Below are 115,343 nucleotides of genomic sequence, written 5' to 3' on the forward strand. Positions count from 1 at the left end.
GGTGTTCCCGGCCGCGGCTACCGGCTCTGGGCCGGCGAGCTGCTCGGCGGCGCGGGGGGTGTAACGACGCCGGCCCGGCGGGTGTTCCCGGCGGCCGGGGCTGCGACCCGGGGGTCGCGACGGCGTGCCAGGTATAACGACCCCGCCCGGCCCGCGATTCCGCCCGCTCGGTGTCACCGACCACAGCATGCCGACGGCCCAAACCCGGACAGACATCGCATCCGAGACATCGCATCCGTGACGCCGTGCACGGGCCCCACCGGCGTGATCGTCACCAGAGCGCCGATCTGGGGGCGTCCGCGCAGAGGGACGCCCCCACATCACCGGCCGGAGTGGATCACCCGGGCGATCCGGTGTCTCCGGGGAGATGTGGGGGCGTGATCGAGTCGACGTCGGCGATGTCGGGGTGTCCGGGCGTGCGGGATACCCCGATATCGCTGACCTGGAGTCGATCAAAGGGGCGGGCACGATCGTCCGCGCGTGTCCAAGCGCGTTGGACTACCGAAACCGGACAAAATCACAATCCGACGCTCGGTGATCTGCGCAGTATCGGGGATGTTGCTGCCTCAGAACCCGCTGAGGCAGCAACATCCCCGAAAGTGCTCTCTCACCGACCAGGGCGCACCAACCCGAGTGAAGTCTGAGACGGCGCACACGGCGCAAGATCGTGCTCGAACCAGGAAAGAGGGCCCTCGTCGCGCGGCCGAGGCCACTACAACCAGGATCGAGCACGATCATGCCCGCACGGACCTGCCTCGGTTGCCCGGAGGTTGGACCGGCGGGTGGTTAGGCGGAGTCCGCTGCGTCGTTGGCCTGGGCGTGACGTTCCCGCAGTCGCTCCCGGATCTCCTCCGGGGTGTACGCGCGTCGGCGCCGCTCGGCCCGGGCAATGACCACACCGGACGCTGCCACCCCGGCGAGGCCGGCCAGGCCGAGGACCTTCCACCACCGCACTCGTTGCCGCATCGGCCTAGGCTAGTCCCTCATGAGCATCAGCCTGGATGAGGCCGTCGAGTTGACCCGCACCGGTGACGTGTGGGTGTTCCGGGGCCGCAGCGTGCCGGACCGGGCGATCCAGTTCACCACGAACAGTCCGGTCAACCACGTCGGAATGGCTGTCGTGCTGGACGACATGCCGCCGCTGATGTGGCACGCGGAGTTGGGCAAGTCCCTGCCGGACCTGTGGTCGGGCACGCACCAGCGCGGTGTTCAGTTGCACGACCTGCGGGACGCGGTCTGCGTGTGGGCCAACCGGTACGGTCAGCGGGCTTGGCTGCGGCAGCTCGACCCGCCGGCGGAGGGCGAAATGGAACGCGCGGTGCTGCGGACCGTCGCGCGCCTGGACGGCACGCCGTTCCCGTCGACCGCCCAGTTGGCGTGGCGGTGGGTGCGCGGCCGGGTGCCGTCGTTGCCGGGTCCTGGCCGGGCGGCACTCCGAGCCGTATCGCGGGCCGCCCAAGCGGCCTGGATCGATCCCGCTGCTTCGGCCACCCCGACCGCTTCGACCAACGGGGCCACCCCGACCGCTTCGACCGACGGGGTCACCCCGGTCGCTGCGGGCAGTGCGGCCAACCGGGGGACAACTGCCGCTCCGACCAGCGCGGCTGCCCGGGACCGGGCGTTGGAGACGGCGTACTGCGCCGAGGTGGTGGCCGTGACCTACGAGGCGATGGGCCTGCTGCCCGCCGGCAAGCGTCCGAACTGGTACGACCCGGGCCGGTTCTGGAGTGGTGACGACCTGGGATTGGCCGGGGGCGCCCGACTGGGTACGGAGATCGAGGTGCGGGTCCCGCCCCGCTGAGGCTCGGCCCGAGGTTTGGCCCACCCGGCGCGGGGCAATTGCTGTCCCCGTGAACGCCTCCACGGATCTCGACACGCTGACCGGGTTCTTCGACCGGTACGGCGCCGCGTTGACCTCGGGCGACCTGCCGTCCCTCGGTGGGTGTTACGCCCTACCCGGGCTGGTGGTGGCGGACACGTACAGCTTCTCGTTCACCTCGCTGGCGGCGGTCGCGCTGTCCTTCGTGGGCGCCGCACCCGACTACCAGGACCGGGAGCTGATCGCCGCGCACGCCCGGATCGAGGACGTGCAGGCGGTGTCGGCGCTGCTGACCCTGGTGTCGGTCGAGTGGGAGTTCCTGGACAGCCAGGGGCGTGCGGTGCCGGGGGAGCGGTACCGCTACCTGCTGCGAACCTCGGGCGAGGGGCCGCTGATCTGCACGGTCGTCCGGACGGGCTGACCGCCAGCGGAGCGTCGACGCGCCCGAGCCGTTTTCCGGACGGAGGGGGCCGGTCGGTCTGATCCGTACCCGCCAGGTTTCCGGTCCGCCCGGCGCTGGCTACGCTGTCGCGTCGGTGGGACGAGGGGAGACCTGATGGCGGTGGGGCCGGACGGCGCGGGAGGTCCGCGGACGGCGCGAGTGGTGCTGTCGCTGCCGTGGATCGTGGTGCTGGTGGGCGTCTGCGCGCTGGCGGTGCTGTTGGTGGTCGCGCTGTTGTCGTTCCGTACCCGGGAGCGGGAAAGCGCGCCGCAGGCCGCGCCGCCGGTGTTCCTGCCGACGACGCCGGCTGCCTCGTCGTCGGCCCCGACACCGGGTGGGTTGGAGCGGCGGTCGGCGTCGCCGCGCGCGTCGCGCAGCAGCCGGACGCCGTCGCCGCGCGTCACCACGAAGTCGCCGTCGCCGGGCGCGACGAGCGCCGCGGCCCTGGCGACAAAGGACCCGGCGGTGTCGGCGCAGTACAAGGTCGGCACGGATGGCTGGAACGCGACCGATGCCACGCTGTCGGTGACCAACGGGTCGGACCGGTCGGTGGACTGGCGGGTGGAGTTGGCCTTCGCGGACGACACGCGGGGTCTGCGCGTCAGCGGCGCGGCGGGGATCTCGGTGGCGGCGCAGGGTGACGGCGCGTTCGTGCTCAGTGGCGGAGAGTCGTTGGGTGCGGGTGACACGCAGACCCTGCGGCTGCGGGTCAGTTGGGATGGATCGGCGCAGCGTCCGGTGCGGTGCGTGATCAACGGGGTGGAGTGCCGGCTCAGCTGACCGGGCGTCGGGCGGCGCGGCGCGCGACGCCGACGCTTTCCGGGGCGGGCCGTCGATCGCTAGGCTGCCCGGACGGCCCGCTGAGGGAGGTACATGTCCGGCATGCGTCGTGCCCCGCGACCGTCGCACGGTCCGGCGGCCATCGCGTCGTCGCCGTGGATCGTGGTGGGCGCCGGCGTCGTCGTGATGGTGGTCCTGCTCTTCGTGGCGCTGGGCGCGTACCGGGGGCGTAGTCCGGCGCGGGACGGCGGGCCGCCACCGGCGGGTCTGCCGTTGCCGCAGGCGCCGGTGTCGCCGTCCGGGCTGTCGCCGACGCCGCTGCCGCAGAACTCGGCGCTGCTGCCTGGGTTGTCGCCGCGGGCCAGCGGGCTGCCGCCGAGCGCGCCGGTCACGCCGGTCACGTCGCGGCCGTCGACGGTCGGTCCGACGGTGGCGTCGACGTCGGCGCGACCGCCGATCCGGCCGTCGCAGCAGCCGTCGGCGGTGAGCGGACGCTACCGGGTGGTGCAGAGCTTCGACGGTGGTTTCATCGGCGAGGTGCTGATCGTCAACGGGTCCGGTGTGGACCGGGGTTGGACGGTGCGGTTCGAGTTCGCCGGTGGTCGACTGGTGACCACCTGGGTGGAGGGCGTGCCCCAGGGGACGCTGCGGCAGTTCGACGGCGGCTTCACGTACGTCAGCGGGGTGGACGTGCCGGCCGGTGGGTCGGTGGCGCTGCGGTTCCACCTGGAGCGGGCGTCCTCGACGCCGCGCGGGTGCACTGTCGACGGGGCGCGTTGTAGCGGGTTCTGAGCGAGCCTTCCGCAAGTTTGCTGCTCTGTTACGACTTTGTTTGCAAGGTATTGCAGTTCGTTGCGGCAAGGGTTAGCGTGCGGCCAATCACGACCAGAGGAAGGCCGTCGATGAAACCCCCGCCGATACGCCGTACCGCCCTGCTCGCGCTCGTCAGCCTGCTCACCGTCACTCTCGTCGGCGCGCCGGCCACCGCCGGTCCACTCGGCGCCAACGCCGACCCCCGGCCGTCCAGCGCCGAATCCCGGACCGCGGCCGGCGCGGTCCAATGGCGCGACGAGCCCAGCGCCGACGCGTTGCTGGCCGCGGGCGCCGACACCGCGCGTGCCGAGCAGTTCTACTTCGTCCTGCCGGACCGGTTCGCCAACGGCGACCGCCGCAACGACTCCGGCGGGCTCACCGGCGACCGGCTGCGCACCGGTCTCGACCCGGCCGACAAGGGCTTCTACCACGGCGGTGACCTCAAGGGCGTGATCGACAAGCTGGCCTACATCCAGGGCCTGGGCACCACCGCCATCTGGCTCGCCCCGATCTTCAAGAACCGCCCGGTGCAGGGCGAGGGGAACGACATCTCCGCCGGCTACCACGGTTACTGGATCACCGACTTCACCCAGGTCGACCCGCACTTCGGCACGAACGCCCAGCTCAAGGAGCTGGTCTCGCTGGCGCACCGGCGAGGCATCAAGGTCTATCTCGACGTGGTGGTCAACCACACCGCCGACGTCATCAGGTACGCCGAGGACCGCTACGCCTACGTGGACAAGGCGACCTCGCCGTACACGGACGCGCGGGGGCGGGCCTTCGAGGACCGCAACTACGCCGACGGCAGCCGGGACTTCCCGACCGTCGACGCGAACGCCGGCCCGTACACGCCGGTCCTTCCCGAGCCGGGTGACGCGACGGTGAAGGTGCCGGCCTGGCTCAACGACGCCAGCATGTACCACAACCGGGGCGACTCCACGTTCGCCGGCGAGAACAGCGAGTACGGCGACTTCTTCGGTCTCGACGACCTGTGGACCGAACGGCCCGAGGTGGTCCAGGGGATGACCAAGGCGTACGGGGACTGGATCGGCGCGACCGGCGTCGACGGGTTCCGGCTGGACACCGTCAAGCACGTCAACATGGACTTCTGGCCGCAGTTCACCCGGGGCGTCGAGCGGGCCGCCGAGACGGCCGGCAGACGCGACTTCTTCGTCTTCGGCGAGGTGTACAGCGCCGATCCGGAGGTCACCTCGACGTACGTGCGCCGCGGCGGCCTGCCGGCCACCCTCGACTTCGCGTTCCAGGAGGCCGCGCGGGGCTACACGGCGGGTGCCGGCTCGGCGAAGGCCCTCGCCGACGTGTACGCCCGGGACGACCTCTACGCCGCTCGGGACACCGACGCCGGCCGGCTGACGACCTTCCTCGGCAACCACGACATGGGCCGGATCGGGTCGTTCATCGCCGGCGGCGGCACCGACCCGGCCAGTCACCTGCGCCGGGACCAGCTCGCCCACCAGCTCATGTTCCTCACCCGCGGCCAGCCGGTGATCTACTCCGGTGACGAGCAGGGCTTCACCGGCCCCGGTGGGGACAAGGACGCCCGGCAGGACATGTTCGCCTCGAAGGTGCCCGACTACCTCGACGACGACCTGCTCGGCACCGACCGCACCCACGCCAGCGACCAGTTCGACACCGCCCACCCGCTGTACCGGACGATCGCCGAGCTGGGCCGGCTGCGCCAGGCGCACCCCGCGCTGCGCGACGGCATCCAGGTCACCCGGTACGCCGCCGACGGTCCCGGCGTGTTCGCCGCCTCCCGCGTCGCGCCCGCTGACCGGACCGAGTACCTCGTCGCGGTGAACAACGCCGCGACCGCGCAGACTGTCAGCGTGGACACCTGGTCGGCCGGCGCCACCTTCACCGGCATCTACGGCGCTTCCGCCAGCGCGAAGGCGGGCGGCGACGGGAAGGTCACGCTGACCGTGCCGCCGCTGTCGGCGGCCGTGTACCGCGCGGGCAGCCCCATCGCCCGGCCGAGCGGCACGCCGACCATCACCATCACCACCCCCGCGCCGGACGCGTCGGTGGCGACCCGGGCGGCGGTCACCGCACAGGTGACCGGCGACCCGCTGTCGACCGTCACGGTGGCGGCCCGGGTCGGCGGCGGCCGGTGGACGTTGCTGGGCAGCGCGGACCACGCGCCGTACACCGTGCACCACGACCTGGACGGGCTGGCCGGCGGCACCCGCGTCGAGTACCGCGCGGTCGTCCGGGACGGCCGGGGCCGCACCGCCACCGCCCGGTCCGTCGCGGTCGTCGGCACGCCCGAGCTGGGTGGATCCCGGGAGTGGGCGGTGGTGCACTACCAGCGCCCGGCCGGGGGGTACGACGACTGGGGGCTGTACGCCTGGGGCGACATCGACCCGGCGTACGTCACCGAGTGGCCCACCGGGCAACCGTTCGCCGGGGAGGACTCCTACGGCCGGTTCGCCTGGGTGAAGCTCAAGCCGGGCGCGAAGTCGGTGGGCTTCGTGGTGGTCGACAAGAACGGCACCAAGGACGTCGCCCAGGACCGCAGTATCGACGTGAGCGCCACCGGTGAGATCTGGCTCAAGCAGGGTGACCCGGCGATCTACCCGAGCAGGCAGGCGGCCACCGGCCAGTCGGACCCGCCCGTCGAGGAGGGCACCGCGGTGATCCACTACCGGCGGGCCGACGGCACCTACGACGGCTGGGGTCTGCACCTGTGGGACGGCGCGGCCAACCCGACCGACTGGGCCACCCCGCTCGCGCCCACGTCGACCGACGCGTTCGGCGCGGTGTTCCGGGTGCCGCTGGCGGCCGGGGCCACCGGGCTGAACTACATCCTGCACAAGGGCGACACCAAGGACCTGCCCGACGACCAGCGGCTCGACTTCGCCAGCGCCGGACGGGAGGTGTGGCTGCTCGCCGCCACCCCGGGGCGGCTGCTGCCGTCGACCGCGACCAGCGCCGGCGGGGACACGGACATCGGCAAGCAGAAGGCGCACTGGATCGACAGGTCCACGGTGGCCTGGCAGACCCCACCTACCGACGGTCGGGTGTACGCCCTGGTGGCCGCCCCGGCCGGCGGGGTGAGCGTCGTCGATGGGGAGCTGTCCGGGGCGTACACCAGTCTGCCGTTGCGCGCGCAGCGCAACGGGCTCACCGAGGCCCAGCGCGCGGCGTTCCCGCACCTGTGGTCCCACCGGGCCTTCACCCTCGACCGGGGTGACCTGGCGAAGGTGCCGGCGGCGCTGCGCGGACAGCTCCTGGTCACCGAGCGCGACGCCCAGGGGAAGCTGCTCGCCGCGACCGGCGTGCAGATCCCCGGCGTGCTCGACGACGTGTACTCCCGGGCCACCAAGGTCACGCTCGGTCCGACCTTCGCCGGCCGGACGCCGAGCCTCGCGCTCTGGGCGCCGACCGCCCGGACGGTGGAGCTGGAACTGTTCGACTCGCCCACGGCCGCGCCGAAGACGGTGGCGATGCGCCGCGACGACCGCACCGGCGTCTGGTCGGTACGCGGTAGCCACGCCTGGACGGGGAAGTACTACCGCTACCGGGTGCAGGCGTGGCAGCCGGCCGCGCAGCGGATGGTCACCGCGTCGGTCACCGACCCGTACTCGGTGTCCCTCGCGGCGGACTCGACGCACAGCCAGCTCGTTGATCTCGACGACGCGGCGCTGGCCCCGCCGGGCTGGCGGACGCTGCGCAAGCCGGCCGCGGTGCCCGCCTCGAAGGCGCAGATCTCCGAGCTGTCGGTGCGTGACTTCTCCATCGCCGACGACACCGTGCCGGTGCAGCGGCGGGGCACGTTCCTGGCGTTCACCGACCCGGGGACCGCCGGCATGAAACACCTGCGGGCGCTCGGCGACGCCGGCGTCACCCACCTGCACCTGCTGCCGGCGTTCGACTTCGCCACCATCCCCGAGAAGCGGGCCGACCAGCGCCAGCCGGCCTGTGACCTGGCGGCGCTGCCGCCGGACTCGGACCAGCAGCAGACGTGCGTCGCGGCCGTCGCCGACACCGACGGCTACAACTGGGGGTACGACCCGCTGCACTACACCGTTCCGGAGGGCGGCTACGCCCTCGACCCGAGCGGGGCGGCGCGGACCACCGAGTTCCGTCGCATGGTGGCCGGAGTGAACGACGCCGGCCTGCGGGTGGTCATGGACGTGGTCTACAACCACACGGCGGCGGCCGGCGTCGACCCCAGGTCGGTGCTCGACCAGGTGGTGCCCGGCTACTACCACCGGCTGCTCGACGACGGCACCGTGGCCAACTCCACCTGCTGCGCGAACACCGCGCCCGAGCACGCGATGATGGGCAAGCTGGTGGTCGACTCGCTGGTCACCTGGGCCAGGCAGTACAAGGTGGACGGTTTCCGGTTCGACCTGATGGGCCACCACCCCAAGGCGAACATCCTGGCCGTCCGGGCGGCCCTGGATCGGCTCACCGTCGCCCGTGACGGCGTGGACGGCAAGGCGATCATGCTGTACGGCGAGGGCTGGAACTTCGGCGAGGTCGCCAACGACGCCCGGTTCGAGCAGGCCACCCAGGCCAACATGGCCGGCACGGGCATCGGCACGTTCAACGACCGGCTGCGTGACGCTGTGCGCGGTGGCGGCCCGTTCGACGCCAACCCGCGCGTGCAGGGCTTCGCCTCCGGGCTCTACACCGACCCCAACGGCGATGAGGTGAACGGGTCGGCGGCCGAGCAGAAGGCCCGCCTGCTGCACGCCCACGACCTGATCAAGGTGGGCCTCACCGGCAACCTGCGGGACTACCGGTTCACCGACACCTCCGGGCGCACGGTCACCGGGGCCCAGGTGGACTACAACGGCTCGCCGGCCGGTTACACCGCCGCGCCGGGGGAGGCCGTCACCTACGTCGACGCGCACGACAACGAGATCCTGTACGACGCGTTGGCGTACAAGCTGCCGCAGGGCACCAGCGCGGCGGACCGGTCCCGGATGCAGGTGCTGGCGCTGAGCACGGTGGTGCTGGGGCAGGGCGTCGGGTTCGTCACCGCCGGCACGGAACGGCTGCGGTCGAAGTCGCTGGACCGCAACTCGTTCAACTCCGGTGACTGGTTCAACCAGATCCGCTGGGACTGCGCCAACGGCAACGGGTTCGGCGTCGGCCTGCCACCGGCGCAGGACAACCAGGACAAGTGGCCGTACGCGAAGCCGCTGCTGGCCGACCCGGCCTTGGTGCCCGACTGTGCGGCGATCGGCACCACCGACGCCCGGTACGCCGAGCTGCTGCGCGTCCGGGCGTCGTCGCCGGTGTTCGGGCTGGGCAGCGCCGAGCAGGTGCAGCGACGGGTGGCCTTCCCCCTGTCCGGCGAGTCGGAGACCCCGGGCGTGCTGACCATGACGCTGGACGCGCGTGGTCTCGGCGGGGCGTGGACCGCGCTGACCGTCGTCTTCAACAGCACTCCGGAGACGGCGACGCAGACGGTGACCGGTCTGCGGGGCGCGGACGTGTCGCTGCACCCGGTGCTGGTCAACTCGGCCGACCCGGCGCTGCGGACGTCGTCGTTCGACCGGGCGTCCGGCACCTTCACGGTGCCGGCGCGCAGCGTGGCGGTGTTCGTCCAGAAGTGAGCGGGGACCGGCCCCCTCCCGCGTCGCGGAAGGGGGCCGGTCCGTGTGGTGCGTCGTGCTCCGTGCTCTTGATCAGGCGAAGCAGTTCTCGATGGCGCCGCCCGGGATGGCCAGGCAGTTCGTCGGGCGGTTCGCGGTGATGGCGGACTTGTCGTCCACGTTCACCGGCCCGAAGAAGGTGAACACACCGCCCGGCGCGAAGGTCGAGAAGTTGTTGGCGACCTTCGTCTTCGACAGGTTGACCTCGCCGAAGATGTTGAAGATGCCGCCGCCGACCCCGATCGGGCCGATGGCCCGGTTGCCGACGACCTCGCTGTTGCGCAGCGTGAGGATGCTGCCGGCGTTGAAGACCCCGCCGCCGAAGAAGCCGGCGGTGTTCTCCTTGATCCAGCTGTCCTCGACGGTCACCGCGCTGTCGAAGGCGATGGCGAGACCGCCACCGACCCCGGCGGTGCTGTTCTTCGCGACCGTCACCTTGTGCAGGTTCAGCTGGCTGTCCGCCGCCGCCAGACCACCACCGGCGAGGACCGCCGTGTTCGAGGTGATCTCGGTGTCGTACGCGGTGGTGTTGCCCTCGATGTCGAGGTAGCCGCCGCCGAAGCCCAGCGTCTCGTTGTCGCTGATCACGGTCTTCTTGAGCTCGACCGTGCCGCCGTCGACGTCCTCGGTGAAGATCTCCGCGGCGCCGTTGGAGATGCCGCCACCGCCGATGATCGCGGTGTTGTCCTTGATCTTCGACTCCTCGACCTTGAGCAGGCCGGCGTTGAAGACACCGCCACCGAAGAAGAAGGCGGTGTTGCCCGCGACGGTGCTGTGCCAGATCTTCGTGGTGCCGAAGTTGGCCACACCGCCGCCGTTGCCGCCGGACTGGTTGAGGACGACCTCGGACTCGATGATCTCGGCGGAGCCGCCCGGCTGCACCAGGATGCCCGCGCCGTCGGTGTCACCCGGCTCCTCGACGAGCGGCGTGACGGCGCCCGGCGCCGCCTTCGTGGCGGCCTTCGCGGTCGCCTTCGGCGCGGCCTTCAGGCCGGCCTTCGGGTTGGCCTGCCGCGCGGTGAGGGCCTGGTCCAGCGGAACGCCGGCCTTCACCTGCGCCGCGATCGCCTCGGAGTCCGAGTAGGACGCCCAGACGGCCGCCGGCTCGACGGCGCTCAACAGTTCGAGGGTCTGACCACCCTTGACGGTCAGGCCCTTGATGGTGAGGTGTCCGCCAGGACCGACGTTGAGGATCCGGAAGTAGTCGGCCGTGGCCTCACGGGCGATGGTGGTGTGCTCGCCCTTGAGGGTGATGTTCTCGGTGATGACCGGCAGACCGTTGCCCTGGTAGTCGTTGCGGCTCAGGTTGTAGGTGCAGCCCTTGGCCAGCTCCAGCACACCGCCGTGCTTGTTGTTGGCGAACACGATCGCCTGGATCAGCTTGTCGGTGTCGCAGGGCACCTCCTTCCCACGCTCGTGGTCCTTGTCCCGGTCCTTGTCCTTGTCCTTGTTCTGGTCCTTGTCCCAGTCACGACCCTCGTCACCGTGCTGGTCGCCGTCCTTGCTCACCTGCGCGGTGTTCCAGTTCAGGCCGACCGCCCCGGCGCTGCCCGCGACGCCCACCGCCGCGAGACTGATCACGCCCGTCAGACCGGCCACGCCGCTGGCGAGCCAGAGCTTGCGGCGGCTCTTGGCCGTCGCCCGCCCGGAGGCTTCGTTGTTCGTTAGGTAGTTGGACATCGGAGCTCTCTGCCCTCTCCTCGTACCAGACAGGGTCGCCGCCCTCAGACGGTCGTCCCCTGCTACAAATCGGTTGTAGCTCCCAAAAACACCGTATGAGAATGTTCCTCGCCTCGGGGGTGTATCCGAAACAACCCCACATTAGGTTCATGTTGCCCCCAGCGAGGACCGGACGGACACACCCCTGCCCAAGTCGGCCTGTGGGCCCGTGACCTGCCCAAATGGGTACGCCCCTCCGAGCCGGTGACGGCTCGGAGGGGCGTTCTATGTGGTTCAGCCCCACCCGGTCAGGCGAAGCAGTCCAGAACGTTGAAGCAGTTGGTCGGACGGTTGGCGGTGACTGCGGACTCGTCGTCCAGCGTCACGGTGCCGCCGAGGCTGTTGAAGATGCCTCCCGGCTCGAGGGTGGAGAAGTTGTACGCCACCTTCGTCCGGTGGAGCGTGACCTCGCTGCCCTCGGTGTTGAGGATGCCGCCGCCCCGGGCGAACGGGCCGATGGCCCGGTTGCCGACGACCTCGCTGTCGCGCAGCGTCGTGCGGCTCTCGTCGTTGAAGAGGCCAGCGCCGGCGGACCCCGCGGTGTTGTCCTTGATGGCGGTGTCCTCGATCGTCGCGGTGCTGTCGGAGACGACCGCCACACCGCCACCGTCGCGGCCAGCGCTGTTCCTGGCCACCGTGGCGTGCTTGAGGGTGAGCTGACTGTCGGCCACGGCAACGCCGCCCCCGTCGAGCACCGCCGTGTTGTCGGTGACCTTCGTGTCGTGCAGGGTCGTGGTGCCCTCGACGTCCAGGACGCCGCCGCCGAAGCCGAGCGTCTCGTTGTCGGTGATCTCGCTCTTGTAGACCCAGACCGCACCGCCGTCGACGGACTCGGTGAAGATCTCGGCCGCGCCGTTGGCGATGCCGCCACCACCGATGATCCCGGTGTTGTCCTTGATCTTCGACTCGTCGACCTGGAGCACGCCGGCGTTGAAGATGCCACCGCCGAAGAAGAAGGCGGTGTTGTGTGCGACCGTGGTCTTGCTGAGCCTGGTGCTGCCGAAGTTGGCCAGCCCGCCGCCGTTGCTGCCGGACTGGTTGTAGAGCAGCTCACTGTCCAGGATCTCGGCCCGACCCCCAGGCTGTACGAGCACCCCGGCGCCGTCGTTGAACCCGGGCTCCTCCACCAGCGGCGCAACCTGAGCTCCGGTCGCCGCCGTCGTCGGGGCGGTTGCCGCTGCCGGCTTGGCTGCGGTTCCGGTTGCCGGCTTGGTGGCCGCTGCCTTGATCGCCTTGGCCGTTGGCGCTGCCGGCTTCGCTGCGGCTGCCGCCTTGGTCGCTGCTGTGGGCTCCGCCGCCTTGCTCGCTCCCGGCTTGGCGGCAGCGCCCTTGACCGCCGCGCCCTTGACCGCCGCCTGCTTGGTCGTTGCCTGCTTGGCCGCCGTCTGCTTGGCCGCCGTCGGCTTGGCCGTCGTTGTAGTCGGCTTGGCTGCCGCTGCGGTGGACGTCGCCGACTTCGCCGCCGCCGTCGTGGCCGGCTGGGCTGCGGCGCCCGCTGCGGTGGTGGCCGCCGGCTTACCCGTGGCCGGCGTGGTCCGGACCGAGGTCGCGTACGGCCCCCAGACCGTCGCCGGCTCCACGGTCATCGCCCGCTGGATGGTCTGCCCACCCTTGATGCTCAGGCCCTTGAGGGTGAGCTGCCCACCCGGTCCGACGTTCAGGATGCGGAAGTAGTCGGCGGTGGCCGCACGACCGATGGTCGTGTGCTCGCCCTTGAGCGTGATGGGTTCGGTGATCACCGGGAGGCCGTTGCCGTCCTGGTTGCGGGTCAGGGTGTACGTGCAGCCCTTGGCCAGCTCCAGCACACCGCCGTCGCCGTCGTTGGCGAAGGTGATCGCCTGGATCAGCTTGTCCGAGTCGCAGGGCACCTGCTTGGTGCGATCCTTCTCGTCCCGCTTGTCGTCCTTGCCGGCGTGGTCGTCGCTGCCGCTCCAGTCGTCGCCGCTCCACTCGTCGTTGCCACCGTTCTCCTCGCCGCCGTTCTCCTTGCCGCCGTCGGCGTTCGCGTCGGCGTCGCTGACGTTCTGCCGGTTGGTCGACGGCTGGGCGTCGGACACCCGGGCGGAGGTGGGTTTGTCGTCCCGTGCGGCTACGCCACCGAGGGCGGCCAGGCCGACCACCCCGGTCAGGCCCGCGACGCCGGCAACCCACAGGGCCCGTCGTCGTCGTGTTGGCGGAGCCGTCGAGGCCCCGCCGTCGGTACTCGTTACGTCGTTGGACATCAGAGCCTTCCGCCTCTCCTGCTACCAGACGGGGTCGCACCGCCCGCAGCGCCACGACCAGCTACAAATCGGTTGCAGCCTCTGATGTCCACCGTATGAGAACTATCTTCGCGAGGCGGACGTATCCGAGAAAACCCCGCATACGCCTCAAGTTAGGGCACGAGCCCGTAACGGTCCGGCGCGACAGGAAGGGGTGTGAGCAGCCCAAACGCCACGAGGCGCCCCTTGCCGTCCGGCGTGGGGCGCTTGGCGGTGCCGCTGGTGGTGATCGGCTCGGGTTCCTGGAAAACGCGCTCTCCGAGCGGGTCGGAAACCCCGACATCAAGGAGGTCGAGTGGATCTAGCCCGGTAGCAGGCATGATCCACTCCAGTGCGCCGATGGCGCGGTATCCCGGCGTCTGGATACCCCAAGCTCGGTGATCTGGAGTGGATCAACGCGCCGGCCACGGCCGGTGGCCCGGCACCCGCCGGCCACGAGTCCAGATCGAGGCCCGAGGCCCGAGGCCCAGGCCAGGCCCAGGCCCGGACATCGGCCAGGCCCAGGCCCAGGCCCGGACATCGGCCAGGCCCAGGGATCGGCCAGGCCCAGGCCAAGCCCGGACATCGGCCAAGCCCGGACATCGGCCAGGCCCAGGCCCAGGCCAAGCCCGGACATCGGCCAAGCCCGGACATCGGCCAGGCCCAGGCCCAGGCCAGGCCCGGACTAGGTCCAGGCACTGGCCCAGGTCTATGCCGAGGCGGCGACCCCAGGGGCTCGGGGTCGAGGTCGAGGGGTGGGGCTTGGGTCAGCCGGGCAGGCGGGGCCCGGCTTCGCGCTGCTCGGCCAGCCAGGTCTCCACCTCGTCGGAGGTGCGCGGCAGGCCAGCCGACAGGTTGACCGCGCCGGTCGCGGTGACCAGGACGTCGTCCTCGATGCGGATGCCGATGCCGCGCAGTTCGGCGGGGACCAGCTCGTCCTCGGGCTGGAAGTAGAGACCCGGCTCCACGGTGAGCACGTAGCCCTCGCCCAGGGCGCCGTCGCGGTACGTCTCCTTGCGGGCGTTCGAGCAGTCGTGGACGTCGATGCCGAGCATGTGGCCGAAGCCGTGCAGCGTCCAGCGCCGGTAGACCGACGACTTCTCGTCCATGGCCTCGTCCACGCTCACCGGCAGCAGGCCCAGGTCGGACAGGCCCTCGGCGAGCACCCGCATACAGGTCAGGTGGACGTCCTTGAACTTCACGCCGGGGCGGATGGCGTCCATGCCGGCCTGCTGTGAGGCGTACACGATGTCGTAGACCTGGCGTTGCAGGGCGGTGAACCGGCCGTCGACCGGCAGCACCCGGGTCACGTCGGCGGTGTAGAGGTTGCGCCCCTCGACCCCCATGTCCATGAGCAGCAGATCACCCGGGCGGGTGGCGCCGTGGTTGTGCACCCAGTGCAGGATCGTGGCGTGCTCGCCCGCGCCGACGATCGAGCCGTACCCGACGTCGTTGCCGTCGTGCCGCGCGCGCAGCGCGAAGATGCCCTCCAGCAGCCGCTCCGAGACGGCCCGGTCGGCCGGCAGGACGCGGGCCACGTCCTCGAAGCCCCGGACGGTGGCGTCGATCGCGTCCTGGAGCTGGCCGATCTCCCACTCGTCCTTGACCAGCTTCAGCTCCGAGATGGCGATGGCCAGCTCCCGGTCGCGGGCCGGCTGACCCTCGGCGCGCGGCCCGTCGTAGGGGCGCACGGCCGCGTCCACCTGGGCGTCGAAACCGCGCAACACCCGGGTACGCCCCGGAGCGAGGTCGGCCAGCGCCGCTTCCAGCCCGGTCAGGTCGGCGGTGGGCAGGTCCAGTTCGGTGGACTTCTCGCCGAGGGTGTGCCGCCGGCCCACCCACAGCTCGCCGTGCCGGCTGCGGAAGAACTCGTCGGTCTCCCGGGACGAGCGGGGCCGCATGTACAGCGTCGCGTCGTGGCCCGAGCCGTTCGGGCGCAGCACCAGCACGCTGTCCGGGTCGTGGTCACCGGTCAGGTAGGCGAAGTCGCTGCCCGGCCGGAACGGGTACGCGGTGTCGTTGGCGCGGACCTTCTCGCCGCCGGTCGGGATGACCAGCGTCTCGCCCGGGAAGGCCGCGGAGAGCGCAGCCCGCCGCTTGGCGTAGTTGGGGATCTCTGGACGCGGCGTGACCGGGAGTTCGGTGTCGCGCCAGCCCTGCCGCATGAACGACAGGAACGCCTCCGGGAAGTCCGGATCGTGCGATTCCGTGCCGTCTGTCGGCGTACCCTCGGTGCTTTTGCGTTCCTCGGTCATTGCGCCGCTCCCCTCCGCTCGTGGCTGGTCCCGACGGTACCGCGCGCCCGGTTCGCGGTGGTGGCGGCCGGGAGCGCCCCGAACGACGGACGGCTGCGACGGGCCGACGGAGCGCGTGGAAAGATGACGACCATGTGCGGACTCCTGGCCTTCTTCAGCGCGAACGGCAACGCCGCCGCGCACCGCGACCACATCGCCGGAGCATTGGAATGCCTGCACCACCGCGGCCCGGACGAGACAGGGGTCGAGGTGGTCGGCGACGCGTCCGGCCGGTACGCGGACGGAGTGTTCGCCCACAAGCGGCTCGCCATCATCGACGTCGCGTCGAGTCACGAGCCGCTGCCCTACGCGAACGGCCGTTACCTGCTGACCTTCAACGGTGAGATCTACAACTACATCGAGCTGCGCGACGAGCTGATCCGGGACTTCGGCGCGCAGTTCGCCACCGCCGGTGACGGCGAGGTGATCGTCGCCGGCTACCACTACTGGGGCGAGCAGGTGCTCACCCGGCTGCGCGGCATGTTCGCCTTCGTCATCTGGGACCGGCAGGAGCGGCGCGCGTTCGGCGCCCGCGACTACTTCGGCATCAAGCCGCTGCACTACCTGGAGACCGCCGACGGCCTCTACCTGGCGTCGGAGAAGAAGGCGCTGCTGCCGTTCGCGCACAGCAACTACCAGGGCGACGCGGGCGTGGACGCGGCGAACCTGAGTCACTACCTGACCCTGCAGTACGTGCCGGAGCCCGGCACGCTGCACAAGGGCATCAGCCGGATCGGCTCGGGCGAGTACCTGACCTGGACCCCGGGCGGGCGGATCGACGTACGGCGGTGGTACCGGCCGGTGTTCCGGCCCGCGCCGGTCGACGATGAGCAGAAGCTGTACCACGAGATCCGCGAGACGCTGCGCGAGAGCGTGCGCATGCACATGCGCTCGGACGTGCCGGTCGGCTCGTTCCTGTCCAGCGGCATCGACTCGACCGCCGTGGTCGCGCTGGCCCGCGAGTTCAACCCGAACATCCTGACCTTCACCGTCGGCTACGACGTCCCGGGTTACTCCGAGATCGACGTCGCCCAGGACTCGGCGCGGCACCTGGACGTCACCACCATCCCCACCAAGATCGGTCCGCAGGACATGATCGACGCGCTGCCGAAGATCGTCTGGCACCTGGACGACCCGGTGGCCGACCCGGCGCTGGTGCCGCTCTACTTCGTGGCGAAGAAGGCCGCCGAGCACGTCACGGTGGTGCTCTCCGGTGAGGGGGCCGACGAGTTCTTCGGCGGTTACACGATCTACCGGGAGCCGCTGTCGCTGGGCACCGTCAACGGCCTGCCCGGTGGCGTGCAGAAGGGGCTGCGCGCGGTCTCCAAGGCCATCCCGCAGGGGGTCAAGGGCAAGAGCTTCCTCGAGCGGGGCACCACGCCGATCGAGGAGCGCTACTACGGCAACGCGCGGATGTTCACCGAGGAGGAGAAGCAGCACCTGATGCGTCGCTACGACCCCTCGGTGCGCTACACCGACGTGACCGCCCCGATCTACGCCGAGTGCACCGAGCTGGACGACGTCACCAAGATGCAGTACGTCGACCTCTACACCTGGCTGCGCGGCGACATCCTGGTCAAGGCCGACCGGATCTCGATGTCGCACTCGCTGGAGGTGCGGGTGCCGTTCCTCGACCGCGAGGTGTTCGACGTCGCGGCGAAGATCCCGGTGGACCTGAAGCTGCCGCCGCGCTCCGACGCCACCAAGTACGCGATGCGTCAGGCGTTGCAGGGCGTTGTCCCGCCGGCGATCGTCAACCGCAAGAAGCTGGGCTTCCCGACCCCGACCCGGGTGTGGCTGCGCGGCGAGATGTACGAGTGGGCCCGCCACGTGCTGAGCACCTCCGGCGCGGGTGACCTGCTCGACCTGTCGTACGCGCTGCGGCTGCTCGACGAGCACAAGCGCGAGGAGTTCGACCACTCCCGCAAGGTGTGGACGGTGCTGATCTTCTGCATCTGGCACGCCATCTTCGTGGCCAAGACGCTCGACCCGGGCATCCAGCGCAACCAGTCGGCCCTGCTGACAAAGCCGGTAGTCGGTTCCATGGTCCGCTAACCGCGCACCCCGCACCCACCCTGTCGATCAAGAGGTTTGCGTCACCGGAAGCGCTCCGGATGACGCAAACCTCTTGATCATTTCAGGGGGACCTCAGCGACGGGCGCAGGTGACTGTCGGGAGGGTGTTGGTTCCTGTGCTGCTGGCCAGGAAGCCGAACGATGTCGTGCCCTCGGGCGCGACCGTGCCGTTGTACTGGACGTTCGTCGCGGTCACCGAGGCGCCGGACGTCGTCTGGGTGGCATTCCAGACCTGGTTGATCACTTGTCCGCTGGGCCAGGTCCAGCTCGCGGTCCAGCCGGAGAACGGCGTACTGCCGTGGTTCATGATCGTGACTTGTCCCTGGAATCCGCCCTGCCAGGTGCTGGTCACCGAGTAGACGGCCATGCAGTCACCGCTGGACGGCGGCGGCGTGGTCGGCGGCGGGGTGGTCGGCGGAGGCGTGGTGGGCGGGGGCGTGGTGGGCGGCGGGGTGGTCGGCGGAGGCGTGGTCGGCGGGGGCGTGGTGGGCGGCGGGGTGGTCGGGTTGTTCCCGCCCGGACCCACACCGGTCACCTGACCGCTACCACCGTCGAACGTCACGTCGGAGCAGCCGAAGAAGTTCTCCTGCGAGTCCGAACGCACCCAGCGGGAGTAGATAATGTGCCGACCGCTCTTGCCCGACGGCAGGTTGCCGCTGAAGTAGTAGTGACCGTCGTTGGTGCCGACCGCGCCGCGCTGCGGCGGGTTGGTCACCGTCAGGAACGGCTCCTCCAGGTCACTCCAGGCCAGCGCGCGGGTCGGGCTCCAGCTGTCCTTCGTCACGTAGAAGTAGAAGGTGCCCGGGTGGTGCGCCCAGTTGCTGTACCGGAAGTCCAACCGCGCGCCGGACGTCAGGTGGGTCAGCGGCCAGTCGGTGCGGGGCAGGTCGTAGCCCCGGTAGCCGGTGTTGCCACCGCTGCACAGCTGCCCGTCCGGGATGAAGCCGGTGGTACGGCCACCGGCGTCGGAGCGCAGCACGCTGAACCAGTTGTAGAGCGAGTTCGTGCCGCTCTGCGCCACGGCGGCGGCACACGCCGGGTTGTTCGGCCTGATCTCGCCGGTCTGGCTCATGCCGTCCTGCCAGCAGAGGTAGGTGCGGGCGCCCGGCGTCATCGCCGCGCCGTGCGCGGCCGCCGGTTGTGGACTGGACGCCAGGGCGACGGCGCCCAGCGCAAGGGTCAGGGCCGCGGTGAGCACTGCGGCCGTACGGGAACGGTTCACGGGTTCTCCTGACTCGCGAGGCGTGCCGCCCGAGGCCGCCCCGCCGCAAGCGGATACGACGATCACCCTGGCGCGCCCCGGCAGAAGATCGGCCGGCGGACACGCGCCATCGACGGTCCTGTCCTGGACCGGTGCCCTCGCGTCCAACAACCCGGCAACCGGCGGCGCGACAGCCCTCGCACCACCCGGTACGGGCCATCCCACCACGTCGCCCGCCACCGACGCAATAGTCGGTCCTCGATATGTCAAACACGGCGGGCCCGTGCCGGCTCGGCGGACTCCTATCCGGTCCGGCGGGTTGCTTCCTATAGTGATGGTCTGCGCCCCGACGGTCTTCCCGCGCAGATCGCCCGCCTCGGGTCGCCTCACGCCGCCCGTAGCGTCGCGCAGACGAAGGAGGCGGCAGCGCGTGCCCGACGTGTTCGACGAACTGCACCGCCGCTGCCGGGCCGGCGAGCCGGTCGCCCTGGCCACCGTGGTCGCCACCTGGCGGTCCGCGCCGCAGCCGCCCGGCGCCGCCATGCTCGTCGCCGCGGACGGCACGGTCACCGGCAGCGTCTCCGGCGGCTGCGTCGAGGCGGACCTCTACGAGCGGGCCCGCCACGTGCTCGACACCGGCGTACCGGAGTTGGTCCACTACGGCGTCAGCGACGACGAGGCGTACGCCGTCGGGCTCACCTGCGGCGGCCAGCTGGACGTGTTCGTCGAGCGGTTCGACGGCGATGCCCTGGCGCAACTCGACGTGGTCGCCGCCGCGCGGCAGGCCGGCGAACCGGCCGCGGTCGTCACGTGCGTGGCCGCCGATGCCGGTGACACGTCCGACCCGGCGGGGCGGCTGGGTCGCCGGCTGGTGCTGACCGGGCGGCGGGTGACGGGCTCGCTCGGCGACGACCGGCTGGACGACGCCGCGGCCGACGACGCGCTCGGGCTGCTCGCGGCCGGGCACAGCGGCGTCCTGGGGTACGGCTACCAGGGGCAGCGTCGGGGCGGCGGCCTCAGTCTCTTCGTGGCCGCGTACGCCACCGCGCCCCGGATGATCGTCTTCGGGGCGATCGACTTCGCGGCGGCGGTGGCGCACATCGGCGTGTTCCTCGGCTACCGGGTGACCGTCTGCGACGCTCGGCCCGTCTTCGCCACCGGCCGGCGCTTCCCCGACGCGCACGAGGTGGTGGTGCGGTGGCCGCACCGCTACCTGCGGGACGAGATCGACGCCGGCCGGGTCGACGGGCGCACGGTCGTCTGCGTGCTCACCCACGATCCGAAGTTCGACGTGCCGCTGCTGGCGCTGGCCCTGCGCGAACCCCTGGCGTACGTCGGCGCGATGGGGTCGCGACGTACCCACGACGAACGGCACAAACTACTCCGCGAGGCGGGGCTCGGCACCGCGCAACTCGACCGGCTGGCCTCACCGATCGGGCTGGACCTCGGTGGTCGTACCCCCGAGGAGACCGCGGTCAGCGTGGCCGCGCAGATCGTCGCGGCCCGCTGGGGCGGCAGTGGCCGCCCCCTGGCCGCGACCGACGGGCCGATCCACCACGCGGACTGATCCCGCTGTGCCAGCCTGGGGCGAGACGGCCGTCGCGGCCGCCGAGGGCGAGGGGGCTCTGATGGGGTACGCGGTGGTGCTCGGCGAGGCGCTCGTCGACCTGCTCGACAGCGACGTCGACGGGGAGCGGGTCTACCGGCAGGCCATCGGTGGCGGCCCGCTCAACGTCGCCGTCGGGGTGACCAGGCTCGGCGGGGCGGCCCAGTTCGTCGGCTCGCTCGGTGACGACGTGCTGGGCCAGCGGATCCGCGACTTCCTGAGCGGCGTCGGCGTCGGCCTGGCCGGTGCGGTCACGGTGTCCGCGCCGACCGCGCTGGCGGTGGTGACGTACGCCGGCCCGGAGCCGGACTTCCACTTCTACGGCGAGCCGCGCTCCTACGGCCTGCTCGGCCCGGACGACGTGGACCTGGCGCTGACGGAGGGCGCTGACGTGCTCTACTGCGGCTCGATCGTGCTGCTTGAGCCGGGCACGCTGGCCGCCGCCCGCCGGGCTTGGTCGCTCGCCACCGGCCTGCGGGTCCTCGATCCGAACGTTCGCCCGCGACTGCTCGACGGGCCGGTCGCGCTGGACGGGTTGCGGCAGGTGGTGGCGGAGTTCGCCGCGGGCGCGCACCTGGTCAAGTTGAGCAGCGCCGACGCCGGGCTGCTGTATCCGGGTGAGCCGGTCGAGGGGGTCGCCGCGTACCTGCGGGAGTTGGGCGCGTCCACCGTGGTGGTGACGCTCGGCGCGGCCGGCGCGGTGCTGGCCGCCGCCGGGGCCGACCCGGTGCGGGTGCCGGCGCCGAAGGTGGACGCCGTCGACGCCACCGGCGCCGGTGACTCGGTCATGGCCGCGCTCATCGCCGACCTGCTCCGCGACGGCGAGCCGGCGGATCCGACGGGCTGGGTCGATTCGGTGGCGTTCGCGCTGCGGGTCGCCGGTCTGGTCTGTGAGTCGCCGGGCGGGGCCACCGCCATGCCCACCCGCGCCGAGGTCGAACGCCGCTTCGGCCGTTGAGGGCGGGTGACGGCTGGTTGACGTCCCTGTTATGTGAACGTTAACATCGGCGTCTGCCTATTTCCTGCGTGTTATCCGGGAGACTCCGATGAGACTCGTCCTGGTACCACCGTCATTCCGCCGCCTCGCCGCCGTGCTGGTCGTCGCCCTGGTTGCCGTCGGCGGCGTCGCCGTCAGCGCTCCGGAGCCGGCGCGCGCCTGGGACAACGCGGTGGCCAGCACCCCGCCGATGGGCTGGAACAGCTACGACTCGTTCAACTGGAGCGTCACCGAGGCCGACGTACGGGCGAACGCCGACTACATGGCCACCAACCTGCGGCAGTCCGGCTGGCAGTACATCGTCATCGACTGGGGGTGGTACTACCCCGGACGGCACAACAACAGCCCCAACCAGGACTCCAACCTGCAACCCCGGCTCCGGATGGATGCCAACGGGCGGCTGCTGCCCGACACCACCCGGTTCCCCTCCGCCGCCGGTGACAACGGGTTCAAACCCCTGGCCGACTACATCCACGCCCAGGGCCTGAAGGTCGGGGTCCACCTGATGCGGGGCATCCCCCGCCAGGCGGTGGCCGACAACGTCCCGATCTCGGGCACCAGCTGCCGCGCCAACCAGATCAACAACAGCAGCACCGCGGCCTGGCTCAACCTCATGTGGGGCCTGAACATGTCCAACCCCTGCGCGCAGAGCTACCTGGACTCGGTGTTCCAACTGCTCGCGTCCTGGGGGATCGACTTCGTGAAGGTGGACGACATCGCCGCGCCCACCTACCGGCAGGCGGAGATCGAGGGCTACAAGCTGGCGATCCAGCGCAGTGGCCGTCCGATGGTGCTGAGCCTGTCGCCCGGTGCGACCCCGCTGGCCAGCGGAAGCCACGTCCAGGCCAACGCGCACATGTGGCGGATCGTCAACGACCTCTGGGACAACTGGTCGTCCGTCGACGCCCTCTTCGACCAACTCCGCAACTGGACCCCGTACCGCGCCACCGGCGCCTGGCCCGACCCGGACATGATCCCCATCGGCCGGCTCTCCAAGTACGGGCCCGTCGGCTCACCGCGCTACTCCAACCTCACCTCGGACGAGCAGCGCACCCTGATGACCCTCTGGGCGATCAACCGCGCGCCGCTGATGTGGGGCGGCAACCTGGTTGAGAACCGCGCCTCGGAGCTGGCGTTGATGACCAACGCCGCCGTGCTGGCCGTCGACCAGAACAGCGCGAACAACCGTCAGCTCACCGGTGGCACCCGGCAGGCGTGGACCGCCGACGTGCCGGGCAGCACCGACCGCTACCTTGCCCTGTTCAACCGCGAGAGCGGCGCGGCGAACGTCTCGGTCAACCTGGCCGACCTCGGAATCGGCTCGGCCACCGTGACCGACCTGTGGTCCGGCGCTGCCCTCGGCACGGTGACCGGGACCCTCACCCGTTCGCTCCCGGCCCACGGCGCCGGGCTGTACCGGCTGACCCCGGGAAGCACCGTGCCCGTCCCGACCGCCTACACCCTCGCCGCCCAGCACAGCGGGAAGCTGCTGGACGTTTCCAACAACGCCACGACCGACGGCGCCGACATCGTGCAGTGGAGCGCGAACGGGCAGGCCAACCAGCGGTGGCGGTTCCAGGACGCCGGTGGCGGCTACCAGACGGTGGTCAGCGTGCACAGCGGCAAGTGCCTGGACGTGTACGGCGGCGCGTCCGCGACCGCCGACGGCGTCCGGGTCACGCAGTGGACCTGCAACGGCGGCACCAACCAGCAGTGGCGCGTCCAGGACTCCGGGACCACCGGCGCAGTACAGCTGATAGCGAGACACAGCAACAAGTGCCTGACCATCCTCAACGCCGCCACCACCGATGGCGCCCGCGCGGTCCAGTCCACCTGCACCACCGCCACCAACCAACAGTGGCGCCGCACAGCGGTCTAGCTCCCCCTCGTCCGATTGTCGTTCGGTGATCAAGAGGTTTGCGTCAGGATCCGGCGTGAATGTGACGCAAACCTCTTGATCGACGGGGTGGGCCGGGCGCGGGCCGGGGCCGGGGCCGGGGGTGGGCCGGGTCAGGCTTCGCCGTTCAGCTCGCGGTAGCCGCGGCGGGCGGCGATCAGGGCCGCGCGTGCCCCGAAGGGCGCCTCGGCGGCCACCCGCTCCGGCGGCGCGCCGCCGGTGTGCGCGGCCCGGATCAGCCAGGCCAGCCGCACCAGCTCGGCGTGCTGGGCCCGGACGAAGTCGACGTCCACCACGTCGCCGTGGCCCGGGACCACCACCGTGCCCGGGGTCGTCAGCCGCAGCAGGTCCGCGACCGCGTCCGGCCACTGCAGGGGGTACGAGTCCTCGAAGGCGGGCGGACCACTCTGCTCCACCAGATCGCCGGCGACGAGCACGTCCGCGTCGGGCACGTGCGCCACGAGATCCGCGTCGGTGTGCCCGCGCCCCGGGTGCCGCAGCACCACCCGCCGGCCGCCCAGGTCGAGCGTCGTCTCCGTGTGCACCGCGTGCGTCGGGGCCAGCAGCGGGGTGTCCGCCAGGTCGGCGGCCAGCTCAGGGTGCTCCGCGCGCACCTCCTCGTACGCCTCCCGGCGCAGCCCCTCCGGGTCGTCGCGCAGAGCGGCGGCGGCCCGCTCGTGCGCGTACACCGGTCGGGGTGGGTCGCCGGCCAGGACGGCGTTGCCGAAGCAGTGGTCGTAGTGGTGGTGCGTGTTGACCAGGGTCAGCGGACGGTCGGTGACCGCGCGGACGGCGGCGGCCAGCTCGGTCGCCTGCCCCGCCGCGGAGAGCGTGTCCACCAGCAGCGCCCCGTCGTCGCCGACGACGAGCGTGACGTTGACCCGCAGCAGGGGCTCGACAATCACGTACACCCGGTCGGCGACCTCGACGAACCCGCCGCTCACGACGCCCGCCCGGCCCGGTCGACGAAGCGTTGCCGGTCCACCAGGAGCCGGTCCACCCGGCCCCGGGCCACCGTCTGGTCGCCGTCGGAGACGCTGACCTCGAACGACAACCGTCGACCGTCGACCGTCGTCAGCAGCGCCTGCGCCCGTACCGTGCGGCCCACCACCGTCGGCGCGAGGTGCTCCAGCTCGACCCGGGTGCCCACCGTCGTGGAGCCGGGCGGCATCGCCGTCGCCGTGGCCGCGACGGTGGCCGCCTCCGCGAGCGCGAGCGCCCGGGGCGTGCCCAGCACCGGTACGTCCCCCGAACCGACCGCCTGGGCGGTGTCCGCGTCGGTGACGGTCAGCTCGACCTGGGCGGTCAGACCCGGCGCGAGGGCCGGCTCGGGCTGCTCCTGCATGGTCGTCAGCCTAGGTGTTCCCCGCGCCCGCCGAGCACGCGCCCGGCGATCCCGGCGCCGCCGCGCAGGGTGGTACCCGTCGGTCGATGCCGTAGCCGTCGTTAACCTTGACCGCGATGGCCGTCGTGACTGACCCCCAGCCCCCCGCCCGGACCGACCCACCCGCGTCCCCGGACGCGGGTCGTCGGCGCATAGTCGCCATGACGATCTGGGCGGTCGCCTTCGTCGGCGCGTGGCTCGGCATCGGGCTGCCCACCGACCCGGCGTACGCCTTCGTGTGGATCTGGCTCGGGACCATCGCCTGGAACAGCGACCGCCCGTGGCGCAGCCACCTGCGCTTCGCCCGGGACTGGGTACCGGTGGTGCTGCTACTGGCCGCGTACAACCTCTCGCGCGGGTTCGCCGACAACGGCGCCACCCCGCACGCCATGGAGCTGATCGTCGCCGACCGGTTCATGTTCGGCTGGGCCACCGGCGGGGAGGTGCCCACCGTCTGGCTGCAGGAGCACCTCTACCGCCCACAGGTGCACTGGTGGGACATCGCGGCGAGCTGGGTGTACTTCTCGCACTTCGTGGTGGCGCTGGCCGCCGCCGCCGTGCTCTGGATGCGCGACCGGCACCGCTGGGCCGCCTACATGCGGCGGTGGGGATTCCTGTGCGCCGCCGGCCTGGTCACGTACTTCATCTACCCGGCCGCGCCGCCCTGGTGGGCCGCGCAGAACGGCCTGCTCACCGAGGTGGCGCGGATCTCCACCCGGGGCTGGAAGGCGTTCGGCATGCACGGCGCCGGCAACGTGCTCAACGCCGGCCAGATCGCCTCGAACCCGGTCGCCGCCATGCCGTCGCTGCACACCGCGTGGGCGCTGTTCGTGGTGCTGTTCTTCCTGCACACCACCCGCCGCCGGTGGTGGCCGCTGCTGCTCGCGTACCCCCTGGCGATGACCTTCACCCTGGTCTACTCCGGCGAGCACTACGTGATCGACGTGCTGGTGGGCTGGACGTACGTCGGGCTGACCTACCTGGTCGTCGGCCTGGCCGAGCGGGCGTGGAGGTCCTACCGCGCCCGCCACCCGAAGGCCGGAACGCAACCGCCCCCCAACCAGCCCGACCCCCCGACCAGCCAGCCCGAACCCCCGACCCCCGGCGAACCAGACAGCACCACCACCCACCGCTCGGTCCCCGCCGACCACTGACCGCCCTGTCCTTGTTGATCAAGAGGTTCGCGTCACCGAATGCCCGATTCTTGACGCCAACCTCTTGATCAACAGGAGTCAGGGGGTGGGAGTGAGGGTTAGGGGGTTGGGGGGTGGGTTTGGTGGTGGGCTCTGCGGGTTAGTTCGGCTGCCAGGGACCAGGCTTCGGCGAGGTCGCGGTCCTGGGCCGCCGCGCCCGAGCCGCCGGCCGTGTCCGCGTACACGGTCGCGAGCCGCAGCCGGCGCTGCACCGGTCCCTGCACGACGCGCACACTCTGGATCCGGGCGTACGGCACGATCGCCAACTGCCGGGTGAGCAGCCCGGACCGGGTGGCGAAGACCCGATCGAACAGGCCCGCGCCGAGCGCGCCACGTCCGAGCGGGTGCAGCCAGCGCGTCCGGGGCGGTGGCGGGCTCAGCGTCAGCGTGTCCAGGCGTACGCCGGGCAGCACCTCGCCAACGATCATCGTGGCGGTCGGCAGGTCACCCACCGGCAGCAGCCGGTCCGGTCGGTTGCGGTCGTCGGCCTCCGCGATCGAGTAGCCGGCCACCTCCAACCGCAGTCGCAGCCAGTCGTTGACCCGCCACAGCAGCGGCCAGGTGGCCCGTACGGTCTGGACCCGGTCCAGCGGCACGGTCTGCGCCCGGGTCTCCAGTAGGCCGTTGTGCACCCGCAGGGTGCCACCGTCGCGGGCCAGCCGGAAGTTCCAGTCGTCGAGGACCCGACGGATCGGTTGCAGGAGCACACCGGCCATCGCGGTCAACGTGCTCGCCACCGCGATGAACGACCACGACCCGGCGGTGACGAACTGCACCACGACGAAGGCAACGCCGAACGGGAGCAGGAACGCCTGCGGGGTGAGCAACTGGCTGACCAGGAGGTCCCGGTTGCGTACCGCGTGCAGTGGCCGAGCCCGCACGGCCGTCGGCGTCTCGACCCGCGTGGCGGGCGCGGTGTCGCCGGGCGGCGCCACGCGCCCGGCGAGCGCCAGCAGCCGCTCCCGCAGGCGGGTCGCGTCGGCCACCCCGAGGTACGCCAGCGGCGCTTCGGTCTTGCCTCCTCCGACGACCTCCAGGCGCAGCTCGGCCAGGCCGGTGAGCTGGGCGAGCAGGGGCCGCACCACCTCCACGGCCTGCAACCGCTCCAACGGGATGGCCCGGGTACGCCTCCAGAGCAGCCCCTCGTGCACCCGCAACTCGCGGCCCACCACGTGGTAGCCGGTGTTGTACCAACTGATCACCGACAGCACGGTCGCGCCGAGCGCCAGCACCACGACCATGGCGGCGAACCAACCGAAGCCGACCCGCGACAGTGTCGACCAGGACAGGCCGGCGATGACCACGACCAGTGACTTGGCACCGTGCAGCAGCGGGCTGAGCGGGTGCAGCCGCTGTCGAGGCTCCCCGCCACCACCGCTTGCCGGGGCGGGCCAGGGCTGGACCGCCCCGGGCGGCCCGGCCGAGTACGGCGGCGTAGCGGGATACGGCGTCCCGCCGCCATCCGGGGACCCCGCAGGGTGCGGCGGCACACCGGCGTGCGGCGGCACACCAACGTGCGGCGGCATGCCAACGTGCGGCGGGCCGGCAGGGGGCGCGTCGCGGTCGGGCGGTGGCGGCACGGTGCCGGGCTCGACGGGGCTCTCGCTCATCGGGCCAGCGCCCGGTGGCGTCGGCGGTCGGCGTGGCTGGTCACAGCCCCTCCGCCCGGTCCTCACCGAGCGCGGTGAGCCGGTCGCGCAGTCGGGATGCCTCCGCCGGACGCAGGCCGGGCACCCGCGCGTCACTGGCGGCCGCCGCCGTGTGCAACTGCACGGTGGCCAGGTCGAAGGCGCGTTCCAGCGGGCCGGCGCTCACGTCGACGAACTGCATGCGGGAGTACGGGACGATGGACAACCGGCGGACCAGCAGTCCGTGCCGCACGAGCAGGTCCTCGTCGCGCTCGGCGTAGCCCCAGGCGCGTACTGCCCGGACGATGGCCGTGGCCCGCCACCCGCCGAGCACCAGCACGATGGCGAGGGCGAGTCCGAACAGCCAGTGACCGCTCAGTGCCCAGCCGACCGCCGTCACGGCCAGGCCGATGGCCACCACGATCGCGAGTCGGATCAACTCCACCCAGATCAGGTCGGTCGAGATCCGCTGCCACCGTACGGTGTCGGGCCACGGCTCCAACGGTCCACGGTCCGACGTCGCGGAGGCGTGCCCCACCGCCGAAAGGCCGGGAGCCGGCACGGAGCCGGGAGCCGCCGGAAGGCCGGGAGCCGGCAGGGAGCCGGGAGCCGGCGCGGGGCCGGGAGCCGCCGGAAGGCCGGGAGCCGGCGCGGGGCCGGGAGGTGGCAGGGGGCCAGGGGCCGGCAGGTCGGGCGGGGGTGAGAGGGCGGCGTGACCGGCCGACGGCGGTACGGCGTTCGGCGGCAGCGGGGCCGGCGACGAGGCGTCCGGCGGGGACGGGTCCGGGCCGAGCGTGCCGGGCGCCGGGAACGCGCCGGGCGGCGGCGCGATGTCGGGCGGTGCCGCCGCCGGGGAGGTCGGTGGGGACGGAACGGTGGGGCCAGGGGAGGCCGGTGGGTCGGCGCGGTCCTCCGGGCTCATCGACCAGATCCGTTCCACGCGCCCCGCGCCGCCGCGCTGCTGTGCCTCATCGCTCGCTCACACGTCGAGGGTAGGCGATCCGGACACCGGAGTGACGGTACGGAGAAAGCCACGGGCGTCCAGGAACGCTCCGAGAGTGTCCCGGTGCTCGGCGCAGGCCAGCCAGGTCTTGCGCCGGTCGGCGGTGTGCAGGCGGGGATTGTTCCACTCCAGCGCCCAGACGGCGGGGGCGCGGCAGCCTCGTGCCGAACAGACCAGGGCCTCGTCGGCGGGGGTGGGGACGTTCATCCGGGCCAGTCTAGGGCGGCCGGGGGCGAAAGTTTGAGCGCCGGGCGGCCACGGGGGGAGCCGCCCGGCGACGGGATGAATCGTACACGCGGCGGCCCGGTACCTGTCCACCCGTGACGCGCGATTCGATGCTCGGGACCGGGTGGCGAAAATCGGCTTCTCCCCGCCTCGACACTCAGGAAGGCATGCGAGTCTTGATACCGCACCAGCCGCGACGACCGACCAACGCTGTGGAGGACCGGTGGCCCAGCCGACCACGCCCGACGCCCCGACGCCCAACGGGGCGGCACCCCAGGCGCCCGCCCCGGTGACCACGCCCGCACAGGACGCCACCCTGTTGGAGAAGGCGTTGTTCGAGATCAAACGGGTGATCGTCGGCCAGGACCGGATGGTCGAGCGGATGTTCGTCGCGCTGCTGGCGCGCGGCCACTGCCTACTCGAGGGTGTGCCCGGCGTGGCCAAGACCCTTGCCGTGGAGACCCTCGCGAAGGTCGTCGGCGGGTCCTTCGCCCGGGTGCAGTTCACCCCCGACCTGGTGCCGGCCGACATCATGGGCACCCGGATCTACCGGCAGTCGAGCGAGAAGTTCGACGTGGAGTTGGGCCCGGTCTTCGTCAACTTCCTGCTCGCCGATGAGATCAACCGTGCTCCGGCCAAGGTGCAGTCGGCGCTGCTGGAGGTGATGAGCGAGCGGCAGGTGTCCATCGGCGGGGAGAGCCACCGGGTGCCCGATCCGTTCCTGGTGATGGCCACCCAGAACCCGATCGAGCAGGAGGGCGTCTACCCGCTGCCGGAGGCCCAGCGGGACCGCTTCCTCATGAAGATCGTCGTGGGTTATCCGACCGACGCCGAGGAGCGGGAGATCGTCTACCGGATGGGCGTGGCCGCGCCGGAACCGACGGCGGTCTTCGACACCCCCGAGTTGATCGCTCTGCAACGCAAGGCCGACCAGGTCTTCGTGCACAACGCGCTCGTCGACTACGCGGTTCGTCTGGTGCTGGCCACCCGTACGCCCGCCGAGCACGGCATGCCGGACGTCGCTCAACTGATCCAGTACGGGGCCAGCCCGCGCGCCTCGCTCGGTCTGGTCCGGGCCACCCGCGCGCTGGCGCTGCTGCGGGGACGCGACTACGCCCTGCCGCAGGACGTGCAGGACATCGCCCCGGACATCCTGCGTCACCGGCTGGTGCTCAGCTACGACGCGCTCGCCGACGACGTGCCGGCCGACCACATCGTGCAGCGGGTGATGTCGACGATTCCGCTTCCGTCGGTCGCGCCCCGGCAGCAGGCCACCCCGCCGTCGAGCGCCCCACCACCCGGCGCGGGCTGGCCCGGGCAGCGGCCGTGACCTCACCCACCCCTCGTCCCGCCCCTCTGGGTGACCGCAGCGAGGCCGTGCTCTCCCGACTCCAGTTGCTGGTCACCCGCAAGCTCGACGGTCTGCTCCAGGGCGACTACGCCGGTCTGCTCCCCGGGCCGGGCAGTGAGGCGGGGGAGTCGCGGGAGTACCGCCCCGGTGACGACGTACGCCGGATGGACTGGCCGGTGACCGCGCGGACCACGACCGCGCACGTGCGGCGCACGGTCGCGGACCGGGAGTTGGAGACCTGGTTGGCGCTGGACCTGTCGGCGAGCCTGGACTTCGGCACCGGGCAGTGGCTCAAGCGGGAGGTGGTGGTGGCCGCTGCCGCCGCCATCACCCACCTGACCGTGCGCGGCGGCAACCGGATCGGCGCGGTGATCGGCACCGGCGGTGGCGCGTCCACGCCCGCGCGGCGCTGGCGGGCTGGCCCGCCTCCGGCCGGTCCGGGCGTGCTGACCCGGCTGCCGGCCCGCTCCGGCCGCAAGGAGGCGCAGGGTCTGCTGCGCGCCGTCGCCGGCACGGCGATCCAGCCCGGCCGGGGTGACCTGGGTGCGCTTGTCGACATGCTCAACCGCCCGCCCCGGCGGCGCGGGGTGGCCGTGGTGGTCTCGGACTTCCTGGCGCCGGTCGAGCAGTGGGCCCGGCCCATGCGCAAGCTCCGCGTCCGGCACGACGTGCTGGCGATCGAGGTGGTCGACCCACGTGAGCTGGAGCTGCCCGATGTGGGCGTGTTGCCGGTGGTCGACCCGGAGAGCGGTGAGTTGCACGAGGTGCAGACCGCCGACCCCCGGCTGCGGCAGCGCTATGCGGCCGCCGCCGCCGCCCAACGGGCCACGATCGCCGCCGCGCTGCGCGGCGCCGGCGCGGCCCACCTGCGTCTGCGTACGGACCGAGACTGGCTGCTGGACATGGTGCGTTTCGTGGCCGCGCAGCGGCACGCGCGTACCCGGGGGACGACACGATGATCCGTTTTCTGCAACCGTGGTGGTTGCTGGCCGTGCTGCCGGTGCTCGCGCTCGCCGCGTTCTACGTCTGGCGGCAACTGCACCGCCGGGCGTACGCGATGCGGTTCACCAACGTGGACCTGCTGCGTACCGTCGCGCCCAAGGGCCTGGGTTGGCGGCGGCACGTGCCGGCGACCGCGTTCCTGCTGTGTCTGCTGGTGCTCGCCACGGCCCTGGCCCGCCCCGCGATCGACACGAAGGAGCCGTTGGAGCGGGCGACCGTGATGCTCGCCATCGACGTGTCGCTGTCGATGCAGGCCGACGACGTGGCGCCGAACCGGTTGGAGGCCGCGCAGGAGGCGGCCAAGCAGTTCGTGGGCGAGTTGCCGGCGAGCTACAACCTGGGCCTCGTCTCGTTCGCCAAGGCGGCGAACGTGCTGGTGCCGCCGGGCAAGGACCGGGACGCGGTGACCGCCGCGATCGACGGGCTGGTGCTGGCCGAGGCGACCGCGACGGGTGAGGCGGTGTTCACCTGCCTGGAGGCGATCCGGTCGGTGCCGGCCGACGGCGCGGCGGGTATCCCGCCGGCGCGCATCGTGCTGTTGTCGGACGGGTTCCGCACCTCGGGTCGGTCGGTGGAGGAGGCGGCGGCCGCCGCGCAGGCGGCCAACGTGCCGGTCTCCACCATCGCGTTCGGCACCGACACGGGTCAGGTCGACATCGGCGGGCAGCTCCAACGGGTGCCGGTGGACCGGCTGGCCCTCGCCGAGCTGGCCGAGACGACCGAGGGTTACTTCTACGAGGCGGCCTCGGTGAGCGAGCTGAAGCAGGTCTACCAGGACATGGGCAGTTCGATTGGTTTCCGGACCGAGCCGCGTGAGGTGACCCAGTGGTACGCCGGGTTGGCGCTGCTGCTGGCGCTCTGCGCCGGCGCGCTCAGCCTGCTCTGGTCGTCACGGATGATCTGACCGCCAGCCGGGACGCCCGACGGCCCGTGCGAGGCCGGGGCGGCCGACGGTCGGGACAGCGAGGCGAGCGGCCGACGAACGGCCGGTGGTGGTCAGTGACCGCCGCCGGCCAGGACGAAGACGACGGCCACCCAGACGGCGGCGAGGGTGAAGCCCAGCGGGGCGACGTAGCGGCTCATGGACGGCTCCGAGTGGCGGCTGGACGGTCCGCGAGCGGGGGCGGACCGCAGGGGGTGGGGACGCGCACACGAAGTCGTGACCGGGCGGCTCCCGGCGACCGTCCGGTGACCGGACGGGGCGGCACGCACCGCGGCGGTGGCTGCGGTGGTGCGGGAGCGGAGCGGGGTCAGCTCGCCAGACTGAGTCGTGGCTCAGCGGGGCTGACCATCGGCCCGGCCACGACTAGGAGGATCGCTATCTCGCACAGCGATCACCTCCTGCAGGTCGGCCCGGTCCGAACGTCGATGATCGTACACCTGAGCCGCTCTCGGCACGCACTCGGCCGACCGGTCCGCGAGCGCTCCACCGCGCGGCCGGCCCGGCCCGGCCGGACGCGGCGTCGAGCCGCTCCCGCGCCCGCCGCGTACCACCGTGACCAGCACCGTGGCGAGCAGCGGCAACCAGCAGAACCGGGCCAGCACCCACCCCGGGCCGTCCGGCGTCGTGTGCAGTCCGGGCAGGGCCAGGCCACCCCGGGCGGTGAGCGCGGTCACCGCGACCAGCACCGGCTGGTGCCACAGGTAGATCCGCACGGCGTCGCTGTTCACCGCGGTCACCACCCGGCCCGCGAGCGGCCGGTCCAGCAGCCGTTCCCACCCGGTCCGGGCCAGCAGACCCAGCCCGACCTGGGTGACCGCCAGCGCCACGGCCAGCAGCGACGGCGGGTTCAGGTTGGACACGCCGGCCCCGGGCACGCCGACCGCGCTGATCGGGTAGCCCACCGCCACCAGCACGGCCAGCGCCACGGCCCCGCCACCGGCGAGCAGTCCCGCCGCCCGCCGGCCGGCCAGCCGTCCGTCGGCGTACGCGACGCCGAGCAGGTACGGCACCGACCAGGCCGCCAGCACGCCGACCGGTGGCACGGCAACGCCGTCGGCCAGCAGGCGGACCGCGAGGTCGCTCGCCGCCACCACGGCCACCGCCGGCAGCGCGCAGCGCGTCACACCCCATCGGCGTACGGCGGCGCGCAGCGGGCCAATCAAGGCGACCAGGAGCAGCAGCGGCGCCAGGAACCAGAGCGGACTGGCCGCGAGATGGAGCCCGACGGCGAGCGTGTCGTCCGACGCGCCCGCCACGGTGGCGGCCAGCAGCACGGCGGCCCCGGTGCCCAGCAGCGCCACCGTGGGCAGCAGCAACCGACGTGAACGGCGGGCCAGCCAGCCGGCCGAGGTGCCCCGGTGACGGGCCAACGACCGGGCCGAACCGAAGCCGGCGGCGAAGAAGAACAGGCCGAGCGTCTGCAACACCCAGGTGACCGGTGCCAGGGCGGGCAGCGCGGTCAGCGGACTGGCCTGACGCAGCCCGCCGTCACCGGTCAGCACCAGCCCGGTGACCAGCCAGTGCCCGAGCACCACCCCACCGATCGCGTACGCCCGCAACGCGTCGACGGTGCGGTCGCGGCTCATCGGGCGTCCTCGACCGGACCGGCGCCCCGCACGACCGCCGCGACCGCGATCAGGCTGGCGGTGCCCGTGTCCAGGTAGTCGTCGTGCCCGGACACCCCGTCCACCGGCAGCGGACGGGCCCCGAACGCCGGATCGCCGGGGCGACGCCCGTACCCGAGGCCGGCGAGCCGCACGGGCGGCACCCGGCGAATCCAGTCGGACGGCGCCTCGGCCGCCCAGAACCGCAGTCCGGCGCGCAGATCGCCGGCGCGCGGCACACCTGCGCCGACGCCACCGAGGCTGACCACGTCGGTGACCTGCGCCGGGGCGTGCGCCGCCGCCAGCGCCGCCACCAGGGCCCCGTAGCTGTGCCCGATCAGCGTGATCGTCGCGGCCGGACGGCGCGCGACCAGCTCCCGCAGCAGCCGGGCCAGTCCGGTCGCCCCACGCCGCGCGTCGGCGTCGCTGGCGGCGCCCACCAACCCGTCCGGCGGGTCGTAGCCGAGCCAGGCCAGCACGGCCACCCGCGCCGTGGGGTCGCTCGACCGGATCTGCCGGTAGAGCTGCGCCGCCTGCACCGACGGCGCCCGCCGCGGCACCCCGCCCAGTCCACGGTCGAAGTCGGCGAGCGTGCTGCCCACCCCCGGCACGAGCACCGCGATCCGGTCCGCGCCCGCCAGGTCGCCGAGGACCTCCACCGCCCGCCCGTCGCCGCGCGGGTCGAAGACCAGGAAACGGCGTCCGTCCGCCGCCCAGTCCGCATACGGGGGGCCGGCCGCGCGCATCGCCGCCGCCGTGCCGGGGTACGCCTCGACGAACCCCACCTCCATGACCGGCTCCGGTGGGCCGGGCAGGACCAGGCTCCCCCCGAGCAACGCGCTCAGAGCGACACGTGTGACACCTCGTCGTCGCATCACGTTCTCCCTCCCGAATGACGTCCGGAAGGGGAGAGTGCGGGGGCGAACGGGTCGCGGTCGTCGTACCGGGGAGCTGTCTCCCGGGTGGCCCCGAGGCGCTACTCGCCGGCGGCGACCAGACCCGTCTCGTACGCCAGCACCACGGCCTGGGCGCGGTCGCGCAGGCCGAGTTTGGCCAGGATGCGCCCGACGTGCGTCTTGACGGTCTGCTCCGCCACCACCAGGTCAGCGGCGATCTCCGCGTTGTTGCGGCCCCGGGCGATCAACCGCAGCACCTCGGTCTCGCGCGGGGTCAGCCCGGCCAGGTCGGTGGGGCGGGGCCGGCGACGGTCCGGGCGGGCCGCGAACTCGGCGATCAGTCGACGGGTCACCGCCGGGGCGAGCAGCGCGTCCCCGGCGGCCACCACCCGCACCGCCTGCACCAGGTCGGCCGCGGGCGCGTCCTTGAGCAGGAAGCCGCTCGCGCCGGCCCGCAGCGCTTCGTACACGTAGTCGTCCAGGTCGAACGTCGTGAGGATGAGCACCCGGGGGCGCTGCGCCGAGCGGTCGCCCAACAGTTGACGGGTGGCGGCCAGCCCGTCCAGGACCGGCATCCGCACGTCCATCAGCACCACGTCCGGGTCGAGCCGACGCGCGGCGGCCACCCCCTGCGCGCCGTCGGCGGCGTCGCCCACCACCAGCAGGTCGGGCTGGGCGGCGAGCAGCGCGCCGAAGCCCTGCCGGACCATCGCCTGGTCGTCGACGATCAGCACCTTGATCATGTGTCCAGGCTCCCCACCTCGTACGGCAGTTCGGCCGCCACCGCGTACCCGCCGTCGGGTAGCGGCCCGGCGGTGAACGTACCGCCGAGCGAGGTGGCGCGCTCCCGCATGCCGGTCAACCCGTGCCCCGCCCCGCCGTCGGCGGTCGGTGGGGCGCCGCGCGGAAAGGCGGTCGGCGGGGCGTCGGGCGGGGAGTTGTCGACGCGTACTCCCAGAGCGGACGGACCGGAGCGGACGGTGACGCGCACCGCGGCGCCGGGCGCGTGCCGGGCCGCGTTCGCCAGGCCCTCCTGGACGATGCGGTACGCGGCCAGCCCGACCGGCGCGGGCACCGGACCCGGCGGCTCGGCGTCCAGGGTCACGGCCAGCCCGGCGCGACGGGCCGCGTCCACCATCGCGCCCAGGTCGGCCAGGTCGGGCTGCGGAGTGGTCTGCGGCCCGCTGGCCTCGCTGCGCAGCACCCCCAACAGCCGCCGCATGTCGGTCAGCGCGTCGCGGGCCGAGCCGGCGATGGCGACGAACTCGGCGGCGGCCGGGGCGGGCACGTCGTCGAGGCGGTACGGCGCGGTCTCGGCCTGCACGGCGATCAGCGACATGTGGTGCGCGACCACGTCGTGCAGCTCACGGGCGATCCGGGTGCGCTCCTCCAGCACCGCGCGGCGCTCCTGCTCGCGCTCGCTCAGTTCGGTCTGCGCGGCCAGGGCGCGCCGCGACAGCCGGTTGTGACGGAACAGGTCGCCGACGATCGCCAGCGCACCGAGCAGCAGCAGGACAGGCACCCGGTTGTCGGGGTGGACCAGAGTGAACACCGGCACCGTGCTGATCGTCACCACCCAGGCCAGCACCGGCCGGTCGACCCGCGCGACGACCACCGCCAGCACCGCGACCGACCCGAGCGCCAGCGGCGGGGTCCACGGCCAGGACCGGTCGGCCGGCGCGTTGAACGTGCAGATCAGCAGGGCCAACACCGTCAGCCGCCACGCCAGCAGCGGACGCCGGGGCAGCGCCAGCAGCGGCGCCACGGTCATCGCCGCGAACAGCAGCGCGACCGGCAGCGGCAGGCCCCACTCGCTCTCCACGGTCAGCGTGATCAGGAAGAGGCCGAGCGCGGCGAGCAGCCCCACCGGAGTGGCGTAGCGGGCGAGCCGGGGCCAACGGGCCAGCAACGACCGTTCGGGCGGGGCGTCCGGGCCCCACAGGGTCTGCCCCAGCGCTCCCAGAGCCACGACGACAGGTTGCCGGTTCACCACCCGGAGGCTACGGGCCGAGGGTGCCACCGGGCGTGCCCCCGCAGGTTGATCCCCAGGTCGTACCTGGGTGGGACACCACACCCGTTAGCGCTTACTTGCGGGTAACGCCTAGGCTCCGACGCGTCCATGCTGAGCAGTCGCAAGGAGGAACCGTGGCCCGTACCGTGCTGGTGACCGGCGGCAACCGGGGAATCGGCCTGGCCATCGCGCAGGCCTTCGCCAAGCAGGGCGACCGGGTGGCGGTCACCCACCGCAGTGGCGAGGCCCCCGAGGGGCTGTTCGGCGTACGCGCCGACGTCACCGACGCGGCCTCGATCGATGCCGCGTTCACCGCTGTCGAGGCCGAGCTGGGCCCGGTCGAGGTGGTGGTCGCCAACGCCGGCATGACCGACGACACGCTGCTGCTGCGGATGTCCGAGGAGCAGTTCACCAACGTGGTGGACACCAACCTCACCGGCGCGTTCCGGGTCGCCAAGCGCGCCTCGGGCAAGATGCTGCGGGCCAAGTGGGGCCGCATGATCTTCATCTCCTCGGTGGTGGGCCTCTCCGGCGGCGCCGGGCAGGTCAACTACGCCGCCAGCAAGGCCGGCCTGGTCGGCGTCGCCCGCTCGGTCACCCGCGAGCTGGGTAGCCGCAACATCACCGCGAACGTGGTGGCGCCCGGCTTCATCGACACCGACATGACCGCCGGCCTGTCCGACGACCGCAAGGCGGAGATCCGCAAGTCCATCCCGGCCGGCCGGATGGCCAGCCCGGACGAGGTGGCCGCCGTGGTCACCTGGCTGGCATCGGACGGCGCCGGGTACGTCTCCGGGGCCGTGATCCCGGTCGACGGCGGCCTCGGCATGGGCCACTGACCTTCTCTGACTACGGAGGAAACCCTGCATGTCCGGACTGCTCGCCGGTAAGCGGCTGCTCGTCACCGGTGTCATCACCGACGCCTCGATCGCCTTCTCGGTGGCGAAACTCGCCCAGGAGAACGGCGCTCAGGTCGTGCTCACCGGCTTCGGCCGGCTCTCCCTGGTCGAGCGGATCGCCAAGCGGCTGCCCGAGCCCGCGCCGGTGATCGAGGTCGACGTGACCAACGCCGAGCACCTGGCCAGCCTCGCCGACCGGGTCCGCGAGCACGTCGACGGGCTCGACGGTGTGGTGCACTCGATCGGCTTCGCCCCGCAGAGCTGCCTCGGCGGTGGCTTCCTCGACGCGCCGTGGGAGGACGTGGCGACCGCCCTGCACGTGTCGACCTACTCGTACAAGTCCCTCGCGATGGCGGCGCTGCCGCTGATGTCGGCCGGCGGCGCGGTGGTCGGTCTGACCTTCGACGCCACCAAGGCGTGGCCGGTCTACGACTGGATGGGCGTCGCCAAGGCCGGCCTGGAGTCCGCCTCCCGCTACCTGGCCCTGCACCTGGGCAAGCAGGGCATCCGCAGCAACCTGGTCGCCGCCGGGCCGCTGCGTACCATCGCCGCCAAGTCGATCCCCGGCTTCGACCAGTTCGAGGACGCCTGGGTCGAGCGTGCCCCGCTCGGCTGGGACCTCAACGACCAGGAGCCCGCCGCGCGGGCCTGCCTGGCGCTGCTCTCCGACTGGTTCCCGGCCACCACGGGCGAGATCGTGCACGTCGACGGCGGCTACCACGCCATGGGTTCCTGACGTTGTAAGGAAGGGCACCCTGTTAACGCTTGCCGTAGAGCAGGGGGCCCTTCCTAACACGGCGCCCGCACCCGCCGGCAGGGGGCGTCGCCGGGCCGTCCTGGGCGAGGGACAAGAATGACCCCCATGGCGTACGACGCGGTGGTGCTGGTGTCCTTCGGCGGGCCCGAACGGCCCGAGGACGTGATGCCGTTCCTACAGAACGTGACCCGAGGCCGGGGGGTGCCACCCGAGCGGCTGGCCGAGGTCGCCGAGCACTACCAGCACTTTGGCGGGGTGTCCCCGATCAACCAGCAGTGCCGTGACCTGCTCGCCGCCGTCCGCGCCGACTTCGCCGCGCACGGTGTCGACCTGCCCGTCTACTGGGGCAACCGCAACTGGGACCCGATGCTCGCCGACACCGTCAGCCAGATGCGCGACGACGGCGTGACCCGCGCGCTGGCCTTCGTCACCAGCGCGTACGGCGGCTACTCGTCCTGCCGGCAGTACCAGGAGGACATCGCCGCCGCCCGCGCCGCCGTCGGGCCCGACGCGCCGGTGATCGAGAAGCTGCGGCAGTTCTGGGACCACCCCGGGTTCGTCGAGCCCCACGTCGACGCGGTCCGGGCCGCCCTCGCCCAGCTCGACCCCGCGAAGCGGGTCACCACCCGACTGGTGTTCACCGCCCACTCCATCCCCACCTCGATGGCGGCCAACGCCGGCCCGCACGGCGGCCGCTACGAGGCGCAGCTACGCGAGACCGCCCGCCTGGTGGCCGCGGCCGCCGCCCCCGACCTGGCGTACGACCTGGTGTGGCAGAGCCGGTCCGGCCCACCGCACGTGCCGTGGCTGGAACCCGACATCAACGACCACCTCAACGCGCTCGCCGAGGGCGGTGTCACCGGCGTGGTGGTCAGCCCGATCGGGTTCGTCTCGGACCATCTGGAAGTCGTGTGGGACCTGGACACCGAGGCCCTGGAGACCGCCAAGCAGCTCGGCCTCGACTTCGTCCGGGCCGGCACCCCGGGCACCGACCCGCGCTTCGTGACCATGGTCCGGGAGTTGGTCACCGAGCGCACCGATCCGGACGGCGCGCAGCTGCGCCGGCGCCTCGGGGACCTGCCCAGGTGGGACACCTGTCCCACCGTCTGCTGTGTACCGACCCGCCGACCGACGCCTGCTGGGGGCCCCGATGCATGACCGCAAGCCCGTGCAGAGCTGGCTCACCGACATGGACGGCGTGCTGGTGCACGAGGGCCAGCCGGTGCCCGGAGCGCCGGAGTTCGTCAACCGGCTGCGCGCCTCCGGCAAGCCGTTCCTGGTGCTGACCAACAACTCGATCTACACGCCGCGGGACCTGACGGCCCGGTTGAGCCGGATGGGGCTGGACGTGCCGGAGGAGTCGATCTGGTCCTCAGCGCTGGCCACCGGCCAGTTCCTCGCCGACCAGCGGCCGGGCGGCACCGCGTACGTCATCGGCGAGGCCGGGTTGACCACCGCGCTGCACGCCGTCGGGTACGTGCTCACCGACTTCGCCCCGGACTACGTGGTGCTCGGTGAGACCCGCACCTACAGCTTCGAGGCGATCACCAAGGCGATCCGGCTGATCAACGACGGGGCCCGGTTCATCTGCACCAACCCGGACGTGACCGGCCCGTCCGTCGAGGGGGCCTTGCCGGCCGCCGGCTCGGTCGCCGCCATGATCTCCAAGGCGACGGGGGTGGAGCCGTACTTCGTCGGCAAGCCCAACCCGATGATGATGCGATCGGCGCTGAACACGATCAACGCGCACTCGGAGACCACCGCGATGATCGGCGACCGGATGGACACCGACGTCCTCTGCGGCCTGGAGGCCGGGCTGGAGACCATCCTGGTGCTCACCGGCATCAGCAGCCGTACCGAGGCCGAGCGCTACCCGTACCGCCCGTCCCGCATCGTCAACTCGGTCGCGGACCTGATCGACGAGGTGTGACCCCGCCCGCGCGCCCCGCTCTCGTCGATCTTGCACTTACCGTCGCCGATATGGGGCGTGACGCCCTTTAGGTCGCAGCAGAAAGTGCAAGATCGACGTAGTGAGTCGGCGCGGCGCGGCGCTGGGGCGTGGCGCGCGGGGGCGTTACGGGCGTAGGGGGGCGTTGCAGGCGGCCACCAGGGCTTGGCGGCAGGCTGCGGTGAGCGGGCGGAGCGCGGCGTCGCGCTGCTGGGCCTCGTAGTTGTTGATCGCGCCGCCCGGGGCGGCGTGCCCGGCCAACGCCAGCACCCGGTCGAGCACCGCAGCCCGGGCGAACAGCCGACGGGCCCGCGGGTCGAATCCCGGTGGCAGGTCGGTGGTGCCGTCCGGGCGGCGCAGCGCGGCCAGCGCGCCGGCCAGCTCGGGCCGCCACTGGGCCACGTCGAGCCGGGTCAGCACGGCGGTCGTCTCGGCCAGCGCGGCGGCCAACTCGGCCTCGGCCTCGGCGGCCCCGGGCAGCGACAGCGAGGCGGCCGGCGCGTCGGCCGGCAGCGGGTAGACCCGCCACAACACCGTCTCGAAACAGTCCCCGGAGCCGGAGGTGTGGCTGCGCACCTGCGGGATCAGGCCCAGCCCACCGGCCACCACCGCCTCGCCCGCCACCAGCGCCGCTCCGGCGAAGTCGCCGGGGCCGGGCAGACCCCTCGGGTCGCCCGGCGCGGGCAGCACCAGCCGGATCTCGTCGGGCGACAGCTTGGCCAGGGTGGGCAGCGCGGCACCCAGCGGCACGTCGGTCCAGGTGCCCGGGGCGTCCGCGACGAGATGCTCCTCGTCACCGGCGATCGCGTCGGCGACCTCGTCGTACGGCACCAACCCGGCGCGCCACGCGCGCACCCAGGCAACGAACCGGCTCGACCGGCGCGGCGCAAGCGTGGCCGCGCCCGTTGCGGGGGTGGACATGCCGAAAGGGTACGTGGTGATCGGTGGCCCTGTCTCGGCTGCCGCTCCGGCCGCCCTGCCTGCCCCGAACTGCCCCCTTCGCCCCGTCCACTACCGCCCTGCCCCAACCCACCCCCACCCCGCCCCCCAACCCACCCCCGATCCCGTCGATCATGGAGTTGCGGTGCCTGATTGCTGACGGTTGATAGGGCTTCGTGCGCCACCACAACTCCATGATCGGCGGGGCGGGGCGGGGCGGGGCGGGGCGGGGCGGGGCGCGGCGCGGCGGGGGCGCGGCGGGTGGGGCGGGGCGGGTTGGGGCGGGGCGGGGTGGGAACGGGGCTTGGCGGTGTGTCGGGGGGAGGGGGTGGGGGGAGGGCGGGTTAGCGTGATCTCCATGGCGGGGCGATACGGCGAGGACGTGCTGGCGGGGGACTGGCGGCGACGGAAGGTCACCCCCGAGGTGGACGCCGAAGCGGATCTCGTGGTGGAGGACGCCGACTCCGGCTTCTGCGGCGCGGTGGTGGGTTTCGAGGCCGGCGCGGTGGTGTTGGAGGACCGGCACGGTAAACGGCGTAACTTCCCGCTGCTGCCGGCGGCGTTCCTGCTCGACGGCCGCCCGGTGACGCTGCGCCGCCCGACCCGCGCTGTGGTGCCGGCGGCCCGCCGGCGGACCGCGTCCGGTTCGGTGGCGGTGGACAACGTCCGCGCCCAGGTCGCCAAGGCCAGCCGGATCTGGGTCGAGGGCATCCACGACGCCGCGCTGGTCGAGCGCATCTGGGGCGACGACCTGCGCGTCGAGGGTGTGGTCGTGGAGCCGCTGGACGGTATCGACGACCTGGACGCGGCGGTGCGGGACTTCGCCCCCGGTCCGACCCGACGACTGGGCGTGCTCGTCGACCACCTGGTGCCGGGCAGCAAGGAGAGCCGCATCGTGGCCCGGGTGACCTCGCCGTACGTGCTGGTGACCGGGCATCCGTACGTTGACGTGTGGCAGGCGGTGAAGCCGGCGGCGCTGGGCATCGCGGCCTGGCCGGTGGTGCCCCCGGGGCGGCCGTGGAAGGAGGGCGTTTGCGCGGCTCTCGGGGTGGCAGAGCCGGCCGACATGTGGCGGCACATCCTGTCCCGGGTGAACAGCTTCGCCGACGTCGAGACTCCGTTGATCAACGCCATGGAGCGCCTGATCGACTTCGTCACCGAGCCGGCCTGACCGCCTGCTCCGCCGTGACCGCCGACCGGGCGCTCGAGGCCGGGCGCTCGAGGCCGGGCGCTCGAGGCCGGGCGCCCAAGGTCGGACGGCGGGTCAGGGGGCCTCGTCCGGGCTGCGCGTGAAGACGAATGTGGCGATGTCGATCGCCGTCGCCCGTCCGTCGTCGTCGCGCAGCACCGACAGGATCTCGCCGTTCTCCGGACCGGACCGTCCCCGCCAGCGGTCCGTCCCCTCGGCGGTGAACCGGCTCACCCGCTCGCCGCGTACGTGAGCCACCAGCTCACCCGCATCCCAGCTCAGGTCCAGCGAGGTGCCCATCCACCACCAGCGACCGGTCAGCTCGGCCACGTCGGCAGCGGGCGCGGTGGTGGCGGGCCGCCATGGCTGGCTGAGCGCCGGTTCGGCATCCAGCACGGTGGTCAACAGCCGACGGCCGAGTGTGGTGATCGGGAAGCCGTACGAGTTGGCGAAGCCGATCACGGCGGTACGACTGGGCCGGTGCACCACGAGGGCGGCCACGTACCCGGGCATCGAGCCGCCGTGCCCGACGTACACGCGCTCGCCGTCGCGGTAGAGCTCCAGCCCCAGGCCGTGCCCGCCGGTCCAGGAGTCGAGGTCGCTGATCACCACGGGGGCGCACATCTCGGTCAGCGTCTCGGCGGCCAGCACCGACGGGTCGGGGTCGGCCAGGAACGCGGCCCAGCGGCCCAGGTCCTCGATCGTCGACCAGAGCTGCCCGGCCGGGGCCATCGCGCCGGTGTCGGTGCGCGGCTCCTCGCGCAACGTGTGGTGCCAGGGGTGGACGACGTAACCGCGGGCGTACGGCTCGGTGGCCGCGTAGGTGGTGCGGCGCAGGCCCAGCGGGGTGAGGATCCGCTGGTCGAGCAGGTCTGCCCAGGGCGTCCCGGTGAGTCGTTCGAGCACCCCGCCGAGCAGCCCGTACGCCAGGTTGGAGTAGTGGTACGTGCTGTGCGGGGAGTAAGCGATCTTGTCGGCGGTGACCCCGGCGAGCAGGGTCGGTAGGTCGACGCCTTCGTTGCGCTCCCACCAGTCGCCCTCGGGTTCGCGCTGGATCCCGCTGGCGTGCCCGAGGAGTTGGCGCAGGGTGAGCGCGCCGAGGCCGGTGCCCGGCAGGTGCTGCTCCAGCCGGTCGTCGAGAGCCAGTCGGCCGGCGTCGCGCAACTGCATGATCAGGGTGGCGGTCATCGTCTTGCTGATCGAGCCCACCCGGTACTGCAGGTCGACGTCCGGGCGGGGGTGCTCGCCGGCGACGGCCAGGTGCGCCAGCGCGCCGTCGCGGACCACGCCCAGCACCAGGGACGGGACGTGGCCGTCGGCCTGCGCCTGGGCGACCCGCGCGTCGATCTGTCGGGCGGTCTCGGGTAGCAGGGTCAACGCATCTCCTCGGGTCGGGCCGCCGCTGGATGGGCCTCGCCGAGCCTACTGATCTTCGCGGGGGAGCCGCGCGAGCATTTGCGTGTCACGATCGTGGTGTGGACGCGGTGGTGTGGATCGTTCTGGGTGTGGTGCTGGCGGTCGCCGAGATCTTCACGACGACCCTGTTTCTGATCATGTTCGGGGCCGGGGCGTTCGCCGCCGCGGGCGCTGCGGCCCTGGGCGCGCCGGTCGCCGTGCAGGCGCTGGTCTTCGCGGTGGTGTCCGCGCTGAGCCTGGTCGTGGTCCGACCGGTGATCAAGCGGCACGGCCGGTCGGCGCTGGAGAGCGGCGAACAGCCGTTCGGCGTGGAGGCCATCGAGGGCTCCACGGCGCTGGTGCTGGAGCGGGTGGACGCCGACCACGGGCTCGTCAAGATCGACGGTGAGTTGTGGACGGCCCGGGCGTACGACACGACGCAGACTTTCGAGCCCGGTCAACGGGTTCGGGTGATAAAGGTCCGGGGCGCGACCGCCCTGGTGTGGCAGGACGACGTTTCTTCCGCCGGCGAGCTGCCGGAAGCGAGAGGGTGAACGGGATGACGATATTCGGGGTGCTGGTGATCGCGGTGGCGCTGATCGCCGTGATAACGCTGGCCAAGGCGGTGCGGATCGTGCCGCAGCAGCGCCATGACGTGGTGGAACGGCTCGGCAAGTACAAGCGCACCCTCAGCCCCGGTCTCAACCTGCTGGTGCCGTTCATCGACGCGGTCCGTACCAAGGTCGACATGCGCGAGCAGGTGGTCAGCTTCCCGCCGCAGCCGGTGATCACCTCGGACAACCTGGTGGTCTCGATCGACACGGTCCTCTACTTCAAGGTGGTCGACCCGGTCCGGGCGACGTACGAGATCTCCAGCTTCCTCCAGGCGATCGAGCAGTTGACGGTGACCACGCTGCGCAACGTGATCGGCTCGCTCGATCTGGAGCGGGCGCTGACCAGCCGCGACGAGATCAACCGGCACCTCTCCGGGGTGCTGGACGAGACGACCGGCCGCTGGGGCATCAAGGTGACCCGGGTCGAGATCAAGGCGATCGAGCCGCCGGCCAGCATCCGCGACTCGATGGAGAAGCAGATGCGCGCCGAGCGGGACCGCCGCGCCGCGATCCTCACCGCCGAGGGGCACAAGCAGTCGCAGATCCTCACCGCCGAGGGCGAGAAGCAGTCCGCGGTGCTGCGGGCCGACGGTGACCGGCAGGCCCGGATCCTGCAGGCCGAGGGCCAGGCGAAGGCGATCCGGACGGTGTTCGACGCGATCCACCAGGCGAACCCGAGCCAGAAGGTCCTCGCCTACCAGTACCTGCAGGCGCTGCCGCAGATCGCACAGGGCAGCGCCAACAAGGTCTGGATCGTGCCGGCCGAGCTGACCAAGGCGCTGGAGGGCATGGGTGGCGCGCTCGGTGGGCTGAGCCAGATGGTGGGTGACGTGCCCGCGCCGGAGGCCGCCGACCACGCGAGCCAGGTCGAGCGCGAGGCCGCGGCGGCGGCGCAGGCTGCTGCCGCCGCCGCCCAGCAGATCCACGACGAGGTACGCGTCGCCGAGGCGCAGGCCACCGGCGGCAACAAGCCGCAGGGCCTGCCCGCGCCGGAGCCGGTCACCCCGGACAGTCTGGTCAACGACCCGACGGACCAGCGCGAGCGCGGCTGACCCGGCACCCGGGCCGCGCGGTGCGGGCCGCCGCGCGGCACCGAGCGCCGGGTAAAGCGCGTCCGGCGGCGTCGAGTGGGTGCGGCTGGCCGGGCGGTGCCGGGCCGGGGTCCGGACGCCGGAGGTAAATGCGAGAAAGGCTCATGGGGCGCTCCGACGCCTGCCACGATCGGTCCTAGGACGGGTGGTGACCAGGCAATCGGGGCGCCCCGGCGCGTCCCGCACCGCTCGTGGACGAGCGAGGTGACGCATGAAGGATCCGGCGAATCGGATGTGGTCCTCGGCCCCCGTACCCGGCGCGCACGATCCGGTCGCGCCACTGGGCTCCCGGCGCAGCGGCGGCGGCTTCGGCGTACTGCCATTCGTCGGCGAGCCCAGCCCGCTCGCGCCCGCCACGAACGCCAGTTGGGCCTGGTCGGTACGCCGGTTCGCGCGGGCCGCGGTGTGGCTGCTGCCCGCGTACGCCATCCTCTACGGCGCGGTGGCGATGGCCAGCGACGGCGGGGTGGGCAACGACCCGTATCCGGCGGACGGCCAGGCGGTGTACCTGATCGGCTGGGTGGCGGCGGTCTGGCTCGGCCTGCTCGCGCTGCTGGCCCTCACCGGCCTGCTGGCCGCGACCCGCAGCCGGCGGGTGGCCGCCGCCGGGCTGCTGGTCAGCATCGCCGGCACGGTGCTGATGCTGCCGTTCGCCGGGTTCGAGGAGCAGACGCCGGTCTTCGGCACCACCGCGCGGTCGCTGGTGCTGCTCGGCGCGACCTTCTACAGCGCGGGGTGGTTCCTCACCGGGTGGGCGGTGGCCCGCTCGGGCACCTTCAGCCTCGGCGACGGGGTCATGCTGATCATCGCCGCGCCGCTGCTCGGCCTCGGCGGCGCCCTGATCGGGTCGCTCCAGACGTTCGGCGCGATCTTCGTGCTGATCGCCGGCATCGGCATCGGCTACCGCAGCGGCCGCCTGATGCCCCGCCAAACCGCCGACGACGCCGCCAACGCCAGCCTCTCCACCCCCCCAACCCCCTAACCCCCCCAACCCCCAACCCCCCGAACCCGCGCCGGCCCCGCCTCACCCCACCCCACCCCACCTCGCCTCGCCTCGGTGATCAAGAGGTTCGCGTCAAGAATCGGCCCTTACCTGACGCAAACCTCTTGATCACCGGGTGGCAGTGGGGGTGGGCGGGGGTGGGGTGGGGTGGGGTGGGGGAGTTGGGGTGAGGTTGGCCACAGGGGGTGGTCGGTTGGCGTTATTTGTGGCAATCCTGGGTTGCATGGCCGCCCCCCGCTCGCCGCTGTCGCGGCTGTTCACCGTGCTGCTCACCGGCCTGCTGGCCGGGTTGGTCCTGGCCGCCGCGGCGCTGCCGGGCAACTTGCTGGTCGGGTTCACCGCGCGCGCCGCGCTCAGTTCGTACGCCGCGCTGCCCGACGCGCTGCGCACCCCGGCGACGCCGCAGCGCTCCTACCTCTACGCCAACGACGGCAAGACGCTGCTCACCACGTTCTACGACGTGAACCGGACGGACGTCGCGTTGGCGGACGTCGCCCCGGTGATGCGGCAGGCGATCGTGGCGGCCGAGGACCGGCGGTTCTACGACCACGGTGGCGCGGACCTGCGCGGCCTGGCCCGGGCGCTGGTCGCAAACGTCAAGGGCGGTGGCACCGAGCAGGGCGGCTCGACGCTGACCATGCAGTACGTCCGTAACGTCCTCAAGACCGACCCCACCCGCACCGCCGAGGAGCGGGCCGCCGCGACCGACCCCACCGTCGGTCGGAAGATCCAGGAGATTCGGTACGCGGGCGCGCTGGACAAGAGCCTCGGCAAGGACGAGATCCTCGGCCGGTACCTGAACATCGCCTACTTCGGCTCCGGCGCGTACGGGATCGCGGCGGCCAGCCAGCGCTACTTCGGCAAGCCCCCGGCGCAGTTGACCCTCGCCGAGTCGGCCCTGCTCGCCGGTCTGGTGCAGTCCCCGGACGCGTACAGCCCGATCAGCGGCGACAAGGACCAGGCCCTCGCCCGCCGGTCGTACGTGCTGGACTCGATGGTCGCCACCGGGGCGATCACCGCCGCGCAGGCCGCCCAGGCCAAGGTCGAGCCGCTGGCTCTGCACCCCACCGCCCAGCCCAACGGCTGCACCGCCGTCGCCCAGGGCCACGACGACTGGGGCTACTTCTGCGACTACCTGCGCCAGTGGTGGCTGACCCAGCCGGCGTTCGGCGCCACCCCCGCCGAGCGCGAGCAGGCCCTGCGCGCGGGCGGCTACACCGTCGTCACGTCGCTCGACCCGAAGATCCAGGCCACCGCGCAGCAGCAGGCCACCAAGGTCTACGGGTACGACAACAAGCGCGCCCTGCCGATCGCGGCCGTCCAGCCGGGCACGGGGCGGGTGCTCGCCATGGCGGTCAACCGGCACTACAGCCTCGCCGACAACCCGGCCGGGCAGGGCAACTACCCCAACACCGTCAACCCGCTGATCTCCGGTGGGGCCAGCGTGGACGGGTACCAGGCGGGCTCGACGTTCAAGCTGTTCACCATGCTCGCGGCGCTGGAGTCGGGCCGTACCCTCTCCACCGGGTTCGACGCCCCCGCCAAGCTGCCCACCCGGTACCCGGCCGAGGGGCCGGGCAGTTGTGACGGCAAGTGGTGCCCGGCGAACGCCAACCCGGCGTGGATGGACGGGTACCGGATGATGTGGGACGGCTTCGGCCGTTCGGTGAACACGTACTTCGTGTGGCTGGCCGAGCAGGTGGGCCAGGACAAGGTGGTCGAGATGGCGCAGCGGCTCGGCATCACGTTCCGCGCCGACACCGACGCCGCCTTCGCCAAGAACAACGCGGCGAACTGGGGATCGTTCACCCTCGGCGTGGCTGCCACCACCCCCCTCGACCTGGCCAACGCGTACGCCACGGTGGCCGCCGAGGGCACCTACTGCACGCCGGTGCCGGTGGTCTCGGTGACCGACGCGAAGGGCACGAAGGTGCCGGTCGGTGAGCCGTCCTGCAAAAAGGTCCTCGACGCCGACGTGGCGCGCGCCGCGACCGACGCGGCCCGCTGCCCCGTGGGCCAGCAGTCGCCGTACGGGCAGTGCAACGGCGGCACCGCCACCGGTGTGAACGACATTCTCGACGGCCGTCCGGTGGCCGGTAAGACGGGCAGCTCGGAGGAGAACGCCACTGAGACGTTCGTCGGCTTCACCCCGCAGGTGGCCGTCGCGGGCATCGCGGCCAACCCTGACGACCCGGCCGACTCGGTGGGTTCGGCGGTGCAGAGCAAGGTGATCGACGCGGTCGCGCGGGTCATCGCCACCGCCGTGAAGGGCCAGCCGGAGAAGGCGTTCACCGCCCCCAGCAAGGAGTTGGCCGGCGAGCCCCGCCGCCCGGTGGAGCGCCCGGCCGTCCCCGAACGCCAGCAGCCCACCCCGGACCAGGACCCGCTCTCGGCCCTGCAACGCTGGCTCGACCGTCGGGGCTGACCCCGGATCCAGCGGCGGCCTGGCTCACCTCGGGCCGGGCCGCCGTGCTCTTTCCACACGCCCGCTGGCTGGCCTCGGTCACGCCCGAGGTCACCGCCGAGCTTGGCGGTGACCTCGGGAGGCGACGTGACCGGGCGCGGCCTCAGCGGTTGGTAGCGGCTGCCGAGATCGCTGCGCGCACCTGCTGGGCGAAACCGGCGACGGTGAAGTCCGAGGCCAGGCTGTCGACCAGGATGATGTCCGAGATCGCGTTGTTCATCCGAAGCGGCAGGATCGCCTGGTACTCGGGCGAGTTGTACCACTTCTCGGCGTCGGCGCGGCTGGGGAACTCCATCAGGACGACGGAGCCGGGCCAGGCTCCCTCGACCACGTCCACGTCGCCCTGGGCGAGCCACTTGCCGCCGTACGGGTGCACGGTGGCCTCGACCTGCTCCAGGTACGACAGCCCCGCCTCGTTCGGGATGCCGCCAGGGATGCGCAGGTGGTTGATCAGGTAGGTGCTCATGGGGACCTCCAGTCCTCGAATTTTGGATGACGCCCATAATCTAACCGAGGCGCGCAGCTGCGGCAAGTTTTGGATTAGGGTCGTCCTCTATAGTTGGGGGGTCGACTGGTGAGAGGGGGGGCGCGATGGGCAGGACGTCCCGTGCGGAAGCGGCGAGGCACCGCGAGGAAGTGGTGGCCGCCACGTCGAGGCTGCTCCGTGAACGCGGCGCGGCGGGCATGAGCGTGCAGGACCTCATGGGTGCCGCCGGGCTGACCCACGGCGGGTTCTACAAGCACTTCAGCTCGAAGGACGAGTTGTTGGGCATCGCCGCCGCGACGGCCTTCGGCGAACTCCTGGCCCTGCTGGACCAACTCTCCGACGATTTCCCCGACCGCTCGGAAGCGCGGAACGCGCTGCTGCGGCACTACCTGTCACCCGAGCATCGCGACACACCCGGCACGGGATGTGCCAATACCGCGCTGGCCGCCGACGCCGCCCGGTCGCCCGCCGACAGCCCGCTCCGCATGTCGTACGCGGAGGGTGTCCAGGAGACCATCAGGCGATTGACTGACATCGAGGATGCGCCCGGCCGAGACGGGCCCGACGCCCGTCGGGTGGCGCTTGTCGATCTCGCGACGATGGTCGGTGCGCTCACGCTGGCCCGTGCGACGGGCCAGACGCCCCTGTCGGCGGAGATCCTCCAAGCCGCGCGGGAAGCCCTGTCCGGCCCGGTCAGCGCTAGCCGCGACGGGGACGGCGACTAGCGACGCCTCGCCCGCACCCCGTCCCACCCACCATCCCCGGCGATCCTGCACTTTCGGTTGCCGATTCGCCGCCCCTATGGCGCTTTGTCCCCACCGAAAGTGCAAGATCGCGGGGGGAGGGCTAGGGGAGGGGGAGGGGGAGGGGGTGGGTCAGCGTTCGCGGCGGCGGGGGCGGTAGCTGGCGATCGTCGCGGGTAGGCCGCGGCGGATGATGCCGGCCCAGTCGGTGTCGCCGCGCAGGACCGCGGCCGCGGTCTTGCGGGCCTGCTCGGCGGTGAAGTGTGGCGGCAGCATCAGCTCGGCCGGGTCGACCAGCGCGTTGATGACCACCGGACGGTCGGCGGCGAGCGCCCGATCCCAGACGCCCGGGATCTGATCGGGCGAGTCGACCAGCTCACCGCGCAACCCGAGCACCTCGGCCCACTGGTGGTAGCCGATGTCCGGGAGCTGTTGGCTGTCCGGGAACATCGGCGTCCCCTCCGAGGAGCGCTGCTCCCAGCTGACGAACGCCAGGTCCCGGTTGTTGAGCACCAGCACCACGAACCGTGGGTCGGCCCAGCCGCGCCAGTACTTCGCCACCGTGATCAGCTCGTTGACGCCGTTCATCTGCATGGCCCCGTCGCCGATCATCGCGATCAGCGGCCGGTCCGGGTGGGCGAACTTCGCGCTCAGCGCGTACGGCATCGCGCCGCCCATGGACAGCAGCGTGCCGGAGAGACTGGCCAGCATCCCGGGCCGGACCTGCACGTGCCGGGCGTACCAGGCGGTCGCCGTGCCGCAGTCCACGGCGAGCATCGCGTCGTCGGGGAGCCGGTCGCTGAGGGTGCTGAACAGCAGTTGCGGGTTGACCGGGTCGGCGCGCTGCCCGGCCAGGTCGCGCTGGGCGCGTCGCCACGCCGAGGTGGCCTCGGCGATCTCCGCCCGCCAGGCGGTCGGCCCGGGGCCGGGGCCCAGCTCGTCCAGCAGCGCCCGCAGGGTGGGGCGGGCGTCGCCGGTCAGGTTCACCTCGGTCGGGTACCGCAGGCCGAGCTGCGTGCCGTCCAGGTCGATCTGCACCGCGCGGGCCTGGCCGGGCGGCGGGTAGAACTCCGAGTACGGCATGTTGCTGCCCACGATCAGCAGCCGGTCGCAGCCGGTCATGAGCTGCCAACTCGGCCGGGTCCCGAGCAGCCCGATCGCGCCGGTCACCCACGGCTCGCGATGGTCGACGACGGTGAAGCCGAGCAGCGCGGTGGCGACCCCGGCGCCGAGCCGGTGGGCGATCTCGCGTACCTCGGCCTCGGCCCCGAGCGCGCCCTGACCGACCAGCATGGCCACCCGTTCGCCGCCGCGCAGCACCTCGGCGGCGCGGCGCAGGTCGGCCGTCGGCGGGACGGTCGGCGTACTGCTCGGCACGTTGCTGGTGTGGTAGTAACCGTGCGCGTGCGGGGGATCCACGACGGCCGGCTCGTCCTGGATGTCGGAGGGGAGCACCAGCGCGGTCACCGTCCGACGGGACAGCGCCGTGCGGCACGCCCGGTCGACGAGGTGGCGGACCTGCGCGGGGTGGTCGAGCTGGGCCAGGAAGGCCGCCGCCACGTCCTTGTAGAGGGCCAGCAGGTCGACCTCCTGGTAGTAGCCGCCGCCCTCGGCGGTGACCGCCGTGTGCCCGAGCAGGGCGACCACGGGTTGGTGGTCGAGCTTGGCGTCGTACAGGCCGTTGAGCAGGTGGATGGCGCCGGGGCCGCTGGTCACCAGCGCGCAGCCGAGTGGGCCGCCGCCGTATTTGACGTGCGCGGACGCGGCGAACCCGGCGGTCTCCTCGTGCCGCACCTGGACGAACTGGGCGCGTTCGTTGGTGCGTTGCAGGGCGGAGGTGATGCCGTTGATGCCGTCTCCCGGATAGCCGAAGTACCGGCGTACGCCCCAGCTGAACAGGCGGGAGACGATGTGGTCCGCGACGGTCGGACGGCGGGGCAGGGTGCCCCCTTCGGCCGCTGCCGTGTGCTCTGCGCTCACCTGGCTGGTCCTTCCCGTGGCGTCCGGTACCCCACCGGTCGTTCCCCTTCTCGACCGGACAAAACACCCCCGCCGGGCGGACGTCGGGACGGCCGCCGGCCGTCCGGCAGAATCGTCGGGTGCCCGTCCACCAGATCACCGACCCTGACGACGACCGGATCGCCGACTACCGCGCGCTCACCGACGTCGAGCTGCGCACCCGCTGGGAGCCTCCGCACGGCCTGTTCATCGCCGAAGGCGAGCTGGTGCTGCGCCGGGCGCTGCGGGCCGGCTATCCGGCCCGGTCGTACCTGGTCGACGCCAAGCGCGTCGACCAGCTCGCCGACCTGGACACCGGCGACGCGCCCGTCTACGCCGCCACCCAGGACGTGCTGCAACGGGCCACCGGCTTCCACGTACACCGGGGGGTGCTGGCGTCGTTCCACCGCCGCTCGCTGCCGACGGCGGCCGAGGTGCTCGCCGGCGCGCGCCGGGTGGTGATCCTCGAGGACGTCAACAACCACACGAACCTGGGCGCGATCTTCCGGGGGGCCGCCGCGTTGGGTATCGACGCGGTGCTGCTGTCGCCGTCCTGCGCCGACCCGCTCTACCGGCGCAGCGTGCGGGTGAGCATGGGGGAGGTCTTCGCGCTGCCGTACGCCAAGCTCGACCGCTGGCCGGCCGGTCTCGACGAGGTACGGGAGGCGGGGTTCACCGTTCTCGCCATGACGCCCGCGCCGGACGCCGTACCCATGCAGCGGTTGACCCCGGCGCAGCGCGAGCGGGCGGCGCTGCTGCTGGGCGCCGAGGGGCCCGGCCTGACGGCGGCGGCGCAGGCGGCCAGCGACGTGCGGGTGGTCCTGCCGATGCGGCGTGGAGTGGACTCGTTGAACGTCGCCGCGGCGGCGGCCGTGGCGTTCTGGGAACTGGGACGCGACGATCCGCTTGCATGATCATGCGTCTTGTTGAATAATCTTCCCCGTGTCTAAGGTTCTCACCTCCCTGCCCATCGGCGAACGTGTCGGCATCGCCTTCTCTGGCGGCCTCGACACCTCGGTCGCGGTCGCGTGGATGCGCGACAAGGGCGCCGTCCCCTGCGCGTACACCGCCGACATCGGCCAGTACGACGAGCCCGACATCGGCTCGGTCCCCGGCCGTGCGCTCAGCTACGGCGCCGAGGTCGCCCGACTCGTCGACTGCCGCGCCGCCCTGGTCGAGGAGGGCCTCGCCGCGCTGACCTGCGGCGCCTTCCACATCCGCTCGGGCGGACGCTCCTACTTCAACACCACCCCGCTGGGTCGGGCGGTGACCGGCACCCTGCTGGTCCGCGCGATGATCGCCGACGACGTCCAGATCTGGGGCGACGGCTCGACCTTCAAGGGCAACGACATCGAGCGGTTCTACCGCTACGGCCTGCTGGCCAACCCGATGCTGCGCATCTACAAGCCGTGGCTCGACACCGACTTCGTCACCGAGCTGGGTGGGCGCAAGGAGATGTCCGAGTGGCTGATCGAGCGCGGCCTGCCGTACCGGGACAGCACCGAGAAGGCGTACTCCACCGACGCCAACATCTGGGGCGCCACGCACGAGGCGAAGACCCTGGAGCACCTCGACACCGGCATCGAGACGGTCAGCCCGATCATGGGCGTCCGGTTCTGGGACCCGTCGGTGGAGATCCCCACCGAGGACGTCACGATCGGCTTCGACCAGGGCCGCCCGGTGACGATCAACGGCAAGGAGTTCGGCAGCGCCGTCGACCTGGTGCTGGAGGCCAACGCCATCGGCGGCCGGCACGGCCTGGGCATGTCCGACCAGATCGAGAACCGGATCATCGAGGCCAAGAGCCGGGGCATCTACGAGGCGCCCGGGATGGCGCTGCTGCACACCGCGTACGAGCGGCTGGTCAACGCCATCCACAACGAGGACACCCTGGCCAACTACCACAGCGAGGGTCGCCGCCTCGGCCGCCTCATGTACGAGGGTCGCTGGCTGGACCCGCAGGCGCTGATGCTGCGCGAGTCGTTGCAGCGCTGGGTCGGCACGGCCGTCACCGGTGAGGTGACCCTGCGGCTGCGCCGGGGCGAGGACTACTCGATCCTCGACACCACCGGCCCCGCGTTCAGCTACCACCCGGACAAGCTGTCGATGGAGCGCACCGAGGACTCGGCGTTCGGCCCGTCGGACCGGATCGGCCAGCTCACCATGCGCAACCTCGACATCGCCGACTCGCGGGCGAAGCTGGAGCAGTACGCCTCCCTCGGCATGGTCGGTGGCGCGGGAAGCGAGCGGATGATCGGGGCCGCACAGGCAGCCTCCACCGGACTGATCGGCGCGATGCCGGAGGGCGGCGCGGAAGCCATCGCCTCCCGAGGCGTCGCCACCGCCGCGGACGAGGCGCTCGACCGCGCCGCCATGGAGTTCGGCGTCGACTGACCGGTACCGGCAGGCCGAGGTCCGGGGTCACGCACGGTAGCGTGTCGGCCGTGTTCCCTACCGTGCGTGAGGTCCTGGCCCTGGACCCGGTCCGCCACGGCGCCCCGCGGGTGGTCGCCGGGGACGCCGGGCTGGACCGGCCAGTCCGCTGGGTGCACGTCGCCGAGGTCCCCGACATCGCCACCCTCCTCGGCGGCGGCGAACTGGTGCTCACCACCGGCATCGGCCTGCCGGCCGACGACGCGGGACTGCGCGCGTTCATCGGCGACCTCGCCGACGTGGGCGTCTCCGGACTCGTCGTCGAACTGGGCCGCCGCTACGTCAGCGGCGTACCCCGGGTGATGACCGCCGCCGCCGAACGGCGCGGCCTACCCCTGGTCGAGCTACGCCGGGCCACCCCGTTCGTGCGGATCACCGAGGCCGTGCACGCGCTGATCGTCGACGCGCAGCTCACCGAGCTGCGGGCCGCCGAGGAGATCCACCAGCGGTTCACCGACCTCTCCGTCGAGGGCGCCGACGCCGCCGAGGTGATCCGGCAGGCCGCCGAGTTGTCCGGCTGCCCGGTCGTGCTGGAGAACCTGTCCCGGCAGGTCCTCGGATACGACCCGGCGGGGGAGAGCGCGGAGCTGCTGCTGGACGGCTGGGAGCAGCACTCCCGGCGCATCCGGCCCGCCGGCCGGACCGCGTACGACCCGGACAGTGGCTGGCTGGTGACCGTCGTCGGCGCGCGGGGCCAGGATTGGGGACGGCTGCTGCTGCGCTGGCCGGCGAGCGGCGACGCGCCCACCGACGCTCCCCCCAATCGGCTGAGCATCCTCGTCGAGCGGGCCGCGTCCACCCTCGCGCTGGGCCGGTTGATCCGCCGCGACGCCGAAGGGCTGGAACGACAGCTGCACCGCACCCTGCTCACCGCCCTGCTCGACCACTCCCGGCCGGTCGACGAGGTGGCGCTGCGCGCCAAGGCGCTCGGTGTGACGCTGGACCGTCGGCACCTCGTCGGCGTGCTGGTCCGCCACCGAACCGACGATTCTGCCGCGGACGGCGGCCCCGAAGCCGGCCAGGCCCGGCTACGCGACCTCTCCGAGGCCGTCGGCCAGGCGCTGCGGGAGGCCAAATTGACGGCACTGACCAGCGCCGTCGACGACAACTCGGTGGGCGCGCTGCTGGCCCTGACCGACCCGGCCGCCGAGGACCGCGCGCTGTCCGCGTTCGCCGAGGCCCTTCGTCGGGTACGCCTCGACGGCGCCACAGGCCGGGCCGTGTCCAACGCCCCCGTCGGGGTCTTCGTGGCCGCCGGGTCCGGGGTGAGCAGCCTGCGCGAGGCCCGGCGGTCGCTGGTGGAGGCGCGGCAGATCGCCGAGGCCGCCCGCCGGGACCGGCGTGACCTGCCCGTCTTCCGGCTGCCGCACGTGGGTCTGGCCGGCCTGCTGCACCTGCTGCGTGACGAGCCCCGACTCCAGACCTTCGTCGAGCGGGAACTCGGCCCGCTCCTGGAGTACGACGCCCAGCACCCCCGGGAGCGGCTCCTCGACACCCTGCGCGCGTACCTGGAGCAGGGGCGCAACAAATCCGCCGGCGCGGCGGCCGCGCACCTGTCCCGACCGGCCTTCTACGAACGCCTCGCCCGGATAGCCCGCATCCTCGACGTGGACCTCGACTCGGTAGAGGCCAGCCTCTCCCTCCACGTGGCCCTCCTAGCCCTAGAAGCAGTCCGCGCCCCCTAACCCAGACCCCCCACCCCACCCCCCCACCCCACCCCACCCCCTCTCAGCCCTGTTGATCAAGAGGTTCGCGTCAGGAAAGCCGTCTTTCCTGACGCAAACCTCTTGATCAACGGGAGTAGGCGGAGTGGGGCGGAGCGCCCGCGCGGAGGCCGGGTGGGGGAGGGTGGGGGTGGGGGTGGGGTGGGGGTGGGTGGGTTAGGAGAGGGCGGTTAGGGCTTTTGCGTAGGTTGGGGGGATGTGGTTGGGGCCGCCGGGGGTGAAGACGTCCGTGTGCGCCACTGCGGACCAGGCTGTGGCGGGGACCGCCTCCACCAGGGCCTTGATCACCGGGGCGTCGCGCCACTGGTCCTGCTCGGCGAGCAGGCCGAGGGCCACCACCGACTCCTCGACCTCGCCCACGCACTCGAACGGCTTGTGCCCGTCCACGCCCAGCAGCTCCCGGTAGCCGGGAATCTGGTCCGGGTCGGCGAGCAGGTCCCCGCCGAAGATGTGGGTGACCCGCTCCCGGGGCATGAACGGCGCCATGGCCAGGAAGACGAACCGGCACTTCGGGCAGTTGCGGCACCAGCGCTCGGACGCGTCACGCAGCTTGAAGGCGGCGTTGCAGCTGGTCACCACGTCGTCGTACCGGGTGAACTCGGCGAACAGCCGGGCGATGTGCAGCTCCGACAGCGACCGCAGTAGGGAGAAGTACGGCTCGGTGAGCCCGGCGTGCTCCGCCAGCGCCCCCCGCAGCAACCCCTCGGCCTCCACGCCCTTGGACCACTGGTGGTTGATCTCGTGACCGTTCCAGATCAGGTTCGGGTCGGACGCCGAGCGCTCGTTGGACATCACCACCGGGCCCAGCCCGTGCAGCACAGCGGTCGCCACCGCGATCAGGGAGTTGATGGCGGTGACCGGGATGTGGCCGTTCAACGCCCCGCTGGCATTGAGGTCGAACAGCACCGGGTCGATCCGTCGACGGGCGGCGAGCGCGGTCAGCCCGGACGCCTCGTTCACCGCGACGATCACGTGGTTCGGGTTCACCGAGAACGGCACCGGGTCCAGTTCGGCGCGGCGCAGCGCCTCCAAGCTCACAATCGAGTCCTTGCCGCCGCCGACGGCCGAGAGCGGGCGACGGTCGGAGTTGTCGTAGACGCGCGGCGACTCCGGTGAGCCGGCCGGCACCTCCGGACGCAGTTCCAGCACGTACGGCAGCTCGTTGCGGTACGCGTACTCGGCGAGGCCCTTGGTGTAGACGGCCGTGACGTAGTCGACGGTGGCCGCGCCCAGCGGCGCCGGCAGCACCAGCCGGGGAGGCGCGGCGGCCTTGTAGTAGCTGACCCCGGCGACGAGGTGCAGCACCTCCAGCACCCGGTCGAGGGTCGCCACCGTCTCGTCCGACGGCGGCTCCGCCGGCAGCGGAAGTGTGATCACCTCAGTGAACCGCTGCTCACCGGCCGGGCCGGTCAGCGCGTAGTCGAACAACACCTCGCCGGTGGCGAAGTCGATCGAGTAGGACGGGAAGGTGAAGGCGTCCATCCGCCGGAGCTGCTCGTTGGGCACACGCCATACTAGGCCCTGGTTCGTCCGGCCGTGTCCGGACCGGGCCCCGCCAGCCGCCGCCGTGACCCCCGAGGAGAGCCCCGTGCGCCTGTCTGACCTGCGCGGACGTACCGTCGCCGTCTGGGGCGCCGGTCGGGAGGGCCGGGCTGCTGTGACCGCCATCGCGGCGCACGGCCCCGCCGATCTGGTCGCCGTCGACGACAGCGCCAACTTCCTGTCGCTGCCGTGGGAAGGTCCGCTGGCCGAGGCGGCCCCCCTGGTGACCGGCGAGGCGGGGTTCGCCCGGCTGACCGCAGCCGACGTGGTGGTCCGCTCGCCGGGGGTGCCGCAGACCCACCCGTGGCTGGTCGAGCTGCGGCGACGTGGCGTCCCGGTGACCCAGGGCACCGCCCTGTGGATGGCCGACCACGCCGCCCGCACCGTCGGGGTCACCGGCAGCAAGGGCAAGAGCACCACCTCCAGCCTGATCAGCCATCTGCTCACCGCGATGGGCCGACCCAACGTCTTCGGCGGCAACATCGGGGTGCCCACGCTCGACCTGCCCGACGCCGAGCTGTACGTGTTGGAACTGTCCAGCTACCAGTGCAGCGACCTCACCGACTCGCCCCGGGTCGCCGTGGTCACCGCGCTCTTCCCCGAGCACCTGGACGCGCACGGCGGCGAGCGGGAGTACTACCGCGACAAGCTCAACCTGCTCGCCCACGACCCGCAGACGATCGTGGTCAACGGCGGCGACCCGCGGCTCGCCGCCGAGCTGGGTGACCTGCCCGCGACCCGGGCCGGCCGGCCCGACACCACCCACGTCGCCACCGGCGCGGACGGCACGCCCTGGTTCCACCTCGGTGACCACCCACTCTTCCCGCGTGCCGTGCTGCCCCTGGTGGGCCGGCACAACGAGGGCAACCTCTGCGTCGCGCTCGCCGTGCTCGACGCGCTCGGTGTCGACGTGGTGGCCGCCAAGGACCACCTCGCCGTCGCCGTCGCCGAGTTCCAGGGGCTGGCCCACCGGCTCACCGAGATCACCGACCCGTCCGGGTTGACCTTCGTCGACGACACGCTGGCCACCAGCCCGTACGCGGCCATGCACGCCATCGACGCGTACGACGGGCGGCCCTTGACGGTGATCGTCGGCGGCAACGACCGAGGGCTGGACTACACCCCGTTGGCCGAGCACCTGGCCGAGCGCGAGCTGACCGTCATCGGCATCCCGGACAGCGGCGCGCGGATCGTCGAGGCGCTGGCCAACCTGCCGAAGGTGCGCACGGAACTGGTCGACGACCTGGTGGAAGCGGTGCGACTGTCCCGGGAGGTCACCCCGACCGGCGGGGTGGTGCTGCTGTCGCCGGCCGCCCCGAGCTACGGCCGGTTCCGCAACTTCGAGCACCGCTCCGAGGTCTTCGCCCAGGCCGTCGCCGACACCGCCGGGGCGTAGGGTCCGGCGGCTTCTCCTCCCACGGATGCTCGGCCCGGCGGGACTACCGTCCTGCGACGGGTCGGCCGGTCTCGTCGACACACGGCGGGAGACCGCAGGGTGCGAAGAGGCTCGGGTCGTGGAAGGAGACGATCCGGGAGACGCCTGTTCGGGTGGGGGTGAGCACCTGGAGGCTGTGCGGGTGGTAGAGCCCTGCGGTGCTCCGGGTGTACGTGGCGAGCGCCGGCTGACCGTTGGCCCTCGCCGGAATTGTGCGGACCGTGCCGGCGCGGCCGAACACGGTCGTGGCGAGGAAGCGAGTGACAGCGTCGCGTCCGGCGAACCAGGTGAGGTGTGGCGGCATCTCCATCGTGACGTCCTCGCGTAACACCTGTAGCAGTGCCGCCGTGTCCGCGTTCTGGAAGGCCCGTGCGTACCGGTCGAGCAGCAGCCGGTCGGCCGGATCGACCGGTTCGGTGAACATGTCCTCGGTAAGGCCGGTGCGAGCCAGGTGCGCGCGGGCCCGCGCGAGCGCGCTGTTGACCGCGTCGGTAGTGGTGTCGAGCAGGTCGGCGACCTCGGAGGCGTGCCAGGCGAGCACGTCGCGCAGGATCAGTACGGCCCGCTGTCGGGCCGGAAGATATTGCAGAGCCGCCACCAGGGCGAGCCGGACGCTGCTGCGGGTGGTGACGATCGTGGCGGGATCCGCGCCGGGCAGTTCCGCCTCCGGCAGCGGATGGACCCAGGCGACGTCGGGGCCGGCCACCGTCAACGGCTGGTCCGGGTCGCCCGACGGGCCCAGCCCGGAGGGCAGGACCCGTCGACTGCGGTGCTTCAGTGTGGTGAGGCAGGCGCTGGTGGCGATGCGGTACAGCCAGACCCGCAGCGACGATCGACCCTCGAAACCGGCGAAGCCGCGCCAGGCCCGCAGGTAGGTCTCCTGGACGACGTCCTGGGCGTCGTGCGTCGAGCCCAGCATGCGGTAGCAGTGCGCCAGAAGTTCGCGGCGGAACGGCTCGGTGAGTCGGGAGAACTCCTCGTCGCCCGTCCCCTGCGCCGGAGCCTGCGCTGCCTGGGTCATGTGTCACTCCACCCGTCTGCGGTCTGACCTGTCTTGGTAAGGACCCGCGATCCGTCGGGAACTGATCGGCTGCGGCTGCGGTGTGGCCAAGCCCACGTCGCCGTCGGCGGCCGACCAGTCCGATCCCTCCACCGAGTCTCCATTCCTGACCGGTGAGCTGCCGAATCCGCCTGGTCCCCAGGTCACCCGAGGCACCTCCCACACCGAGGAGAGGACGACCGATGACTTCCACGACGAGCCCGGACACCGCGGAGCAACCGGTGCGAGCGGTGATCGACGCCGTCTCGGCCGCGTGGGTCGACAACGACGTGGCCGCTTTCGTCGCCCACTATGCCGACGACGCGACCGCGGTACTGCCCGGGGTGGCCCTGCTGAGCAAGGCGGTGCTCCGAACCGCGATGGCGGCGGCGTTCGCCGACCAGCTCAAGGGCACCCGGCGCGTCCATCGTGTGCGGGGCGTGCGGTTCCTCGACGACGTCACCGCGATCGTGGTCAGCCGCAGCGTGACCATCGCCGTCGGCGAGAACGAGCCAGGCGACGAGCGCTGGTCGATCGCCACGTGGGTCCTGTCCGGTCGTTCCGGGCGATGGCTCGTCGAGGCGTACCACGACTGCCCCGCGGCCTGACCGCTGCGCCTCGTCCGCCCCTGACAGCGAGGCGGAACACCCCGAACAACTCTGGAGAAGAACGTGGACAAGGCAGGAACAAGAACGCGCTCCACGCCGGCACAGCGGTGGGCTCTGGCCCTCAGCTCACTGGCATCGTTCGTCGTGGTGCTGGACATGCTGGTGGTGGCGACCGCGCTGCCCGCCGTTCAGCGAGACCTCGGCGCTTCGCTCGAAGAGCTCGAGTGGACCGTCAACGCCTACACGCTCAGCTTCGCGGTCCTGCTGATGACCGGCTCGGCGCTGGGCGACCGCTACGGGCGGCGTCGAATGTTCGCGATCGGGCTGGGCCTGTTCGCCGTGGCCTCGGCCGCGTGCGCGCTGTCCACCCAGGCGGGCCCGCTGATCACGGCGCGGGTGGTGCAGGGGGCCGGAGCGGCGATGATCATGCCGGTCGCGCTGGGCGTGCTCAACGGCGCCTTCCCGCCCGAGCGGCGTGGCTGGGCGACGGGCGTCTACGGCAGCGTCACCGGGCTCGCCGCGATCGCCGGACCGGTTCTGGGCGGCGTCATCTCCCAGAACCTCGCCTGGCAGTGGATCTTCTGGCTGAACGTTCCGCTCACACTCATCGCGATACCGCTGGTGCTCGGCCGGATCGTCGAGGCCCGCGGGCCCGGCGGCACACTCGATCTCCCGGGTCTGGCCCTGGCCGCCGCGTCGGCGCTGGGCGTCACCTGGGCGCTGGTACGCGGCAACGCGGCCGGATGGAGCAGCGCCGAGACCCGGTCGACGCTGGTCGGCGGGATCGTGCTCGGTGGCCTGTTCGTCGTCAGGGAGTTGAAGACCCCCGCCCCGATGCTGCCGATGGGGTTGTTCCGCTCACCGGCCTTCTCCGCCGGCAACGCCGCAGTGTTCTTCATCAACGCGTCGCTGACCAGCGCGATCTTCTTCACCGCTCAGTTCCAGCAGGTCGCCCTCGGCCACGGTGCGGTACAGGCCGGCTTGCGGCTGTTGCCGTGGGGCATCGCACCGTTCCTGATCGCGCCACGGGCGGGCGCGCTCACCGATCGAATCGGCGAACGGGCGCTGGTCATCGCCGGCACTCTCCTGCTCGGCGTCGGCATGGGTTGGATCGCGCTGATCTCCGAGCCCGGCATCGGCTACGCCACGACCGCCGTGGCGATGACCGTCGGTGGCCTCGGGTTCTCGCTGGCCCTTCCCGCCGTCACCAAATCGGTCGTCAGCCGTGTCGCGCCGCAGGACATCGGCCGGGCATCGGGCACCTTCAGCACCCTCCGGCAGTTCGGCGGCGCGTTCGGGGTCGCCCTCACCGGTGCCGTCTTCGCCACGGCCGGCGGCTACGCCACCGCTGGCGTGTTCAGCGACGGCTACGTCCCGGCGATGGGCGTCTCCGCCGCGCTCGCCTTCGCGGCCACCGCCGCCGGCGTCGTGCTACCGCGGCACCGCCGCCTCGCGCCGGCCACGACCACCGGGCGTGCCGCACCCGCCGAATCCGCGACGGGATGACCCGGCGGGCAACAGGATGATGAGGCAGGTCGGTCGGGTCACCGCTGGGCGACCAGGCTCTCGTGCAGGGCGCGCATCGAGCGGATCGCCGAGCGGATCTCCTGGAGGTAGCGGCCCGGTGTGAGGGTCTGCTCGGGTAGCACCGCCACGTCGGCCACCGCCGGATCCACCCCGACCGTGTCGATGTCGCAGCCGTAGGGCAGGGCCAGGGTGCGCAGCGCGTCGCAGTGCTGGAACGGCACGTAGATGGGCGCGGTGACCGTCAGCACCTCGTCGCCCGGCGCGAGCCGGACGTGCCCGGCCCAGAACCGCTGGGTGTCGGCGGTGTGCGCCCGCCGCCGGTCCGGTTCGCTGGACGGCGCGGCCAGCACCCGTACCGGTGGCAGGCCTGCCAGCCGGTAGGTCCGCGACGACCAGGAGTGGTGGGGGTGGCCGGCGTCGACACCGGCCTGCTCCGCCGGTGCGGCCACCCCGAACACCCGCCGGACGGCGGTGTCCAGCACGTCGACCTCGGTCTCGTCGGCCGGCAGACCCGCGTCGGCGAGGGTGGCCCGTTCCCACTCGGACAGTGGGCGGAAGCTGCCCAGCACGGCGACCTCGCCCCGTACCGTCAGGCCGGCGCGCAGCAGGTGCGCCGCGTACCCGACGCGCCGCACGCAGGCGTGCGCCAGGCCGCCGAGCACGACCAGATGGGCGTACGCCGACCGGGCCGGCGGTACCGGGTGGACGAGCCCGAGCGCGGCGGCCGCGTCGAGGACCAGCGTCGCGGTGGCCGGATCGAGGTCCGGCTCGCGCGCGTCGGGTCGTTCCCGCCCGCCCCGGAAGTCCCAGTGGCGGGCGGAGAAGTCGTCCAGGAACCGCAGTACCTCGGCGAGGTCGCCGGTGGGCCAGTCGCCGCCGAAGTTCCGTACCAGGCCGCGCAGCGCGGTGGAGCAGACCCAGGCCTCGACGTCGGGCATGATCCGCTCGGCGGCCGAACCTGCCGAGGGGACCGTCTCCGCTTCCTGCACCTGCCGGATGCTACCGGCCGCCGCGGCGGCGTCCGCGGTTGTAGCCGCTGTTTACGCTGGCGGCAGCGGCTGAGGGGGGACTCCGATGACCCGTGACGGTGCGCGTCGGCGGGGATGGGGCGGCACCTCCGCGGGCGGTTTCCTCCGGCTGGTGGCGCACACCGACCCGGTGGCGTTGGTCGGCATCACACTGTCGATCAGCCTCAGCGTCCTGCTCGACCTCACCAACGCGGCCTCCGGGGTGGAGTCGCTGCTGGCCGGCCTGATGGGCATCACCATCTCGCTGCTGGTGGACTCGCTGGCCCGCGCGGAGCGCCGGTTTCACCTACGGACGTTGCTGGACGGCCCGCCGTGGCTCGTCCATACCACCACGGAGGTGGCCGCCGCGATGCGCGCGGCGGCCGAACAGCACGCGGGCACCCGGGTGGCGGTGGAGGCGCAGCGACGCTACGAGCAGTTCCGGCTGGAGGCCGAGCATCTCGCGCAGGGGCGGATCATCCGGCGTGGCGACGAGGACGAGGATCTGGTCGGCGCTACCCGCACCTGCGCGCACCGGCTGGACGCGTTGACGAACGTGATGCCCCGGGCGAGCGGGGAGCTGAGCTGGTGGCGTGGCGAGATCGGCCGCCGCTACTGGGAGGCGAACGTCGATGCCCTGCGACGCGGCGTCCGGATCACCCGGGTCTTCGTGTACGCCACGTTGACCGACGAGCTGTCCGACCTGGTCGGCCGGCAACGCGCGGCCGGGGCCCGGGTGGGCCTGCTGCCCTTCGGCGCGGTGGGTCCGCACCTCCTTGTCAACCTGACGCTCTGGGACTCCGTGAGCTGCTGGGAGGCCCGGATGACCGCCCACGGTGAGATCGGTGAGAACCAGTTCTCGGTCAACCGCACGGACGTCGAGCGTCTCACCCGCGTGTTCGACGCCTGCGTGGGCGCGGCGACCTTCGAGGACACGACGGCGACCCCATGACGTGGAGCGCGGTCCTGCTGGTGACGGCCGTCGTCTGGGCGGTCAGCGTGATCCGCTCGGTGCGGCTCCGCGCGTTGGTCTACAGCCTCCCGTTGCCGATGACGCTCGCCCTGGTCAGCACCCCCTACGGCGTGGACGGCGCGCAGGTGCTCGGTGTGCTGGGGCTGAACCTCTTCTTCGGCATCGTGGCGGTCACCTACCAGCGGCTGCGCTGGCCCATCCTGCTCGCCGACGGCGCGGGGATCGCCGCGTACGTGGCGTTGAGCGCCGGCCTGGTGGCCGTCCACATCCCGTTCGAGGCGGCCCTCGCCGGCACGGTCGCGCTCTGGCTGGCGGCCATGCTGCTGCGTCGCCGTCGCGCCCGCCCGCCCACCGTCGCCGCCGCCGACGAGGCAGCCGCAGGAGGGCGTGCCGCCGGACTGCCGGCGCTGCTCAAGCTGGTGGTCATCCTCGTCGGGGCGATCCTCACCGCGTTGCTCGGCGCGGTGCTGCGGGGCATGGTGGTGACGTTCCCGTACTCGGGGGTGTTGGTCGCCGTCGAGGCCCGACACCAGTTGTCCGAGTTCAGCGGGCACTTCGCCCGCAACAGCCTCGCGCTCGTCGGCTTCCTCACCGCTTACCACTACGTCCAGGACGTCTCGTCGGCCGGCGCGCTGGGGGCGGGCTGGTTGGCCTTCGCGGTGGTCGCCACCGCCCTGCACCTGCCGCCGCGTCCGCGCGGGTCCTGAGCCGGGCACGGGCCAGCCCGGACAGTCGGCCGCGCGACGGCGGACGTACCTGTCAGGTCGTACCCGCTCTGCGCTACACCCTGCCAGTTGTCCGCGCTCGCCGCCGGTGGGAGCGTGCGGTATCCACGAACGCCGCTGAAGGGTGCCACGATGACCGACGACCTGCTGGCCCGGCACCGGGCCGTTCTCCCACCCTGGATGCCGCTGTACTACGCCGAGCCGATCGAGCTGGTCTCCGGCTCCGGCCGCCGGGTCACCGACGCGCAGGGCCGCAGCTACCTGGACTTCTTCGGCGGCGTGCTGACCAACATGCTCGGGTACGACATCCCGGAGATCCGGGAGGCCGTCGAGCGGCAGCTCGCCACCGGCATCGTGCACACCTCGACGCTCTACCTGATCCGTCAGCAGGTCGAGCTGGCCGAGAAGATCGCCCAGCGCTCCGGTATCCCGGACGCCCGGGTGTTCTTCACCAACTCGGGCACCGAGGCGAACGAGGCGGCGTTGCTGGTCGCCACCAATTACCGCCGCTCGCACCAGGTCCTGGCGGTGCGCAACAGCTACCACGGCCGGTCGTACGCGGCGATGGGCGTCACCGGCAACCGCACCTGGTCGGCCAGCGCGCTCAACCCGTTGCAGGTGGCCTGGCTGCACTCCGGTGACCGGGTACGCGGCCTGCTGGCCCGGTTGAGCGCCGACGAGCGCCTCGACGCGGCCGTGGAGGATCTGCGCGAGGTGCTGGCCACCCAGACGTCCGGCGACGTGGCCGCGTTGATCGCCGAGCCGATCCAGGGCGTGGGCGGGTTCGTGCACCCACCGGACGGGCTCTTCGCCGCCTGGAAGAAGGTCCTCGACGAGCACGGCATCCTGTTCATCGCCGACGAGGTGCAGACCGGCTGGGGGCGTACCGGGGAGCACTTCTGGGGCTACCAGGCCCACGGTGTGACCCCGGACCTGCTCACCTTCGCCAAGGGCATCGGCAACGGTTTCGCCCTGGCCGGGGTGGTCGGCCGGGCCGAGGTGCTCGAGGCGGTGCCGGGGATCAGCTTCTCCACCTTCGGCGGCAACCCGATCTCGACGGCGGCCGGCAACGCGGTGCTCGACTACCTGGTGGCGCACGACCTCCAGGCGAACGCGGCCCGCGTCGGCGCGATCCTCGCCGACGGCCTGCGGTCCGCCGTGGGCGGCCTCGACTGCGTCGCCGAGGTACGCGGAAAGGGGCTCATGCTGGGCGTCGAGTTCGTCCGGCCGGGCAGCGGCGAGCCGGATCCGGCGTTGACCAACCGGGTCTTCGAGGCGTGCCGCGACCGTGGTCTGCTCACCGGAAAGGGCGGGCTCTACGGCAACGTACTGCGGATGGGTCCACCGTTGACGCTCACCGAGGACGAGGCCCGCGAGGGCCTGGCGATCCTGGTCGACGCGATCCGCTCGTCGGCGGAGGTGACGGCATGAGCACCGGCGGTCTGGGCGGCGTGAGCACCGGCGGTCTGGGTGGCGTGAGCACCGGCGGTCTGGGTGGCGTGAGCACGGGCGGTCTGGGCGGGGTGAGCACGGGCGGTCTGGGCGGCGTGAGCATCGGCCACTTCGTCGACGGCAAGCGGGTCGGCGGCACGTCCGAGCGACGGGGTGACGTCTTCGATCCGGCCACGGGTCGTCGTACCGCCGAGGTCGAGCTGGCCTCGACCGCGGACGTGGACGTCGCGGTGCGGGCCGCCGCCCAGGCGGCCCGCACCTGGCGCGACGCGTCGCTGGCCCGGCGGTCCGCCGTGCTGTTCGCCTTCCGGGAGTTGGTGCACGCCCGCCGGGACCGGCTCGCCGAGGTGATCACCGCCGAGCACGGCAAGGTGCTCGCCGACGCCGCCGGCGAGGTGCAGCGCGGCCTGGAGGTCATCGAGTACGCGTGCGGAATGCCCGCGGCGCTGCGCGGTGCGTTCAGCGAGAACGTGTCCACCGAGGTCGACTCGTACACGATCCGGCAGTCGGTCGGCGTGGTGGCGGTGATCTCGCCGTTCAACTTCCCGGTGATGGTGCCGCTGTGGTTCGTGCCGGTGGCGGTGGCCTGCGGGAACGCGGTGGTGCTCAAGCCGAGCGAGAAGGACCCGAGCGCGGCGCTGCTGCTGGCCGAGTGGTTCGCCGAGGCCGGCCTGCCGGACGGGGTGTTCAACGTGGTCAACGGTGACGCCGAGGCGGTCGACGCGCTGCTGGACCATCCCGAGGTGCGCGCGGTGTCGTTCGTCGGCTCCACCCCGATCGCCCGGCACGTCTACCAACGCGGCACCGCCGCCGGTAAGCGGGTGCAGGCGCTCGGTGGGGCCAAGAACCACCTGGTGGTGCTCCCCGACGCCGACCTGGACCTGGCGGCCGACGCGGCGGTCAACGCCGGGTTCGGCTCGGCGGGGGAGCGGTGCATGGCCATCTCCGTGCTGGTGGCGGTGGAGCCGGTCGCGGACGCCCTCGTGGAGCGGATCGCCGCCCGGATGGCCGGGCTGCGCACCGGTGACGGCCGGCGGGGCTGCGACATGGGGCCGCTGGTCAGCGCCGCGCACGCCGAGCGGGTGCGGTCCTATGTGGACGCGGGTGTGACCGCCGGGGCGGTACCGGTCGTCGACGGGCGGGAGGTGACGCCCGACGGCGACCCGGACGGCTTCTGGCTCGGCCCGACCCTTTTTGATCGGGTGACCCCGGACATGTCGATCTACACCGACGAGATCTTCGGGCCGGTGCTCAGCGTCGTACGGGTGGGCTCGTACGACGAGGCCGTGGCACTGGTCAACGCCAGCCCGTACGGCAACGGCACGGCGATCTTCACCAACGACGGCGGGGCGGCCCGCCGCTACCAGCACGAGGTGGAGGTCGGCATGGTCGGCATCAACGTGCCCATCCCGGTGCCCATGGCGTACCACTCGTTCGGCGGCTGGAAGTCGTCCCTCTTCGGCGACCTGCACGCCCACGGCGAGGACGGGGTGCGCTTCTTCACCCGGAGCAAGGTGGTCACCAGCCGGTGGCTGGACCCGCGCCACGGTGGCGTGAACCTCGGCTTCCCCACCCAAACCTGACCGATCCCGATCACCCACCCCCCACCCCTTCCCCCCCACCCCCACCCCCACCCCCACCCACCGCCCGATCTCGGTGATCAAGAGGTTTGCGTCATGGAACGCGCTCCTGCTGACGCAAATCTCTTGATCACCAGGTTGGAGGCCAGGGGCCGGCCAGCCTCTGTCAAGATCCGCGCAACTACGGGGAAACTGCTGCCTCAGCGCGTCTTGAGGCAGCAGTTTCCCAGAAAGTGCGCGGATCTTGTGCGGCGCGGGCGGAGGGGGCGGGCGGAGGGGGCGGGCGTAGGGGTGAGCGCGTCGAGGCGCATCTGGAGGGTCGGGCGTCGCCTTGATCGTGCTCGATCCTGGATGTAGTCCCCTCCTCGCGGTGTGAGGCCACTACATCCTGGTTCGAGCGCGATCAAGGGGGTGGGGCCGCGCGTGCGGGCACGGTCGCACAGCGGTGTGGCGGCGTGGCGGCGGGACGGCGTGTGCGGGCACGGTCGCGTAGCGGCGGGACGGTGTGGCGGCGGGGCCGCGCGTGCGGGCACGGCGGCGTGGCGGCGCGGGTGGTCAGGGGGTGGGGAAGAGGAGGGTGTGTAGGGCTGCCGGGTCGGTGACCTCGGGTAGGTCGCGGGCGGCGAGCCAGGCGGCTGCGGCCGCGCCGTCGCCGGCGGTACGCAGGGGCGCCGTCGGCCAGCGTCGACCGATCTCGGCGCGGACGGCGCTGGCGAGCGGGGTGTCCGCGATGAGCAGTCCACCGCCGAGCACGACCGGCGTCGTCGACTCCGCCGAGCGGATGCGGGTGACGCTCTCGGCCAGGTGGGCGGCGGCCTCGGCGATCAGGGCGGTGGCGACCGGCTCGCCGTCGGTCGCCGCGGTGACGACGAGCGGCGCCAGCCGGGCGAGGTCGATCGGCGGTCGTTGGGTGACCGCCTGGATCGTGGCGTCCACCGTGTCGCGGGGGCGGGGGGCCACGTCGGCGCTGCCCAGCAGTTCGGTGAGCACGGCCGCGCCCAGCCTGCCCGGGGTGTGACCGGCGTCCAGGTCGGCGAGGAGTCGGCGGACCGCTTCGCGGCCGAGCCAGAAGCCCGATCCGGCGTCGCCGAGCAGCCAGCCGTGCCCGTCGGCGACCCGGTCGAGCCGCAGGTCAACGACCTGCGCGGTGATCGCGCCGGTGCCGGCGATGAGGATCGTCCCGTTGGGCTCGGCGGTGCCGGAGGCGTAGGCGACGAGGGCGTCGCCGTGCACGGCGTACGGGCAGCGCAGGCCGGCGTCGTGCCAGGCGGAGTCGAAGGCGGCGCGTCCGGCGGGGTCGGCGAGCAGACGGGGTGCGCCGGCCAGCCCGATGGTGCCGGCGGCCACCCGGGTCGGGTCGACGTCGGCGAGCGCGGCGCGCAGCGCGGTCAGCACCTCGGCGGCGGCCCGTTCGGCGCCGTGGCTGGTGGGGTTGCCACCCCCGGCCTTGCCGGTGCCGAGGCGTTCGCCGGCGAGGGTCAGGGCGGTCGCCCGGGTGGACGTACCCCCGACGTCGAGACCGACCACGACGGTGTCGGACATCGGCACGGGCCTCCTTGCGCTGCGCGGTCACGGGCCTGTTCATGCTGGTCGGCACGGCCGTGGAGGGCAACTCCGGGAGGGCCCGGACGGCTGTGCGCCAGGTAACAGTTTGAAAACTTCGCCCACAGTCTTGACACGGAGGGCCGTTCAGTAAGAACTTTTACCACTAACAGTTAACAGTCTTTTCGGAAAGGTGAGGCGTCCCATGGTTGATCACGAGGTGGACACCGCCGCGGGGACCGCGGTGGTCGACGCCCACGCGATCGACCGAAGGAGCGCGGCCTCCGACGGGGTGCTGGCCCGGGTGCGCAACGGGCTCGGCGAGCTGACCGGCGCGCTACGCCGGGTCGCCGAGCACGTGCTCAGCGACCCCGAGGCCGCGGCGCGCTCGACCATCGTGGAGCTGGCCGAGCGCAGCGGCACCTCACCGGCCACCATCACCCGTTTCTGCCGGGCCATGGGCTTCGAGGGGTACGCCGACCTGCGCCTCGGGATCGCCGCCGAGACCGGGCGGGCCCGCTCGGCCGGCTGGACCGTCGACATCGGCCGCGAGATCCAGCCGAACGACCCCCTCGGTCGGGTCCTCGACCAGATCATGGCCGCCGACACCCGGGCCATGCACGACACCGCCGCGCTGCTCGACCTCGGCGAGGTGGAACGCGCCGCCGTGGCGATCGCCGGCGCCACCCGGGTGAACATCTTCGGGGCCAGCGGCAGCGCCCTGGTGGGCGAGGAGATGCAGTTCAGCCTGCACCGCATCGGGGTGGCCGCCTGGGCGTGGAGCGACGTGCACGAGGGGCTGGCCAGCGCCGCGCTGCTCGGCGTCGGCGACGTCGCGCTCGGCATCTCGCACACCGGCCAGACCCGGGAGACCATCGAGATGCTCGCCGAGGCGGGCAGCCGGGGCGCCACGACCCTCGCCCTGACCGGCTTCCCCCGCTCGCCGTTGGCCGAGCTAGCCGACATCGTGCTGCTCACGGCCAGCCAGGCGACCACCTTCCGGCCGGACGCGCTCTCCGCCCGCCACCCGCAACTGGTGGTGCTCGACCTGCTCTACATCGCCGTCGCACAGCGCACCCACGACCGCGCCCACGCGGCCTTCCGGCGTACCGCGCAGGCCGTCGACGGACACAAGGCCGCCAAGGGGGTCCTCTCATGATCAGTGCACAGGGGTACGCGGACGCGGTCCGGCCGGTGCTCGACCGCCTGCTCGACTCGGAGGCCGACGGGATCACCCGGGCCGCCGACCTGATCACCGACAGCCTGCGTGCCGGCGGCGTGCTCCAGGCGTTCGGGGCCGGGCACTCCGAGGCGTTCGCCGCCGAGCTGGTCGCGCGTGCCGGCGGGCTGGTCCCCACGAACCGGCTCTCGGTACGGGACCTGGTGGTGCACGGCGACGCCCCACGCGACGTGCTCGCCGACCCGAAGCTGGAACGTGATCCCTCCATCGCCCGCCAGATCTACGCGCTCGCGGCGCCCCAGCCGCGCGACGTGTTCGTGGTGGCGTCCCAGTCCGGCATCAACGGCTCGGTGGTCGAGCTGGCGGCGCTGGTCACCGAGCGCGGTCACCCGTTGATCGCGGTCACCTCGGTCGAGCACACCGCGCGGGTGGCGCCACGGCACCCGTCCGGTCAACGGCTCGCCGACCTCGCCGACGTCGTGCTGGACAACGGCGCGCCGTACGGTGACGCACTGCTGCCGCTCGAGGGCGGCGGCGCGGTCTGTGCGGTCTCCTCGGTCACCACCGCGCTGCTGGCGCAGTTGCTGACCGCTGAGGTCGTACGACGGTTCCACCAGGCCGGAGAGGTGCCCCCTATCTACCTCTCCGCCAACGTCCCCGGTGGGGACGAGCACAACATCGCCCTCGAGTCGCGGTACGCCGGACGTCTCCGGCGTACCGCCTGACCCGAATTCCACAAGGAGAGACGACGATGTCGATTACCCCCGAGCACCCGGCCGCGCTCGACCGCCGCACGGTGCTGCGTCGCGCCGCCGCCGTGGGCATGCTCGCCACCCCGGCCATCGGCCTGCTCAGCGCCTGCGCGACGAGCAGCGGCGGTGACAAGGACAGTGAGAAGGCCGCCGAGGGCACCAAGAGCGAGAAGAACCCGCTGGGCGTCAAGGAAGACGCTCCCATCGAGGTGATCATCTTTAACGGCGGTTACGGCGAGAAGTACGCGACCGACGTGCACGAGCCGCTGTACAAGAAGGCGTTCCCCAAGGCGGAGATCAAGCACCAGTCCACGCAGGCCGTCTCCACGGTGCTCCAGCCGCGGTTCGCGTCCGGCAACCCGCCGGAGTTCGTCAACAACTCGGGCGAGAAGCTGATCGACTTCGGCTCGCTGGTCGCCGACGGTCAGCTCCAGGACCTCACCGAGCTGTGGGACGCCCCGTCGGTCGACGACCCGGCCAAGAAGGTCCGCGACACCGTGGTGCCGGGCACCGTCGAGGCGGGCTCGTTCAACGGCAAGCCGTACGTGCTCTACTACGTCTCCACCGTCTTCGGCATCTGGTACTCGGCCAAGCTGTTCAAGGACAACGGCTGGGCCCCGGCGAAGACCTGGGACGACTTCATCAAGCTGCTCACCGCCATCAAGGCCAAGGGCATCACGCCGTACGGGTACGCGGGCGCGAACGCGGCCTACTACCAGTGGAACGTGATCCTCACCCAGGCCGCCAAGATCGGCGGCACCGACGTGCTGAAGAACATCGACAACCTGGAGGACGGCGCCTGGAAGCAGGACGCGGTCAAGCAGGCGGCCACGGCGTGGGCCGAGGTCGGGGCGAAGTTCAGCGACAAGAGCTTCGAAGGGCTCAAGCACACCGACGTGCAGCTGCGGCAGAACCAGTACAAGGTGGCCCTGTACCCCAGCGGTGACTGGCTGGAGGGCGAGCAGAAGAAGGACACCCCAGCCGGCTTCGACTACCAGCTCATGCCGGTGCCGAGCCTCACCGCGTCGGACAAGCTGCCGGCCACCGCGCTGCGGGCCACCGCGGGCGAGGGCTACTTCGTCTCGGCCAAGAGCAAGAACCCCAAGGGCGGTCTGGAGTACATGCGCCAGATGCTGTCCAAGGAGGGCGCGAAGGGCTTCACCGAGGTGGTCAAGGCCCCGACCGTGGTCACCGCCGGTTCGGAGGGCTTCGCCTTCCCGCCCGGTGTGGCCAGCTCGCAGGCCGCTCTCAAGGCGGCCGGTCAGGACGTGTTCAACCTGTACTTCGACGGCTGGTACAAGGAGCTCGACACGGAGGCGCGCAGCGCCACCAACGAGCTGATGTTCGGCCGGATCAACGCGGACGCCTTCGTGGAGCGGATCCAGAAGCGCGCCGACGCGATCAAGAAGGACAGCTCGGTCGCCAAGTTCAAGCGCTGATCGATCGGAGCTAGGGTCATGCGGCACGGCAAGTATCCCTTCGTGGTCGGGTTCCTGTTCCTCCCGGTCACGCTGTACGTGACATTCGTGATCTGGCCGTACGCGCAGGCGTTCCAGATCTCGATGACCAACTGGCGAGGGCTCTCCGCCCCGCAGTGGGTGGGCTTCGACAACTACCGGAGGCTGCTCGACGACGGCGCCTTCTGGAAGGCGGTCCAGCACCACGGCGTACTGCTGCTTGCCCTGCCGCTGATCACGATCGCCATCGCGCTGTTCTTCGCCTTCCTGCTCAACGTGGGTGGCAAGAGCAGCGGCGGTCAACGCCAGGGGGTCTGGGGGGCGAAGTTCTACCGGGTGGTGTTCTTCTTCCCCCAGGTCCTGGCGGTGGCGATCATCGCGGTGCTGTTCCAGATGGTCTACCGGCCGAACGAGTCCGGTCTGATCAACGGTGTGCTGATGAAGTTCGGCCTGGAGCCGATCCTCTTCCTCATCAAGCCGAACCTGGCGCTCTGGTCGATCATCGCGGTGCTGGTCTGGCAGGCCGTCGGCTTCTACGTGGTGCTCTTCTCGGCCGGGATGGCCTCCATCCCGGGCGAGATCTACGAGGCCGCGGAGATGGACGGGGCGACGAAGGTGACGCTGTTCTTCCGGGTCACCCTGCCGCTGCTCTGGGACACGCTCCAGGTCGCGTGGGTCTACCTGGGCATCGCGGCGTTCGACGCGTTCGCCATCGTGGCCGTGCTCTCGGTGGACGGCGGTGGCCCGGACGGCGCCACCACCGTCCTGGCCATGGAGATCTACCGCAACGCGTTCGTCTACTCGAAGTACGGCTACGCCTCCGCGATGGGCGTGGCGCTGTTCTTCCTCACCCTCACGTTCGCGGCGCTGACGCTGCGGCTCACCAAGCGGGAAAGCGTGGAGTACTGATGAACCCGCAGTCGACGCTGCCGCCGACGCCGGCGGCGCTACCGCCGAAGACCGGCGATCCGTCCGCGACCGGCGGCCGGCGGGGCAGGGGCCCCCGTTCGGAGGTACGGCTCTTCGCCAGCCTCGGGCACATCGCGCTCGCCGTGTGGGCGGTGATCGTGATCGTCCCGATCCTGTGGACGTTCCTCGCCGCGTTCAAGAACACCAGCGAGATTTTCAGCAGCCCGTGGACCCTGCCGGCCGAGCTGCGCTGGGAGAACTTCGGCCGGGCGTGGACCAAGGCGAACGTCGGCCGGTACTTCCTCAACAGCGTCTTCGTGGTCGCGTGCAGCACCTTTGGCACCATGCTGCTCGGCTCGATGGCCGCGTATGTGCTGGCCCGGTACAAGTTCTGGGGCAACCGGGCGATCTACTACCTGTTCGTCTCGGGGCTGGCGTTCCCGGTGTTCCTGGCTCTGGTGCCGCTCTTCTTCGTGGTCAAGCAGCTCGGCATGCTGGACACCTACCAGGGCGTCATCCTGGTCTACATCGCCTACTCGCTGCCGTTCACGATCTTCTTCCTGGCCGCGTTTTTCAAGACGCTGCCGACTTCGGTCGCCGAGGCGGGGATGATCGACGGCGCGGGGCACACCCGGCTGTTCTTCCAGGTCATGATGCCGATGGCGAAGCCGGGCCTGATCAGCGTGGCGATCTTCAACATCATCGGCCAGTGGGCGCAGTACCAGCTTCCGTTGGTGCTGCTCTCCAACGCCAAGGACAAGTGGGTGCTCACCCAGGGCATCGCCGACATCTCGGTCAACGCCGGCTACGAGGCCGACTGGTCCGGGCTGTTCGCCGCGCTGACCATCGCCATCCTCCCGATGATCATCGTGTACGCGGTGTTCCAGCGGCAGATCCAGGCGGGGCTCACCTCCGGCGCGGTCAAGTAACTCCGGTCACCGCGCGTCGGCGCGGGCGTGCCACGAGCGCCAGAGCGCCGCGTACGCCCCGCCGGCCGCCACCAGGTCGTCGTGGCTACCGATCTCGGTGATCCGGCCGTCCGCCAGGACGGCCACCCGGTCGGCGTCGTGCGCGGTGTTCAGCCGGTGCGCGATGGCGATGACCGTCCGCCCGACGAGCACCGCCGCGAGGGCCCGCTCGGTCCGCCGGGCGGTGCTCGGGTCGAGGGCCGCGGTCGCCTCGTCCAGGATCAGCGTGTGCGGGTCGGCGAGCACCAACCGGGCCAGCGCCACCTGCTGGGCCTCGGCCGCGCCGAGCTGCCGGGCGCCGTCGCCGAGCGCCGTGTCCAGACCGTCGGGCAGCGCGTCGAACCAGTCGGCGCCCACCGTGGCGAGCGCGGCGCGCATCTGGTCGTCGGTGGCGTCCGGGGCGGCGAACGCGAGGTTGTCGCGGACCGAGCCGATGAAGACGTGGTGCTCCTGGGTGACCAGGGCGATCCGCCGTCGTCGTTCGGCCGGGTCCAGGTCGGTGACCGGGCAACCGCCGATGCTGACGACGCCCTGCCGGGGAGCGTCGATCCCGGCGAGCAGCCGGGCCAGCGTCGACTTGCCCGCGCCCGACGGGCCGACGATCGCCAGCCGTTCGCCGGGCCGCACCTCCAGGTCGATGCCGTGCAGCACGTCGTGGCCGTCGGCGTACGAGAACCGCGCCTCGGTCACGACGAGCCGCTCGCCCCGCGACGTGGCCGTGCCGCCGGGCGGCTCGGGCGGGACCAGCCCGACCCCGAGCACCCGGGCGTACGACGCGAACCCACGTTGCGCCTGCTCGGTCCACTGCAACAAGCGGTCCATCGGGTCGATGGCCTGTTGCAGGTAGAGCGCGGCGGCGACCACCGATCCGAGGGACACCAGGTCGGCGGAGAGCAGATAGCCGCCGACCAGGAGCACCAGGGCGATCGGCAGGGGATAGCTGGCCTCGACCACCGAGAAGAACACCGTACGCAGGGCGAGCGTCGCCCGGCGGGCCTGCCACACGCGGGCGACGCGGGCGGTGCCGTACCGGAAGCGGTCGTCGGCCAGCCGCAGCGCCTCGACCGTGCGGGCGCCCTCGGCGGTCGTGGTCAACGCCTCGGTCAGCTCGGCCGCCTCCGCGCCCTCGGTGAGGTACGCGGAGCTGGCCCGCCGCAGGTACCACCGGGTCGCCGCCACGATCGACGGCAGCCCGGCCAGCGCCGCGAGCCCGAGCAGGGGGTGCAGCAGGAACACCGCGCCGAACAGCAACGTCAACTGCACCGAGGCGATGACGATGGTGGGCGCCACGTCCCGGACCGTGGTGCCGACGGTCGCCACGTCCACCGAACTGCGGGTCGCCAGGTCCCCGGCGCCGGCCCGCTCCACGACCGACACGGGCAGCGCGAGCGTCCGGTCGACGAACTGTTCGCGCAGCTCGGCGACGGCGCGTTCGCCGAAGCGGTGACCGGCGTACTGGGCGTACCGGGCGAGCAGCGCGCTCACCACGACGCAGCCGGCGATCGCCAGGGCCAGCCGGTCCACCGTCGCCACGCCCGCGCCGGCCGTGACCCGGTCGACGATGGTGCCCAGCAGCCACGGCGGGGCCAGCCCGGCGAGCGCGGCGGCGCTGTGCAGCGCCAGCACGACGCCGACCGCCCGGCGATGTCTGCTGATCATGTCCCGCAGGGCGTGGCGTACGGTGCCGCGGTCGGCGACCGGCAGGCGGCTCACTGGTACGCCTCCTCGGCGTCGGAGTGCTGCTCGTCATCGCTGCCCCGGGCCACCAGGTGCCGGTAACCGGGGACGTATTCGAGCAGGCCGTCGTGGGTGCCGGTGGCGGTGATCCCGCCCCCGGTCAGGTACGCGACCTCGTCGGCGCGGCCGAGCAGCAGGGGTGACGTGGCGAGCACAACGGTGGTCAGCCCGGCCCGCGCGGTCCGGAGCCGCTCGGCGATCCGGGCCTCGGTGTGCGCGTCCACGGCCGAGGTGGGGTCCACGAGGATCAGCACCTCCGGCTCGGCGAGCAGCGCCCGGGCCAGCCGTACCCGTTGGCGTTGACCGCCGGACAGCGTCCGGGCGCGGGGGTCCAGCGGGGTGTCCAGCCCGGCCGGCAGGGCGTCGACGATGTCGTCGGCCGACGCGGTCCGCAGGGCGGCGCGGATCTCGGCGTCGTCGGCGCCCGAACTCAGCACGTCGCGCAGCGTGCCGGCGAAGAGGTACGAGTCGTGGTCGGCGACCAGGATCCGGGCCCGGACCTCGTCGAGGGCGACTGCGGTCAGCGGTACGCCGCCCCAGGTGACGTCGCTGGTGACGTAGCGGCCGAGCCGGTCGGCCAGCGCCACGGCGTCGGCCGGGTCGTCGGCGGCCACCGCGGTCAGCTGGCCGGCGCGTACCCTGAGCCCGGTCGACGGGTCGTGCAGGTTGGCGGGACCGGTCGGCGCGGGGACGGCGTGCGGGTCGCGGGCGCCGGGGACCCCGGCCGGCCACCGGCGGCCCGGCCCACCGACGTCGTCCGGGGCGAGCCGGAGCAGGCCGGCGATCCGTCGGGCGGCGACCCGACCCCGGATGAGCTGGTGACTGCCCTCCAGCAGGAACCAGACCGGCACGATCAGCGTCGCCACGTAGCCGTAGACGGCGACCAGCTCGCCGACCGTGACGTCGCCGGTGACGGCCATCCGCGCGGTCAGCCACACCACCGCCGCCAGGAAGAGGCCGGGGATGGCGACCGTCGCCGCGTCGATCCAACTGATCACCGCTCCGACGCGGTAGCCCTCGGCCCGCAGGGCCTGCGATCGGGCCGCGTACCGGCGGGCGAAGAGGTCCCGGCCACCCACCCCGGCGAGCACCCGGAGCCCGGCCACGATGTCGCCGGACCGGGCGGTCAGCGCGCCCTGCTGCCCGCGGTAGACCGACTCGGCCCGTTCGAGCCGGCGCAGCAGCGGCCCGACGACGAGCGCGACCGCCGGCACGCCCACCAGCACGCAGAGCGCCAGCAGCGGGGAGATTGACCAGAGCACCACGGCGATGACCCCGTACGCGACGACCGCCCCGACCCCGGGGCCGGTCAGCGTCAGCACCTGCGCCGACCACTCGATGTCGGACCCGCCGACGGTGGCCACCTCACCGGCGGCGGAGCGGCGCGGCAGCGCCGCGCCGACCCGGGACAGGTGCCGCAGCAGCACCTCGGCGGAGCGGGCCTTGGCGTCCTCCCGGATGAAGGTCATCGTGCGGTGCCGCATGATCCCCAGGTACGACAACCCCACACCCGCCACGACGATCGCCGCGACCCACAGGACCAGGGCACGGGTGTCGCGGTCGCGCAGCCCGTCGTCGACGGCCCGGGCGATCAGGTAGGGCCGGACCGACAGCCCGACCATCCAGGCCGTGCCGAGCAGGCTGCCGCGCAGCACCCGGCCGGGCTGGCGACGCACCAGCCACCACAGGTACCGCATCGGACCACGGGTGTCGGGGGTGCCAGGGTCGGGGTGCGGGATCTGGACGGGCACTCGGTAACGCTACCGAGCGGCGGGCCGACCCACCGACCCGTTTCCTGTCGGAGGGTGCAGGCAGAATCACATTCGTGCTGGTGGCGGTGGTGGCAGATGAGCAGGGCGGGGGAGAGCTGTGCCCGCTCGACGCCGCCGGCCGCCCCGCCGGCCCGACCGAGACCGTCACCGACCTCGCGTCTGCGGTGGCCGCCCGGGAGGCGGTCGCGCGCCCGCGCTGGGTCTGGGCGAGCGCGGGCACGATCTACCCGGCGCTGCTACGGGCCGGGGTGCGGGTCGAGCGGTGCCACGACGTGGAGTTGACCGAGGCGTTGCTGCTCGGGCACGCCGGTCGGTGGGGCGAGCCCCGCGCGCTGGCCGCCGCCTGGGCCCGCCTGACCGGCGGGCCGGTGCCGGCCGACCCGCCGCCGCGTGCCGCCGCGCCGCCCGGGCACGGCCAGGGCGCGCTCTTCGATACGCTGCCGGGCCCGCCGGGCCCGGGCCTTGAGGCACTGACCCAGGTGTACGCCGATCAGCTCGCCCGGGTCTTGCGGACCGAGCACCCCGGCCGGTTCCGGTTGCTGGTGGCCGCCGAGTCGGCTGGCGCCCTGATCGCTGCCGAGATGGGTGCCGCCGGGCTGCCCTGGCGTGCGGACGTGCACGACGAGATCCTCGCCGAGTTGCTGGGTGAGCCGTCCCCGGTCGGCGGGCCGCCGCGCCGGTTGGCCGAGTTGGCGGCCCGGATCGCCGACGCGTTCGGCGTCCGGCGGCTGCACGCCGACTCTCCGGCCGAGTTGCTCCGGGCGTTCGCCCGGGCCGGCGTGGAGCTGCCCAACACCCGGGCCTGGGTGCTGCGCGGCGTGGACCATCCGGCGGTGCCGTTGGTCCTGGAATACAAGGAGCTGTACCGGATCTGGACGGCGCACGGCTGGTCCTGGCGTGAGCAGTGGGTTCGCGACGGGCGGTTCCAGCCGGAGTACGTGCCGGGCGGGGTCGTCTCCGGCCGCTGGGCGACCCGTGGCGGTGGCGCGTTGCAGATCCCCAAGGTGATTCGTCGGGCGGTGGTGGCCGACCCGGGCTGGCGGCTGGTGGTGGCCGACGCCGGTCAGTTGGAGCCCCGCGTCCTGGCCGCGGTCTCCGGGGACGGGCGGTTGGCGGCGGCGGGTGGGGCCGGTGACCTCTATGCCGCGCTGGCGCGGGAGTCGTTCGGCGGTGACCGTCCCCGGGCCAAGGTGGCGTTGCTGGGGGCCATGTACGGGCAGACCGGCGGGGCGGCGGTGCCCGCGTTGGCGGTGCTGAGAAACAGCTATCCGACCGCGTTCGGCTACGTGGAGGCGGCGGCGCGTACCGGCGAGGCGGGCGGCCTGGTGCGGTCCTGGTTGGGTCGGACGTGCCCACCGGGTGGCGTGGGGCCCGCCGACCCGGACGAGGGGCCGATCGACCCGGACGCCGCCGCTGACCGGCAGAGCCCGCGTGCGCGTGCCGCGCGGTCCCGGGGTCGGTTCACCCGCAACTTCGTCATCCAGGCCACCGCCGCGGAGTGGGCCTCCACGCTGCTGGCCACCCTGCGCGCCGAGTTGGCCGGCACCGACGCCGAGCTGGTCTTCTTTCAGCACGACGAGGTGGTGGCGCACTGCCCCGCCGAGCAGGCCGAGGCGGTGGCGGCGGCGGTGAGCCGGGCGGGCGAGCGGGCCACCGCGCTGCTGTTCGGCGAGACTCCGGTGCGTTTCCCGCTCGACCTGTCCATCGTCGACTGCTACGCGGACGCCGCCTGACGCGGCCCCTGGCGCTGATGATCGACTCCAGATCGGCGACCTGGGGGTTTCCCGGCGTCGGGATGCCGCCACCTCGGCGATCGGGAGTGGATCACCCGTCCGTTGCGTAACGGTTGCACTATTTTCCCTTTTCGCCCCGCCACCCGTGCGCGGCTCTCCTCGTTGCAGTGTCCGTAGGAGGGGCCGGCCGGTCACGGTCGGTCCCGTGCTTGAGGGGGCCCAGCTGAACCGGATCGCAGGAATGATCATCGCCGCAGGTGGTGGACGCCGTATCGGCGGTCCCGAGGCGCTGCTGCACCAGGGCGAGAAGCCACTGGTCAACCAGATGATCGACACGATGACCGAGGCGGGCTGCGAGCAGATCGTGATCGTGCTGGGCGCCGCAGCCGACCAGGTCCGGGAGACCGCCGACCTGGGCAGGGCCACCGTGGTGGTCAACAAGGCGTGGGGCACCGGGGTCGGCTCGTCCATCCGCGCCGGCCTGGCCGCGATGGACGACGCGGGCATCGAGGCGGTGGTGGTGGTGCCGGTCGACATGCCGGGCCTGACCGCGGCGGCCGTACGCCGGGTGGCCGCGCTGCCGTACCCGGACGTGCTGGTCTGCGCCACCTACGACGGGCTGCGCGGCTACCCGATGCTGTTCGGCCGCCGACACTGGTCCGGCATCGCCACCCTGGCCAGCGCCGACGTGGGCGCGCGGCCGTACCTGCTGGCGCACAAGGACCAGATCGTCGACATCGCCTGCGACTCGGTGGCCGACGGCAGCCGGGTCGACAGCCCGGAGTTGATGGAGCTCTACGGCCTCACCGTCCCGCCGCAGCGCGTCGGCGTGTAGCGGGCGCTAGGGCTGGTCCAGATTGCCGGTCGCGGCGAGGCGTCGGTACCAGTGCGCGCTGTCCTTCCAGGTGCGCTCCTGGGTGTCGTAGTCGACCCGGATGATCCCGAAGCGGCGGTCGTAGCCGTAACCCCACTCGAAGTTGTCCAGCAACGACCAGACGAAGTAGCCGCGCACGTCGGCGCCCTGCGCGCGGGCCTCGGCCATCGCGCCGATGTGCCGACGCAGGTAGTCGATCCGCAGGTCGTCGTGGATCCGTCCGTCGGCGGCAACCTCGTCGTCGAACGCCGCCCCGTTCTCGGTGATCATCAAGGGCTGGCCGGGATGTTCGCGCTGGAGCCGCAGCAGCAGCTCGGTCAGCGCCGGCGGGTCGATGTTCCACCCCATCGCCGTGTACGGGCCGGGCTGCGGCAGGAAGTCGACGTCGTCGGCGCCCACCCACGGCGAGTGCGCCGACGCGCCGTGACCGTCGGCGTCCGAGCGGGCCGAGTGCCCGTCCCAGGCGCGGACCAGGGTGCTGGAGTAGTAGTTGACGCCCAGCACATCCAGCGGCACGGCGGCCACCTTCTCGTCGCCGTGGCGCACGAAGGACCAGTCCGTGACGCCGGCCGTGTCGGCCAGCAGGTCGGCCGGGTACGCCCCGTTCAGCATCGGCCCGAGGAACGCCCGGTTGGCCAGCGCGTCGATGCGGCGGGCCGCGTCGACGTCCGCCGCCGCGTCCGAAGCCGGGCGGATGACGTGCAGGTTCAGCGTCACCGACAACTCGGCGGCCGGCGCCGTCTCCCGGACCACGCGACCCGCCAGGCCGTGCGCGAGGTTCAGGTGGTGCACGGCCGCCAGCGCCGCCGCCGGCTCGGTCCGACCCGGCGCGTGCACGCCGGAGCCGTAACCCAGGTACGCCGAGCACCACGGCTCGTTGAGTGTCGTCCAGGTGTGCACCCGGTCGCCGAGCGCGGCGACGATCCCCGCCGCGTACTCCTCGAAGCGCAGCGCCGTGTCCCGTACCGGCCACCCGCCGGCGTCCTCCAGCTCCTGCGGCAGGTCCCAGTGGTACATGGTCGCCACCGGGCGGATGCCGCGCTCCAACAGGCCGTCGACGAGCCGGGAGTAGAAGTCCACGCCGGCCTGGTTGAACCGGCCGGAGCCGCCCGGCTGCACCCGGGGCCAGGAGATCGAGAAGCGGTACGCCCCCAGGCCCAGCTCGGCGATGTGGTCGAGGTCCTGCGGCCAGCGGTGGTAGTGGTCGGCGGCCACGTCACCGGTGTCGCCGTTCAGCGTCCGCCCCGGGGTGCGGCTGTAGGTGTCCCAGATGGACGGGCCCCGGCCGTCCTCGCTGGCCGCGCCCTCGATCTGGTAGGCCGCCGTGGCCGAACCCCACAGGAAACTCTCCGGAAAGGCATGTGCCGTCACTGTCCTGCCACCTCCGAGTGGTACGCCGACGATTCACCCGCCACCAGGTCCGCCCTGGCCACGCCGTCGCGGAAACTTACCTCGAACTCCGCGCCGGCCCCCTGACCGGGCGACGGAATCCGTACCCGCCGCCGCTGCCCCTCGGCCGGAGCGTAGAGGCACAGGCGGACACCGTCCGCCCAGTCGTAGTCGGGCCGGTCGGAGCGCGCGCCGAACGCGATGACCGCGCCCGGCCGGGCGAGCACCGGCAGGCTGTCGAACTCGTGCTTCTCGGTCACCCAGGCCGGACCGGTGAGCTGGGCGCCGGTCAGCAGGTGCGTCCAGGTCCCGGCCGGGACGTAGAAGGTGACCTGACCGTCGGCGCTGAGCACCGGCGCGACCAGCAGGTCGGAGCCGAGCATGTACTGCCGGTCCAGGTACGCGGCGGCCGGATCGTCCGGGAACTCCACGATCATCGGGCGCATCATGGGGATTCCGTCGCGGTGCGCCTCCTCGGCCGCCGCCGCCAGGTACGGCATCAGGCTGAGCTTGAGCCGGGTGAAGTGCCGCAGCACGTCGACGGCCTCCTCGTCGTACGCCCACGGGACGCGGTACGAGCCGGAGCCGTGCAGCCGGGAGTGCGACGAGAGCAGACCGAAGGCGATCCACCGCTTGAACACGGCCGGGTCGGGGGTGCCCTCGAAGCCGCCGATGTCGTGGCTCCAGTAGCCGAAGCCGGACGCCGCCAGGGACAGCCCGCCGCGCAGCGACTCCGCCATCGCGACGAACGTCGCCTCGCAGTCCCCACCCCAGTGCACCGGGAACTGCTGCCCGCCCGTCGTGGCCGAGCGGGCGAACACCACCGCCTCGCCCTCGCCGCGCTCGGTCTCCAGCAGCTCGAAGACGGCCTTGTTGTAGAGGTAGGAGTAGTAGTTGTGCATCCGCTGCGGGTCGGAGCCGTCGTGCCACACCACGTCGGTGGGGATGCGCTCACCGAAGTCGGTCTTGAAGCAGTCGACGCCCATGTCCAGCAGGACCTTGAGCTTGCCGGTGAACCAGGCGACCGCGTCCGGGTTGGTGAAGTCGACGAGCGCCATCCCGGCCTGCCACTTGTCCCACTGCCAGACCGAGCCGTCCGGGTTGCGGACCAGGTAGCCGGCCCGGCGGCCCTCCTCGAAGAGGTACGAGCGCTGCGCGATGTACGGGTTGATCCAGACGCACACCTTCAGGTCGCGTTCGTGCAGGCGGCGCAGCATCCCCTCCGGATCGGGGAAGGTCGCCGGGTCCCAGACGAAGTCGACCCAGTGGAACTGGCGCATCCAGAAGCAGTCGAAGTGGAACACCGACAGCGGCAGGTCCCGCTCGACCATCCCGTCGACGAACTCGGTCACGGTCTTCTCGTCGTACGACGTGGTGAACGACGTGGACAGCCACAGCCCGTACGACCAGGCGGGCACCCGGGCCGGTCGGCCGGTCAGCGCCGTGTACCGGCGCAGCACGTCCTTCGGGGTGGGCCCGTCGATGACGTAGTAGGTGAGCGACTGGCCCTCGACGCTGAACTGGTTCTGCGCCACGACCTCGGAGCCGACCTCGAACGACACGTGCTCCGGGTGGTCCACGAAGACCCCGTAGCCGGCGCTGCTCAGATAGAACGGCACGTTCTTGTACGCCTGCTCGCTGGCGGTGCCACCGTCGGCGTTCCAGATGTCGACGGTCTGGCCGTTCTTCACGAACGGGCCGAAGCGCTCGCCCAGCCCGTACACCGTTTCGCCGACGCCGAGGGCGAGCCGCTCGTGCACGTGCCGCCGGCCCTGGCCGTCGGTGACGATCCCGACGCTGCGCGCGGTGGACGCGGTGAGCAACCGGTCGCCGTGCCGGAACTGGACCCGCCAGCCGTCGACCAGCGCGACCCGCGCGGTCAGTTCGCCGGTGGTCAGCGACGCGGTGATGCCGGTGATGTCGACGGTGACCGGCTGGCCGCTGTCGGCGGTCAACTCGAAGTGCGGCTCGCGGGGGAGCCCGCCGCTGTGGTGACCGATGGTCACCCCGATGACGCCCGGCGCGGGAGAGAAGAACCGGACGGTGACGACGGGCCGGTTCAGGGTGTCGCCCCGACCGGTGATCTGACCGGCCGGCGCGAAGACGGTGAAGCCGCTCTGGTCCGGCTCGACCGATTCCACCGCGCCGGGGCGGAGCACGCTGACCCCCGGGCGCAGTTGCCAGTACCCGTCGGTGAACTTCACTTCTCGGCTCCTGCCGTGATGCCGCGCGCCAGAGTGCGCTGGAAGATGAGGAAGAAGAGGATGGCCGGCACCAGGCTGATCAGCGCGCCGGCGTTCGTCGTCGGGGCGTCCATCAGACGGTCGCCCTGCAACGAGGCGAGCGCGACCGGAATGGTCTGCGTCTGGTTGTCGATCAGCATGACCAGCGGGATGAGGAACTCGTTCCAGGTCCAGATGAAGAAGAAGATGAGGAGTACGGCCAGGGTGGGTCGCAGGTTGGGGAAGACCACCCGCCACAGCACCGTCCACTTGCCCGCGCCGTCCAGCGCGGCGGCCTCCAGCAGCGAGCGCGGGAAGGTGCCCAGGACCGAGGCCAGCAGGTACGTGCCGAAGGCGCTCTGGATCACGGTGAAGATGATGATCACCGCGAGCCGGGTGTTGTAGAGGCCGACCTCCTTCGCCACGTAGTACAGCGGGTAGATCAGCGCCTCCTGCGGCAGCATGTTGGCCAACAGGAACAGCCCGACGATCCACAGTCGGCCACGGACCCGACCAATGCCGAGGGCGTACGCGTTCAGCAGGGACACGAGGACGCCGAGCACCGCCACGGAACCGGCGATGAGCGCCGAGTTCCACAGCTTGAGCGGGAAGTCGACCTCGTTCCAGTACGTCCGCAGGCCCTTCGTGTAGAACTCGCTGGGCCAGCTCAGCGGCCCGGCCGACGAATAGTCACCGGGCGACTTGAACGCGTTGAGCAGCATGAACGCGAACGGCACCAGCATGACGAGCGCGCCGACGGTGACCAGGGCGAGCACGACCCAGCGGCCGACGCCACGGTGGTGCCGGTCGCGGGCGTGCCGGTGGACCGGCGTCGGGGCCGGGGCCGGGGTGAGCGTCACGGCCATGTCAGAACCCCCGGTCCCGGCGCTCGGTGCGCGCCTGCCACCAGATGAAAACCCCGGCCACCACGACGATGATCAGTGTGAGCACCGTGGAGATCGCCGAGCCGTAGCCGACCTGGAGCTTCTTGAAGAAGGTGTAGTAGGCGAAGTAGGACGGCACGTTCGTGGCGTTCTCCGGGCCACCCCGGGTGAGCGCGAAGATCGGCCCGAACACCTTCAACGCCGCGATGGTGCAGGTCAGGGCCACCACGAAGGTCTCCGGCCGGATCTGCGGCAGGGTGATCGCCCGGAACCGGTGCAGCCAGTTCGCGCCGTCGACCTCGGCCGCCTCGTACAGCTCCGGGTCCACCCGCTGCAACGCGGCCATGAACACGACCACCGGGTAGCCGATCTGCACCCAGATCATCACCGCCATCACGGCCGGCAGCGCCGTGTCCGGGTCGCCGAGCCAGTCGTGGCGCAGCGCGCCGAGGCCGACCGCGTCGAGCAGGCTGTTGAACGCGCCGTCGGGGCGCAGGATCCAGCCCCACACGATGCCGGCGACCACCACCGGCAGCACCTGCGGGAGGTAGAAGGCGGCCCGCAGGCCGGCGGCCGTACGCGGCTGGAACCGGCGGCCGATGACGTCGAAGAGCACCGAGGCGAGCAGCAGCCCGAGTAGGGTCGGCACCACCACCATCGCGACGATCATCGCCACGGTGTTGCGGAACGAGGCCCAGAACACCTCGTCGTCCAGCAGCCGCTGGTAGTTGTCGAACCCCACGAAGGTGGGGTCGCCGATGCCCGACCACTTGGTCAGCGACAGGTAACCGGTGCCGACCAGCGGCGCGCCGATCACCAGGAGGAACAGCGCCGCCCCGGGGATCAGATAGAGCCAGTACGCGGCGTCACGGCCGCGAGGTCGGCGGCGGGGCGTCGGCGGGGTGGGTGTCGCCGTCGGTGTGGTGGCGGCGACGGTCTCGGAGACTGCCATGGAAGATCCTTCCCGGCGGGGCGGGCGGGCGCTCCGGTTGTGCCGGTCACGCCCGCCGCTCGCCGTGTCACTTGCCGGTGATCTCCTTGACGCCATCGGCGTACGGCTTGGCGATCGTGTCGAGCACCTGGTCCGGGGACTTCGACCCGTTGATCAGGCCCTGGAAGCCGCCGACCAGCACGTCGTAGTAGCCGGGCACCGGCCAGTCCGGGTAGAAGGCCAGACCGTCCTGCTTGCTGACCGTGTTGAAGTCCTCGATCAGCTTGCGGTCCTTCGGGTCGCTGATCTTCGAGGCGTCGGCGGCGATCGGAACGCCACCGTTGTTGCCGATCAGATCCTGGATCTCCGGGCGCAGGGTGATGTCGATGAAGTCGTACGCCAAGCTCTTGGCCTTGCTGTTCGACGGAACCACCCAGATGTTGCCCGACGACCCGGCGTTGAGGGTGTTGCCGGGGAAGAGGAACGTGTCCCAGTTGGCCTTCATCTCGGTCTTGAACCGGCCGTACCACCAGCTACCCGAGACGATCATGGGGGTCTTGCCGGCGATGAACGCGGTGCCCATGTCCTCGGCCTTGAGGCTCGCCGAGTTCTTGGCGACGTAGCCCTTGCGCACCCACTCGGCGAACGTGTCCGCGCCGTACTTGAGCGGGTCGGCCTTGAAGTCGACCGGATTCTTGTAGAGCTGGTAGTTGTCGACGAACTGCCGGTCGGCCTTGGAGAGCGCCAACTGGTAGAAGAGCTGCCCGGCCGGGTACTCCGCGCCGGCCATGCCCAGCGGGGTGATCTTCTTGCTGACGAAGGTGTCCATCGCGGCGGTCATCTCGGCCAGCGTGGTCGGCACCTTGACGCCGTTGCGGTCGAACAGGTCCTTGTTGTAGTAGACCGTGACGTACTCGCCGTAGTTCGGCACGCCGAACCAGTTGCCCGACCCCATCACGCCCTTGTCGCTGTACCGCGCGGTGGTCTGCAGACTGGGGCTGAGCTTGCCGGCCCAGCCACGCTTGTCGGCCTCGGCGCTCAGATCGGTGAGCAGACCCTGCGACGACAGCAGGCCGGCCGTCGCGTTGCCCTTGTTGTATTCCATGATGTCCGGGCCCTCGGACGAGTTGATGATCATCCCGGCGTTCTGCTGGATCTGCTCGAACGCCTTGCGCTCGAAGCGCACCTCGACGCCCGGGTGCTCGGCCTTGAAGATCTCGATCGCCTTGTTCCAGCCGACCCCCATCGCGCTGTTCTCGCTCTCGTAGTGCCAGAGCTTGAGGGTCTTGGCCCCGCTGTCGTCCTCGCTCTCGCCGCCGCCGCAGGCGGCCACGGTGGTCGTCGCGGTCGCCGCCAGGGCGATCGCCGCGACGATCCGGCGAAATCGCTGCATTGCTATCCTCCTCGTTGAGTATCGAGCCCGGTATCTCACTGGGCCCGTCGTCGCGTTGCCGCGCGGCGGCGGGCCGTTTTTACTGGTCAGCCCCCATGGGGTCGCTCCGGTCGTGGTGCCGCGGTCGATCCCCGCACCTCCAGCGAGCACGGCAGCAGTTGCTGGTGGCGCTCGTCGCCGGGGCCGTCCAGGTGGCGTACCAGCGCCTCGATCGCGATCCGGCCCAGGGTCGATCCGGGCGAGGTCATCGCGGTCAACGCCGGGGTGGCCAACTCGGCGACCTGCGGCGAGGTGACCATGGAGACCACCGACACGTCGTCCGGCACCGACAGTCCGCGCCCGGTCAGCTCACCGAGGATGCCGAAGAGCGCCGTCTCGTTCATCGCCAGCAGGGCGGTCAGCTCCGGGGCCCGGGTGAGCGCGGCGGCCAGGGCCGCCCGCCCGCCGGCGGCGCTGTCCTCGGCCGGGATCATGATCGGTTCCAGGCCGTGGCCGGTCATGGCCGTGACAAACGCGTCCCGGGTACGCAACGCCGGGCCGTAACCGCTGGCCAGCGTCGCCGCCGAGTGGTTGACGTAGACGATCCGGCGGTGCCCCAGGCCGACCAGGTGCGCGACGGCCTCCCGCACGGTCTGGTCGAAGTCGATGTCGACGAAGGACAACCCGGTGGCGTCGCCGGTACGCCCGATCAGCACCAGCGGCACTCCCGCCTCCTGGAGCACCGTGACCCGCTCGTCGGCGAGCTGCACCTCCATCAGCACAACGCCGTCGAGCATCCGCTGACTGGCCAGCCGTCGCAGGTCGTCGAGGTCGCCACCGCCGACCGGCGAGAGCACGAGGTGGTAGCCGACCGCGCTGGCCGCGGCGGCGGCACCGGTGACGAACGCGGTCTCGGTGGCGCCCAGACCACGCTCGTCCATCGGCATCAGCAGACCCAGGATGCGGCTGCGCCGGCTGGCCAACCCCCGAGCCATGGCGTTGGGCTGGTAGTCCAGCTCAGCCATCGCCGCGAGCACCTTGGCGCGAGTGGCCTGGGAGATCGGCCGAGCGCCGGTGAGCACGTACGACACGGTGCTGACCGAGACCTGCGCAAGGCGGGCGACGTCGTGCATCGTGGCCACCGCCCACCTCCTCCGGCCCGGAGTGGAACCGCTTCGGGATGATCGTCGAAGCGTTTCGACGAAACGTTTCGACAGACGCTAGGTCACGTGTTACGGCACCGTCAATAGCCGATGTCGAAAAGGAGTCGGCGAGCTGGCACCGGCGATCCGCAGATGCCCGCCAGGGCACGGCTGCGCTGTGTGGAGCACGTGTCTGGGCGCGCCTCGGCGTGCCGGGGCAGCAACTTCACTGATGTTGCTGTCTCCGGCGAGGCTGAGGCAGCAACTTCGGTGATGTTGTGAGGATCTTGGGCGCGGGGCGCGGGGCGCGGGGCGCGGGGCGCGGGGCGCGGGGCGCGGGGCGCGGGGCGCGAGGCGCGAGGCGCGAGGCGCGAGGCGCGAGGCGCGTCGATCTTGCGTTTTCTGCGCCGACAAAACGCGCAAACCTCAACACTCCGTCGACCGTAACTGCAAGATCGGCGCGAGCGGTTAAGTCCTGCCTGGCCCTCGCCCGGACAGCGCGGCAAGATCGCACTCGATCCAGGATCTGGTGGTGTCAGCGCGACGTTAGGCCACTACATCCTGGATCGAGTGCGATCTTGACGTCGGCGGCGCCCCGCATCGCGTCGATCTTGCACTTTCTGCGGCGACATAGGGCGCGAAGCAGGACGGATCGGCATCCGCAAGTGCAAGATCGGCGCGGTGAGCGCGGTGAGCGCGGTGAGCGCGGTGAGCGCGGTGGGGTGTGGCCTGGTGCGGGGTGGGTTTTATACGTCTATGTTGAGGCGTTGTAGGACTGAGGGCGCGATCAGGCCGGCGGTGGAGAGCACCACGATCACGGTCAACACGGCGCGCAGGACGACGACCTCGGTCTTGCTGCCGGTGCGCAGCGCGATGCTGTTCGGGAGGCCGATCATCGTCCACATGCGGCGGCGGATCGGAATCGGCCAGAGGATCGGCACCCCGGCCCTGGTGATCATGTCGCCGAGGATGTGCACGAGGCAGCCCACCCCGACGGCCGTGCCGATCAGCGGATAACCGCGTCCGCCCGGCAGGTTGGCGAAGGTGAACCAGGCGGCCCCGGCCGACGCGAGCGTCACGATCACCCAGCCGGCCCGTTCGGCCCACTCGTCGAAGAGCCCGCGCAGGGCCAGGCCGAACATGAAGAACAGGATCGTGATCACCGCCCACTTGCCGTACGCGGCGCAGAGCGCGGTGGTGCCCCAGCCGACCAGCAGCGTGAACGGGAGCGTGTGGGTGAGCGTGCGGTGCCCGTTGTTGCGACGCGGGTCCTTGCTGAGCTTCGTCGCGTAGTAGACGCCGAGTGAGATCTTCTCCATCACCTCGGCCACGAAGAGCGAGAAGACCCCGAACGTGCGGGCGACGGTAGCGCCACCCTGGTTGCGGGTCACCTTGCCGGACAGGTCGAGGTCGGGAAAGAGCGCCCCACCCGCGCACACCGCCGTACCCACCGCCAGCGCCAGCGGCGACTGGTGGTAGTCGGCGAACTGGTCCAGCGCCCAGGACCCGGCCAGCCATACCGCCGCGCCGGACAGCGCGTGCGACGGTCCCATCATCTTCGGCTCACCCTCCCCAGGGATCTTGAGCGCCAAAACTACGCCACTGTAGCCAGCACCGGTGTCGCAGGGGCGTCAGTTAACCCGTCCACAGCGGACAGTGTCAGAGGGTGGGCGTGAAGCTCTGCCGGATCATCACGAAGTATGCCGCGTTGACCTGCCAGTCGAACTCCTTTGTCAACCACGAGACGGTGTAGGCGTGTCCGGCCGAGGTGTTGGCGAGCAGCCGGATGCTGTGCACCCGTTCGCCGGCGGCGTTCTCCCAACTGCACTCCCAGAGGGCCCCGCCGTCGAACACGTCCAGCGCGGAGATGTCCAGCTTGCGGTAGCCGGGGAGCGCGTCGGCGGCGACGAGCCGCTCCTCCTGGGCCCTCAGGTGCGCCAGCGGATCGGTCCGTGCCGGTCCCGCCTCGACGCTGAGCACGCGCGCACCGCTGGGCTCCCGGAAGCAGGTCACCGCCCCTTCGGTCCAGCGTGCCCAGCCCACCGGGGCGGCGATGCGGAAGCCGGTCGGGTCGGTGTACCAGGTCCAGCCGTCCCGTAGCCCGTACCGCGCGTCCTTCGGTGGTGGGGTCGAGGGCACCGGCGTGGCCGTCGGTGGCGGGGGCGTGGCGCAGGCGAACGCGGCCGGTCGGGTGGCGGTCGCGCCGCCGCCGGAGCCGGACGGTGGCGTGCGGTCGTCCGAACGGTGCAGCAGCGCCGCCGTGACGCCACCGGTGACGAGCAGGGCCACCGCGGTCGCCGCCCCGCCCCAGGCGATGACCCGTCCGCGTCGGCCCGCGGCGCGGTCCCTCGGGCGACGGATCGACGTCGCCGGGTCCGGCGCGGGATCCGGAGCGCGGCCCGGGGCGGACGCGGCGGCCCGGGCCGCGCCGCGGACCGCCGCCACCGCGGTGGACCGTGCCGGCTGGGGCTGGTCGTGGTCGGCCGCCGCTGCCGCCGCGCGCAGCAGCGGCTCGGCCTCGGCGGCGGTCAAGCGCCGCCAGGGATCGCGCTGCAACAGGCCGCTGATCACCGGGCGCAGGGGGCCGGCCCGGCGCATCGGATCCGGCGGCTCGGTGGCCAGCGCGCTGAGCGTCGCCATCGCGCTGGACCGGGCGTACGGGGACTGCCCCTCGACCGTCGCGTAGAGCGTCGCGCCCAGCGACCACAGGTCGGTACGCGGGTCCGACACACCGTCGCGCGCCCGCTCGGGTGCGACGAACTGCGGGGAGCCGAGGACCAGGCCCGGTCCGGTCATCGCCCCGTCACCACCGTCGAAGGTGGCGAGGCCGAAGTCGGTGAGCACCACCCGCCCGTCGTCGGCGACCAGCACGTTGTGCGGCTTCACGTCGCGGTGCAGGACACCTGCGGTGTGCGCGGCCCGCAGCGCGGCGAGCACCGCAAGCCCGATCTGGGCGGTGCGGGTGGGGTTGAGCGGACCCTCGGCGTTGATGATCTGCTGCACCGACCGGGATGCCACGTACTCCATCACGATCCACGGGTTCTCGCCGTCGTGCACCACGTCGTACAGCCGGACGACGTTGGGGTGGTTGAGCCGTGCGGCGGTGCGCGCCTCGCGGAGCGTGCGCAGCCGTAGCTCCGCCCGCTCGGCCTCGGCCAGCCAGGCCGGCGGCACGACCTCCTTCACCGCCACGTCCCGGTGCAGCATCTCGTCGCGGGCCAGCCACACCCGGCCCATCCCGCCGGTGCCGACCAGGTCGAGCAGCCGGTACCGACCCGCGATCAGCAACTGCTGCACGGTCGCTCCCCCTCGGTCACCCTGCGTTACACGATAGCCACCGTCGCCGATTTTCTCATCCGCTGAGCGGCCTCGATCCACGCCGGACGGGGGGCCGGGCACGGCCATACGGCGCAGGTCAGCGGGGTGGTCGGAAACTGTTTCGCAGAATGGCCCAGTCCCCGTCCGCGGTGTTCCAGTCGCGGTCGTCGGTGATCCAACCCAAAGTCCAGAGCGACTCACCCACAATCTGTTGCCGGGCGTGGATCCGCGGACCGTCCGGGGCGTCCCACCGACACTCCCACTCCGCGCCGGTGTCGCCGGGGGCGAGCCGGATCTCGTCGTAGCCGGGCAGCGCGCCGGCCCGAGCGGCCTCGTCGCGGGCCGCCCGTAATCGGGTCATCGGGTCGGCCGCGCCGCCCTCGGCGACGCTCAACGCCCGGCCGGTTGCCGGGTCCTGGAAGCAGGCCACCGTGCCCTCCCGGGAGTAGTACCAGGTCGCCGGGACGGAGACCCGGAAGCCGGTGGTGTCGGCATGCCACACCCACCCCGTTGGCGGCCGGAACCGCTCGCCCGCGGCGGGTGACCCGACCGTGACCGGCGCGCCGACGACGTCGGGGCGGACGCAGGGGAACGGCGGCGGGGGCACGTCGCGGCCACCGGGCGGCGGCCGACCCGGACCGCCGCGGTGCGGGCCGCCCCGGTCGTCGCCGTACTCCCCGTCCGGCCCTCGGCCGTCGTCCACCTGTCCCGTGGTCGGGGTGGTGGTCGGCCCGGCGGTGCCGGTCGGGGCGTCGCCGGCCACGGCCAGCGCGGTGCCCACCCCGGCGGCGGCCGCCACGAGCAGTGCCGTGACGACCAGCGCGGCCCGCCGGGCCGCTGGCCGGCGGGCCGCTCGCCCCGTCGTGCCGGTGGCGGCGTCCGGCGGGTACCGGACGTCCGGCTCGTCGCTCGGGCGATCATCGAGAGGAGCGTCTCCGGGTGGGTCGACGCCGGAGCCGATCGGGTCGGGCACGGGCTGCGGGGCGGTGGAGTGGGTCACCTCCCCGGAAGTGGACGAGATGCCGGTCGGGCCTGCGGCGGCGCTGAGCAGCCGGCGGGCCTCGTCGTGGTCGAGACGGTCGTGCGGGTCGCGGCGTAGCAGCCCGTCGAGTACCGGCGCGAGCGGACCGGCGTGCGGGGCCGGGTCCGGTGGACCGGCCGCCAGCGCGCTGAGGGTGGCCATCGCGTTGCTGCGGGCGTACGGGGAGCGGCCCTCCACGGCGGCGTGCAGGGTGGCGCCCAGCGACCACAGGTCGGCGGCCACCGTGGACACTCCCTCCGCGGCCCGCTCCGGCGCGACGTACTGCGGGGAGCCGAGCACCATCCCGGGGCGGGTCATCGCGCCGTCCCCGCCGTCGAAGGTGGCCAGTCCGAAGTCGGTGAGCATCACCCGGCCGTCGTGGGCGACCAGCACGTTCTGCGGCTTGATGTCGCGGTGCAGCACCCCGGCCGTGTGCGCGGCCTCCAGGGCGTCGAGCAGGGCCAGGCCGATCCGGGCGGCGCGGGCCGGCTCCAGGGGCCCTTCGGCGTCGAGGACGTCCTGCAGGGTGCGCGACGGGACGTACTCCATCACGATCCACGGACTGCCCTCGACCTGGACGACGTCGTAGAGCCGGACCACGGCGGGGTGGTTGAGCCGGGCCGCGGTGCGCGCCTCGCGCAGGGTGCGCGAGCGCAGCTCGGCCCGCTCGTGGTCGGCCAGCCAGTTCGGCGGTACGACCTCCTTGACCGCGACCTCGCGGTGCAGCATCTCGTCGCGGGCCCGCCAAACCCGACCCATGCCGCCGCGGCCCACCAGGTCGAGCAGCCGGTACCGACCGGCGATCAGCACCTGCGCACGCTCCTCCTCGGCCGCTGTCCGGTGTACACCCTAACCAGCGGATCGGAAGGTACCTATAGGTCGTCCGACGAATCTCAGCAGGCGGCGTGGTCGGCGGCGGCGAGCAGATTGCCCTCCGGAATGGCGATCCGGTGCCGTCCGCCGGCCAGTCGGGCGGCGGCCCGGCGAGCCTGGAGCGGGCCGTGTTCGCGGCGGGCGGTGGCGTAGCTGGCGGCGGTGCGGGCCGCGATGGTGGCCCATCCGTAGCGTTCGCCGACCATGGTCCGGGCCCGTCGGGCGACCCGCCGGGCGAAGACCTCGTCGCCGAGCAGTCGGTCGACCGCGCCCGCGAGGGCGACCGGGTCGCTGTGCGGGAACGTCACGCCGGTGACGCCGGGCTCGACGATCTCGGCGAGGCCGCCGGTACGGGCTACCGCGAGGGGCGCTCCGGCCGCCGCGGCCTCCAGGGCCACCATGCCGAACGGCTCGTAGAGGCTGGGGACCACCGTCGCGTCGGTGGCGCCGAGCACCGCCGGCAGTTGGGTGGCGTCGAGGAAGCCGGTGAAGCGGACGGTCGAGCCGAGCGCCAGGCGACGGGCTTCGGCCTCCAACTCGGGGCGGTACGGGCCGTCGCCGGCGATCACCACGCGCAGCCCGGGGTGCCGCTCGCGCAGTCGGGGCACCGCGTGCACGAGGTGCTGGACGCCCTTCTCGTAGACCAGCCGGCCGGCGTACCCGACCAGCGGACCGTCCGCGGCGAACCGGGCGCGGGCCGACGCGACCGCGCGTGGTCGGGCCCGCCACGCCCGGTCGTCGACCCCGTTGGGGACCACGTCGACCAGCCCGCCCGGTACGTCGAACAGCGAGCTGACCTGGTCGCGCATGTAACCCGAACAGGTGATCACGCGGGTGGAGGCCCCGCTGAGCCAGTGTTCGACGCCGTGGATGGTGCGGTTCATCTCCTCGGGCAGCCAGCCCTGGTGTCGCCCGGCCTCGGTGGCGTGCATGGTCGTGACCAGCGGCAGGTCGAGATGTTCGGACAGCGTCACGGCGGTGTGGGCGACGAGCCAGTCGTGGGCGTGGATGACGTCGTAGGCGCCGGCCTGGGTGGCGCGCAGGGCGGTGCGGGTGAGGGTGTGGTTGAACGCCATGGTCCACGCCAGCAGGGAGCCGGTGGCCAGGGGGAAGGCGACGGGGTCTTCGGGGGCGCGCAGGATGCGGACGCCGTCGGCGTACTCCTCCAGGGGTGCGCCCTCGGCGTGGCGGGTGACGACGGTGACCTCGTGCCCGGCGGCGGCCAGGGCCACGGACAGGGCGTGGACGTGGCGGCCGAGGCCGCCGACGAGCACCGGCGGGTACTCCCACGACAGCATCAGCACCCGTAGCTGGCGGGCGGGGTTGATGTCGATCACGTGGGCATCGGGTGACATGCGGCCCCCTTTGAGTTGTCCCCGGGCGCGCGCCGACCGACACCGGAGTCGATGTCGCCGTCGCGTCTGGATCGGGGCCAATCCTGCCGGCGCCGAGATAACCAGCGGAGACACCGCCGTTGCGGTCATGTAAAGCGCTACTGGCCTTTTCGGCGCACCCGCAGCAACTCGGCCACCGACCACGCCTGGAACGGGCAGCCGGTCGCGGAGTGCGGCGCGACACCGTCGGCCGTCTCACTTACCGATCCTAGCCCATATTCGGTCAGATGGGACTCAATGCCAATCAATGCGTCATCGACTGGCATCTTGCCCCGACGAGTGGCGTCCACGTACGGGCCGAGCAGCCACGGCCACACCGTGCCCTGGTGGTAGCCGCCGTCCCGCTCGGCCGGGCCGCCCCGGTGGCGACCCACGAACTCGGCCGCATCCTCCGCGAGGCTGCGCGGCCCGAGCGGGGTGAGCAGCCCGTTCGCGACCCGGCGCAGCGTCGCCTCGTCCGGCTCCAGCGGCGCGAACGGCAACGACCAGGCCAGCAACTGGTTGGGCCGCAGCGCGTCGTCGTCGTGCAGGGCGGCCCCACCCAGCGGGTACGCCGGCGCGGGCGCGTCCAGCACGTCGTGCAGCCACCCGGTCGGGGCGGGGAACCGCTCCCGGAACGAGGTGGTGGCCCGCCCGTGTAGTCGCCACAGCTCGCCCGCGTCCTGCCCGGCCAGCTCGGTCAACTCGGCGAGCCCGGCCAGCCCGTTGATCCACAACGCGTTGACCTCGACGGGCTTGCCCGTGCGCGGGGTGACCGGCACGCCGTAGACCCGGGCGTCCATCCAGGTCAGGGCGGTGCCCGGGGCGCCCTGGGTGAGCAGCCCGTCGGCCGGGTCGACGGCGATCCCGTACCGGGTGCCGGCGACGTGCGCGTCGATGACCCCGCGCAGCGCGGGCAGCAGCTCGTCGCCGAGATCGGTGTCGCCGGTGACCGTCACGTGCCGGCTCACCGCGTGCAGGAACCAGAGGGTGCCGTCGACGGTGTTGTACTCCACCCGGCCGGTGTCGGCCGTGTTGGCGAGCATCCCCTCGGAGAGGGTCGCCGCGTACGCCCGCAGCAGCTCCCGCCCCTCGGCGGCCCGACCCGTGCAGAGGAACAGCCCCTCGTACGAGATCATCGTGTCCCGCGACCAGGCCCCGAACCAGGGATAGCCGGCCACCACGTCGACCGCCGCCTGCCGGGTACGGACCACGAACGCGTCGGCGGCCAGCGCCAGCGTCGCGTCCACGTCGTCGGCCGGCTTCGCCGTCGCCACCACCTGCCGGTTGCGTCGCCGGGCCGTCGCCACGATCTCGACGGCTGGCGGCGGCTCCTCGTCCAGCGGAGCGGCCCAGGCCCGCACCGACACCGTGTCACCGGGGCGTTCCAGATCGCCGGCGAAGCGGCCCGCGTACCAGACGTCCTCGTCCGGGTGCAGGCCCCGGTTGGCCTCCTCGCGGTGGTGCACGCCCAGCCACCACTGCCCCTCCGGCGTCCAGCCGGGTCCGGCCAGCCGATATGCGCCCTCGACCACCGCGCCGTCGGCCACCGCCTCGACCTGCGGCGTCGGCCCGTCAGCCCGCCGCTCGCCGTGCGCGTCGCGCCAGGTGCAGGCGGCGGACAGCTCCAGCCGTACCGGACCGCCGGCGACCAGCCGGTGCACCACGGCCACGCAGGAGCGGCCGGGCAGCATGGCCAGCTCGCGTTCGATGACGACCGCGCCGATCCGCCACCGCCAGCGGGGCAGCCCGTCGACCAGCTCGAAGCGCTCCAGCAGCTCGAATCCGCGCGGGTCGACGTCGCCGGAGGACCACTCGTGCGCGCCGAGGCGTACCCGCGCCCCGGACGGCAGGGTGACGGCCGGGTCGAGGCTGACCAGTCCCACCTGGCGGGACGCCGGCGTATCGCCCGGCACCACCAGAAGGCCGTGGTAGCGACGGGTCCGCAACCCGCCGACGGTGCCCATCGCGTACCCGCCGAGGCCGTCGGGCACCAGCCACTCCCGGCTGGACGCGCTGGTCAGGTCGCCGCAGACCTGCGGTCCGAAAATAATGTCGATCAACTTTCCTCCACCGCCGTCGAGGTGTAACACGCCACGGCGAGAATGGCCGCTGTGGTGAAGTACCGCGGCGACGTCAAAGATGTGCACGTGATCACTGACGGATCGTCCTCCGACGCCTCGCCACCCGACGCTGAGCGGCTTCGGCTCGCCCAGGCCGACTCGGGGGAGCAGGACTGGCGTGCATGGGGTCCCTATCTGTCCGAACGGGCGTGGGGGACGGTACGGGAGGACTACAGCGAGCACGGTACGGCGTGGGACTACTTCCCACACGACCATGCGCGGTCCAGAGCCTACCGGTGGAATGAAGACGGCATGGCCGGCGTCTGCGACGACCGACAGACGTTCGCGTTCGCCCTGGCGCTCTGGAACGGCAAGGACCCGATCCTCAAGGAGCGGATGTTCGGCCTCGGTGGTGACAGCGGCAACCATGGGGAGGACGCCAAGGAGTACTGGTGGTACCTCGACAGCACCCCGACGCACTCCTGGATGCGCTGGCGCTACCACTACCCGCAGGCCGCCTTCCCGTACGACGAACTCGTCGCGGTGAACGCGCTGCGCGGCCGGGACGACACCGAGTACGAGCTGGTGGACACCGGGATCTTCGACGACGACCGGTACTGGGCGGTGACCGTCGACTACGCCAAGGCGTCCCCGACCGACCTGTGCATGGTGATCACCGTCGCCAACCGGGGCGACGCGGCGTCGACCCTGCACGTGCTGCCCACCCTGTGGTTCCGCAACACCTGGGCCTGGGGGCTGCCCGGCGGCGACCGGATTCCCCGGCTGACCGGGGAGGGCACCCGGCTGGTCGGCGAGCACCGGGTGCTCGGGCAACTGCTGCTCGAAGGCGACGGTGGCCCGGTGCCGCTGCTCTGCGACAACGACACCAACGCCGAGCGGCTCTGGGGCCTGGCGGGTCGCTCGCCGTACCCGAAGGACGGCATCAACGACCACGTCGTCAACGGCGCGCCCACCGTCAACCCGGCCCGCGAGGGCACCAAGGGCGCGCTGCACTACGTGCTCGACGTGCCGGCCGGCGGTCAGCGCCAGATCCGGCTGCGGCTGACCCGTACCGCGTCGCCTCCGGCCGCCGCCCCGCCGCCCCCGGCCGACCTGCGCGACGGCTTCGAGTCGGTGGTGTGGGCCCGGCGGGCCGAGGCGAACCGCTTCTTCGCCAACGTGATCCCAGAGGCCGCCACCGCCGACGAGGCGCTCGTCGCCCGGCAGGCCATCGCGGGACTGATGTGGGGCAAGCAGTTCTACCACTTCGACGTCAAACGCTGGCTGGACGGCGACCCCGGGTCGACACCGCCGGCCGGGCGTCGGCACGGGCGCAACAGCGCCTGGTGGCACATGACCAGCTTCGACGTGATCTCCATGCCCGACCCCTGGGAGTACCCCTGGTATGCGGCCTGGGACCTGGCCTTCCACTGCGTGAGCATCGCCCGGGTCGACCCCGGCTTCGCCAAGGAGCAGATCCTGCTCCTGCTACGCGAGTGGTACCTGCACCCCAACGGGCAGATCCCGGCGTACGAGTGGGCGTTCGGCGACGTGAACCCGCCGGTGCACGCCTGGGCGGCGCTCAAGGTGTTCGAGATCGACGGCGGTAAGGACTTCGAGTTCCTGGGCCGGGTGATGCACAAGCTGCTGCTCAACTTCACCTGGTGGGTCAACCGCAAGGACACCGGCGGCAACAACGTCTTCGAGGGCGGCTTCCTCGGGCTGGACAACGTCGGACCGTTCGACCGCTCGGCGGCGCTGCCGGTGGCCGGCGTGCTGGAGCAGTCCGACGGCACCGGCTGGATGGCCATGTACGCGCTCAACCTGCTCGACATGGCCATCGTGCTGGCCGAACACGACCGGACCTGGGTGGACACGGCCACCAAGTTCTTCGAGCACTTCCTCTACATCGCCGCCGCCGCGTACGAGCAGGGGCTGTGGGACGACGAGGACGCGTTCTTCTACGACGTGCTGCGGCTCGCCGACGGCACGAAGGTGCCGCTGAAGGTCCGCTCGGTGGTCGGGCTGCTGCCGCTGGCCGCCACCACCCGCCTCACCGCCAAGACCCTGCACCACCTGCCGGAGCTGGGCGCGCGGCTGCGCTGGTTCCTCACCAACCGCCCGGAGTACGCCGAGGTCATCGGCACCCGACGGATCGGCCCGGACGGCCGCCAGCAGCGGCTGCTGTCCATGGTCGGTCAGGAGCAGGTGGTCCGGCTGCTCGCCCGGATGCTCGACACCGACGAGTTCCTCTCCGACTTCGGCCTCCGTACGTTGTCCCGCGCACACCTGGACAAGCCGTTCTCAGTCAATCTCGGCGGGCAGGAGTTCTCCGTGGGCTACGAGCCGGCCGAGTCGACGAGCGGCCTGTTCGGCGGCAACTCGAACTGGCGCGGGCCGATCTGGATGCCGACGAATTTCCTGCTGATCAGCGCGCTGCGCGACTACGCCGCGTTCTTCGGGGACTACCTCCAGGTGGAGTATCCGACGCGCTCGGGGGTGAAGCTCTCGCTGGACGAGATCGCCGACGACCTGTCGAGGAGACTGATCTCGCTCTTCACCCAGGACGACTGGGGTCGCCGACCGATCTACGGCGCGGCGCGGCTGTTCCAGACCCACCCCGACTGGCGGGACCTGGTCGCCTTCCCCGAGTATTTCCACGGCGACAACGGCGCCGGACTGGGCGCTTGGCACCAGACCGGCTGGACGGCTCTGGTCGCCGACCTGATCCTCACCCTGCGCCGTTGATCCAGCCCGTGCCCGTGCCCGTGCCCGTGCCCGTGCCCACGCCCGTGCCCGCAAGATCCGCGCAACTTCGGTGATGCTGCTGCATCACGGCGGCCGGAAGCAGCAACTTCACCGAAAGTGTGCGGATCACGCGTGCGGGTGTGCGGTCAGTACCCGCGCCGGTGTTCAATGGCGCGTTATGGAGTGGACAGTGCCCATCGCCGTCGTGTTGTCGCTCGTGCTCGTGTTCCTGGTCGCTGGGGGTGGCCGTCGTTCCGACGCGGATCAGCTGGCTCGCCGGCTCGCCGTGGTCGAGCGCAAGCTGGATCTGATCATGGCGCACCTCGACATCCACGAGCCGGAGCTTGAGGCCCCCGGGGCGGTCCTGCAAGAGCTGCTCGCCGGCCGCAAGATCCAGGCCATCAAGGCATACCGGGAGGCGACCGGTGCCGGTTTGCGGGAGGCCAAGGACGCCGTCGAGTTGCTCGCCCGGCAGCGCGGCCTGGGCTGATTGTCAGCCCTGGTAGGCCGTCGCCGCTGACACCGACCCTTGCCGCGCTGCGCCGTGAGCGCCGCTGCGCCGTGAGCGCCGCTGCGCCGCAAGATCCGTGCAACCACGGTGATGGTGCTGTATCACGACGGCCTGAGCCAGCAACATCGCCGAATCTGTGCGGGTCTCGGGACGGGCGCGGCATGATCGTGCTCGATCCTTGTTGTAGTGGTGTCCTCGGCGCGGGAGGCCACTACATCCTGGATCAAGCACGATCATGCGGGTGCGGGGCACTGTGCCGAGCAGGCGTCGACCCGTCGGACTACTCGTAGCCGACGTAGATGATCAACTGCCCGTTCCGGGGTTCCGCCACCACGTAGACGGACCCGGGGTCGAGCAGCTTCGGCGGCAGGTCCTGCTGCTCGGACAGGCCCATCCGCTCGGCCAGCTCCTCCGCTGACTGGCCGGCCGGGGGCGCCACCGTAACCTGCCACGAGCACCCGCCGGAGGCGCACGTCTCGCTCTCGTCGACGACCGTCGCCCCGGCGGGCACGTCCGGGATCCGCCACTTCGGCGGCAGCGAGCCCTCGTCGCCGAACGCCCACAGCGACGCGAACCACAGGCCCCAACCGCAGGCCAGCAGGCCCACGACGCCGAGCCCGGCCAGGAGAAGGCGTCGAGGTGATGTCATCGCGCCAGGCTAGCGAGGCGGTGTGGAGATCCAGTGAACGTCAGCCGGTGAAGGGTTCGAGGCCGAGCCGACCCCAGGCCACGAAGGCGGCCAGGGCGAGGTACACCGCGTTCACCGCGACGAACCTCGCCTCGTCGTAGCGCAGGTGGGTGATCATCGCGCCGATCATCAGCACGATCCAGCAGATGGCGGTGACCGGCACCAGGACCGGTGCGATGTCGAGCACGGCCGGCAGGATCAGGCCGACGGCGGCCAGGAGTTCGAGCACCCCCAGGGTCTTGACGAAGCCGTCGCTGGCGTTCCCGGTCCACCCGCCGCCGCGGTGCGAGGCCAGCTTCTTGCGGGGTACGAAGATCTTGGTGATGCCGCCGGCCAGCGCCACCGTGGCCAGCAGTCCGGCCGCGATCCACAGCACGATGTTCATGGACGTTCCCTTCGGTCGGGGTCGACCAGGAGACACCGCCGGCCCGGTGGCTGTGACTCATCCCGGTGGGTGATGTGCCGCACAGGCCCGTGGTGTCACAGGAGACCGTCGACCGGTGTCGGATGGTGGTGAAGCGACGTCGAGGACAGGAGGCGCGGGTGGATTCCGCCGTGGACGCGTTCGTCACGCACCGGAACCTGCTCTTCACGGTGGCCTATGAGATGCTCGGCTCGGCGGCCGACGCTGAGGACGTACTCCAGGAGACCTGGCTGCGGTGGGCGGACGCCGACCACGCGGCGGTCCGGGACGAGCGCGCCTACCTGGTCCGGATCACCACCCGCCAGTCCCTCAACCGGCTGCGGACGATCGGTCGGCGCAGGGAGTCCTATGTCGGCTCCTGGCTGCCCGAGCCGCTGCTGACCACACCCGACGTCGCCGACGACGTCGAGCTGGCGGAGCACGTCTCGACGGCGATGCTGCTCGTGCTGGAGACGCTCGGCCCGACCGAACGGGCGGTGTTCGTCCTGCGGGAGGTGTTCGAGGTGGACTACGACGAGATCGCCGCGACCGTGCGGAAGAGCCCCGCCGCCGTTCGCCAGATCGCCCACCGGGCACGGGCGCACGTCGCCGCGCGTCGACCGCGCGGTGTGGTCTCCGCGACCGAGGCGCGGCGCGCGTTGGAGGCGTTCCAGCGGGCCGTCGATCTGGGCGACGTGCAGGGTCTGCTCGACATCCTGGCGCCCGACGTCGTCCTGCTGGGCGACGGCGGCGGCATCAAGCAGGCGGTACTGCGGCCTGTCGTCGGCGCGGACAAGGTGGCCCGTCTGCTGGCCTCCCGGCAGGTGGAGGTCGCCGGGCTGTCGCTGCACCCGGCCGAGGTCAACGGCTGTCCGGCGCTGATCGTCCGGTTCGACGGCGAACTCGACACCGTCCTGACGGTGCGTCTCGACGACGGAATCGTCACCGGGCTGTACGCCGTCCGCAATCCCGAGAAGCTGTCGCACATGCGCCAGGCCACGGCGCTGCGCCGGTGAACGACCACGCGGGTCAGAACGGTGGCCTGGCGGCTTCGCGGGGCCGGTCACGGGATCGTCGGGTGTCCACGGCGGCGACGCCGAGCAGCGCCAGTGCGGCGGCCGCGCCGACGGCGAGCGGACGCAGGGGGAGTGCCACCGGAACCAGCAGGGCGAGGGCCAGCAGGCCGGCTGTCCGGGACCGGGAGATCCGGTCGAACACCTGGTATTCCAGGGCCGCCCGTCCGGCGAGGAAGAGCGCCGGGCCGCCGAGGATGGCGATCAGCCAGGTCGGCGGGAGGTGGCCGAGCGGCTTGGTGATGTACAGCTCCATCCCCACGCCGGTCAGCACGATCCCGGCGATCATCGCCAGGTGCGCGAACGCCATCTGCGTGGCGAGCCGGGCGGCGTCACGGGAGCTGCCGATGGCGGCGTCCAGCGTCCCGCCGGCCAGGTGGAAGTAGATCCGCCACAGCAGGACCGTCGTCGCCAGCGCCAGCACGAAGGCGGCGGTCTGCGCGGCATGGAAGCTGCTGCCGCTGAACGCCAGTCCGATGACGAAGATGGCCTCGCCGAGCGCGATGAGCAGGAACTGCTGGTAGCGCTCGGCCAGGTGCTCGGCGGCGAGTCCCTGCATGCCGAGTCGCTGCGCGCCGAGTCCCGGGGTCGGCCACCCGAGGTACGACCCGGTGTAGTCCACCAGGACGGCGACAGCCCAGAGCCAACCGCGAACGTCGCCGTCGTTCACGAGCCCACCGACGATCCAGAACGGCGCGTGCAGGCTGAGCCAGAACACGATCCGGACGGACTGGTGTGGGTCGGGGCCACCGTGGCCGGCGATGTGGAAGTACCCCACCCGTGCGACCTGGAGTGCCACGAGCGTGATGGCGAAGAGCGAGGCCCGCGCGCCGAATCCGTCGGGTACGGCGACGGCCATCGTCATCGCGCCCGCCATCGTGATGACGATGACGGTCTGGACGATCATCGCCTCCGGGTCGAGCCAACTGGTCGACCAGACCGTCAGTGTCCAGACGCTCCACAGCGCCAGGAAGAGCAGCAGTGCCTGACCGAGGCCCGCGAGAGTGCCGCGCCCACCCCCGGTGAAGTCGTCGATCAGCCGCAGGGAGATCCGGGTGAGGGCGAAGACGAAGACGAGGTCGAGGAACAGCTCCAGGAAGGTGGCCCGCTCGCGGGCGCCCGCGCCCCGCACCAACCCCCCGCCGGGCATCTTGCTCATCCGCCGACCGCCTCGGCGGGCGGACGCCGTCGAACGACCACGTGCCCTCCCGTCGCGGTGACCTGATCACCTAACGACGCACCACCGGGTGGGGCAGCGAACGGCCCCGGAGCAGGCGATCAGTCACCAATCCGTCACGAGACAGATGCGAACAGTGCTGGTCGTTACGCTCGGCCGGTGTCCGTACCCGCCGAGGAGGCCACCGAGCAGGACCGGCGACTCCTCATCGTCACCGCTGCCCGCGAGTTGGCCGAGGCCGAGGGCTGGCTGGGCCTGAGCGCCCGTCGGGTAGCCGAACGGGCCAACACGGACGTCGGCGACCTCTACCGGCACTTCGCGGACCAGGAGGCGGTGCTGGCCGCCGTCGCGGTGCACGGCTTCGCTGACCTGGCCGCCGCGCTGACCGCGGCGCACGCGGACAACCCGTACCCCGAACGGGCGTGGGCGGTGATGGCGGGCGCGTACCTCGACTTCGCGTACGCCAATCCTGCTGTCTACGACGCCATGCTCGCCCTGACGCCGGACCTCGCCCTCGGCGCGGCCGGGGTGCCGGCGGCGCCACGGGCCGTCTTTGCCGCGCTGCGGGCGGCCCTGCTCCCGCTGGCCCAGGGCCGTGACCCGGACACCCTCGCCGAGCTGGGCTGGAGCCTGCTGCACGGCGTCGTCATGCTCACCCGTGGGGGTCGCCTGCGCCCCGAGGCGCAGGAGGAGCGGGAAGCGATGATCGCGGAAGGCCTGCTGAGATGGCCCTGATCGCCCGCCGCGCCGTCTCAGTTGAGGGGCTCGCGCTTGAACGGGCCCTTGTCGACGAACCGGAACGTGGTGGGTGGCGGGGCGTCGCCGCGCTCCTTGAGGACCAGACCGTTGCCGGGCGCGTGTTGCAGCGTCCGGGACTCGCTGCCGATCACGTACGTCCCGTCGCCCTGGGCAATGATGGTGAACCGCTGGATGGGGTCGTCAGCGTCGCAGGTGGAGGCCTGGATGGTCAGCTCCGGCTCGATGTCCAGGCCGTTCACCTGCCAACACGACGGGTCGTCGTTGGCGGGATGACCGTCGGCGGTGCCGTACGCCTTGATCACGTACCGGTCATCTCCGATCGGGACCGGAACGAACAGGACTCGACCGCCGGTGTCGCCGCCCTCCACCAGGCTGCCGCTGAGTTCCAGTTCGCTCCCGGACCCCCGCACCCGCACCATGCTGATCTCCCGCTTGCCGGACAGGAGCGGATCGGCCGGGGCCGCCGGGCTCGACGGTGCCGGGCTCGACGGTGCCGGGCTCGACGGTGCCGCAGCGGACGGGGTCGGCGTCCCCGCTGCGGCACCTGGCACCCGGTCGTCTCCGTCGCCGCACCCCAGCAGTGTCCCGACGCAGGCCAGCATCGCGGCGCCCGCCCACCATCTCACCGTGATCATGCCGTGCTCCTGAAGCTTCTGGCCCGAGCCGGTCGGCCGGGGACTGCCCGATGGGACGCCGCGTCGCACGATCACGTCGACATCCCTCACGACCGTCGGCGGTGCGCGAATTCCACCGGCGGACGCACCCTCGGGCGCGGGACGACGCCGTCGTGATCACGCGCCTATCCTGATCGCTCAGTTCGGCCGTGAGGAACATGAGGAGGGTACGGGATGGCCGCCAGCGAAACGTCTCGACGGCAGGCGCAGGTGCTGATCTTCGACGCGGACGACACACTGTGGGAGAACAACGTCGTCTTCGAGCGGGTGATCGACGACTTCCTGGCCTGGCTCGATCACCCCACCCTGGACCGCGTGGAGATCCGGACGATCCTCGACGACATCGAACGCGCCAACACGGTGGCCCACGGGTACGGCAGCAAGGTCTTCCTGCGCAGCCTGGGCGACTGTCTGGAGCGGCTGCGCGAGCGGCCGGCCACCGACGCCGAGCGCAAGGAGATCGACCGGCTCGCGTTGGCGCTGGTGGAGCACCGGGTGGAGCTGATGCCCGGCGTGGCCGACGCGCTCGACGAGTTGGCCGGTCGGCACGAGCTGCTGGTGCTGACCAAGGGGGAGCAGGCCGAGCAGCAGCGCAAGCTGGACGCCTGCGGCCTGCTGCACCACTTCGGGGCCGCGCACATCGTGGCCGAGAAGGACGTCGACACGTACCGGTGGCTGGTCCGCGAGCACGGGTTCGAGCCGGCCCAGGCGTGGATGATCGGCAACTCCCCGAAGTCGGACATCCTGCCGGCCCGGGCGGCCGGGCTGAACGCGGTGTTCATTCCGAACGAGAACACCTGGGTGTTGGAGAACGACGAGTTGGACCCGACCGACACCGGCGTGCTGCGGCTCGCGGCCTTCCGGGACTTGCTGGACCACTTCTGACCGTCGAATCCGAACAGCGTCGCCGATCATGGTCGCGTTACGCGGACGTGCCGCTTTTCGCCCTTGAGATCAGTCACGTCGCGGCGGGCCCGGCAGCGCTTGTCCGGCCCGGCGCGATCCGCCTAGCCTGAGCCGGCGTTCGCGGCCTTTCGGGGTGTGCCGGGGGCGCACCGGCGTCCGACAGGTGGGCACCGTGGAGCTGAGTGCAGGGCGGCCGGGCCTCCCCACCGAGCCGCGTGGCGTCGTGCCACGCCCACGCGCGTGGTGAATGCCGGAGCTGCCGCTCCCCCGTCGGACGGCCGGGGGTCAGGGCCGGGTAGTTGCGGACCCGGTCCTGACCCGGCCAGTCCTTGTGAGACAGAACCTAGGCGCGGTGCCGGCCGTCGCCGGTGTGGCGGGCGTCCGCCTCGTCCGAGCCGCCGCGGACGATCGAGATCGCCACGCGGCAGAACTCGTCCATGTCCGGGTTGAAGCCGGCCGCGATGTCGGGGTGCAACCCGGAGCGGGTCTCGTCCAACAGCCGCTGGCACACCTGCTCGACCGGCTCGCCCGCGTAGCTGGCGCGGATCCGGTCGGTGGCCGCCTGGAGAGCCGAGGTCAGCTGGTCCTCCAGCGGGCCACGCAGCTTCTGCTGCACAGGATCGAGCCCGCGCGGGTCGAGCGTGACATGTGGCTCCGACATCGGTGCTCCCTTCGTCGGCGTCCGCGATACCCCACCGCGGCCGTCGGTCAAACTCCGGTCGGTACGGCGGCGACCCGCACCTGGTAGGAGAAGTCTTCCGCCGGTTCCTCGTGGTACGACAACCGGCGGATCTGCCGGTCGTCGTCGTAGAGGGCGACGTCCACCAGGACGCCGAGATGCGCCAGGCCGATGGTGGCGACGCGCTTCTTGTCCTGGAGCACGGCGCAGACGCCGCCGAGCAGGGTGCTGGCGTCGGACGTACGGTGCCCGGGCGGGCACCGCAGAACCACGTCCACCTCGATCGGCCCGGGCAACGGCGTCCAGCCGGTGCGCTGGGCCGCGCCCAGGGCGGCCTGGAGCAGGGTGCGGACCCTCGTCGCCTGCCGGTGCCCGGCGGCGAAGATGGACAACGCTTCGGTCTTGACCGGTGGCAGGCCGCTCACCTCGAACGTCAGGGCGAGAGCGCGGGTGTCCTGCACGGCGGCACCTCCCTCGTTGGGGACGATCCTGCCGAACCGGTGCAGTGGCGGAGGGGCGTTCCCGCGATAACCAACCGATCGGGCAGGCTGGGTCGGCCGGAGGCGTGTCGACGGCGGCGGCGAACGCGCTGGCTGCGGCGCTGGGAAAGACGCTAGTGCACCGCGCCCGCGCTCGGTAGTCGGTCGTTCACCCGGTGGTCGACGGCGAAAAGGCGCAGAACTCGTTGCCCTCCGGGTCGGCCAGCACCCACCAGCGCGCCCGGTCGACCGGCTCACGCAGCAGCGTCGCACCCGCGTCGAGCAGCGCGGTCGGCTCCGGGGCCGTCATTTCGACGTCCCAGTGCATCCGGTTTTTCACGGTCTTGGGCTCGTCGACCCCGTCGAACACCCACGCCTGCCACGGGAAACCGGCGGCGTCGTGCAGCGACGTGGTGTTCGGCCCGGCCCCGGTCGTGCCGCCCAGCAGGCCGGCCCACCACGCCGCCTGCGCCGCCGGGTCGACGGCGGCCACCACCAACTCGACCGGGCCCGGCCGGGCCTCGCCGCCGGCCGGGAGCACGCAGAACTGGTTGCCCTCCGGGTCGGCCAGCACCCACCGCTCGACGTCGCCGTCCGGCTCGCGCACCGACCGCGCGCCGGCCGCGAGCAGCGCCGCCGTGTCCGCGTCGGCCAACCGCAGATCCAGGTGTACGCGGGTACGGCCGACCCGGGGCTCGGGCACCCGGTTCACCCAGATCGACTCGGCGGCCGACCGCGCCGAACGAGGGTCGATCCTGGTGTCGCCGTCACCCGCGTCGGCGACGTCGGCGTCGAGCACCCGCGCCCAGAAGCCGCCCAGGGCGAGCGCGTCGGCGGCGTCCAGACAGAGGTCCTTGAAACGAGCGATCATCGTCCCAGCATGCCCGCTCCGGGCACGCCCGTGGGGGACGCCGCGTGACGGATCCAGCGCCACTCGCCCCCCCGATCACCGCTCGGCCCCCCGGGTCCCCGCACTGCGCCCGGTCGCCGCTCGGCCCCCCGGGTCCCCGCACTGCGCCCGGTCGCCGCTCGGCCCCCCGGGTCCCCGCGCTGCGCCCGGTCGCCGCTCGGCCCTCCGGGTTCCTGCACTGCGCCCGGTTGCCGCTCGGCGCCCCGGTCGCCGCCCTGCGCCCGGTCGATCAAGGAGTTGTGGTGGGCGACAAAACTACCCACGCCACCCAAGACGGGCACCACAACTCCATGATCGACGGGGCCTGGCCGCGATCTTGCACTTTCTGTGCCGGCATAGGCGGCATTCCAGGCTTTTCGACGACCGAAACTGCAAGATCGACGCGGGCGGCCGTTCGGCCGTTCCGGGGGCGGGCGGGCGGGCGGGGCGGGGGCGGAGTGCCGGGGGCGGGGGCGGGGAGGTCTGCGTGTGGGGTGCGGTCAGTGCTGCTTGGCGTAGGCGACGAAGGTTTTCCAGGCCGTCGGGGTTACGTGCAGGGTGCCGCCGTCGCGGTCCTTGGTGTCGCGCACCAGCACGACGTGCGGCAGGTTGTCGGCGACCTCGACGCAGGAGCCGCCGTTACCGCCGGACCGGGTCGACTTGCGCCACCGTGGGGTCAGGGTGTCCATGACTTCGCCACTTCCTTGATCAGCTCGATTGACGGCCGGCGGGGGAGCGCCTCGTTGCGGACGATCTCCCACGTCTTCGCCAGCTTAGCGACGTCGGTCGACGCGTCGACGAACTGCGCGATGAGCTGGTTGTCGGCGTGCGCCACCCGTTCGCCGTCGGGCATCTCGGCGATGATGAACTGTCCGGCCAAGCCCAGGTACATGCCAGCATCCACCGGCACGACACGCACCTGGATGTGCTCCTGGGTGGCCAGCTCCACCAGGTGCTCGCACTGCTCGACCATGAGGCCCGGTTGGTCGAGCACCGGCCGGCGGAGCACCGCCTCGTCCAGCACGGCGATGAGCTGCGGCGGACGCGGGCGGCGCAGGATCGCCTGCCGTTCCAGCCGGGACGCGACGATCCGGTCGACGTCCTCGGCGTCGAACCGCCCGCCGGCCAGCGTGGCGCGGGCGTACCGCTCGGTCTGCAACAGGCCGGGCACGTACGCCAACTCGAACCAGCGCAGCGTGGTCGCCTCCCGCTCGAACTCGATCCATTCGCGCAGCCAGGCCGGCTCGGCGTCGAGCCGGCCCAACCGTTCCAGCATCCGCTGGAAGCGCTCGCCCGTCCGGTGGTGGTTGTCGATGGCCCGCATGTACTCCTTCGTGGGCGGTCGCCCGCCCGTCTCCACGGAGCTGACGTGCGAGCCCGAGTAGCCGATTCCCCGGCCGAAGTCGTCCTGGCTGAGCCCTGTCTCCGCCCGCAGCAGGCGCAGTTCCTCCAGCACGTAGTCCGTCACTGTCCCCATTGACTCCCCCATCTCTGCCCAACCCGAAGCCGCGTGTCCCTCGTGGCTGCTCGACCGGACCGCTGAGCTGCGCGGATGCCGCGAGCACGGATCGACCGTAGTTGACTCCTCGCAGACTGTCACCAATGGCGGGTTCGCTGGTGGCCGCAATGGCGGTGGCGGGCTCTGCCCGGGGTCGCTCCCGTTTCCCCCTTGCGGGAGCGACCCCCTTCCCCTGCACGAGGAGGTCGATGTGCTCAGCCCGAGAGACCACGACGAAGCGCGGTGGTGGTGATGGTGGTCCGTCCGCCCGTTCCGCATGTCGCCATGCGTCCGCTCTGGCGGTGCCGCAACTGCGGCCGGGAGTGGCCCTGCCAGCCGGCCAAGCTCGCCCTGCTCACGGAGTACCGGACCAACCGCACCGGACTGCTGATCTACCTCGGCACCCTGATGAACGAGGCGACCCAGCAGCTCACCCAACTCCACCCCGACCACCCGCCCGCCCGGATGACCGAGCGCTTCCTCTCCTGGGCGCGGGCCCGGGGCTGAGGGCTGCCCCACCCCGCCCGCTCCCGATGATCAAGAGATTTGCGTCAGGAAAGACGCCTTTCCTGACGCAAACCTCTTGATCAACAGGGCTGAGAGGGGGTGGGGGTGGGGGTGGGGGTGGGGGTGGGGTGGGGGTTGGGGGTTTGGGTGGGGTGGGAGCCTGTCGTGTTGCCGGCAGGTTTCGCGGCGTGGGGAGTGGGGCAGTGTAGCCGCACGGAGTACCCGAGCGGGGCGTTTTTGCAGCTCCTGGGCTCGGAGACAGCTCACCGTGCGCCGGGGCACGGATGCCCTCCCCGGTCCGTTGTGCACGAGAGGGGGAAGGCGATGACGGACCCCGAAACGGCCCGACACCGACACCGACGCCGGCCGGTTGCCCGGGTCGGGGCGGCTGCCGCCGCGCTGGCGCTGGTCGCGCCGCTCGCCGCGTGTGGCGCAGCCGACGACGGTGGCCCACCGACGCTCAACCTGTACTACCCGCCCGAGCAGAACCTGCAGAAGGTCGTCGACGACTGCAACACGCAGGCCCAGGGGCGGTACAAGATTGCCTACCGGGTGCTGCCCCGACAGGCCGACGACCAGCGGGTACAGATGGTGCGCCGGCTCGCCGCCGAGGACACCGGCATGGACATCCTCGGACTGGACGTCACCTGGACCCAGGAGTTCGCCAGCGCCGACTGGATCCGCGAGTGGACCGGCCAGGACAAGGCCGAGGTCGAGCAGGGCACCCTGGCCGGGCCGCTGGCGACCGCCCGGTACGAGGACAAGCTCTACGCCGCACCGAAGAACACCAACGTGCAGTTGCTCTGGTACCGCAAGGACCTGGTGCCGCAGCCACCGACCACCTGGGACCAGATGATCACCGCTGCCCGGCAGCTCAAGGAACAGGGCAAGCCGTACCAGGTGCTCACCATGGGCGCGCAGTACGAGGGTCTGGTCGTCCTCTACAACACCCTGGCCGAGAGCGCGGGCGGCAAGGTCCTCTCCGACGACGGCAAGAAGGCCGTGATGGACGACGGCACGGTCCGGGCGCTGGAGCAGTTGCAGAAGTTCGCCACGTCGGGCGTCACCTCGCCGTCGTTCAGCAACGCCACCGAGGACCCGGTCCGGCTGGAGTTCCAGTCCGGGTCGGGCGCGTTCCAGGTGAACTGGCCGTTCGTCTACCCGGCCCTTCAGGAGGCCAACCCGGAGCTGGCCAAGCAGGTCGGCTGGGCCCGCGTGCCGGGCGTCGACGAGGGCACCCCCAGCAAGGTCACCATCGGCGGGGTGAACCTGGCCGTCAGCTCGTACTCGAAGCACCCGGAGCTGTCGTTCGAGGCCGCGCGGTGCCTGCGCAGCGCGGAGCACCAGAAGTTCTCCGCGATCAACGACGGCGTGCCGCCGACCATCGAGGCCGTCTTCGACGAGCCGGAGATGGCCGAGGCGTACCCGATGAAGGACACCATCCTGGAAGAGCTGAAGGACCCGGCGACCCGCCCCCTGACCCCCGCCTACCAGAGCATCTCCACCGTCATGTCGGCGATCCTGTCGCCGCCGTCCGGGATCCGCCCGCAGCAGACCGCCGACGAGCTGCGCGACGCCATCGCCGACGCCCTGGAATCGAAGGGGGTGCTGCCATGACCCGGCCCGCCACCACTGAGTCGACCGAGGCGACCGAGGTGACCGACGGCCAGCGCGCCGCCGTACCCACCCAGCGCGGAGGTCGCCGCAAGCCGCCGCTGAGCGAGAACAAGAAGGCCGAACGCCGGCTCGGTTGGCTGCTCTGCGCGCCCGCCGCGCTGGTCATGGTGCTGGTGACCGCGTACCCGATCATCTATTCGTTCTGGCTGTCGTTGCAGCGCTACGACCTGCGCTTTCCCGACCAGCGCGAGTTCGTCGGGTTGGAGAACTACGTCACCGTGCTCAGCAACGAGTTCTGGTGGACGGCGTTCGGGGTGACCGCGCTGATCACGGTGGTCACCGTGGCCGTCGAGCTGGTGCTCGGCATGGGGTTGGCGCTGATCATGCACCGTACGCTCGTCGGGCGGGGCATCGTCCGTACCGCGGCGCTCATCCCGTACGGCATCGTCACGGTCGTCGCCGCCTTCTCCTGGCGGTACGCCTGGACCCCCGGCACCGGCTACCTGGCCGACCTGTTCAGCGACGGCGCTCCGCTCACCGAGCGGGCCAGCTCGCTGGCGATCATCATGCTGGCCGAGATCTGGAAGACCACGCCGTTCATGGCGCTGCTGCTGATGGCCGGGCTGGCCCTGGTGCCGGACGACCTGCTCAAGGCCGCCTCCACCGACGGCGCGACAGCCTGGCAGAAGTTCACCAAGGTGATGCTGCCGGTGATGAAGCCGGCGATCCTGGTCGCGCTGCTGTTCCGCACGCTCGACGCGTTCCGCGTGTTCGACAACATCTTCGTGTTGACCGCCGGAGGCAACGAGACCTCGTCGGTGTCGATGCTCGCCTACAACAACCTGCTGCGGGGTCTCAACCTCGGCATCGGCTCGACGATGTCGGTGCTGGTCTTCCTCACCGTGGCGATCATCGCGTTCGTCTTCGTGAAGCTGTTCGGTACCGCTGCCCCCGGTAGCGACGATGGGGAGAGGCGCTGACATGGCCGCGGAAACCACCACCCGCGCGAAGCTGCGCTGGGGCCTGCTGGACATCCTCGTGGTCGTCTTCGCGCTGGTCCCGGTGCTGTGGATCGCCTCGCTGTCGTTCAAGACGCCGGCCACCCTCACCGACGGGAAGTTCATCCCCCGCGAGTGGACGCTGGACAACTACCGGACGATCTTCGACACCGACCAGTTCGTCCGAGCACTCGTCAACTCCATCGGCATCGCACTGATCGCCACGCTGATCGCGGTGGTCCTCGGTGCGATGGCCGCGTACGCCATCAGCCGGCTGGATTTCCCGGGCAAGAAGCTGCTGGTCGGCATCTCCCTGCTGATCGCGATGTTCCCGCAGGTGTCACTGGTGTCGCCGCTGTTCGAGATCGAACGGCAGCTCGGGATCTTCGACACCTGGCCCGGACTGATCCTGCCGTACATCACCTTCGCGCTGCCGCTGGCGATCTACACGCTGTCGGCGTTCTTCAAGCAGATCCCGTGGGACCTGGAGAAGGCGGCGAAGATGGACGGCGCCACGCAGGCCCAGGCGTTCCGGCGGGTGATCGCCCCGCTGGCCGCGCCCGGCCTGTTCACCACGGCGATCCTGGTCTTCATCTTCTGCTGGAACGACTTCCTGTTCGCCATCTCGCTGACCTCCACCGAGCGGTCCCGCACGGTGCCGGCGGCGCTGTCGTTCTTCACCGGCGCGTCCCAGTTCGAGGACCCCACCGGGGCGATCTGCGCCGCCGCCGTGGTGATCACCGTACCGATCATCCTGTTCGTCCTCTTCTTCCAGCGCCGCATCGTCTCCGGCCTGACCTCCGGCGCAGTCAAGGGATAGGTGGGTAGTCATGGCTGACATCGTGCTCGACAAGGTGAGCAAGAGTTTCCCGGACGGGACCGTCGCCGTGCAGGACGTCGACCTGGAGATCGCCGACGGCGAGTTCGTGATCCTGGTCGGCCCCTCCGGCTGCGGAAAGTCCACCACCCTCAACATGATCGCCGGGCTGGAGGACATCAGCTCCGGCGAGCTGCGCATCGGCGGCCAGCGGGTCAACGACAAGGCGCCGAGGGACCGGGACATCGCCATGGTGTTCCAGTCGTACGCGCTGTATCCGAACATGACCGTGCGGGAGAACATGGCGTTCCCGCTGCGGCTGGCGAAGCTGGACAAGGAGACGATCAACTCCAAGGTCGACGAGGCCGCCAAGGTGCTGGAGCTGACCGCGCTGCTGGACCGTAAACCCGCGAACCTCTCGGGTGGTCAGCGGCAGCGGGTGGCGATGGGCCGGGCGATCGTCCGCCAGCCCAAGGCGTTCCTCATGGACGAGCCGCTGTCCAACCTTGACGCGAAGCTGCGGGTGCAGATGCGCACGGTGGTGTCCCGGTTGCAGAAGCAGCTCGGCACCACCACCGTCTACGTCACCCACGACCAGACCGAGGCGATGACCCTCGGCGACCGGGTGGTGATCATGCGGGGTGGCGCGGTGCAGCAGGTCGGCCCGCCGCAGGAGCTGTACGACCACCCGCGCAACCTCTTCGTGGCGGGCTTCATCGGTTCGCCATCGATGAACTTCCTGCACGCGGCGGTGCAGGACGGCAGCCTGCGGACCGCCCTGGGCGACGTGCCGCTCGACGACCGGTTGCGCCGGGAGCTGGAGGCGGCCGACGCGCCCCGCGAACTGATCCTCGGCATCCGGCCCGAGCACTTCGAGGACGCCGAGCTGGTCGACGACGAGACCCGCCGCCGGGGTCTGGAGTTCGAAGCCCCGGTGGAGATCGTCGAGTCGATGGGCTCGGACAAGTACGTGTACTTCACCGTGGAGGGTGAGCGGGCCAGCGCCGCCGAGTTGGAGGAGTTGGCCGCGGACGCGGGTGCGGGCGACTTCGCCGGCGGCGGCGGCAACCTGGTGACCCGACT

At 71.9% G+C, this 115,343-nt stretch carries 94 protein-coding genes (1 of these 94 running past the window's edge); 50 read left to right on the forward strand and 44 right to left on the reverse strand.

The genetic code is table 11. From position 1 onward, the window contains the following. Window positions 1-786 precede the first annotated feature (786 nt). Entirely contained in the window at window positions 787-966 is a 180-nt protein-coding gene (locus ACIBTX_RS08820; RefSeq protein ID WP_357128614.1) for a hypothetical protein, read from the reverse strand. A 19-nt stretch (window positions 967-985) separates the two neighbouring features. On the opposite strand from ACIBTX_RS08820, the gene ACIBTX_RS08825 reads away from it, so the two are divergent. From ACIBTX_RS08825 to pulA, 5 genes are all read left to right on the forward strand, one after another. Further along, window positions 986-1,801, forward strand: coding sequence for a hypothetical protein (locus ACIBTX_RS08825; RefSeq protein WP_396832281.1), 816 nt, complete (start codon window positions 986-988; stop codon window positions 1,799-1,801). 49 nt (window positions 1,802-1,850) lie between these two features. Continuing rightward, a complete protein-coding gene (locus tag ACIBTX_RS08830) occupies window positions 1,851-2,240 on the forward strand; it encodes a hypothetical protein (protein ID WP_357170881.1) in 390 nt (129 codons plus the stop codon). Window positions 2,241-2,375: 135 nt separating this feature from the next. Next, a complete protein-coding gene (locus ACIBTX_RS08835) occupies window positions 2,376-3,041 on the forward strand; it encodes a hypothetical protein (RefSeq protein WP_357128056.1) in 666 nt (221 codons plus the stop codon). A 93-nt stretch (window positions 3,042-3,134) separates the two neighbouring features. After that, window positions 3,135-3,833 (forward strand): cellulose binding domain-containing protein, encoded by a 699-nt coding sequence (locus ACIBTX_RS08840; RefSeq protein ID WP_357397083.1) that lies wholly within the window; start codon window positions 3,135-3,137, stop codon window positions 3,831-3,833. A 110-nt stretch (window positions 3,834-3,943) separates the two neighbouring features. Then, entirely contained in the window at window positions 3,944-9,445 is a 5,502-nt protein-coding gene (gene pulA, locus ACIBTX_RS08845; RefSeq protein ID WP_396832282.1) for a pullulanase-type alpha-1,6-glucosidase, read from the forward strand. Window positions 9,446-9,517: 72 nt separating this feature from the next. Here the strand turns inward: pulA and ACIBTX_RS08850 are convergent, their stop codons facing one another. From ACIBTX_RS08850 to ACIBTX_RS08860, 3 genes are all read right to left on the reverse strand, one after another. Next, window positions 9,518-11,164 carry a hypothetical protein gene (locus ACIBTX_RS08850; protein WP_357128065.1) on the reverse strand — a complete coding sequence of 549 codons (1,647 nt, stop codon included), beginning with the start codon at window positions 11,162-11,164 and terminating at the stop codon, window positions 9,518-9,520. A 287-nt stretch (window positions 11,165-11,451) separates the two neighbouring features. After that, the gene (locus ACIBTX_RS08855; RefSeq protein WP_396832283.1) at window positions 11,452-13,425 is read right to left on the reverse strand and encodes a right-handed parallel beta-helix repeat-containing protein; all 1,974 of its coding nucleotides are present in this window, start codon (window positions 13,423-13,425) and stop codon (window positions 11,452-11,454) included. Between the two features lie 785 nt (window positions 13,426-14,210). Next, on the reverse strand, window positions 14,211-15,698 hold the full coding sequence (locus ACIBTX_RS08860; protein ID WP_357128071.1) for an aminopeptidase P family protein: 1,488 nt from the start codon (window positions 15,696-15,698) through the stop codon (window positions 14,211-14,213). Between the two features lie 132 nt (window positions 15,699-15,830). Between ACIBTX_RS08860 and asnB the strand changes: the two genes are divergently transcribed. After that, a complete protein-coding gene (gene asnB, locus ACIBTX_RS08865; protein WP_357128568.1) occupies window positions 15,831-17,792 on the forward strand; it encodes an asparagine synthase (glutamine-hydrolyzing) in 1,962 nt (653 codons plus the stop codon). Window positions 17,793-17,885: 93 nt separating this feature from the next. Here asnB and ACIBTX_RS08870 read toward each other — a convergent pair whose 3' ends face one another. Next, the gene (locus ACIBTX_RS08870) at window positions 17,886-19,034 is read right to left on the reverse strand and encodes a lytic polysaccharide monooxygenase (protein WP_357128074.1); all 1,149 of its coding nucleotides are present in this window, start codon (window positions 19,032-19,034) and stop codon (window positions 17,886-17,888) included. 409 nt (window positions 19,035-19,443) lie between these two features. On the opposite strand from ACIBTX_RS08870, the gene ACIBTX_RS08875 reads away from it, so the two are divergent. From ACIBTX_RS08875 to ACIBTX_RS08885, 3 genes are all read left to right on the forward strand, one after another. After that, window positions 19,444-20,580, forward strand: coding sequence for an XdhC family protein (locus tag ACIBTX_RS08875; RefSeq protein ID WP_357128077.1), 1,137 nt, complete (start codon window positions 19,444-19,446; stop codon window positions 20,578-20,580). A gap of 61 nt (window positions 20,581-20,641) precedes the next feature. Then, window positions 20,642-21,577, forward strand: coding sequence for a PfkB family carbohydrate kinase (locus ACIBTX_RS08880; protein WP_357397127.1), 936 nt, complete (start codon window positions 20,642-20,644; stop codon window positions 21,575-21,577). Window positions 21,578-21,665: 88 nt separating this feature from the next. After that, the gene (locus tag ACIBTX_RS08885) at window positions 21,666-23,495 is read left to right on the forward strand and encodes an RICIN domain-containing protein (RefSeq protein ID WP_357397096.1); all 1,830 of its coding nucleotides are present in this window, start codon (window positions 21,666-21,668) and stop codon (window positions 23,493-23,495) included. A 131-nt stretch (window positions 23,496-23,626) separates the two neighbouring features. Here ACIBTX_RS08885 and ACIBTX_RS08890 read toward each other — a convergent pair whose 3' ends face one another. Both ACIBTX_RS08890 and ACIBTX_RS08895 read right to left on the reverse strand, forming a co-directional pair. After that, window positions 23,627-24,457 (reverse strand): MBL fold metallo-hydrolase, encoded by an 831-nt coding sequence (locus ACIBTX_RS08890; RefSeq protein ID WP_357128083.1) that lies wholly within the window; start codon window positions 24,455-24,457, stop codon window positions 23,627-23,629. Then, window positions 24,454-24,858, reverse strand: coding sequence for a hotdog domain-containing protein (locus tag ACIBTX_RS08895; RefSeq protein ID WP_355052715.1), 405 nt, complete (start codon window positions 24,856-24,858; stop codon window positions 24,454-24,456). The genes ACIBTX_RS08890 and ACIBTX_RS08895 overlap by 4 nt, the downstream gene beginning before the upstream one ends. A gap of 116 nt (window positions 24,859-24,974) precedes the next feature. Between ACIBTX_RS08895 and ACIBTX_RS08900 the strand changes: the two genes are divergently transcribed. Beyond that, entirely contained in the window at window positions 24,975-26,051 is a 1,077-nt protein-coding gene (locus tag ACIBTX_RS08900; protein ID WP_357397101.1) for a phosphatase PAP2 family protein, read from the forward strand. Between the two features lie 98 nt (window positions 26,052-26,149). Here the strand turns inward: ACIBTX_RS08900 and ACIBTX_RS08905 are convergent, their stop codons facing one another. From ACIBTX_RS08905 to ACIBTX_RS08915, 3 genes are all read right to left on the reverse strand, one after another. Then, window positions 26,150-27,616, reverse strand: coding sequence for a PH domain-containing protein (locus tag ACIBTX_RS08905; RefSeq protein WP_396832390.1), 1,467 nt, complete (start codon window positions 27,614-27,616; stop codon window positions 26,150-26,152). 124 nt (window positions 27,617-27,740) lie between these two features. Then, window positions 27,741-28,280: a PH domain-containing protein gene (locus tag ACIBTX_RS08910; protein WP_357128574.1), complete on the reverse strand. Its 540-nt coding sequence runs from the start codon at window positions 28,278-28,280 to the stop codon at window positions 27,741-27,743. Between the two features lie 417 nt (window positions 28,281-28,697). After that, window positions 28,698-28,928, reverse strand: coding sequence for a hypothetical protein (locus ACIBTX_RS08915; protein WP_357128092.1), 231 nt, complete (start codon window positions 28,926-28,928; stop codon window positions 28,698-28,700). A 241-nt stretch (window positions 28,929-29,169) separates the two neighbouring features. Between ACIBTX_RS08915 and ACIBTX_RS08920 the strand changes: the two genes are divergently transcribed. The 3 genes from ACIBTX_RS08920 to ACIBTX_RS08930 are packed head-to-tail and all read left to right on the forward strand — an operon-like array spanning window position 29,170 to window position 32,203. Continuing rightward, on the forward strand, window positions 29,170-30,276 hold the full coding sequence (locus ACIBTX_RS08920) for a MoxR family ATPase (RefSeq protein ID WP_355052719.1): 1,107 nt from the start codon (window positions 29,170-29,172) through the stop codon (window positions 30,274-30,276). Continuing rightward, window positions 30,255-31,256, forward strand: coding sequence for a DUF58 domain-containing protein (locus ACIBTX_RS08925; protein ID WP_396832391.1), 1,002 nt, complete (start codon window positions 30,255-30,257; stop codon window positions 31,254-31,256). Before ACIBTX_RS08920 ends, ACIBTX_RS08925 begins: the two co-directional genes overlap by 22 nt. Next, a complete protein-coding gene (locus ACIBTX_RS08930; RefSeq protein ID WP_357128095.1) occupies window positions 31,253-32,203 on the forward strand; it encodes a VWA domain-containing protein in 951 nt (316 codons plus the stop codon). Before ACIBTX_RS08925 ends, ACIBTX_RS08930 begins: the two co-directional genes overlap by 4 nt. Window positions 32,204-32,574: 371 nt before the next feature. On the opposite strand, the gene ACIBTX_RS08935 is transcribed toward ACIBTX_RS08930, so the two are convergent. The 4 genes from ACIBTX_RS08935 to ACIBTX_RS08950 form a co-directional block, all read right to left on the reverse strand. Next, on the reverse strand, window positions 32,575-33,828 hold the full coding sequence (locus ACIBTX_RS08935; RefSeq protein WP_357128098.1) for an acyltransferase family protein: 1,254 nt from the start codon (window positions 33,826-33,828) through the stop codon (window positions 32,575-32,577). Beyond that, a complete protein-coding gene (locus ACIBTX_RS08940) occupies window positions 33,825-34,721 on the reverse strand; it encodes an alpha/beta hydrolase (protein ID WP_396832284.1) in 897 nt (298 codons plus the stop codon). The genes ACIBTX_RS08935 and ACIBTX_RS08940 overlap by 4 nt, the downstream gene beginning before the upstream one ends. A gap of 101 nt (window positions 34,722-34,822) precedes the next feature. Continuing rightward, complete coding sequence (locus ACIBTX_RS08945; RefSeq protein WP_357128104.1) at window positions 34,823-35,485, reverse strand: response regulator transcription factor; 663 nt, start codon at window positions 35,483-35,485, stop codon at window positions 34,823-34,825. Then, window positions 35,482-36,732 carry a histidine kinase gene (locus ACIBTX_RS08950; protein ID WP_357128107.1) on the reverse strand — a complete coding sequence of 417 codons (1,251 nt, stop codon included), beginning with the start codon at window positions 36,730-36,732 and terminating at the stop codon, window positions 35,482-35,484. Before ACIBTX_RS08950 ends, ACIBTX_RS08945 begins: the two co-directional genes overlap by 4 nt. Before the next feature lie 155 nt (window positions 36,733-36,887). On the opposite strand from ACIBTX_RS08950, the gene fabG reads away from it, so the two are divergent. From fabG to ACIBTX_RS08970, 4 genes are all read left to right on the forward strand, one after another. After that, the gene (gene fabG / locus ACIBTX_RS08955) at window positions 36,888-37,592 is read left to right on the forward strand and encodes a 3-oxoacyl-ACP reductase FabG (RefSeq protein WP_355052725.1); all 705 of its coding nucleotides are present in this window, start codon (window positions 36,888-36,890) and stop codon (window positions 37,590-37,592) included. Window positions 37,593-37,620: 28 nt separating this feature from the next. Then, complete coding sequence (gene fabI / locus ACIBTX_RS08960) at window positions 37,621-38,388, forward strand: enoyl-ACP reductase FabI (RefSeq protein ID WP_357128110.1); 768 nt, start codon at window positions 37,621-37,623, stop codon at window positions 38,386-38,388. Between the two features lie 126 nt (window positions 38,389-38,514). Continuing rightward, window positions 38,515-39,567, forward strand: a complete 1,053-nt coding sequence (locus ACIBTX_RS08965; RefSeq protein WP_396832285.1) for a ferrochelatase — start codon at window positions 38,515-38,517, stop codon at window positions 39,565-39,567. Continuing rightward, window positions 39,560-40,339: an HAD-IIA family hydrolase gene (locus tag ACIBTX_RS08970; RefSeq protein ID WP_355052728.1), complete on the forward strand. Its 780-nt coding sequence runs from the start codon at window positions 39,560-39,562 to the stop codon at window positions 40,337-40,339. Before ACIBTX_RS08965 ends, ACIBTX_RS08970 begins: the two co-directional genes overlap by 8 nt. Window positions 40,340-40,483: 144 nt before the next feature. Here ACIBTX_RS08970 and ACIBTX_RS08975 read toward each other — a convergent pair whose 3' ends face one another. Then, on the reverse strand, window positions 40,484-41,278 hold the full coding sequence (locus ACIBTX_RS08975) for a hypothetical protein (protein ID WP_355052729.1): 795 nt from the start codon (window positions 41,276-41,278) through the stop codon (window positions 40,484-40,486). A 376-nt stretch (window positions 41,279-41,654) separates the two neighbouring features. Between ACIBTX_RS08975 and ACIBTX_RS08980 the strand changes: the two genes are divergently transcribed. Beyond that, complete coding sequence (locus tag ACIBTX_RS08980) at window positions 41,655-42,467, forward strand: DUF3097 domain-containing protein (RefSeq protein WP_357397119.1); 813 nt, start codon at window positions 41,655-41,657, stop codon at window positions 42,465-42,467. A 93-nt stretch (window positions 42,468-42,560) separates the two neighbouring features. Here the strand turns inward: ACIBTX_RS08980 and ACIBTX_RS08985 are convergent, their stop codons facing one another. Then, window positions 42,561-43,862: a serine hydrolase domain-containing protein gene (locus ACIBTX_RS08985; RefSeq protein WP_357170909.1), complete on the reverse strand. Its 1,302-nt coding sequence runs from the start codon at window positions 43,860-43,862 to the stop codon at window positions 42,561-42,563. A gap of 98 nt (window positions 43,863-43,960) precedes the next feature. Here ACIBTX_RS08985 and ACIBTX_RS08990 point away from each other — a divergent pair, with 98 nt between their 5' ends. The 4 genes from ACIBTX_RS08990 (at window position 43,961) to ACIBTX_RS09005 (ending at window position 49,013) form a co-directional block, all read left to right on the forward strand. Beyond that, window positions 43,961-44,434 (forward strand): NfeD family protein, encoded by a 474-nt coding sequence (locus ACIBTX_RS08990; RefSeq protein ID WP_357128123.1) that lies wholly within the window; start codon window positions 43,961-43,963, stop codon window positions 44,432-44,434. A 5-nt stretch (window positions 44,435-44,439) separates the two neighbouring features. Continuing rightward, window positions 44,440-45,546, forward strand: a complete 1,107-nt coding sequence (locus ACIBTX_RS08995; protein WP_357128126.1) for an SPFH domain-containing protein — start codon at window positions 44,440-44,442, stop codon at window positions 45,544-45,546. Between the two features lie 250 nt (window positions 45,547-45,796). Continuing rightward, window positions 45,797-46,567, forward strand: coding sequence for a hypothetical protein (locus ACIBTX_RS09000; protein WP_357128129.1), 771 nt, complete (start codon window positions 45,797-45,799; stop codon window positions 46,565-46,567). Window positions 46,568-46,811: 244 nt separating this feature from the next. Further along, a complete protein-coding gene (locus ACIBTX_RS09005; RefSeq protein ID WP_357128132.1) occupies window positions 46,812-49,013 on the forward strand; it encodes a transglycosylase domain-containing protein in 2,202 nt (733 codons plus the stop codon). Window positions 49,014-49,155: 142 nt separating this feature from the next. On the opposite strand, the gene ACIBTX_RS09010 is transcribed toward ACIBTX_RS09005, so the two are convergent. After that, complete coding sequence (locus tag ACIBTX_RS09010; protein WP_357128135.1) at window positions 49,156-49,518, reverse strand: DUF1330 domain-containing protein; 363 nt, start codon at window positions 49,516-49,518, stop codon at window positions 49,156-49,158. Between the two features lie 125 nt (window positions 49,519-49,643). Here ACIBTX_RS09010 and ACIBTX_RS09015 point away from each other — a divergent pair, with 125 nt between their 5' ends. Continuing rightward, the gene (locus ACIBTX_RS09015) at window positions 49,644-50,264 is read left to right on the forward strand and encodes a TetR/AcrR family transcriptional regulator (RefSeq protein ID WP_357170915.1); all 621 of its coding nucleotides are present in this window, start codon (window positions 49,644-49,646) and stop codon (window positions 50,262-50,264) included. Between the two features lie 150 nt (window positions 50,265-50,414). Here the strand turns inward: ACIBTX_RS09015 and ACIBTX_RS09020 are convergent, their stop codons facing one another. Next, window positions 50,415-52,262 carry a thiamine pyrophosphate-requiring protein gene (locus ACIBTX_RS09020; protein ID WP_357170917.1) on the reverse strand — a complete coding sequence of 616 codons (1,848 nt, stop codon included), beginning with the start codon at window positions 52,260-52,262 and terminating at the stop codon, window positions 50,415-50,417. A gap of 119 nt (window positions 52,263-52,381) precedes the next feature. Between ACIBTX_RS09020 and ACIBTX_RS09025 the strand changes: the two genes are divergently transcribed. Genes ACIBTX_RS09025 through ACIBTX_RS09035 form a run of 3 tightly spaced genes read left to right on the forward strand, consistent with a single transcriptional unit; the run spans window position 52,382 to window position 56,398 of the window. Next, window positions 52,382-53,194, forward strand: coding sequence for an RNA methyltransferase (locus ACIBTX_RS09025; RefSeq protein ID WP_357128144.1), 813 nt, complete (start codon window positions 52,382-52,384; stop codon window positions 53,192-53,194). 28 nt (window positions 53,195-53,222) lie between these two features. Further along, window positions 53,223-54,674 carry an argininosuccinate synthase gene (gene argG, locus ACIBTX_RS09030; protein ID WP_357128147.1) on the forward strand — a complete coding sequence of 484 codons (1,452 nt, stop codon included), beginning with the start codon at window positions 53,223-53,225 and terminating at the stop codon, window positions 54,672-54,674. A gap of 41 nt (window positions 54,675-54,715) precedes the next feature. Continuing rightward, window positions 54,716-56,398: a PucR family transcriptional regulator ligand-binding domain-containing protein gene (locus tag ACIBTX_RS09035; protein ID WP_363661159.1), complete on the forward strand. Its 1,683-nt coding sequence runs from the start codon at window positions 54,716-54,718 to the stop codon at window positions 56,396-56,398. Window positions 56,399-56,593: 195 nt separating this feature from the next. Here ACIBTX_RS09035 and ACIBTX_RS09040 read toward each other — a convergent pair whose 3' ends face one another. Next, window positions 56,594-57,943 carry a hypothetical protein gene (locus tag ACIBTX_RS09040; protein WP_357128153.1) on the reverse strand — a complete coding sequence of 450 codons (1,350 nt, stop codon included), beginning with the start codon at window positions 57,941-57,943 and terminating at the stop codon, window positions 56,594-56,596. Window positions 57,944-58,025: 82 nt separating this feature from the next. Here ACIBTX_RS09040 and murD point away from each other — a divergent pair, with 82 nt between their 5' ends. After that, window positions 58,026-59,375 carry a UDP-N-acetylmuramoyl-L-alanine--D-glutamate ligase gene (murD, locus tag ACIBTX_RS09045; RefSeq protein ID WP_357170923.1) on the forward strand — a complete coding sequence of 450 codons (1,350 nt, stop codon included), beginning with the start codon at window positions 58,026-58,028 and terminating at the stop codon, window positions 59,373-59,375. 43 nt (window positions 59,376-59,418) lie between these two features. On the opposite strand, the gene ACIBTX_RS09050 is transcribed toward murD, so the two are convergent. Next, window positions 59,419-60,435 (reverse strand): sigma-70 family RNA polymerase sigma factor, encoded by a 1,017-nt coding sequence (locus ACIBTX_RS09050; protein ID WP_357128159.1) that lies wholly within the window; start codon window positions 60,433-60,435, stop codon window positions 59,419-59,421. Window positions 60,436-60,656: 221 nt separating this feature from the next. Here ACIBTX_RS09050 and ACIBTX_RS09055 point away from each other — a divergent pair, with 221 nt between their 5' ends. Next, window positions 60,657-61,061, forward strand: coding sequence for an SgcJ/EcaC family oxidoreductase (locus tag ACIBTX_RS09055; RefSeq protein WP_357128162.1), 405 nt, complete (start codon window positions 60,657-60,659; stop codon window positions 61,059-61,061). Window positions 61,062-61,124: 63 nt separating this feature from the next. Beyond that, window positions 61,125-62,567: an MFS transporter gene (locus ACIBTX_RS09060; protein ID WP_357128165.1), complete on the forward strand. Its 1,443-nt coding sequence runs from the start codon at window positions 61,125-61,127 to the stop codon at window positions 62,565-62,567. Window positions 62,568-62,605: 38 nt separating this feature from the next. On the opposite strand, the gene ACIBTX_RS09065 is transcribed toward ACIBTX_RS09060, so the two are convergent. Then, window positions 62,606-63,577, reverse strand: coding sequence for a hypothetical protein (locus tag ACIBTX_RS09065; RefSeq protein WP_396832286.1), 972 nt, complete (start codon window positions 63,575-63,577; stop codon window positions 62,606-62,608). Window positions 63,578-63,662: 85 nt separating this feature from the next. On the opposite strand from ACIBTX_RS09065, the gene ACIBTX_RS09070 reads away from it, so the two are divergent. From ACIBTX_RS09070 to ACIBTX_RS09085, 4 genes are all read left to right on the forward strand, one after another. Then, window positions 63,663-64,547, forward strand: coding sequence for a hypothetical protein (locus ACIBTX_RS09070; RefSeq protein ID WP_357128171.1), 885 nt, complete (start codon window positions 63,663-63,665; stop codon window positions 64,545-64,547). Next, the gene (locus tag ACIBTX_RS09075) at window positions 64,544-65,275 is read left to right on the forward strand and encodes a hypothetical protein (protein ID WP_357170927.1); all 732 of its coding nucleotides are present in this window, start codon (window positions 64,544-64,546) and stop codon (window positions 65,273-65,275) included. Before ACIBTX_RS09070 ends, ACIBTX_RS09075 begins: the two co-directional genes overlap by 4 nt. A gap of 150 nt (window positions 65,276-65,425) precedes the next feature. Continuing rightward, window positions 65,426-66,724 carry an aspartate aminotransferase family protein gene (locus ACIBTX_RS09080; RefSeq protein WP_357128176.1) on the forward strand — a complete coding sequence of 433 codons (1,299 nt, stop codon included), beginning with the start codon at window positions 65,426-65,428 and terminating at the stop codon, window positions 66,722-66,724. After that, entirely contained in the window at window positions 66,721-68,328 is a 1,608-nt protein-coding gene (locus ACIBTX_RS09085) for a CoA-acylating methylmalonate-semialdehyde dehydrogenase (protein WP_396832287.1), read from the forward strand. The genes ACIBTX_RS09080 and ACIBTX_RS09085 overlap by 4 nt, the downstream gene beginning before the upstream one ends. 552 nt (window positions 68,329-68,880) lie before the next feature. Here the strand turns inward: ACIBTX_RS09085 and ACIBTX_RS09090 are convergent. Next, window positions 68,881-69,867: a BadF/BadG/BcrA/BcrD ATPase family protein gene (locus tag ACIBTX_RS09090; protein ID WP_357128179.1), complete on the reverse strand. Its 987-nt coding sequence runs from the start codon at window positions 69,865-69,867 to the stop codon at window positions 68,881-68,883. A 205-nt stretch (window positions 69,868-70,072) separates the two neighbouring features. Between ACIBTX_RS09090 and ACIBTX_RS09095 the strand changes: the two genes are divergently transcribed. From ACIBTX_RS09095 to ACIBTX_RS09115, 5 genes are read left to right on the forward strand one after another with little or no spacing between them, the layout of a single operon-like run. Next, window positions 70,073-71,026, forward strand: coding sequence for a MurR/RpiR family transcriptional regulator (locus ACIBTX_RS09095; RefSeq protein ID WP_357128182.1), 954 nt, complete (start codon window positions 70,073-70,075; stop codon window positions 71,024-71,026). Continuing rightward, window positions 71,023-71,772 carry a sugar isomerase domain-containing protein gene (locus tag ACIBTX_RS09100; protein WP_396832288.1) on the forward strand — a complete coding sequence of 250 codons (750 nt, stop codon included), beginning with the start codon at window positions 71,023-71,025 and terminating at the stop codon, window positions 71,770-71,772. Before ACIBTX_RS09095 ends, ACIBTX_RS09100 begins: the two co-directional genes overlap by 4 nt. Window positions 71,773-71,798: 26 nt before the next feature. Continuing rightward, entirely contained in the window at window positions 71,799-73,238 is a 1,440-nt protein-coding gene (gene ngcE / locus ACIBTX_RS09105) for an N-acetylglucosamine/diacetylchitobiose ABC transporter substrate-binding protein (RefSeq protein ID WP_357128186.1), read from the forward strand. Between the two features lie 18 nt (window positions 73,239-73,256). Then, window positions 73,257-74,165 carry a sugar ABC transporter permease gene (locus ACIBTX_RS09110; RefSeq protein WP_357128190.1) on the forward strand — a complete coding sequence of 303 codons (909 nt, stop codon included), beginning with the start codon at window positions 73,257-73,259 and terminating at the stop codon, window positions 74,163-74,165. Continuing rightward, window positions 74,165-75,094 (forward strand): carbohydrate ABC transporter permease, encoded by a 930-nt coding sequence (locus ACIBTX_RS09115; protein ID WP_357128193.1) that lies wholly within the window; start codon window positions 74,165-74,167, stop codon window positions 75,092-75,094. The genes ACIBTX_RS09110 and ACIBTX_RS09115 overlap by 1 nt, the downstream gene beginning before the upstream one ends. Window positions 75,095-75,100: 6 nt before the next feature. Here ACIBTX_RS09115 and ACIBTX_RS09120 read toward each other — a convergent pair whose 3' ends face one another. After that, window positions 75,101-76,792: an ABC transporter ATP-binding protein gene (locus ACIBTX_RS09120; RefSeq protein ID WP_357171230.1), complete on the reverse strand. Its 1,692-nt coding sequence runs from the start codon at window positions 76,790-76,792 to the stop codon at window positions 75,101-75,103. Between the two features lie 50 nt (window positions 76,793-76,842). Next, the gene (locus tag ACIBTX_RS09125; protein WP_357396722.1) at window positions 76,843-78,567 is read right to left on the reverse strand and encodes an ABC transporter ATP-binding protein; all 1,725 of its coding nucleotides are present in this window, start codon (window positions 78,565-78,567) and stop codon (window positions 76,843-76,845) included. Between the two features lie 98 nt (window positions 78,568-78,665). On the opposite strand from ACIBTX_RS09125, the gene ACIBTX_RS09130 reads away from it, so the two are divergent. Continuing rightward, a complete protein-coding gene (locus tag ACIBTX_RS09130) occupies window positions 78,666-80,375 on the forward strand; it encodes a bifunctional 3'-5' exonuclease/DNA polymerase (protein ID WP_357128589.1) in 1,710 nt (569 codons plus the stop codon). Window positions 80,376-80,616: 241 nt separating this feature from the next. Then, complete coding sequence (locus ACIBTX_RS09135) at window positions 80,617-81,210, forward strand: NTP transferase domain-containing protein (RefSeq protein WP_357128592.1); 594 nt, start codon at window positions 80,617-80,619, stop codon at window positions 81,208-81,210. Window positions 81,211-81,216: 6 nt separating this feature from the next. Here the strand turns inward: ACIBTX_RS09135 and ACIBTX_RS09140 are convergent, their stop codons facing one another. The 11 genes from ACIBTX_RS09140 to ACIBTX_RS09190 form a co-directional block, all read right to left on the reverse strand. Further along, window positions 81,217-82,620 carry a GH1 family beta-glucosidase gene (locus tag ACIBTX_RS09140; protein WP_396832289.1) on the reverse strand — a complete coding sequence of 468 codons (1,404 nt, stop codon included), beginning with the start codon at window positions 82,618-82,620 and terminating at the stop codon, window positions 81,217-81,219. Then, window positions 82,617-84,842, reverse strand: coding sequence for an alpha-xylosidase (gene yicI / locus ACIBTX_RS09145; RefSeq protein ID WP_357128198.1), 2,226 nt, complete (start codon window positions 84,840-84,842; stop codon window positions 82,617-82,619). Before yicI ends, ACIBTX_RS09140 begins: the two co-directional genes overlap by 4 nt. Next, window positions 84,839-85,726 carry a carbohydrate ABC transporter permease gene (locus tag ACIBTX_RS09150; RefSeq protein ID WP_396832290.1) on the reverse strand — a complete coding sequence of 296 codons (888 nt, stop codon included), beginning with the start codon at window positions 85,724-85,726 and terminating at the stop codon, window positions 84,839-84,841. Before ACIBTX_RS09150 ends, yicI begins: the two co-directional genes overlap by 4 nt. Before the next feature lies 1 nt (window position 85,727). Further along, window positions 85,728-86,696, reverse strand: a complete 969-nt coding sequence (locus ACIBTX_RS09155; RefSeq protein ID WP_357128204.1) for a sugar ABC transporter permease — start codon at window positions 86,694-86,696, stop codon at window positions 85,728-85,730. A 67-nt stretch (window positions 86,697-86,763) separates the two neighbouring features. Beyond that, window positions 86,764-88,068, reverse strand: coding sequence for an extracellular solute-binding protein (locus ACIBTX_RS09160; protein ID WP_357128207.1), 1,305 nt, complete (start codon window positions 88,066-88,068; stop codon window positions 86,764-86,766). Window positions 88,069-88,154: 86 nt separating this feature from the next. Then, window positions 88,155-89,180 (reverse strand): LacI family DNA-binding transcriptional regulator, encoded by a 1,026-nt coding sequence (locus ACIBTX_RS09165; RefSeq protein WP_357128595.1) that lies wholly within the window; start codon window positions 89,178-89,180, stop codon window positions 88,155-88,157. Between the two features lie 755 nt (window positions 89,181-89,935). Further along, the gene (locus tag ACIBTX_RS09170; protein WP_357128210.1) at window positions 89,936-90,745 is read right to left on the reverse strand and encodes a metal-dependent hydrolase; all 810 of its coding nucleotides are present in this window, start codon (window positions 90,743-90,745) and stop codon (window positions 89,936-89,938) included. A 103-nt stretch (window positions 90,746-90,848) separates the two neighbouring features. Then, on the reverse strand, window positions 90,849-92,486 hold the full coding sequence (locus ACIBTX_RS09175; protein WP_396832291.1) for a serine/threonine-protein kinase: 1,638 nt from the start codon (window positions 92,484-92,486) through the stop codon (window positions 90,849-90,851). Between the two features lie 118 nt (window positions 92,487-92,604). Next, window positions 92,605-94,338: a serine/threonine-protein kinase gene (locus tag ACIBTX_RS09180; protein WP_396832292.1), complete on the reverse strand. Its 1,734-nt coding sequence runs from the start codon at window positions 94,336-94,338 to the stop codon at window positions 92,605-92,607. Window positions 94,339-94,421: 83 nt separating this feature from the next. Then, window positions 94,422-95,756, reverse strand: a complete 1,335-nt coding sequence (locus tag ACIBTX_RS09185) for a glycosyltransferase family 4 protein (RefSeq protein WP_357128219.1) — start codon at window positions 95,754-95,756, stop codon at window positions 94,422-94,424. Between the two features lie 137 nt (window positions 95,757-95,893). Next, on the reverse strand, window positions 95,894-97,837 hold the full coding sequence (locus ACIBTX_RS09190) for an amylo-alpha-1,6-glucosidase (RefSeq protein WP_357128222.1): 1,944 nt from the start codon (window positions 97,835-97,837) through the stop codon (window positions 95,894-95,896). Between the two features lie 42 nt (window positions 97,838-97,879). Here ACIBTX_RS09190 and ACIBTX_RS09195 point away from each other — a divergent pair, with 42 nt between their 5' ends. Together ACIBTX_RS09195 and ACIBTX_RS09200 are read left to right on the forward strand one after the other, a co-directional pair. Further along, window positions 97,880-100,585 carry an MGH1-like glycoside hydrolase domain-containing protein gene (locus ACIBTX_RS09195; protein ID WP_396832293.1) on the forward strand — a complete coding sequence of 902 codons (2,706 nt, stop codon included), beginning with the start codon at window positions 97,880-97,882 and terminating at the stop codon, window positions 100,583-100,585. A gap of 190 nt (window positions 100,586-100,775) precedes the next feature. After that, complete coding sequence (locus ACIBTX_RS09200) at window positions 100,776-101,075, forward strand: ribosomal protein L7/L12 (protein WP_357170946.1); 300 nt, start codon at window positions 100,776-100,778, stop codon at window positions 101,073-101,075. 301 nt (window positions 101,076-101,376) lie between these two features. On the opposite strand, the gene ACIBTX_RS09205 is transcribed toward ACIBTX_RS09200, so the two are convergent. Then, window positions 101,377-101,745, reverse strand: coding sequence for a hypothetical protein (locus tag ACIBTX_RS09205; RefSeq protein ID WP_396832294.1), 369 nt, complete (start codon window positions 101,743-101,745; stop codon window positions 101,377-101,379). A 40-nt stretch (window positions 101,746-101,785) separates the two neighbouring features. After that, window positions 101,786-102,169, reverse strand: a complete 384-nt coding sequence (locus ACIBTX_RS09210) for a DoxX family protein (RefSeq protein ID WP_357128234.1) — start codon at window positions 102,167-102,169, stop codon at window positions 101,786-101,788. Between the two features lie 158 nt (window positions 102,170-102,327). Here ACIBTX_RS09210 and ACIBTX_RS09215 point away from each other — a divergent pair, with 158 nt between their 5' ends. Next, window positions 102,328-103,203 (forward strand): RNA polymerase sigma-70 factor, encoded by an 876-nt coding sequence (locus ACIBTX_RS09215; RefSeq protein ID WP_357128237.1) that lies wholly within the window; start codon window positions 102,328-102,330, stop codon window positions 103,201-103,203. Window positions 103,204-103,216: 13 nt separating this feature from the next. Here ACIBTX_RS09215 and ACIBTX_RS09220 read toward each other — a convergent pair whose 3' ends face one another. After that, entirely contained in the window at window positions 103,217-104,419 is a 1,203-nt protein-coding gene (locus ACIBTX_RS09220; protein WP_357170949.1) for a low temperature requirement protein A, read from the reverse strand. A 177-nt stretch (window positions 104,420-104,596) separates the two neighbouring features. Here ACIBTX_RS09220 and ACIBTX_RS09225 point away from each other — a divergent pair, with 177 nt between their 5' ends. Beyond that, window positions 104,597-105,172 carry a TetR/AcrR family transcriptional regulator gene (locus ACIBTX_RS09225; protein ID WP_357170951.1) on the forward strand — a complete coding sequence of 192 codons (576 nt, stop codon included), beginning with the start codon at window positions 104,597-104,599 and terminating at the stop codon, window positions 105,170-105,172. A gap of 17 nt (window positions 105,173-105,189) precedes the next feature. On the opposite strand, the gene ACIBTX_RS09230 is transcribed toward ACIBTX_RS09225, so the two are convergent. After that, a complete protein-coding gene (locus ACIBTX_RS09230; RefSeq protein WP_396832295.1) occupies window positions 105,190-105,831 on the reverse strand; it encodes a hypothetical protein in 642 nt (213 codons plus the stop codon). A gap of 213 nt (window positions 105,832-106,044) precedes the next feature. Between ACIBTX_RS09230 and ACIBTX_RS09235 the strand changes: the two genes are divergently transcribed. After that, window positions 106,045-106,755 carry an HAD family hydrolase gene (locus ACIBTX_RS09235; RefSeq protein WP_357170955.1) on the forward strand — a complete coding sequence of 237 codons (711 nt, stop codon included), beginning with the start codon at window positions 106,045-106,047 and terminating at the stop codon, window positions 106,753-106,755. Window positions 106,756-107,119: 364 nt separating this feature from the next. Here the strand turns inward: ACIBTX_RS09235 and ACIBTX_RS09240 are convergent, their stop codons facing one another. The 5 genes from ACIBTX_RS09240 to ACIBTX_RS09260 all read right to left on the reverse strand — a co-directional run bounded on the left by ACIBTX_RS09240 (window position 107,120) and on the right by ACIBTX_RS09260 (window position 110,300). Next, window positions 107,120-107,437, reverse strand: coding sequence for a hypothetical protein (locus tag ACIBTX_RS09240; protein WP_357128251.1), 318 nt, complete (start codon window positions 107,435-107,437; stop codon window positions 107,120-107,122). Between the two features lie 47 nt (window positions 107,438-107,484). After that, window positions 107,485-107,916, reverse strand: a complete 432-nt coding sequence (locus ACIBTX_RS09245; RefSeq protein WP_355624547.1) for a hypothetical protein — start codon at window positions 107,914-107,916, stop codon at window positions 107,485-107,487. A 187-nt stretch (window positions 107,917-108,103) separates the two neighbouring features. Beyond that, window positions 108,104-108,805, reverse strand: coding sequence for a VOC family protein (locus tag ACIBTX_RS09250; protein WP_357170957.1), 702 nt, complete (start codon window positions 108,803-108,805; stop codon window positions 108,104-108,106). Between the two features lie 518 nt (window positions 108,806-109,323). Continuing rightward, window positions 109,324-109,512: a DUF397 domain-containing protein gene (locus tag ACIBTX_RS09255; protein WP_357128257.1), complete on the reverse strand. Its 189-nt coding sequence runs from the start codon at window positions 109,510-109,512 to the stop codon at window positions 109,324-109,326. Then, window positions 109,500-110,300 carry a helix-turn-helix domain-containing protein gene (locus tag ACIBTX_RS09260; protein ID WP_396832296.1) on the reverse strand — a complete coding sequence of 267 codons (801 nt, stop codon included), beginning with the start codon at window positions 110,298-110,300 and terminating at the stop codon, window positions 109,500-109,502. Before ACIBTX_RS09260 ends, ACIBTX_RS09255 begins: the two co-directional genes overlap by 13 nt. A gap of 306 nt (window positions 110,301-110,606) precedes the next feature. Between ACIBTX_RS09260 and ACIBTX_RS09265 the strand changes: the two genes are divergently transcribed. The 5 genes from ACIBTX_RS09265 to ACIBTX_RS09285 all read left to right on the forward strand — a co-directional run. Beyond that, complete coding sequence (locus ACIBTX_RS09265; RefSeq protein ID WP_357128264.1) at window positions 110,607-110,828, forward strand: flavin reductase; 222 nt, start codon at window positions 110,607-110,609, stop codon at window positions 110,826-110,828. 324 nt (window positions 110,829-111,152) lie between these two features. After that, on the forward strand, window positions 111,153-112,445 hold the full coding sequence (locus ACIBTX_RS09270; protein WP_357170959.1) for an ABC transporter substrate-binding protein: 1,293 nt from the start codon (window positions 111,153-111,155) through the stop codon (window positions 112,443-112,445). After that, window positions 112,442-113,425: a sugar ABC transporter permease gene (locus ACIBTX_RS09275; RefSeq protein ID WP_357170961.1), complete on the forward strand. Its 984-nt coding sequence runs from the start codon at window positions 112,442-112,444 to the stop codon at window positions 113,423-113,425. Before ACIBTX_RS09270 ends, ACIBTX_RS09275 begins: the two co-directional genes overlap by 4 nt. Before the next feature lies 1 nt (window position 113,426). After that, window positions 113,427-114,263, forward strand: coding sequence for a carbohydrate ABC transporter permease (locus ACIBTX_RS09280; protein ID WP_357170963.1), 837 nt, complete (start codon window positions 113,427-113,429; stop codon window positions 114,261-114,263). 10 nt (window positions 114,264-114,273) lie between these two features. Next, window positions 114,274-115,343: the 5' portion of a sn-glycerol-3-phosphate ABC transporter ATP-binding protein UgpC gene (locus ACIBTX_RS09285; protein ID WP_357128272.1), read on the forward strand. The gene runs 118 nt beyond the window's last position; only the first 1,070 of its 1,188 coding nucleotides appear in the window; the start codon lies at window positions 114,274-114,276; the stop codon falls past the right edge of the window.

This window comes from Micromonospora sp. NPDC049359 (genome assembly GCF_044466585.1).
GTDB lineage: Bacteria > Actinomycetota > Actinomycetes > Mycobacteriales > Micromonosporaceae > Micromonospora.

Excerpts from the sequence above, each read along its gene's own strand:
- ACIBTX_RS08820 (WP_357128614.1), bottom strand. The coding sequence starts at position 966 with ATGCGGCAACGAGTGCGGTGGTGGAAGGTCCTCGGCCTGGCCGGCCTC.
- ACIBTX_RS08825 (WP_396832281.1), top strand. The coding sequence starts at position 986 with ATGAGCATCAGCCTGGATGAGGCCGTCGAGTTGACCCGCACCGGTGAC.
- ACIBTX_RS08835 (WP_357128056.1), top strand. The coding sequence starts at position 2,376 with ATGGCGGTGGGGCCGGACGGCGCGGGAGGTCCGCGGACGGCGCGAGTG.
- ACIBTX_RS08840 (WP_357397083.1), top strand. The coding sequence starts at position 3,135 with ATGTCCGGCATGCGTCGTGCCCCGCGACCGTCGCACGGTCCGGCGGCC.
- pulA (WP_396832282.1), top strand. The coding sequence starts at position 3,944 with ATGAAACCCCCGCCGATACGCCGTACCGCCCTGCTCGCGCTCGTCAGC.
- ACIBTX_RS08850 (WP_357128065.1), bottom strand. The coding sequence starts at position 11,164 with ATGTCCAACTACCTAACGAACAACGAAGCCTCCGGGCGGGCGACGGCC.
- ACIBTX_RS08855 (WP_396832283.1), bottom strand. The coding sequence starts at position 13,425 with ATGTCCAACGACGTAACGAGTACCGACGGCGGGGCCTCGACGGCTCCG.
- ACIBTX_RS08860 (WP_357128071.1), bottom strand. The coding sequence starts at position 15,698 with ATGACCGAGGAACGCAAAAGCACCGAGGGTACGCCGACAGACGGCACG.
- asnB (WP_357128568.1), top strand. The coding sequence starts at position 15,831 with ATGTGCGGACTCCTGGCCTTCTTCAGCGCGAACGGCAACGCCGCCGCG.
- ACIBTX_RS08880 (WP_357397127.1), top strand. The coding sequence starts at position 20,642 with ATGGGGTACGCGGTGGTGCTCGGCGAGGCGCTCGTCGACCTGCTCGAC.
- ACIBTX_RS08885 (WP_357397096.1), top strand. The coding sequence starts at position 21,666 with ATGAGACTCGTCCTGGTACCACCGTCATTCCGCCGCCTCGCCGCCGTG.
- ACIBTX_RS08895 (WP_355052715.1), bottom strand. The coding sequence starts at position 24,858 with ATGCAGGAGCAGCCCGAGCCGGCCCTCGCGCCGGGTCTGACCGCCCAG.
- ACIBTX_RS08900 (WP_357397101.1), top strand. The coding sequence starts at position 24,975 with ATGGCCGTCGTGACTGACCCCCAGCCCCCCGCCCGGACCGACCCACCC.
- ACIBTX_RS08905 (WP_396832390.1), bottom strand. The coding sequence starts at position 27,616 with ATGCCGCCGCACGTTGGTGTGCCGCCGCACGCCGGTGTGCCGCCGCAC.
- ACIBTX_RS08915 (WP_357128092.1), bottom strand. The coding sequence starts at position 28,928 with ATGAACGTCCCCACCCCCGCCGACGAGGCCCTGGTCTGTTCGGCACGA.
- ACIBTX_RS08930 (WP_357128095.1), top strand. The coding sequence starts at position 31,253 with ATGATCCGTTTTCTGCAACCGTGGTGGTTGCTGGCCGTGCTGCCGGTG.
- ACIBTX_RS08935 (WP_357128098.1), bottom strand. The coding sequence starts at position 33,828 with ATGAGCCGCGACCGCACCGTCGACGCGTTGCGGGCGTACGCGATCGGT.
- ACIBTX_RS08940 (WP_396832284.1), bottom strand. The coding sequence starts at position 34,721 with ATGCGACGACGAGGTGTCACACGTGTCGCTCTGAGCGCGTTGCTCGGG.
- ACIBTX_RS08945 (WP_357128104.1), bottom strand. The coding sequence starts at position 35,485 with ATGATCAAGGTGCTGATCGTCGACGACCAGGCGATGGTCCGGCAGGGC.
- fabI (WP_357128110.1), top strand. The coding sequence starts at position 37,621 with ATGTCCGGACTGCTCGCCGGTAAGCGGCTGCTCGTCACCGGTGTCATC.
- ACIBTX_RS08965 (WP_396832285.1), top strand. The coding sequence starts at position 38,515 with ATGGCGTACGACGCGGTGGTGCTGGTGTCCTTCGGCGGGCCCGAACGG.
- ACIBTX_RS08970 (WP_355052728.1), top strand. The coding sequence starts at position 39,560 with ATGCATGACCGCAAGCCCGTGCAGAGCTGGCTCACCGACATGGACGGC.
- ACIBTX_RS08975 (WP_355052729.1), bottom strand. The coding sequence starts at position 41,278 with ATGTCCACCCCCGCAACGGGCGCGGCCACGCTTGCGCCGCGCCGGTCG.
- ACIBTX_RS08980 (WP_357397119.1), top strand. The coding sequence starts at position 41,655 with ATGGCGGGGCGATACGGCGAGGACGTGCTGGCGGGGGACTGGCGGCGA.
- ACIBTX_RS08995 (WP_357128126.1), top strand. The coding sequence starts at position 44,440 with ATGACGATATTCGGGGTGCTGGTGATCGCGGTGGCGCTGATCGCCGTG.
- ACIBTX_RS09000 (WP_357128129.1), top strand. The coding sequence starts at position 45,797 with ATGAAGGATCCGGCGAATCGGATGTGGTCCTCGGCCCCCGTACCCGGC.
- ACIBTX_RS09005 (WP_357128132.1), top strand. The coding sequence starts at position 46,812 with ATGGCCGCCCCCCGCTCGCCGCTGTCGCGGCTGTTCACCGTGCTGCTC.
- ACIBTX_RS09010 (WP_357128135.1), bottom strand. The coding sequence starts at position 49,518 with ATGAGCACCTACCTGATCAACCACCTGCGCATCCCTGGCGGCATCCCG.
- ACIBTX_RS09015 (WP_357170915.1), top strand. The coding sequence starts at position 49,644 with ATGGGCAGGACGTCCCGTGCGGAAGCGGCGAGGCACCGCGAGGAAGTG.
- ACIBTX_RS09050 (WP_357128159.1), bottom strand. The coding sequence starts at position 60,435 with ATGACCCAGGCAGCGCAGGCTCCGGCGCAGGGGACGGGCGACGAGGAG.
- ACIBTX_RS09055 (WP_357128162.1), top strand. The coding sequence starts at position 60,657 with ATGACTTCCACGACGAGCCCGGACACCGCGGAGCAACCGGTGCGAGCG.
- ACIBTX_RS09070 (WP_357128171.1), top strand. The coding sequence starts at position 63,663 with ATGACCCGTGACGGTGCGCGTCGGCGGGGATGGGGCGGCACCTCCGCG.
- ACIBTX_RS09075 (WP_357170927.1), top strand. The coding sequence starts at position 64,544 with ATGACGTGGAGCGCGGTCCTGCTGGTGACGGCCGTCGTCTGGGCGGTC.
- ACIBTX_RS09080 (WP_357128176.1), top strand. The coding sequence starts at position 65,426 with ATGACCGACGACCTGCTGGCCCGGCACCGGGCCGTTCTCCCACCCTGG.
- ACIBTX_RS09085 (WP_396832287.1), top strand. The coding sequence starts at position 66,721 with ATGAGCACCGGCGGTCTGGGCGGCGTGAGCACCGGCGGTCTGGGTGGC.
- ACIBTX_RS09090 (WP_357128179.1), bottom strand. The coding sequence starts at position 69,867 with ATGTCCGACACCGTCGTGGTCGGTCTCGACGTCGGGGGTACGTCCACC.
- ACIBTX_RS09095 (WP_357128182.1), top strand. The coding sequence starts at position 70,073 with ATGGTTGATCACGAGGTGGACACCGCCGCGGGGACCGCGGTGGTCGAC.
- ACIBTX_RS09100 (WP_396832288.1), top strand. The coding sequence starts at position 71,023 with ATGATCAGTGCACAGGGGTACGCGGACGCGGTCCGGCCGGTGCTCGAC.
- ngcE (WP_357128186.1), top strand. The coding sequence starts at position 71,799 with ATGTCGATTACCCCCGAGCACCCGGCCGCGCTCGACCGCCGCACGGTG.
- ACIBTX_RS09110 (WP_357128190.1), top strand. The coding sequence starts at position 73,257 with ATGCGGCACGGCAAGTATCCCTTCGTGGTCGGGTTCCTGTTCCTCCCG.
- ACIBTX_RS09115 (WP_357128193.1), top strand. The coding sequence starts at position 74,165 with ATGAACCCGCAGTCGACGCTGCCGCCGACGCCGGCGGCGCTACCGCCG.
- ACIBTX_RS09120 (WP_357171230.1), bottom strand. The coding sequence starts at position 76,792 with ATGATCAGCAGACATCGCCGGGCGGTCGGCGTCGTGCTGGCGCTGCAC.
- ACIBTX_RS09125 (WP_357396722.1), bottom strand. The coding sequence starts at position 78,567 with ATGCGGTACCTGTGGTGGCTGGTGCGTCGCCAGCCCGGCCGGGTGCTG.
- ACIBTX_RS09135 (WP_357128592.1), top strand. The coding sequence starts at position 80,617 with ATGATCATCGCCGCAGGTGGTGGACGCCGTATCGGCGGTCCCGAGGCG.
- ACIBTX_RS09150 (WP_396832290.1), bottom strand. The coding sequence starts at position 85,726 with ATGGCCGTGACGCTCACCCCGGCCCCGGCCCCGACGCCGGTCCACCGG.
- ACIBTX_RS09155 (WP_357128204.1), bottom strand. The coding sequence starts at position 86,696 with ATGGCAGTCTCCGAGACCGTCGCCGCCACCACACCGACGGCGACACCC.
- ACIBTX_RS09160 (WP_357128207.1), bottom strand. The coding sequence starts at position 88,068 with ATGCAGCGATTTCGCCGGATCGTCGCGGCGATCGCCCTGGCGGCGACC.
- ACIBTX_RS09165 (WP_357128595.1), bottom strand. The coding sequence starts at position 89,180 with ATGCACGACGTCGCCCGCCTTGCGCAGGTCTCGGTCAGCACCGTGTCG.
- ACIBTX_RS09170 (WP_357128210.1), bottom strand. The coding sequence starts at position 90,745 with ATGATGGGACCGTCGCACGCGCTGTCCGGCGCGGCGGTATGGCTGGCC.
- ACIBTX_RS09185 (WP_357128219.1), bottom strand. The coding sequence starts at position 95,756 with ATGTCACCCGATGCCCACGTGATCGACATCAACCCCGCCCGCCAGCTA.
- ACIBTX_RS09195 (WP_396832293.1), top strand. The coding sequence starts at position 97,880 with ATGGCCGCTGTGGTGAAGTACCGCGGCGACGTCAAAGATGTGCACGTG.
- ACIBTX_RS09205 (WP_396832294.1), bottom strand. The coding sequence starts at position 101,745 with ATGACATCACCTCGACGCCTTCTCCTGGCCGGGCTCGGCGTCGTGGGC.
- ACIBTX_RS09210 (WP_357128234.1), bottom strand. The coding sequence starts at position 102,169 with ATGAACATCGTGCTGTGGATCGCGGCCGGACTGCTGGCCACGGTGGCG.
- ACIBTX_RS09220 (WP_357170949.1), bottom strand. The coding sequence starts at position 104,419 with ATGAGCAAGATGCCCGGCGGGGGGTTGGTGCGGGGCGCGGGCGCCCGC.
- ACIBTX_RS09230 (WP_396832295.1), bottom strand. The coding sequence starts at position 105,831 with ATGATCACGGTGAGATGGTGGGCGGGCGCCGCGATGCTGGCCTGCGTC.
- ACIBTX_RS09235 (WP_357170955.1), top strand. The coding sequence starts at position 106,045 with ATGGCCGCCAGCGAAACGTCTCGACGGCAGGCGCAGGTGCTGATCTTC.
- ACIBTX_RS09240 (WP_357128251.1), bottom strand. The coding sequence starts at position 107,437 with ATGTCGGAGCCACATGTCACGCTCGACCCGCGCGGGCTCGATCCTGTG.
- ACIBTX_RS09250 (WP_357170957.1), bottom strand. The coding sequence starts at position 108,805 with ATGATCGCTCGTTTCAAGGACCTCTGTCTGGACGCCGCCGACGCGCTC.
- ACIBTX_RS09255 (WP_357128257.1), bottom strand. The coding sequence starts at position 109,512 with ATGGACACCCTGACCCCACGGTGGCGCAAGTCGACCCGGTCCGGCGGT.
- ACIBTX_RS09260 (WP_396832296.1), bottom strand. The coding sequence starts at position 110,300 with ATGGGGACAGTGACGGACTACGTGCTGGAGGAACTGCGCCTGCTGCGG.
- ACIBTX_RS09265 (WP_357128264.1), top strand. The coding sequence starts at position 110,607 with ATGCGTCCGCTCTGGCGGTGCCGCAACTGCGGCCGGGAGTGGCCCTGC.
- ACIBTX_RS09270 (WP_357170959.1), top strand. The coding sequence starts at position 111,153 with ATGACGGACCCCGAAACGGCCCGACACCGACACCGACGCCGGCCGGTT.
- ACIBTX_RS09275 (WP_357170961.1), top strand. The coding sequence starts at position 112,442 with ATGACCCGGCCCGCCACCACTGAGTCGACCGAGGCGACCGAGGTGACC.
- ACIBTX_RS09280 (WP_357170963.1), top strand. The coding sequence starts at position 113,427 with ATGGCCGCGGAAACCACCACCCGCGCGAAGCTGCGCTGGGGCCTGCTG.